The organism is Nonomuraea sp. C10, assembly GCF_008017515.1.
GTDB lineage: Bacteria > Actinomycetota > Actinomycetes > Streptosporangiales > Streptosporangiaceae > Nonomuraea > Nonomuraea ferruginea.
This window is the reverse complement of the sequence record NZ_VPFF01000003.1, coordinates 1,132,911-1,245,572: the sequence shown is the minus strand read 5'-3', so window position 1 is coordinate 1,245,572 and position 112,662 is coordinate 1,132,911. Positions and strand designations below refer to the sequence as shown.

Below are 112,662 nucleotides of genomic sequence, written 5' to 3'. Positions count from 1 at the left end.
CCGCGCACCCGCGGTCCCACCTGGACGTGTGGGAGGAGCAGGGCTACAACGCCGTCCACGGCCTGCGGTTCCGCAAGGCCGGCGACCCGCACGAGCTGATGACCGCGGAAGACCTGGCGGCGATCGGCGAACCGCTCGCGGCAGTCGTCTGGGAGCTGCCGCAGCGCGACCTCGGCGGCCTGGTGCCCGGCTGGGACGACCTGGGCGAGCAGGTCGCGCTCGTGCGCGCCACCGGCGCCGCCACGCACCTGGACGGCGCCCGGCTGTGGGAGGCCCAGACCTACTACCGGCGGCCGTTCGACGAGATCGCCGCGCTGTTCGACACCGTCTACGTCTCCCTCTACAAGAGCCTGCAGGGCGTGCGCGGCGCGGTGCTCGCCTCCGACGCGGCCACCGTGGAGGTGGCGAGGGTGTGGCGGCAACGACTCGGCGGCGGCATCGGCGACGCCTGGCCGCTCGCCCTGGCCGCGCTGGTCCACCTCGACACCCTGGCCGGCGAGATGCCCGCGTACCGCGAGCACGCCATCGCCATCGCGGCCGCGATCAACGCGGACGGCGCCGCCCGCGCCTGGCCCGACCCGCCGCAGACGCCGCTGTTCCACATCCACCTGCCCGCCGACCGGCGCGCCGTCGAGCGGGCCGGCGCGGAGATCCTGGCCGAGCGCGGCATCCAGCTCTGGGGACGGGTACGGTCCGCGTCCGAGCCCGGTCGCTGCGCCTTCGAGGTCAGCGTCGGCGAGAACGCCATGGAGTTCACCCCCGGCGAGGTGGTCGCCCTCATCCGCGACCTGCTCGCCCGCGCCGCCCTTTGAGCGACACGATCAGGAATCGAGAAGCGTCGCCGGGCGCGGCACGCCTAACGTGGCAGCCATGGACCTCACCATTCACGCGAGCTTCCTCCCGCACTCCGACCCCGACGCCTCGCTGGCCTTCTACCGCGACGCCCTCGGCTTCGAGGTGCGCAACGACGTCGGCTACGACGGGATGCGCTGGATCACGGTCGGCCCCGCCGGCCAGCCCGACACGTCCATCGTCCTGCAGCCCCCGACCGGCGACCCCGGCATCACCGACGACGAGCAGCGCACCATCGCCGAAATGATGGCCAAGGGCACCTTCGCCGGTATCGTCCTGTCAACCGACGACCTGGACGGCACCTTCGCCCGGCTCCGCGACAACAGCGCCGAAGTGATCCAGGAGCCGACCAAGCAGGATTACGGCGTGCGCGACTGCGCGGTCCGTGACCCCGCGGGCAACATGATCCGCATCCAGGAACGGCCCTGACCCTCCGGCGTTCACCGCGGTGGCCGCCCAGCTGACGAGCGACCACCACGTACCCATGGAGACACGATGACCACGAGAACGGACACGCGGTCGCCCGAGCCGCACGCCGCCGACACCCACGACCTGATCCGCGTGCACGGCGCGCGGGTGAACAACCTCAAGGACGTCAGCATCGAGATCCCGAAGCGCCGGCTGACGGTGTTCACCGGCGTCTCCGGCTCGGGGAAGAGCTCGCTGGTGTTCAGCACGATCGCCGCCGAGTCGCAACGGCTGATCAACGAGACCTACAGCGCCTTCGTCCAGGGCTTCATGCCGGTGCTGGCCCGTCCCGAGGTCGACGTGCTCGACGGGCTGACCACCGCGATCATCGTCGACCAGCAGCGGATGGGCGCCGACCCCCGCTCCACCGTCGGCACCGCCACCGACGCCAACGCGATGCTGCGCATCCTGTTCAGCCGGCTCGGTGAGCCGCACATCGGCTCGCCGCAGGCCTTCTCCTTCAACGTCGCGACGGTACGGGCGAGCGGCGCGATCACGGTCGAGCGGGGCGCGCGCAAGACCGAGAAGGCGACCTACACCCGCATCGGCGGCATGTGCACCCGCTGCGAGGGCCGCGGCACGGTCTCCGACATCGACCTCACCCAGCTCTACGACGACTCCAAGTCGCTCTCCGAGGGCGCGTTCACCATCCCCGGCTGGAAGTCCGACAGCTTCTGGACGGTGCGGGTCTACGCCGAGTCCGGCTTCGTCGACCCGGACAAGCCGATCCGCGACTACACCAAGAAGGAGCTCCAGGCCTTCCTCTACAAGGAGCCGGTCAAGGTCAAGGTCGACGGCGTCAACCTGACGTACGAGGGCCTGATCCCCAAGATCCAGAAGTCGTTCCTCTCCAAGGACCGGGAGGCGATGCAGCCGCACATCCGCGCGTTCGTGGACCGGGCGGTCACCTTCACCACCTGTCCCGAGTGCGACGGCACCCGGCTCAGCGAGCTGGCCCGCTCCTCGCGCATCCGCGGCGTCAGCATCGCCGACGCCTGCGCGATGCAGATCAGCGACCTCGCCGCGTGGGTCCGCGACCTCGACGAGCCGTCGGTCGCGCCGCTGCTCGCCAAGCTGCTGCACACCCTCGACTCGTTCGTGGAGATCGGGCTGGGCTACCTCTCGCTCGAACGGCCCGCCGGCACGCTGTCGGGCGGCGAGGCGCAGCGCACCAAGATGATCCGCCACCTCGGCTCCGCGCTCACGGACGTGACGTACGTGTTCGACGAGCCGACCATCGGCCTGCACCCGCACGACATCCAGCGGATGAACGACCTGCTGAAGCGGCTGCGCGACAAGGGCAACACCGTCCTGGTCGTCGAGCACAAGCCGGAGACGATCGCGATCGCCGACCACGTCGTGGACCTCGGCCCCGGCGCCGGCACGGCGGGCGGCGCCATCTGCTTCGAGGGCACCGTCGAGGGCCTGCGGGCCAGCGGCACCATCACCGGCCGCCACCTCGACGACCGGGCGTCCCTCAAGCCGGAGGTGCGCACCCCCACCGGAAAGCTGGAGATCCGCGGCGCCAGCCGTCACAACCTGCGCGACGTCGACGTGGACATCCCGCTCGGGGTGCTCTGCGTGGTCACCGGCGTCGCCGGCTCCGGCAAGAGCTCCCTGATCCACGGGTCGATCCCGGCCTCCGCGGGCGTGGTCGCGGTCGACCAGTCGGCGATCAAGGGCTCACGACGGAGCAACCCGGCGACGTACACGGGGCTGCTCGACCCGATCCGCAAGGCGTTCGCGAAGACCAACGGCGTGAAGCCGGCGCTGTTCAGCGCCAACTCCGAGGGCGCCTGCCCCGACTGCAACGGCGCCGGCGTCATCTACACCGACCTGGGGATGATGGCGGGCGTCGCCACCACCTGCGAGGAGTGCGGGGGGAAGCGCTACCAGGCGTCGGTGCTGGAGTACCACCTCGGCGGCCGGGACATCAGCGAGGTGCTCGCGATGTCGGTGACCGAGGCCGCCGAGTTCTTCGGCGCCGGAGAGGCGCGCACGCCGGCCGCGCACGCCATCCTCGGCAGGCTCGCCGACGTCGGGCTCGGCTACCTCAGCCTCGGCCAGCCGCTCACCACGCTGTCCGGCGGCGAGCGGCAGCGGCTCAAGCTGGCCACCCACCTGGCCGACAAGGGCGGCGTCTACGTGCTCGACGAGCCGACCACCGGCCTGCACCTGGCCGACGTGGAGCAGTTGCTCGGCCTGCTCGACCGGATCGTGGACTCCGGCAAGTCCGTGATCGTCATCGAGCACCACCAGGCGGTCATGGCGCACGCCGACTGGATCGTGGACCTCGGTCCCGGCGCGGGCCACGACGGCGGACGGGTCGTCTTCGAGGGCACCCCCGCCGACCTGGTCGCCGCCCGCTCCACCCTCACCGGCGAGCACCTGGCGGCCTACGTCGGCGCCTGATGCGCGTTCGTAGCATGATTGACATCCGCGCGCAGGACAATGCCTCATGGCCGAACGAGAGCAGCGCACCGGCGACCCCGAGCTCGACCGCGTCATGGCGGAGTTCCGGGCGAACTCCACGGAGCTCGCCGACGTCATGGGCGCGGTCGGCGAGGTGACCGGCCACGCGGCCACCCCGGACGACAAGATCAAGATACGGGTCTCGGCGTCCGGGCAGCTGGCCGCGCTGCACATCGACCCCCGGGCGATGAGGATGGGCTCACGCGAGCTGGCCGACACGATCGTGGACCTGTCGCGCCGGGCCGCCGAGGACGCGGCGCGACGGCTGGTGGAAGTGACGCGGCCCTACCTCGGCGAGGGTGACCGGAAAGTCACTTGAGTCGCGGGATCAGGCTCCGCGTGCCGTGGACGATGAACTTCTGGTACATCTCCTCCTCGGTCAGCCCGTGCTCGGTCCCGGGCAGGGGGTTGTCGCCGCGCTGCGCGTCCAGGGACATCGAGTACGCGGTCGAGCCGGCCAGTCTGGGGACGAAGTTGCCGGTGTTGAGTGTCGTCCCGTTCGGCAGGGTCAGGTTGGCGGTGACGGCCCGCAGCCCGGGCACCTTCGCCATCAGCGCCGCCGTGCCGTCGAGGACCCCGTTGAAGGTCATGTTGGCCACGAAGTGCTCGCGGAACGCGGTGAGGTTGTGGCCGAGTGACCTGACGTCGTTGCCGGACAGGTCGGTCTTGATGCCGCCCGCGTAGTTGAGCGCCAGGGGCAGCGCCACCTCGCCGGTCGCGTACGACACGCTGTCGGCCACCCAGTAGGAGAAGGTGGGCAGCAACAGGGTGACGAAGCGGTGCGCGCCCAGTCGGAGCAGGATCGCCTGTCTCTTCATGATCGCTTGCAGGAGCTTCCAGGTGAAGACCTGATAACCGATGGTGTACATCATGTCCACGGTCAGGATCCAGCACAGCACGTGCAGCGCGTGGTTGACCTTTTCCACGACGTCGGCGTAGGCCCGGCAGGCGTTGGCCGCGTTGCGGTGTTTGAGCGAGACCGCGAGAACCGCGGGGCCGTATTCCTCCTGCCAGAACTTCTTGAACGCGTCGACCGCCTCGTCGGAGCTTTTCTCCCATACCGTTTCCGCGGCCGTGTTCGCCTCCCGGAAACGCAGGTCGATCGCGTCGGCGAGGTCGTCGAGGACGTCGGCCGCCTGGCGGATCCGTTCGGGGTCGCCTTCGAGATAGGAGATGCCGAACAGCACCTCGGGTGCCAGCGCACCGGCCACGCCGGCGCCGGCCATACCACCCAGGGCGACCTTGGTCGCGAGGCCGACGGGCATGTCAGGCCCTCTCCACCGGGGTGGTGGGCACGCTGACCTCGTCGTTCTCGCGCTCGGCGAAGGCGACCAGGTCGCGTACGGACGCGTTCCGGTCGACCATGCTCGCCCAGTCGGCCGCCTTGACGTTCTTGCTCATGGCCACGACGGCGGACCCGATGTCCCGGTACGCCTTGCCGAGGTTGTCCAAGGCGGTGCTCAGGTCCTCGTAGGCGCTGTCGAAACCGGGGTGACCGTCGGCGCCCCTGCGGAAGATCCGCGCGGCCTCGTCGCTCGCCGGGTTTCCGAAGTAGGGAATGAGCGGCTCCAGTTCGGCGTGGAGCCGGCTGATCTTGCGGGCGAAATCACCATCCTCGCCGTGGATCGCCTTGCCGCTGCTCTCCATACTGGAATGGTCGATATCCAAGGTGGTCGCCTCCTCAGACGGCAATCAGCGGCCAGCCTTCACCTCATGTGTTACTCGTGGATGACTTCTCAGTTTCCGTTTGTGCGCTATCGCGCGGGCAGGACTTCGAGGGCGCCGGAATCGCTACGCAGGGTGATCTTGCGCGGGGCGGCGCCGTCGTGCGGGGCGTCGACGCGCCTGCGGCCCGAGTCGGTGGTGGCGGTGATGTCGTACGGGCCCTCCGGCACGCGTACGACGCTGGAGCCGGAGTCCGAGTTGGTCTCGACCTTGTCCGGCGCCGCGGCGAAGGACAGGGAGATGCCGCCCGAGTCGGTCCCGGCGACGACCTGCTTGCCGGTCAGGTCGGTGGCCTCGATCCGGCCGGAGTCGGAGTTCGTCTCGACCTCGCCGGACAGCCCGCGCAGCGTCACGGCGCCCGAGTCGGTGCCGGCCTTGACGCGCAGCCCGCGGGGGATCTCGACCTTGTAGCCGACGTCGCAGTGGAGCATGCCGCCCCAGCCGGTCGGGCAGGTGTACGCGAGCACCAGCGTGCCGCCCTCGACCTCGTGGGTGGGCTGGGGAGGCCGGTCGCCGGTCCAGGTGAGCGTCTCGGTGACGTGCACGCCCTGCCGGTCGGACTCGATCACCTCGATCGCGCCCCCGTCGGCCCCGACGTCGAGCGCGGTCACCGTGCCGGTGACGTCGTAGGAGGCGGTTTCCGTGTTCTCGGGACCGCCGATGCCGCAGCCCGCCGTCACCGCCGCCAGCCCGAGCAGGCCGGCGATCATCACTGTTCGCCTGACGTCCATGGGCTCAAGTGTCGTGGGTCAGGGTCCGGGGGACCTCAGGTGACTCCCTGAGACTTCCCCTGAATCCGGTTAGGCGGTCGTCAGGGCTCTGGACCGGTCGGTCGCCAGATGGACGGCCATGCCGCCGAGCACGGTGCCCATGAAGTAGCGCTGGACCCGTACCCAGACCGGGCGGCGGGCGAGGAAGGCTGCCAGGCCGCCGGCCGAGATGACGATGAGCCCGTTCACCAGCGTGCCGACGGCGATCTGGGCGGAGCCGAGCACGAGGCTCTGCAGCATGATGTGGCCCATCGAGGGGTCGATGAACTGCGGCAGCAGCGACATGTACAGAATGGCGATCTTGGGGTTGAGCAGGCAGGTGAACAGGCCCATGGCGAAGAGCCGGCGGGCCGGCTCGACCGGGAGCTCGCGGGGCTCGAAGGCGGAGGTGCCGCCGGGCTTGATGGCGCTCCAGGCGAGGTAGAGCAGGTAGGCGGCGCCCGCCAGCTTGAGCGCGGTGTAGGCGGCGGGGACGTACGCGAAGATCGCCGTCAGGCCGAGACAGGTGGCGGTCAGGTAGACGCTGAACCCGAGGAAGACGCCGACCAGGGAGATGAGGCCCGCCCGCCGGCCCTGGGTGATCGACCGGGAGACCAGGTAGATCATGTTCGGCCCCGGGGTGAGGACCATGCCCAGGGAGACCAGTGCAATCCCTACTATTCCGCCCGTCATAGGGGAAGACTAACGGAACAACATAGGGATGACCATCTGCCCAGGGGGAAGCAGTGATCCACCCCCACGGAAGGGACACCGGGCAATGGACTTCAGGGACGACGTCAATCTAGACCCCTCACAGGTGGAGGACCGCGGCGGCGGTGGCGGCGGCGGCCGGTTCCCCGGCGGCATGGTCGTCGGCGGCGGCGGGATCGTCAGCCTGATCGCGCTCGTCCTGGTCTTCGTGCTCAACAACGTCGGCGGCGTGGACACCGAGCCCGGCCAGGGGCAGCCGCCCGCCAACCTGGCCGAGGAGTGCCGCACCGGCAAGGACGCCGACCAGGCCGGGAAGTGCCAGGTCGTCGGCGTGGTCAACAGCATCCAGGACTACTGGAAGACCGAGCTCCCGGAGTACCGCCTGGCCAAGACCGTCCTGTACTCCGGTGGCGTGCGCACCGCCTGCGGCGCCGCCGACTCCTCCGTCGGCCCGTTCTACTGCCCCGGCGACCAGCGGGTGTATCTCGATCTGACCTTCTTCGACGACCTGGAGACCCGGTTCGGGGCCAAGGGCGGCCCGTTCGCGCAGGCGTACGTGATCGCCCACGAGTACGGTCACCACGTGCAGAACCTGCTCGGCGCCCTCGACTCCGGCAGCTCGGTGGCCGTCGAGCTGCAGGCCGACTGCTACGCCGGGGTGTGGGCGAAAAAAGCGTACGAGGGCGGCTTCTACGCCGCCGAGTTCACCGCGGCCGAGATCGCCGAGGCGCTCGACGCGGCGGCCGCGGTCGGCGACGACCGGATCCAGCAGCGCAGCGGCGGCCGGGTCGATCCCGAGTCGTTCACCCACGGCAGCTCGAAACAGCGGACGGCGGCGTTCCAGCGCGGTTACGACACCGGAAATCCGGGCCGCTGCGAGGGCGCCGAGCTGATGTGAGGAGTGCGGAGAACACGAGCGTGCGAAATCCAGCCTAAAATCGGGGGGGTGATCTTCAAGATGGTCGGCGACGGACGCCCTTATCCCGAACACGGATTGTCCAACCGCGATTGGGCCCAGATACCACCGCGGCAGGTCCGGCTCGATTCGCTGATCACCACCAAGGCCATGCTCGACCTGCACTCGCTGCTCGCCGCCGATTCCACGTTCTACGGTGATCTCTTTCCGCACGTCGTGCAGTGGCAGGGCGAGCTCTATCTGGAAGACGGCCTGCACCGGGCGTTGCGCGCGGCCCTGCACCAGCGGTCCATCCTGCACGCCAGGGTTCTCGAACTTCACAGCTAGGGGAAAGCGCGCTCTTTTCTTCCGGGCCGCGGCGGCCCGGTCATTTCGCGCGACCTGAAAGGCGAAGGGGCCCCCGCTCGACGCGGAGGCCCCTTCGGGTGGCGGTGGTGGTGGGATTTGAACCCACGGATGAGTTGCCCCATCACACGCTTTCGAGGCGTGCGCCCTCGGCCACTAGGCGACACCACCGCCGACGAGCTTACCGGATCCGGCGAGTGCCGAAGAACTTCTTGAGGACGGCGGCGGACTCCTCGGCCAGCACGCCCATGACAACCTCGGGCCGGTGGTTGAGCCTGCGGTCGCGGACGACGTCCCAGAGCGAGCCCACGGCCCCGCCCTTCTCGTCGACGGCTCCGTACACGATCCTGTCGACGCGCGCCAGCACGGCGGCTCCCGCGCACATCGTGCAGGGCTCCAGCGTGACGACGAGCGTGCAGCCGTCGAGCCGCCAGGCGCCCCTGCGGCGGGCGGCGGCGCGGAGCGCGAGGACCTCGGCGTGGCCGGTGGGGTCGGCGGCGGACTCGCGGTCGTTGCCCGCGGCGGCGAGGACCTCGCCCGAAGGGCCGAGCACCACCGCGCCGACGGGCACCTCGCCGCGCTCGCCGGCGGCGGCCGCCTCGGCGAGCGCCTGCCGCATCGCGGCGGTCCAGGTCACCGCAGGCGGTCGAGCTCGTCGGCGAACGACAGCCGCTCGGCCAGCACCGAGACGATGTCGGCCGGGAGCATGTTCTCTTCCATGCTGAGTTCGAGCAGCTCCTCGGAGCTGATGCCGAGGTCGCTCAGCAGCTCGAAGTCGCCGGCCGGGCGCACCCCCAGCTCGTTGCCCTCCTTGTCGGGCGCCACGCCGGCGAACTCGGCGAACAGCTCACCCAGGTGGTCGGACATGATCGCGTGAGCGTCGGAGAGGAACACCCGGGGCTCGTCGTCGCCGCGGTAGCGCACGATCGCGAACCATTCGTCCTCGACCTCGACGCAGAGCAGGGCCAGCTCGTCGCCGACCAGCCCGAGCGCCTCCGTCACGGCGTCGCCGAAGTCGTCGACGATCTCGGTGGCGGACAGGTCGACCTCGGCGCCGCTCCAGCCGTCGGAGGTCCTGACGAAGGCCGCAGAGAAGGTGTTCGCCGCCATGTGCGCTCCAGGGGTCAGTCGAAGACCGATTCGATGGCACGCTCGAACGGCTCGGAGAACCCGAGCCGCGCCGCGATGCTGGACAGGACCTCGTCCGGCAGCAGGTCGACGTCGCCGGAGAGGATGCCGAGCTCCATCTCGTCCAGCCCGAGGTCCGCGAAGATCGACAGGTCGCCGGCCGGGAGCGCGGTGTCCTCGTCCTGGAGGATCTCGTCGAGCTCCTGCTCGTCGGGCACCGGCACGTCGAGGTAGTCGAGCACCTGCCTGGCCAGCGGGAAGTCCCACGAGGCGGCGATGTCGGAAAGGAAGACATCGACCCGCTCACCCAGGACCCGCAGCGCCACGAAGAACTCATCCCCCACGGCCACGAGGCCAATCGTGCCGCTCTCGCTCGGCTGCTGGCGGAGCGCCTTGACGAGCCCCTGCAGATCGGACGTGAGCGCCACGGGGAGCAGCTCGGCGTCCCAGCGCTCGTCCTCTCGATAGACCACGATGGCGAAATCGAGTGCCTCTTCGTCTGTCATCGCGATCCCCCACCCGACCCTGACACCAGAGTCTTCACAGGTATCCAATCGTTCCAGACCAGGCTGCCCGTCGTGGGCCGCTCCGACCAAATTGTGATCAAAACCGAGACCGGGACGTGCCGGTACGTAACACACAAGATAGCGTTGTCCCTTATGGAAACCCTCGTCGTCGATCATCCGCTCGTGGCCCACAAGCTCACCGCGCTGCGCGATGTCCGCACCGACTCCCCCACCTTCCGCAGGCTGGCGGACGAGCTGGTGACGTTGCTGGCGTACGAGGCGACCCGCGACGTGCGCGTGACCGAGGTGACGGTGCAGACCCCCGTGTCCCCGGCGCGCGGCCTGCGGATGGCCAAGCCCCACCCGCTGGTGGTCCCGATCCTGCGGGCCGGGCTGGGCATGCTCGACGGCATGACCCGGCTGCTGCCCACCGCCGAGGTCGGCTTCCTCGGCATGATCCGCGACGAGGAGACGCTCCAGGCGGAGACGTACGCCACCCGGCTCCCTGACGACCTGTCGGGGCGGCAGTGCTACGTGGTCGACCCGATGCTCGCCACGGGCGGCACGCTCGCGGCGGCGATCAAGTTCCTGTTCGACCGGGGCGCGGTGGACGTGACGGCCATCTGCCTGCTGGCCGCCCCGGAGGGCCTGGCCCACATGGACAAGGTGTTCGCCAACTCCGGCAAGCCGATCCGGGTCGTCACCGCGGCGCTGGACGAGCGGCTCAACGAGTACGGCTACATCGTGCCGGGTCTCGGCGACGCCGGCGACAGGCTCTACGGCGTGGTCTGACCTGCGCCAATCCCCCACCCAGGGTGGCCACTTCGTTACATACTGTGATTGCATGGGTACGTAGAGCCATGAAAGACACTGGGGTGTGGGGGATCACCATGTGCGTTTGTCCGAGCTCCGGAGTGTGCTCGTGAACGGTCACACCGAGTCGGAGCCGAGCCCGTACGCGGAGGTCGAGGCGGCGCTGTGCGACGAGTTCGCCGGCGTCCACTCCGCGGCCACCGTGACGAGATGTGTCGAGGCGGCACATTACGGCGCGCTGGAGGTCACCGGGTTCGCCCACCCCAACCTTGTGGAGCGGATCGCTCGCAAGCATCTCCACGTGCTCGCCCTCGTGGCCAGCGACCGTGGCTAACAAGATCGGAACCAAACCGTCGAGTCACCTTTACCCCGGCATGGGGGTGGGTAATGTATGAGACGGGTGGAGTGGGTAAGTCGGTTCGGAGGCGACAGTGCAGGTCAAAAAGGTCCTCACATACGGCGGCATCGGTTTTGTCGCCTACTACCTGTTCGCACGGCCCGCTGACGCCGCTGACGCGGTCAGAGGGGCGTTCGACACCGTGTTCACCGCGGCCGATTCGCTGGCCCAATTCGTGAACAACCTCGCATGAGACTTGTGACCCACGGGGACTCTGCTCCGTCGTCGGTCAACCGCTACCTTCTCCCCCACGAGCAACAAGTCATCATGGTGCGGCGCCACCCCGCCGTGCTGCTCCGCCCCGTCGCCGAGGTCTTCGGGGGCCTGATCGTCGCCGGACTCCTCAGCCGGTTCTTCAGCGGCGAGGGCAGCGCCGGCACGGCCCTGGTGGTCGTCTGGTGGCTGTGGCTGCTGTTGTTGATCCGTTTTGTCTGGAAAGTGGCTGAGTGGTCGGTTGACTACTTCGTCGTGACTTCCAAACGGATGCTCTTGACCACCGGGCTGATCACGCGCAAGGTCGCGATGATGCCGCTGGGAAAGGTCACCGACATGAGCTTCCAGCGATCTCTGCTGGGGCGCATGCTCGGCTACGGTGAGTTCATCCTGGAGTCCGCCGGCCAGGACCAGGCACTCTCCACCGTGGAGTACATTCCGTATCCGGAGACCCTGTACCTGGAGGTCTGCTCGATGCTTTTCCCGGGCAAGGACGACGGAGACGATTAATCTCCAGGTAGAGAATTCTTCACGCGGGTATACCCCATTCGGCTACTTCATGCAATCATTGCGGGGTGTTGACCCTTCCCCGCCTTGAGAGATGAGATGCCGAGTCAGGGAACCATCGGTGACCGCGTCCGAGGATTGCGGCTTAACAGGCGGATGTCGCAGGCCCAGCTGGCCGGACCCGACCTGTCGGACAGTTACGTCTCGCTCATTGAGTCGGGCAAGCGCACGCCGACTCCCGTCGTCGCCCGGCTTCTGGCCGAGAGACTCGGCTGCACCACCGAGTTCCTCCTCCATGGCATAGAGCCCCGCCAGCGCATCGACACCGAGCTCGGCCTGCGTCACGCGGAGCTGGAGCTGCACCACGGTGATCCCGCCGTAGCGGCCGACCGATTCACGGAGATCGTCAAGGCCGCCGACGAGGAGAACGCCATGCTGACGGCGCAGGCCCGCTTCGGCAGGGCTCGCGCGCTGGAGGCCCAGGGCAGGCTCGGGCAGGCCGTCGAGGCCTTCGAGCGGCTGCGCAGGGAGGCCTCGGCCCACCCTGAGCGGCTGGCCGACCTGCCGATCACGGTCGCGCTCAGCCGCTGCTACCAGCGGGCCGGCGACCGGCTGCGGGCCCGCGACCTGGCGTCGAAGGCGCTGGAGCAGGCCGAGCGGATGTCGATCGTGCAGGGCGAGCTCGCCGTCGACCTGGCCTGCGCGCTGGTGGCGCACGCCGGCCGCGAAGGCGACTCCCCCGAGCTCGTCTACGTCAAGAAGGTGCTCGACGTCGCTGGCTTGTCTGATGTTATGGACCGTTCCGGAGAGGTTCGCGCTCTCTGGCGGGCGAGCGGCGAGGCGGCCGCGGGCGAGGACTCCGCGCTGGCGGTGCGCCTGGCCGACGACGCCATCAGCGCAGGTCGCGACGGCCGGATCGCGCTTCAGCTGGCTCGCCTGGGCATGCACTGGGCGCGGCTGGAGTGGGCTCCGGCGGACGAGGCGGAGCGGTTCGCCGCCGCGGCCGCCCGCACGTTCGCGTCGGCGGGCCTCGGTCACGAACGGGGCGAGGCCCTCGTCGTGCTGGCCCGGGTCATGCTGCGCGCGGCCGATCCGGACCGCGCGGCCGAGCTCGCCGCAGAGGCGCTGGGGCTGCTCGGCGGCGGCAGCGCCGTTGCCGAGGCACACCTGGTGAGCGCCACGGTGGCCGTCAGGCGCCAGGCCGACCCGGCCGACCACCTCACCGCCGCCCGCGTCGTCCTCGACGGAGCAGGCCGCCAGCCGTACGGCGCCGACCGGGTCTCCGCCCGGTGCTGGCGTGAGCTGGGCGACCTGTTCGGCCAGGTCGGCGACCGGGCCGAACAGACGGCCGCCTACCGTAAGGCCCTGGAAGCCGCCGGGGTGCGCTCGATGATGGCGGGGCTGACCGTCGACACGACGATCGCCCGCTGACCGCCGAGGGGGGTTCCAGACTCGGGCATTCCCGGGTCTGGAATACACTGGGGTTCCAGTCATTGACTCATAGGATGATTGGTTTCCCCAGAGGAGGCGGACTGTGAGTCTGCGTACGGCGCAGCGGGCTTCGCTCGTCGACCAGGTGATCGATCAGCTCAAGGAGCAGATCACCACAGGGTCGTGGCAGATGAACGGCAAGATCCCGACGGAGACCGTGCTCGCCGAGCAGCTCGGTGTCGGGCGCAACACCGTTCGGGAGGCCGTGCGCGCGCTCACCCATGCCGGCCTGCTGGAGTGCCGCCAGGGCGACGGCACCTACGTGCGCGCCACGAGCGAGCTCTCGGGGGCCATGCTCAGGCGCCTGCGTCAGGCCGAGCAGCTGGAGATCTTCGAGGTCCGCCGCGCGCTGGAGGTCGAGGCCGCCCGGCTGGCCGCCACCCGCCGCACCGACGAGGACATCGCGCTCATCGAGGCGGCGCTGGCCGAGCGCGACCACGCCTGGGAGCAGGACGACCCCGCCCGGTTCGTGGAGACCGACCTGGCCTTCCACATGGCCGTCGCCTACGCCACGCACAACCGGGTGCTCATCGACCTGTACGAAGACTTCTCCGCGGCGCTGCGGGCCAGCATCACCGCGGCCGGCACGTCGCTCAACAAGACCTACATCCCGCACGACGCGATCGCCCGCGCCATCGCCGCCGGCGACGCGTCCGCCGCCGAGCGCGCCGGACACGCGTGCATGGAACACATCCTCATCGCGCTCACCGAGGGCTGAGGCCGGCCCGAGGGCCGGGTCAGCCGCCGAGCCGGTCGGCGTGGTCGGCGGCGAACGCCTCGAACGCGCGGGCTTGGTGTCCCATCACCTCGGCGAAGTCACCGGTCGTGTAGTCCCCCCAGCCGCTCGCGTACGCGCGGGCGTACTCGACGTTGACCGCCGCGTCCCACTCCGGCAGCCCTGCCTGGATCATCGCCTGGCGCGCGTCCTCGGGGCCGACGGGCTGATAGCCGGCGCCGATCCTGGCGGCGGCCTCGCGCAGCGAGATGCTCTCCGGGCCGGTGATCGTGTAGGTCCTGCCGTGGTGTGGCCGCGCGTCGGCGAGCACGCGGGCGGCGAAGGCGGCGATGTCGCGCACGTCGATGAGGCCCATCCTGCCCTCACCCGTCGGGCCGTACAGCGTGCCGGCGTTGACCGACCCGAACAGGTTCTGCATGAAGAAGGCCGGCCGGATGACGGTCCAACTCAGCCCGGAGGCGGCCAGTTCGATGTCGGACAGCACGTGCAGGCGGCCGTTGCGGGTGGGTGCGTCGTGCCCGGCGCCGATGGCCGACATCCGCACCACGTGCCGCACCCCCGCCTCGCGGGCCGCCCACACGGCGTTGGAGCCGGCGTGCGGCGCGTCCGGCCCCATCGCGGTCAGCAGCCATACGGTTTCGACCCCCTTGAAGGCGTCTTCGAGCGTTTCCGGCCTGTGCAGGTCGCCCACCGCGACGTCCACCCCTCGCGGCGCCCGCGCCGGGTCACGGACGAGCACGCGCACGTCGTCGGTGCCGGGCAGGGCGCGCAGCAGCGCGCCGGAAACGGTGCCGGTGGCACCGGTTATCAGCAGAGTCATGTCAGCTCTCCTTCTTCGGTGGAGACCAGGTCGTCGATCAGATCGAAGAAGGCTCGGATGCCGGGCAGGTCGCCGCCCTTGGCGCGCGAGGCGGCCAGGTCGGCGGGGCTGCGCCACTCCACGATGTCCAGCCACTCTCCGCCGGGCAGCCGGACGAGGCGGGCGCCGAGGAAGCCGGTCCGGCCGGTCCGAAAGCCGGCCAGCATGCCGGGGCGGGCGGCCAGCAGTTCGCCGGTACGCTCCGGGGCCACACGGAATCTCGTCAGTTCCACTGTTGTGGTCATACCGGAAGCCTAATAGTAAGAATTAATGACCGTCAATATTGGTGACTAATTGGAGGATGGCATGCGCCGGAGCGAGCGCAAGAGAAACGAACCCGACCTCGGCATGCTGAGCGGCCGCACCCTCTTCAGCCTGCAGAAGGAGTTGTTCGCGGCGCTGGCCGAGCAGGGGCACCCGCGGCTGCGGCCGCGCCACGGCGCCGTGCTCGCGTACCTGGACGAGGAGGGCAGCCGGGCCACCGACCTCGCCGCCCGCTCGGGGCAGCACAAACAGGTCATCGGCACGCTCGTGGACGAGCTGGAGGAGCTCGGTTACGTGGAGCGGCGGCCCGACCCGGCCGACCGGCGGGCGAAGCTCATCGTGCCGACCGGCAGGGGCCTGGACCAGATGGCGCGTTCGGAGGAGATCCTGGCCGCCATCGAGGAGCGGCACGCCGAGGCGGCGGGCGCAGCCGACTACGCGACGTTCAAGCGGGTCTTCAGGCTGGTCGCCGAGCGCCAGTCAGGTCAGGCGGAGTGACATCACGAGATAGCGGAAGTCGGGGCCGGCGTCGCCGGGCACGTCCTGGATGAGGGCCGGCCGGGTCGTGGACTCCATGTTGATGCGGGCCAGCTCGGTCTCGATGCCGGTGAGCCCGTCGAGCAGGAACTGCGACTGGAACGCGATCTGGATGTCGTCGCCGCGCAGCTCGCAGTCAACCACCTCGGCGCCGCGGCCGATGTCGCCGCCGCCCGCCTGGATGAGCACCTGGCCCTGGCTGAACAACAGCCGGATCGCGGTGTTGCGCTCGGCCACCAGCGCCACCCGCTTGATGGCCGCCACGAACGGCGCCACCCGCACGTCGGCCCTGATCGACCACTGCGAGGTCAGCCTGCCCCGGTAGTCGATGAACTGCTCGTCGAGCAGCCGCACGGTGGTGCTGCGGCCCACGCTCTCGAACCCGGCCACCCCGTCGCCGAGCGCGACCTGCACCTCGCCGCCGCGCAGCGACCTGGCCACCTCCACCAGCACCCGGGCGGGCACCATGGCGGAGACGGCGGCGTCGGGGCTGACAGGCCGCCAGCCGAACTCGCGGGCGGCGATGCGGTAGCGGTCGGTGGCGGCCATCGTCACCGACTCGCCCTCCACGTCGACCCGGATGCCGGTGAGCATGGGCAGCGTGTCGTCGCGGCTCGCCGAGGGCGCCACCTGGCCGACGGCGGAGGCGAACACGCCACCGCCGATGGCGCCGATGGCGGGCGGCATCGTCGGCATGGTCGGGAAGTCTTCGACCGGCATGGTGATCAGGCCGAACTCGGCGCTGCCGCAGGTCAGCACCGCCTCCTGGCCCTCGGTGAGGATCTCCACGTCGTCTTCGGGCAGGCTCCGGCTGATCTCGGCGAGCAGCCGGCCGGGGATCAGCACGCGGCCGGACTCGGCCACGTCGGCGTCGACGGCGGCCCTGGCCGAGACGTCGTAGTCGAACGCGGACAGGCTCAGCTCCTCGCCCGCCTCCAGCAGCAGGCCGGACAGCACGGGGGTCACCGGGCGGCTGGGCAGAACCCTGGCGGCCCAGGCGACGGCGTCGGCCAGCACGTCACGGTTAACCCGGATCTTCACCTGATCGACCCTTTCTTCTCGGCATGCCCTTAGAAGGTATCCGAGGCCACCGACAAAGCCCGCCTAGCGGTTGTTGAGGTAGGCGAGGACCGCCAGCACCCGGCGGTTGTCGTCGTCGGACGGGGCCAGGCCGAGCTTGCCGAAGATGCCCGCCGTGTGCTTGGCCACGGCGCTCTCGCTCAGGTAGAGCCGCTGGGAGATGGCGGCGTTGGAGCGGCCCTCGGCCATCTGCTCCAGCACCTCGCGCTCGCGCGGGGTGAGCGCGGCCAGCGGCTCGTTCTTGGCGTTGCTGGCCAGCAGCTTGGAGATGACCTCGGGGTCCATCGCGGTGCCGCCCGCCGCGACCCGGCGCACCGCGTCGATGAACTGCTCGGCGTTGAACACCCGGTCCTTGAGCAGGTAGCCGATGCCGCCCGAGCCGTCGGCCAGCAGCTCGCGCGCGTAGAGCTGCTCGACGTGCTGCGACAGCACCAGGATCGGCAGCCCCGGCACCTTCTTGCGCGCCTCCAGCGACGCCTGGAGCCCCTCGTCGGTGAGCGTCGGCGGCAGCCGCACGTCCACCACGGACACGTCGGGACGGAGCTCCAGCAGGCCCTTCAGCAGCTCGGGGCCGCTCTCCACGGCGGCGACCACGTCGAACCCGTGGGCCTGCAGCAGGTGGACCAGCCCGTCTCTGAGCAGATAGAGGTCTTCGGCGACGAGCACCCTGTTCATCAGCAGAACCCTACGCCCTCAAGCGGGTTGCGGGGCGCCAAGGGGTGGTCCTTGTGGTGGGCCGGGATGGCGACCGCGGTCGCGTACATGGCCGTGCCGAGCAGGATCATGAAAGCGATGCAGGGCCACTGCCACGCATCGGGCAGGTGCAGCGCGAGGAACCAGGCCTTCTCGTCGAAGCCGACCAGTTTGAAGATGCCGGCCACGACGCCCTGTGGGAACAGCGGGCACCAGGCCGTCCCGTACAGGGCGATCACGGTGGCCAACTTCCAGCGAGGCAACTTGGCCACGTCTCCGGCCCAGTGCTGGGGCAGCACCTTCGGCAGCTCCAGGGTCACCGTCGTCGGCCCGCCCGCCGGGCTGTGGATCGCCATCACGCCGTCGAAGGCCGCCAGCCGGCGCTCGATCCCGGTCAGGCCGCTGCCCTTGGACGGGTCGGCGCCGCCCCATCCGTCGTCGGTGACCGTGATGCGCAGGTTGGCTCCGCTGGTGCTGATGTCGATCTCCACCGACTCGGCCCCGCCGTGCCGGGCGGCGTTGGACAGCAGCTCGCTGACCGCGAAGTACGCCGCCGCCTCGACCGGCGCCTCGGGCCGGTGCGTCAGCTCCACCTGGACCGACACCTTCAGGGCGCTGTCCATCGCCAGCGCCCGCACCGCGTCGCCGAGGCCGCGCTCGGCCAGCACCGGCGGGTGGATGCCGCGGATCACCCGGCGCAGCTCGGTGAGCGTCTCCGCCGACGCCTCCCGGGCCTTGGCCATCAGCGCCCTGGCCGCCTTCGGGTCGGACTCCATGAGCTGCTCGGCGGCCCCGATCGTCATGCCGAGCGCCACCAGTCTGGCCTGCGTGCCGTCGTGCAGGTCACGCTCGATCCTGCGCATCTCGGCGGCCTGCGTGTCGACGGCGAGGTTGCGTGCCCGGTTGAGACTGCTGAGCTGGCCGGCCATCCGGCTGGACGCGGTCGCAGCCAGCAGCAGCTCGCACCAGAGCCCGTACACGCGCAGCCCTCGGCCCGGCAGCAGGATCAGCAACGGCAGCAGCACCATCTTGACGCCCGGATCGAGCAGCAGCCAGAACCCGTCGCGCCAGGTCGCCGGGTCGGTGAGCATCCACTTCCAGCGGTCGTTCCAGGCCGGCATCCGGGGCGTCTTGTAGAGCGTGCGGTGCGACCGGTAGAGCCCGTCGGGCTGCCGCTGCGGAGGCGGCGGCTTCGGCAGGTACGGCGGCTCGATCACGATCCCGGACGAGGCGCGCACCAGGTAGCGCGCCATCCCGGTCACCCATCTGATCATCCGCACCTGCGGCGGGAACAGGAACACCATGCCCAGGCCGAAGCAGAGGACCAGACACAGGAACGTCGACACGAGCGTCAGGAGCTGCACGACGACGAGCGCGAGCAGCGCGAGGACGTGACCGATCTTCCGCACCATGACAACCAGTGTGCGCGATGGAGCGGGATGCGCACACTGCACCTAAGTACACCTATGCCCGGCAACCAGCTCGATTCCCCGGCAGAACCGGCGTCCCTAGCGTCGTAGACATGAACGTCATCGAGGTCAAGAACCTCCACAAGCGCTACAAGGACCACGTGGCGGTGGAAGACGTGTCGTTCGAGGTCCGGGCCGGTGAGATCTTCGGCATCCTCGGCCCGAACGGCGCGGGCAAGACCACCACCGTGGAGTGCGTGTCGGGCCTGCGCGTGCCCGACGGCGGCACCCTGCGCGTCGCCGGCATCGACCCTGTCCAGGACAGGGACGGGCTCCGGCGCGTGCTGGGCGTGCAGCTGCAGAGCTCCGCGCTGCCCGAGAAGATCAAGGTGTGGGAGGCGCTCGACCTGTACGCGTCCTTCTACCAGGACCCCGCCGACTGGCCGGAGCTGCTGGAGCGGGTCGGCCTGGGCGCCAAGCGCGACGCCATGTTCGGCAAGCTGTCCGGCGGCCAGCGCCAGCGGCTGTCCGTCGCCCTCGCGCTCGTCGGCAAGCCGCGCATCGCGGTGCTCGACGAGCTGACGACCGGGCTCGACCCGCAGGCCCGCCGCGACACCTGGGAGCTGGTCGAGCAGGTACGCGACTCCGGCGTGACGATCGTGCTCGTCACCCACTTCATGGAGGAGGCCGAGCGGCTCTGCGACCGGATCGCGCTCATCGACTCCGGCCGCGTCGCCGCTATCGACTCGCCCGCCGGGCTCGTCGCCCGGGTCGGCGGGGAGCAGAAGGTGCGGTTCAGGCCGTCCGCGCCCGTGGCCGACTCGGTGCTGACATCGCTGCCCGAGGTCAAGGAGATCAGCCGCACGGGCGACCAGGTGGTCGTCACCGGCATCGGCAACCTCGCCCCCGCCGTCACGCTCGCGCTCGCCGAGCAGCGGATCGTCCCCAACGACCTGCGGATCGAGCAGGCCACCCTGGACGACGCGTTCCTCGCACTCACCGGAAGGAAGCTGGCATGAAGAAGATCCTGCTCGTCGAGACCAAGCTGCTGGCGCGTGACTGGCTCGGCGTCGCGCTCTCGCTGGCGCTCCCGGTCGGCCTGCTGCTGGTCCTGGGGCAGATCCCCGACCTGCAGAAACCCGACCCGAACCTGGGCGGTCAGCGGTTCGTCGACGCCCAGCTGCCGGCCCAGATGATCCTGCTCGCCCTGCTGACGACCGCTTTCACCATCCTGCCCGGCGCCATGGCCACGTATCGGGAGCAGGGCGTGCTGCGCCGGATGTCCACCACGCCGACGCACCCGGCGCGGCTGCTCGGCGCGCAGCTCCTGCTCAACCTGATCATCGCGCTGTGCAGCGCCGTGGTGGTGATCGTCGCCGGGTGGCTGGTGTTCGGCTCGCAGATCCCCGGGCAGCTCTTCGGGTTCCTGCTGGCGTACCTGCTCGGCGCCGCCGCGATGCTGGCGCTCGGCCTGGTGATCGCCGCCATCGCGCCGAACAGCAAGACCGCGCCCGGCATCGGGTCGGTGGCGATGTTCCCGCTGCTGTTCGTGGCCGGCATGTGGATCCCGCGCGAGATCATGCCCGACACGCTGCGCACGATCAGCGACTTCTCCGTGGTCGGGCCGTTCGTCAACGCCATGCGCGACACCTGGGCGGGCGACTGGCCGCAACTGCCGCACCTGGCCGTCATGGTCGGCGGACTGGTGCTGTTCAGCGGGCTCGCCGTGCGCCTGTTCAAGTGGGAGTAGTTTGTTCCCATGGTGGCCTTCGCACAGATCAGCGACATCCACATCGGCGGCTCGCCGGCCAGCGAGGAGCGAGCCGCCGCCGTCCTGCGTCATGTCGACTCCCTCGGCCTCGACGCGATCCTGGTCACCGGCGACATCGCCGACCACGCCCTGCCGGAGGAGTACGACACCGCCGCCGCGCTGATGCGCGTCGGCACCCCGCTGATCGTCTGCCCGGGCAACCACGACTCGGTGCCCGAGTTCGACAAGCGGATCGGGCCGGCCAACCAGGTGCTCAGGCTCGACGCGGTGACGCTCGCGCTGGCCGACTCCAGCGTCCCGGGCGAGGCGTACGGGTTCCTCGCCGACGAGACGCTGGCCTGGCTCGACGAGGTGCTGTCCGAGCGGCCGGGGGTGCCGGCCTTCGTGGGCCTGCACCATCCGCCCGTCCCGCTCGGCATCCCGTACGTGGACAGGATCGCCCTGCGTGAGCCGGAGCGGCTCGCAGACGTGCTGGCCCGCCACCCGCACGTGACGGCGGTGCTGGCCGGGCACGCGCACACCGCCGTCCAGGCCCGGTTCGCCGGGCTGCCGCTCGTCGTCGCGCCCGGCGTCGTCTCGACCTGCCTGACGAGCGTGGAGACCGCCGACACGTTCCCTGTCTCGTACGAGCTGCCACCCGCGTTCGCGCTGCACCTGTTCGACGGCGGGAACCTGGTCACCCACTTCAGGCCGGTCGTCCTCAAGTAATGTCGAGGTCGTGACCAAGGTTGCCTGGAACTCCAAGGAGCTGACCGTGGGCCAGCTCGCCGAGCGCAGCGGCGTCGCCGTCTCGGCCCTGCACTTCTACGAGGCCAAGGGTCTCATCGCCAGCCGGCGCACGGCCGGCAACCAGCGCCGCTACACCCGCGACACCCTGCGCAGGGTCGCGTTCATCCGGCTCTCCCAGCGCCTCGGCATCCCGCTCAAGACCATCAAGGACGCCCTCACCGAGCTGCCCGAGGGCCGCACCCCCACCAGGGACGACTGGGCCCGGCTGTCGGCCGCCTGGCGCGGCGAGCTCGACGACCGCATCGAGCAGCTCCAGCGGCTCCGCGACGACCTCACCGACTGCATCGGCTGCGGCTGCCTCTCGCTCGACCGCTGTGTGCTCGCCAACCCCCATGACCGGCTCGGCACCGAAGGGCCGGGCGCCCGGCGCATCGACACCCGGATCTGTCCCCCCAGCACCTGCCGCTAGCCCGGCCGGGGACGATACGGCAGGGGACGGCAAAAAGGTCAAATACCTCCTGTCCGGATTATGGGGTGAGGCCGAGGAGAAAAACCGAGAGGTACCGGCATTCGCGCCCAAGGAGGAGTCATGGCTGATACCCAGACGCAGCCGTCCACAGCCCAGGACAAGAAGGTCACGCTGGACCTGCCCATGATGTCCATCCAGCTCCACAAGCCCGACATGAAGCTGCCGCACGTCCCGATGCCGCACATCAGCAAGCAGGAGATGGGCCACGCGGTCGACGTCGCCAAGTCGATCCTGCCGCCGCCGGAGCGCGTCGCCTACTACGGGGCGCTCGGCGCGCTCGCGGTGTTCGGCGTCGTCGAATGGCCCGTGGCGGCCGCCATCGGCGTGGGCACCGTCATCGCCCAGCGCGCCCGCGGGAACGGCAACGGCAAGCCCACCTCGGCCCGCAAGCCCGAGAAGCCCAAGCAGAACGAGATGGAGACGAGGCAGAAGACGGCGAGCAAGGCGGCCGAGGCCGCCACCGCGAAGAACAAGGCCGCGGCAGTCAAGAACGCCTTGACCCGGCAGAAGGAAGCGGTCGAGCGCACCCGTCCGAGCAAATAGGCCGAACCAGCCGAGAGAACAGGGGGCGGCATGCCGGCGTTCGGCCTGTTCTCCGCTGACACCTTGCTGGACCTCCTTCCTGAGCCGGTACGCGGCCTCGTCCCGCGCCCCCGCCGGGTGCGGGCGTGCCCCGGCGGGACCCGCGTGGAGCTGCGCCACCTGGGCGGGCCGGGAACGGAGGGGCGCGTCCGCGAGCTGGAAGGGCGGCTGCTGGCCCGCGGCGCGCGTCGCGCCGAGGTGAACGGGACGCTCGGCTGCGTGTTCGTCGACTGCCCGCCTGGCGGCGAACTGGACGAGCTCATCGAGCTCATCGAGGAGCACGACACCGAGGGCCCGCCCCCCGCCCGGGTGCTCGACGGTGCGGAGCAGCAGGCCAAGGCCGCCGTGAGCCTCGGGCTCAACCTCGTCGGCGCCGCCCTGGCGCTGACCGGCCAGGTCGCCCGCGTCCCCCGGCTGTCCGACGCGGTGCCCAGCTTCGCCGCGCTGGCCGACGAGATCCCCCGGGTGCGCCTGGAGCTGGAGCGGCGCCTCGGCGCGTCGGCCACCGACGCGATACTCGGCACGACCAGGATCGTCGCCAACGCGCTGGCCGCGCGACCCGTGACGCTGCTCGTCGACTCCGCCGCCGCCGCGGGCCGGTACGCCGCCGCGCACACCGGCCGCCGCGCCTGGGAACGGCGCGAAACGGCGCTCGCCGGCCACGACGGCTCCTACCGGCACATCAGGACCGAGGAGTCCGAACGGCCAGCCCCGCTGCCCCGCGGCCCGCTCGAACGCTACGCCGACCTCGCGGGCCCCGGCGCGCTGGCCGCGCACGGCGTGACCACGTTCCTCACCCGCGACCACCGGCGCGGGCTTCCCCTGCTCATCTCCGGCACGCCCAAGGCCGGCCGGCTCGCCAGGGACGGCTACGTCAGCGCGATCATGGCCGCTCTGGCCAGGCGCGACGCGATGGTGCTCGACCGCCGGGCGTTGTCCCGCATGGACCGCGTCGACACCGTCGTCTTCGACGCCGCCGTGCTCACCTCCGGCCGGTGGGCGATCGAGAGCGTGCTCCCCCTCGTACCCGACGTGGACCTGGACGAGCTGCACGCCTGCCTCTACACGCTGCTCGACCTCAGCGACCCGGACGCGCGGCGCGAGCAGGACGGCTGGACCGCCGCCCCCGCCGGCCTGGACGTCGCCCGCTCGGAGTGGGTCGACCAGGGCATCCGCCCCGTCACCGTCTCGAAGGACGGCGCGGAGGTCGCGCTGGTCGGGCTGGCCAGGGAGCCGCATCCGATGGCCGAGGCGCTGGTCTCCGCGGCCAGGAGCGCCGGCACCGTGATCATCGCCGGCGACGAGGACGGCCTCGCCCTCCGGCTCGGCGTCGATCCGTCCCCAGGGTCAGAGCCGGCTGAGCTGGTGCGCGAGCTGCAGGCTGACGGGCACGGCGTCGCCGTGGTCTCGCGGCGCGCGCGGCGCGCGCTCCGCGGGGCCGACCTGGGCATCGGCGTGCTGGAACCGTCCAGGCGCTTCCCCTGGGACGCCGACGTGGTGGGCGGGCTGGACGCGGCGCACCTGGTGCTGCGGTCCCTGCCGGTCGCCAGGAAGGTGAGCACCCGAGGCGTGTGGCTCGCCGCCTCCGGCGCGGTCGCGGGCTCGGGGCTGGCGTTCATCGGCCCGGAGGCGGCCGCCCCCCGGCGTGCCAGTTGGGTGCGGGACGCCGTGTCGGCGGTCGCGCTGGTCTTCGGCTACTGGTCGGGCCGCGCCACCGGGCGCGGCACTCCGCCCGTCCAGGCCGACCCCACGCCCTGGCACGCCATGGCCATACCCGACGTGCTCGCCCGGCTCGACACCTCACGCAAGGGACTGACCGAGGAGGAGGCCGCCCGCCGCAGGACCCCGCCCGCCGCGACGGAGGAGGCGCCGGAGTCCCTGGCCGGCGCGGCGGTCCGGGAGCTCGCCAACCCGCTGACACCGGTGCTCGCCGCCGGCGCGGGCGTGTCGGCCGCCGTCGGCTCGGTCCTGGACGCCGGGCTCATCGGCGGCGTGATGCTCATCGACGCCCTCCTGGGCGGCGCCCAGCGGACCGGCGCCGACCGGGCGCTCAACCGCCTCTCCGAGATCACCGCGGTCACCGTGCGCGTGCGCCGGCCCGGCGGCACGGTCGACTGCGACGCCGGCGTCCTCGTCCCGGGAGACGTGATCGAGCTGCGCGCGGGCGACGCCGTGCCGGCGGACGCCAGGTTGATCAAGGCGTCGGGGCTGGAGCTCGACGAGTCCACGCTCACCGGCGAGTCGCAGCTCGTCACCAAGACCATCAGCCCCACGGCGGCGCCCGCCGTCGCCGAACGCAGCTCGATGGTGTATCTGGGCACCACCGTCGCGGCGGGCAGCGGCCGCGCCGTGGTCGTCGCCACCGGCGAACGCACCGAGGCCGGCCGGACCGCCGCGCTCGCCGCCCTGGAGCCGCCACCGAGCGGCGTGGAGCTGCGGCTGCGCGAGCTGAGCCGCAGGATCCTGCCGGCCGCCGTCGGCTCCGGCGTGGTGCTGATGGGCATCGACCTGCTCCGCGGCTCGCCGCTGGCCACCGCGCTCGGGCCCGCCGTGAGCATGATGGTGGCCGCGGTGCCCGAAGGCCTGCCGTTCGTCGCCACCATCGCCGAACTCGCCTCCGCCAAGCGGCTCTCGCAGCGCAACACGCTGGTACGCAACCCGTCCACGATCGAGGCGCTGGGCAGGGTCGGCGTGCTCTGCTTCGACAAGACCGGCACCCTCACCGAAGGCCACATCAGCCTCGGCCGGGTGTCGGACGGATGGCACCAGAGGTCGCCTGAGGAGCTGACCGGCGAGATGCGGGCCCTCGTCGGCGCGGCGCTGCGCGCGGGGCCCAAGTTCGGCGACGACCGCAGGATCGCCCACCCCACCGACCGGGCCGTCATCGAAGGCGCGAACGCGCTCGGCATCACCCTCGACGAGGGCCTGAAGTCCTGGAAACGCGTCGACGAACTGCACTTCGAGCCCGCCCGCGGCTACCACGCCGTGCTCGGCACCTCCGGTCCCGGACACCTGCTCAGCGTCAAGGGCGCCCCCGAGGTCGTGCTCGGCCGCTGCTCCACCGTCCTGCGCGACGGCCACCACGTCCCGCTGGACGACCGGATCAGGCTGGAGCTGGGACAGGAGGTGGAGCGGCTGGCCCGGCAGGGCTACCGCGTGCTCGCCGTCGCTGAGCGGTCCGCCTCCAGCCGCGCCGACCTGGACGAGTCCCGCATCGAACGGCTGTGCTTCCTCGGCTACCTCGGCCTGGCCGACCCCATCAGGCCCACGGCCAAGGCGAGCGTCCGGCAGCTCATCGGCGCGGGCGTCCGGGTCATCATGATCACCGGCGATCACCCCAGCACCGCCGAGGCCATCGCCGCCGAGCTGGACGCGATCAACGGCCGGCGGATCATGACAGGGCCCGAGATCGACGCGCTCGACGACGAGCGGCTCGGCGAGGTGCTCTCCGACGTGGCCGTCTTCGCCAGGACCACCCCGGAGCACAAGGCACGCATCGTGACCGTCCTGCGCGACACCGGCAAGGTCGTCGCCGTGACCGGCGACGGCGCCAACGACGTGCCGGCCATCCGCCTCGCCGACGTGGGCGTCGCGCTCGGCTCCACGGCCACCCCGGCCGCCCGGTCGGCCGCCGACATCGTCGTCCTGGACAACCGCATCGAGACCATCATCGACGCGATCGTCGAGGGCCGCGCCATGTGGGGGTCCGTACGCGACGCGCTGGGGATCCTGCTCGGCGGCAACGTCGGCGAGATCGCCTTCACCCTCGGGTCGAGCCTGCTGACCCGGCGCAGCGCGCTGAACGCCCGCCAGCTGCTGCTGGTCAACCTCCTGACCGACATGCTGCCCGCACTGGCCGTGGCCGTGCGGCCGCCCAGCGCCGCCAGCCCGGAGAAACTGCTGGCCGAGGGGCCGGAGGCCTCGCTCGGCACCGCGCTCACCCGCGAGATCTACCTGCGCGCCGTCACGACCGCGGCGGCGGCCGCCGCCGCGTGGCTGCTGGCCAGGATGGGCGGCACCCGCGGGCGCGCCGACACCGTCGGGCTCATCGGCCTGGTCGCCGCCCAGCTCCTGCAGACCCTGGCGCTCGGCCGGCGGGACCGCCTGGTCGTGGCGGCGTCCGTGTCGTCGCTGGCCGCCCTCTTCGTGGTCGTGTCGGTGCCTGGCCTCAGCCAGGTCTTCGGCTGCCGCCCGGTCGGCCCCATCGGCTGGGGGATCGGGCTCACCAGCGCGGCCGCGGCCACGCTGGCCGCCGTCGCGGTCGAGAGCCTCGGTATCAGATAGACATCGATCGTTCACCTTCCGGTCACTCGGACTACAGCTCCCGGCGTGTTTTGTGGTTAATTATGCGAGGAAAGACACACTCGTCCCCGCGAGGTACCTAATGTCCGAATTCTTGGCGTCCCTGCTGGCCAAGGCGGCGGTCATGCTGCTCGAAGCCCTCATCATGCGCCTCGTCCAGTCGATCGTCACGTCGCTCGTGAGCCCTGCCGGAGTGCGCCTGGCCTAGTGTTGCGCCATGTCGACGAAGCGGCTGTAGTGGCCCTGGAAGGCCACGGTCACGGTCGCCGTCGGCCCGTTACGATGCTTCGCCACGATCAGGTCGGCCTCGCCCGCCCGTGGCGACTCCCTCTCGTAAGCGTCCTCACGGTGCAGCAGGATCACCATGTCGGCGTCCTGCTCGATGGAGTTGTGCAGGCTGATCCCGTTCGCGATGAAGTTGTGCGTGCCCAGCACCGTGGCGTCGAAGACCGGCTGCTCGCCCAACGACTCGACCGAGGCGATCTCATCCCAGAAGACGTCGTTGGTGGCCAGCAGTTCGAGGTCCGAGGCGTCCAGGACTGCGGCGACCCGTCCGAGGCGCTCCCGGCTCGGCGCGTGTTTCCAGAGCGTGGTCCCGCAATAGCTCGTCCCCATGCCGGCGGCGAACTCACGCTGTGACATACCTCGTTCCACCAGCGCTGTGCGGACGCGCATCCAAACCTCCTTCGGCACCGTGTCGATGTTGGTGTTACCGGTGATCAGCCGTAGGCGCCCGGCGCACTGACGCGCAGCCGTCTCGCGCCCGCCGTGGACACCGATCTCGTCGAGGAAACGCAGCTGGTTCTCCGCTCCGTAGACGAACAGCTGGTAAGAAGGGCGGTGATCGCCCTTGCGGGACTCCTTCACCCGAGTCATCACGTTGAACCGCAGCAGGAGCCGCGCCACGTCGTCCACCAGGCGCCTGCTGGTGGACGCGTAGTAGATGCGCGCCTGCCCGGCCTTCTCGTCCCACCACACGCACCCGTCGGTGGCCCACAGATGCCTGAGGAAGAGCGCGGCCTGCCGCTTCGGCAGCGCGAACAGGCCGTCCGGCATGAACTTCTCATGACTGCGCAGACCGAACAGGCCCAGCCCGCCGAGCCAGGCGGCGATGGGATTCCGCTTGCCATGGGTCAGCCGATACGGCGCGGGCAGCCGCAGGGAGGTGCACCGAGCCGCGGCGTGCTCGTCCCGCACGGCGGTGATGTGGAAACGCCGGGCGGCCGCCTCCGTGACGACGGCCAGGTTCGCCTCGTCGGTGCTGCTGTAGCGGATCGGCTGCCCGCGTACGAACGAGCCGTCGCCGATCAAATGGGCGAGCAGGACCAACTCGTCCTCGTCCCAAGACTCGACGTCCAAGGGAGCGGGGACGTGTCGCGGCACGGCCACCCGCGCCCCGGCGGCGAGATCCGCCAGGGGACGCCAGCCGTCGTAGGTGAGGAACGGGTGGCTGGCCGTCGCCTCCACCTCTCTGCCTGACCGGAGCCGGACCCGGTAGACCTCCCTGACCCCGCTCGGGAAGACGTGCGTCATCGTCCGGGGCACGAGCTTCAGCCGGTCGTCGAGGGACCAGACCGGGATGTCGCGCGCACCCGATTCGAGCAGATCTCCCAGCGAGACCTCGGCGCCCGTGTCGGCCCGCATGACGCGGGTGGCGGCGGTCAGGCAACCGGACTCACGCAGGTCGCTCACCTGGGGGCGCTTGTCCGTGCGTTGTTCGGGGCCTCGGTTGAGCTGGGAGATGGCGATGACGGGGACCTCCAGCTCCTTGGCCAGCAGCTTGATGGCACGGGAGATCTCCGACACTTCGTTCTGACGGCTCTCGGTCTTCTTCGGCGAGCTCATCAGCTGCAGATAGTCGATGACCACGAACCGCAGGTCGTTGCGCTGCTTGAGGCGGCGGCACTTGGCCCGGATCTCCATCATCGACATGTTGGGCGAGTCGTCGATGAACAGCGGCGCCTCCGCCACCTCGCTCATCCGCCGCGCCAGGCGCGTCCAGTCGTCGTCGGTCATCATGCCCGAGCGCATGGCGTGCAGCGCCACCCGCGCCTCGGCCGACAGCAGTCGCATGGTGATCTCGTTGCGCGACATCTCCAGCGAGAAGATGACGGTCGACATGCCGTGCTTGATCGCCGCCGACCGGGCGAAGTCCAGGCCGAGCGTGCTGTTGTGGGTCGGGATCCAGGACCGGCTCGCCAGGTAGAGGTGGTCGGCGTTGTCGACCTGCACGCAGCGTACGGGCCTGGACGGGACGGGGCGCACGTCCACGATGTGGCGGACCGAGGCCGTCAGGTCGGCGCCGCCGCCCTGCCCGACGGCCTTCCCGGGGAGCCGGAAGACCTGGTCAGGCGTGGTGAAGCCGATCACGTAGGTGGATGACGCCTTCATCCGCTCGGTGCGGACGGTCGGCTGGTAACCGAGGCTCAGGATCAGCTCGCGCGCGTCGCGGGCGAGACGCCGGTACGTCACGGCGAGCCGGATCCGGCCCGCGGCGTCGACGCGTCCGCCGGAGTCGAGCAGCCCTGCCAGCAGGGCGCGGCGCTGCCGCTCCGACGCGCGCAGGTAGCTCACGGGGATGTGCCTGTCGTCCAGGACGCCGAGGGAGCGCAGGACACCCTGGAGGCTGGGACTCACGCTCGCGCCGCGGCCGTCGCCCAGCCAGACCCCGAGGGCGTAGGGCGGCAGGGGAAGGTCCGCCTCCTCCCCCTGGAGAGCCGCGGCCACCTCGACGGCGTGGTGGGGCCGCTGATCGGCGGGACACCGCAGGGTGGCGGCGATCTCCTCCGTGGTCACGACCGAGCGGACGGCCGCGCGCGTGCCCCCCTCTCCGCCAGGTCGGGAGAGCGATCGGCGGGAGGCGCGGGTCGTGGTGCGCCACTGATGGCCGGCGTCGGCCACGATCACCGTGCCGTCGCTGAACTCCAGCTCGTAGCAGGGCCTGCCGTGCATCACCTCGGTGGCCGCGACGACGCGGGTCGGCCTGCCGTCGGCGCCGATCAGGTGGTCGCCGACCCGGACCTCGCCCATCGTGGTCCAGCCCGTCGGCGTGGGCAGGGGGGTGTCGAGGGCGAGAGCCTTCCCGATGGCCGGTCGGGCGGCGACGACGATCATCTGGCCCGGGTGGAGGCCGTTGGTGAGCTGGTCGAGGTCGGCGAAGCCGGTCGGGACGCCGACCATCTGACCGCCGCGGCTGCCGATGGCCTCCAGCTCGTCGAGGGCGCCGGGCATGATGTCGGCCAGGGCCGCGTAGTCTTCGGACGTGCGGCGCTCGGTGACCTTGTAGATCTCGGCCTGGGCGCGGTCGACGAGGTCGTCGACCTCTTCGTTCTGGCCGCCGTAGCCGTAGGAGACGATGCGGGTGCCGGCCTCGATGAGGCGGCGCAGCACCGCCTGCTCGCGGACGATCTTTGCGTAGAAGTCGGCGTTGGCGGCGGTCGGGACGACGGCCGTGAGGGTGTGGAGGTAGGCGGCGCCGCCCACGCGGGCCATCTCGCCGCGTTTCTGCAGCTCGGCGAAGACCGTGACCGCGTCGGCCGGCTCACCGCGCCCGTAGAGGTCGGTGATGATGTCGAAGACCATCTGGTGGGCGGGGCGGTAGAAGTCGTCGGAGCGGATGATCTCGATGACGTCGGCGATCGCGTCCTTCGACAGCAGCATGCCGCCCAGCACCGACTGCTCCGCCTCGATGTTGTTGGGCGGTGTGCGCTCGAACCCCGGGCCCGCACCGATCTCTTCGTCAATGCTCACCGCGCCCCCTCAACTGCTCGCAGCGGTCGAGCCACCCCCAGTTGTAGCCGACCGGTCTGACAGTTTCGCGGCTCTGCGGCCCATCAGCAACGCGGCCTGTGGACAAGGTTGTGGTCAAGCTGTGTACGCAGCCCGCTCAGGGTGTGAAAGGCCTGTGGACGAGCCTGGGGATAACTGTGGACATCATCATCCACATGCCCTCCGACCTGCGGATACGATGTCCACCGGCTGTGGAGGGAAGAAAGTTGGCAACCTGCGTCCCGTAAGGGGCATAATCGATGAATGCCCATTACGCCCCAGGATAGGGAGATATTGCGGCTGGCCGTGCCCGCATTCGGCGCGCTGGTGGCCGAGCCGCTCTTCCTGCTCTCCGACTACGCGATCGTGGGCCACGGGCTGGGCACCACCGCGGTGGGCGCGCTGGGCGTGGCAGGCACGGTCCTGACGACGCTGGTGAACCTCTGCGTGTTCCTCGCGTACGGCACGACCGCGTCGGTGGCGCGGCAGACCGGGGCGGGCCACCACGAGCGGGCGATGCGCCACGGCGTGGACGGCATCTGGCTGGCGCTCGGCATCGGCGCGGCGCTGATCGCGGTCATGTGGCCGCTCGCGCCGCCGGTGGTGGACCTGTTCGGCGCCGCCCCGGACCAGGCCGAGCAGGCCGTGACGTACCTGCGGATCAGCCTGCTGGGCACCCCGGGCATGCTGGTGGTGCTGGCCGGTACGGGAGTGCTGCGCGGCCTCCAGGACACCGTGACGCCGCTGGTGGTGGCGGTCGGCTCGTTCGCGCTCAACGCGGTGCTGAACGCCTGGTTCGTGCTGGGCCTGGACTGGGGCATCGCCGGGTCGGCGTGGGGCACCGTGCTGGCGCAGACGCTCGGCGCGGCCGTGTACGTGGCGGTCGTGGTCAAGGGCGCGCGGCGGCTGCGCGTCCCCCTGCGTCCGGACCCGGCGGGGGTGCGGCAGGCGGGCACGGCCGGGTTCGCGCTCCTGGTCAGGACCGTGTGCCTGCGGGTGGTGCTGGTGGTCGCCATGGTGATCGCCACCAGGATGGGGCAGGCCGAGCTGGCCGCGTACGCGATCGCCACGCAGGTGTGGACGATGCTGGCGTTCGCGCTGGACGCCATCGCCATCGCGGGGCAGGCGATCACCGGGCGGGCGCTCGGCGCCGGGGACGTCGAGGCCACCCGGCGGGCCACGCGGCGGATGGTGACGTGGGGCGTCTGGTCGGGTGCGGTGCTGGGGCTGCTGGTGCTGGCGGCGCGGCCGCTGCTGCCGGGCCTGTTCGACGCCGACCCGCAGGTGACCGAACAGCTGCTCGCCGTCCTCTGGCCGGTGGCGCTGTTCCAGCCGATCTGCGGGGTGGTGTTCGTGCTCGACGGCGTGCTGATCGGCGCGGGTGACCAGCGTTATCTGGCGTGGGCGGGAGTGTGGACGACGCTGGCGTACCTGCCCGCCGCCGCCCTCGCGTCCGGGATGGACATCGTGGCCCTGTGGTGCGCGCTCGGGGTGTGGATGGTGGCCAGGCTCGTCACCCTGGCCCGTCGCGCCGCCGGCTCCGCCTGGCTGGTGGTCGGGGCTTAGCACCGTGACGCTTCCGTGCTTGCTGTGGCCGGAAGTGGTGAGGCACTGTGGGCGGGTCTCATGAGCGGGGTGTGTCACTTTGTCCGCAATGATGCGACGGCTGCCACCAGCCGAGGCGACCGGCCTCCGCACCGGCGCGCGCCATGCGCTGGCCCAGGTGTACCGGACCTCCGACCTCGTGGTGCTCGGACTCGGCGTGATGATCGGCGCCGGGATCTTCAGCATCGCCGGGCAGATGGCGGCGACGAAGGCCGGTCCCGGCGTCATCCTGTCCTTCATGATCGCGGGCATCGCCTGCCTGCTGGCCTGCCTGTGCTACGCCGAGCTGTCGTCGACGATGCCGACCTCCGGCAGCGCCTACACCTTCACCTACGTCATCTTCGGCGAGATCTGGGCGTGGATCATCGGCTGGGCGCTGATCCTGGAGCTGCAGCTGGCCGCGGCCGTGGTGTCGCGGGCGTGGGCGCAGATCACCGTGGGCGCCATCGGCAACTTCGGCGTGCGGGTCCCCCGGCCCGAGGTGGTCGAGAACGTCCTCGTCCTGGTCATCCTGGTGCTGCTGACCGGGGTCGTGGCGGCCGGCGCGCGGATCGGCCTGCGCGCGCTCTGGGTGATGGTGACGGCCAAGCTGCTGGCCATCGGCGCGGTCATCGTGGTCGGCGCGACGTACGTGGACGTGGCGAACTTCGGCGACTTCCACGCCGAGCCGCAGCCGGTCACCACGCCGACGGCGACCGTGCTGGACCTGTTCGTCGGCCAGGGCCAGACGTTCGGCTGGTCAGGCGTGTTCGCCGCCGCCCCGGTGATCGCGTTCGCCTACATCGGGTTCGACATCGTCGCGACCGCGGCCGAGGAGACGGTGAACCCGCGCACGGTGGTGCCGAAGGGCATGATCCGCAGCCTGGTCGTGGCCACGGTGATCTACATCGCGGTGGCCGCCGTCATGGTGGGGATGGTCCCGTACACGAGCATCGCGGTGGAGGCGCCGCTGGCGAGCGCGTTCCAGGCGGTGGGCGCCGGGTGGATGACGCACGTCATCGACGTGGGCGCGGTGCTCGGGCTGACCACGGTGATCCTGGTGCTGCTCGTGGGGCAGACCCGGGTGCTGTTCTCGATGGCGCGCGACGGGCTCATCCCGCGCCGGTTGGCGGTGATCAGCCGGGCCTACCACACGCCGTCGCGGGTGACGCTGGTGATCGGCGCGGTCGCGATCGTGCTGGCCGAGTTCGTGCCCGTGCTCACGATGCAGGAACTCGTCGTCATGGGGACGCTGTTCGCGTTCATGTTCGTGGCGGCCGGGGTGATCGTGATGCGGCGCAGGATGCCGGAGCTGGAGCGCGGCTTCCGGGTGCCGCTGTCGCCGCTGCTGCCGATCCTGTCGCTGGTCGCCACGTTCTGGCTGATGGTGAACCTGCAGGTGCACACCTGGGCGTGGTTCGCCCTGTGGATGGCCTTCGGGGTGCTGGTCTACCTCGGGTACGGCAGACGCCGCAGCCTGCTGGCCGACCCCGGCCGGGCCGCCGCGGCGACACCCGGACGGGGCAGGCACCGGCGTTAGAAGCGGCCCGACTCCAGCACGCTGCCCAGGAAGGCGCGGGTGCGGTCGTGCTCCGGCTCGGTGAAGATCTTCTCCGGCGGACCCTTCTCCAGCAGCACGCCGCCGTCGAGGAAGCACACGGTGTCGGAGATGTCGCGGCAGAAGGACATCTCGTGCGTCGTCAGGATCATCGTCATGCCCGACTCCTTGAGCTCCCTGATGACGGCGAGCACCTCGACGACCAGCATGGGGTCGAGCGCGGAGGTGACCTCGTCCAGCAGCATCACCCGCGGCTTGGTGGCCAGGGCCCTGATGATGGCCACCCGCTGCTGCTGGCCGCCGGAGAGCCGGTCCGGGTAGGCCCCGGCCTTGTCCGCCAGCCCGAACCTCCGCAGCAGCTCGTGCGCCTCCTCCTCGGCCTGCGCGCGGCCGACCCGGTGGACCTGGCGCGGGGCCAGGGTGATGTTGTCCATCACGGTCATGTGCGGGAACAGGTTGAACGCCTGGAACACGGTGCCCAGGCGCTTGCGCACCGCGTCGACGTCGGCCCGCGGGTCGGTGATCTCCTCGCCGTCGAGATGGATGGTGCCGTCGTCGGCCGTCTCCAGCAGGTTGACGCAGCGCAGCAGCGTCGACTTGCCCGAGCCGGACGCGCCGATCAGGCTCACCACCTCGTGCTGCTCGACCTCCAGGTCGATGCCGCGCAGCACGACGTTGCCGCCGAAGCTTTTCCACAGGTTGTGGATGGTCAGCACGCTCATGAGCCCTGCCTCTTACGCGCCTTCGCCGACAGGTGGTCGGTGTACCGGGCCAGCGGAATCGTCAGCAGGATGAACAGCAGCGACGCCACCAGATAAGGGGTGTAGTTGAACGTCTGCGAGGCGATGATCTGGGCCTGCCGGAGCACCTCCACCAGGCCGATCGTGGACACGAGCGCGGTGTCCTTCTGCAGCGAGATGAAGTCGTTCAGCAGCGGCACCACCACCCGGCGCGCGGCCTGCGGCAGCACCACGAACCGCAGGGTCTTGCCGTGGCTCAGGCCCAGCGAGCGCGCCGCCGCCACCTGGCTGGGGTGGATCGACTCGATGCCCGACCTGAACACCTCCGCGACGTACGCACCGTACGAGAGCGTCAGGGCGATGACGCCGAGAGTGACCAGGTCGTTCGGGATGCCTTGCAGCTTCAGGGCGGGGAGCCCGAAGCCGACCATGAGGATGACCAACAGGGTGGGCACACCGCGGAAGGCGTCCACGTAGAACGTGGCCAGTGCCCTGAGCGGGAAGAGCGCGGGGTTCTTGGTGCCGCGGACCAGCGCCACGAGCAGGCCCACGACCAGGATCAACGGCTCGGCGATCAGGAAGATCTTGATGTTGATCAGGAAGCCCTCGGCCACCGCCGGCGCCGACCTGAGGAACATCTCCGGGTCGAAGAACGTCTCCTGCACCCGGGGCCACCCCGGCGAGTTGATGACCACCACGACGACCAGGGCGACGAACAGGATCGTGGAGATCGTCGCGACCGAGGCCGTGCGGCGGCCCTGTGACGCGAGAACCCGCTCGCGTTCGCGCTGGCGTTCGCTCTTGACCCAGACCGGGTCGGCGGTCACTTCAGCTCCGGCGCGCCCGCGGCCTCGCTCAGCCACTGCTGCTCGATCTTGTCCAGGTCACCGTTGGACTTGAGCTTGTCGACGGCCTTGTCGACGCAGGACTTCAGCCCGCTGCCCTTCTCCATGACCAGCCCGAACTCCTCCGGGGTCTCGCCGGTCGAGCCGAACTGGCCGACGATCTTGGAGCCCTCGACCTGCGCCGCCGTCACGTAGAAGGCCGTCGGCAGGTCGAGCACCAGAGCGTCGATCTGCCCGTTCTTCAGCGCGTTGATGGAGTCGATCTGCTCGTTGTAGACGTTCGGCTCCGCGGTGGGCTGGATCACGCTCTTGACCGCGTCCAGCGCGGTGGTGCCGACCTGCACGCCGATCTTGGCGTCCTTGAGCTCTGCCAGCGAGGCGGCGCCGGCGAACTCGCCGTCGCCCAGCGTCACCACGGACTGCTTGACCGTGTAGTAGCCGTTGCTGAAGTCGACGGCCTTGGCCCGGTCGGGCGTGATCGAGACCTGGTTGATGTCGAAGTCGAACCGCTTCTCGCCCGGGGCGAACGCGGTGTCGAACTTGACCGTCTCCCACTGCACCTCGTCGCGGTCGAAGCCCAGCTCCCCCGCGACCGCGTACGCGACGGCGCTCTCGAACCCCTGGCCGTTGGCCGGGTCGTCGTCCTTGAACCACGGCTCGAAGGCGGGCTTGTCGGTGCCGATGGTCAGCTTGCCCTGGTTGACGAGCGTGAGCTGGTCCTTGGTGCACGCCGTGGACGAGGTGGGAGAGGCCGCCGCCGTCGTCGCCGTTTCGTCGACGGGCGCGCAGGCGACGGTCGCGGCCGCCAGCGCACCGAGCGCGATCAGCATCGAAGGACGGGCCATGGGGAGCCTCCAGGGGGAACGCGAGAGGAAGAACGTGAGAATTCTACGCGGCCACGGCGGGGATCAGGTCCCCCACCTGCGCGTACGGGCCGCCAAGCGGCGACCCCGTGAGCACCGGCCCTGGCCGCGGCAAAAGGCAGGCCCCCTTCCCGCGGACGGGAAGGGGGCCGTGAGGCCGGGGCCTGGTGTCAGCCCGCGACGACCTCGACGTCGACGGACGCCGAGACCTCGGGGTGCAGCTTGACGGTGACCTTGTGGGCGCCGGTGCTCTTGATCGGGTTGACGATCTCGATGCGACGGCGGTCGAGGATCGGGCCGCCGGCGGCCTTCACGGCGTCGGCGATGTCGCCCGTGGTGACCGAGCCGAACAGCCGGCCGGACTCGCCGGCGCGGGTGGCCAGGCGCACGCGCAGGGCGCCGAGCTGGCCGGCGACCTCCTTGGCGGTGCCGAGGTCGCGGATCTCGCGGGCGTCGCGCGCCTTCCTGATGGACTCGATCTGGCGCTCGGCGCCACGGGTCCAGCGCATGGCGTAGCCGCGCGGGATGAGGTAGTTACGGCCGTAGCCGTCCTTGACCTCGACGATGTCACCGGGGGTGCCGAGGCCGGAGACCTCGTGGGTGAGGATGAGCTTCATGTCGACAGACCTCCTTAGCGCGCGGTGCTCGTGTAGGGCAGCAGAGCCACCTCACGGGCGTTCTTGATCGCGGTCGCCACGTCGCGCTGGTGCTGGGTGCAGTTGCCCGTCACCCGGCGCGCACGGATCTTGCCGCGGTCGGAGATGAACTTCCGCAGCAGCGCCGTGTCCTTGTAGTCGACGTAGGAGATCTTGTCGTGGCAGAACAGGCAAACCTTCTTCTTGGGCTTGCGCAGTGCCGGCTTGGCCATCGTGGTGCTCCTCTCAGAGCCCCGCTGTCAGAAGCGGGAATGGACTCGGACTGGATTTCTGGTGGGTTAGAAAGGCGGTTCGTCGCTGAAGTCGCCACCGCCGCCGAAGCCGCCGGAGGAGGACCCGCCGCCCTGCTGCTGGCCGCCGCCCTGGTAGCCGCCGCCACCGCCGAAGCCGCCGCCCTGGGGCGGGGCGGGCGTGGCGGACGCCCAGGGGTCGTCGGCCGGGCCGCCGCCGAAGCCGCCGCCGCCACCCTGCCGGGAGGTGCGGTTGACCTTGGCGGTGGCGTTGCGCAGGGACGGGCCGACCTCGTCGACCTCGACCTCGTAGACGGTGCGCTTCTCGCCTTCCTTGGTCTCGTAGGAGCGCTGCTTGAGCCGCCCCTGGACGATGACCCGCATCCCGCGCTGGAGGCTCTCGGCGGCGTTCTCCGCCGCCTGGCGCCACACGTTGCAGGTGAGGAAGAGGCTCTCGCCGTCCTTCCACTCGTTGGTCTGGCGGTCCATAAAGCGCGGAGTGGACGCGATGCGGAACCGGGCCACCGCTTGCCCCGTCGGGGTGAAGCGCAGCTCGGGGTCGTCGACGAGGTTGCCGACGAGGGTGATTACGGTGTCGCCTGCTGCCATGGCTTGCGCTCGCCTTCCTGCACGTCTTCGCTTGGGATTACGGCTCAGACTACGGTCGCGGCCCGACAAAAAGCCGGGCTACGAGCGGCTCCTTCAGTGGTTGTCCGGACGCAGGACCTTGGTGCGCAGAATGCCCTCGTTGAGGTTCATCTGCCGGTCGAGCTCCTTGACCGTGGCCGGCTCGGCGGACAGGTCGATGACGGCGTAGATGCCTTCGGACTTCTTGTCGATGTCGTAGGCGAGACGGCGACGGCCCCAGACGTCGACCTTCTCCACGGTGCCGCCGTCGTTGCGGACCACGGTGAGGAACTGGTCGAGGGACGGTGCCACGGTGCGCTCATCGAGCGAAGGGTCCAGAATGACCATTACTTCGTAACGACGCATGCGGGACTCCTACCTCCTCTGGACTGTTGCGGTCACGACGCTCTGCCGTGACAGGAGGACGCTGACGTCTGACCCGGACGCCCCCTTCGGCGCTCCGGGGTGACGGGTCTCCCATCACAACGCAGCCTGACCAGGTTACCAGCAGCCCGCTGATGGGAAAGCCTGTCAGAAAGCCAAGGAGGTGCTCCGCAGTGCCACACTTCCTCCAGCCCGCCCAGACCGAGCGGTTCCGGCTCACGCTCAACACCGACGGCCGCCGGCATCCGGTGGAGAACACCCTCGCCGTGGCCGCGGTGGTGTGCGGGCTCGTCGCGTTCGCATCCCTGTTCTTCCCTGGCGGGCACGTCGTCGCTTCCTGGGCGGGCACGCTCGGTCTCGGCATCGGCTTCTACTCGCAGTACGTCTCGGTGACCACGCCGCAGCGTTCGCTCAACATCGTCGGCATGGTGTCCGCGTTCGTCGGCGTCGCGCTCGGCATCGCGGGCGGCGGCTACCTTCCGTAAAGCGAACGGCCCGGGCCGGAGCCGGGGCCGTTCGGTGATATCGGTCATCCTCCGATGTGCAGGTCCACGCCGAGCAGGACCAGGAACCAGAGGAAGATGGCGAGCAGCGCCTCGGCGACGTCCCTCAGGACGGCCGGGGTGATGTAGTCGTACACCCACGCCACGTAGATGCCGATGATCACGTAGACGAGCAGGATCAACGACCGCCAGCGCCAGCGGGTCATATCGTCTCCTCGGGTAGGGGGTGCAAGGCGACTGCCCCGCCGCAGGTCAGTCAAACGGATAGGCTCCATGACATGGTGCGCATCGGAGCTCACGTCCACCAGGACGACATCACGGCCCACGCCGAGGCCGTCGGCGCCGAGGTCGTGCAGTTCTTCCTCGGCAACCCCCAGGGCTACAAGAAGCCCGTGCTGCCCGCCCAGCCGGTCGAGGGCGTCGACATCTACATCCACGCCCCCTATCTGGTCAACGTCGCCACGACCAACAACCGGATCAGGATCCCCAGCCGCAAGCTGCTCGCCCAGCACCTGGAGGCGGCGGCGAGCATCGGCGCCAAGGGCCTGATCGTGCACGGCGGCCACCTCGGCAAGGACGAGGACCCTCAGGTCGGCTTCGACAACTGGCGCAAGGTGTTCGAGCGCATGGAGTGCCCGATCCCGGTGCTGATCGAGAACACCGCGGGCGGCGACAACGCGATGGCCCGCAGGCTGGAGAGCATCGCCCGGCTGTGGGACGCGCTCGACGGCTTCGACGTCGGGTTCTGCCTCGACACGTGCCACGCGCACGCGGGCGGCGAGGAGCTGCTCGGGCTGGTCGACCGGGTCAAGGCGATCACCGGCCGGATCGACCTGGTCCATTGCAACGACTCCCGCGACGACTTCGGCTCGGGCGCCGACCGTCACGCCAACATCGGCAACGGGCGGATCGACCCGGAGGTGATCCTGGAGGTGTGCCGGATGGCCGGGGCCCCGGTCGTGGTGGAGACTCCGGCGGAGGGCCAGGCGGACGACATCGCGTTCCTGAGGAAGAATCTGTAGACGATGTACACAACCTGTGGATAACTTCCCTGGATTACCGATGCCGTCTAACGGGTATAGAGATCAGCCCGCCCAGGCGCCTTCCAGGAACCGGGCCGTGTTCAGCACCATCAGCGGCCCCGAGACCAGCGCGTACGCCACGATCACCCACCGTCTCCTGGTGGCGAGCAGGGCCAGGGCCACCCAGAGCGGAAACCACAGCAGCAGCGAGCGCGGCACCGACAGGTAGTACGCCGACGTCATGAGCGCGGCCGCCTGCAGCCCCGTGTAGACGGCCTCGCTCCACCTGCGCAGCGCCAGCAGCCAGATCAGCCCGATCACCGCCACCACGGCGCCGGCGATCTCCATCCGGAAGGCCGGCGCCATGTCGCCGCCGCCCATCGCGTTGTTCCAGGTGACCGCCCAGGCGTCCCAGGGCCACACCATCTCGCGCCCCCAACCGGCCTCCTGCGCGTGCTTCCACGCCAGCCAGTCGCCGGTACGGGTGTAGTGGTAGAAGGAGTAGCCGGCCAGCGGCAGGAACGGCACGGCCAGCCAGGGCGCGCGGCGCAGCGGGGCCCTGCTCAGGGCGAACTCCGCGATCAGCGCCGCGGCCAGGAACAGCCCGGTGATGCGTACGCACGAGGCGCCGGCGGCGAGGGCCGCGGCCGCCGGCCAGCGGCCCTGCCGGGCGGCCAGCCAGGCGGGGATCGCGAAGGCCAGGAACAACGACTCGCTGTAGCCGGCGCTCAGGAACACGGCTGCGGGGAAGAGCACCAGCCCCAGCACCGCCATCCAGCCCTGCGCGCCCTCGTGCTCGGCCAGCCTGGCCAGCGCCACCATGGCCACCGCCCCGGCGACGAGCGAGACGATCAGCCCGGCCGCCGACCAGTCCGGCACCACCAGGTGCACCAGGCGCAGCGCCGCCGGCAGGCCGGGGAAGAAGGCGGGCAGCCCGCCGTCGGCCGGCCGGGCCGGGTCGCCGTCGTAGCCGAAGCGCGCGATGGTGACGAACAGGTGCGCGTCCCACCGCTCCCACCGGCCGAGATACTCGTGCAGCGACACGCCCAGCAGCGTCGTCACGAGCAGGCCGATCCGCGAGCCGAACCAGATCAGCAGCGCGTCCCGGCCGGCCGAGCGGGTGATCATCGGAAGGCGAGGCTCCGCAGCGTGAACCGGTCAGGCGCCTCGTCGAACACCCCGCCGATCTGGTCGTCCACACCTCCCTGGCGCACCAGGTCCTTGTCCGGGCGCAGGATGTCGCGTACCACGAACGCCATCATGATCCCGATGGTGATGACCCGTCCCCAGACGGCGGTGAAGTACGTGTCGTCCCCGATGCCCAGGTCGGTCCGGGAGAGCGGCGCCTGGTTGAGCAGGTAGAGCCAGATCGCGAAGAAGTACCAGACCTCGGCCACCTGCCACAGCGCCAGCGGCTTCCAGTTCGGCCTGGCGAGCACCGCGAGCGGCACCAGCCACAGCACGAACTGCGGCGACCACACCTTGTTCGTCATCATGAACGCGGCCAGCGCCAGGAAGCAGATCTGCGCCAGCCGGGGCCGGCGCGGCGAGGTCAGCGTGAGCACCGCGATGCCCAGGCAGAGCAGCGCCAGCGACACCATGCCGAGCGTGCTGACGTCGGTCTCGCCAAGGATCGGCCAGCCCTTGTTGTGGAAGAACAGCCACGGCGATCCCCAGTCGACGCCACGCTCCTGGGAGAAGACGTAGAACCGGCGCCAGCCGTCCCAGGCGAAGACCATGAAGGGCAGGTTGACCGCGAGCCACACGCCGGCGGCGTAGCCCATGGTGACCAGGAACGGCCGCCATCGCCCCGTACGCCAGGTGAGCAGGAACAACGCCCCCACGAACATCAGCGGGTAGAACTTCGTGGCGATGGCCAGCCCCAGCAGCACGCCGGCCAGCACCTGCCGCTTGCGCGCCCAGGCCAGGAGCATGCCCATGGACAGCGCGCCGGCGACGAGGTCCCAGTTGATGTAGGCGGCCAGCACGACCGCGGGCGCGAGCGCGTACCAGACGGCGTCCCAGCGGCGGGTCGGCCCGGCGGCGGCGGCCATCAGCAGCACGCCGGCCACCAGGCAGAGGCCCATCAGCACGACCGTGATGTCGTAGAAGCGCACCGCCTGCGCCACGACGTCCTGCTCCAGCCACCGCACGATCCAGGCGATGACCTGCATCACCTCGCCGAGCACCACGGGGTACTCGACGTGCTTGTCGAACGGGACGTCGGCGAAGTAGGGGTTCTGGGTCGCGAGCTGCCGGTCGAAGTAGAGCGGGTAGATGTCGGTGTAGCAGAAGTTGGTGTACGTGGCGGTCTGGTCGTTCCAGCCGCCGTTGCGGCACGGCAGCCGCATCACGTACGCGAGCGTCGCCCCCAGGACCGCGAACAGCCCCAGGGGGAGATACGGCACGACCCGCGCCATGGACGGGCCGCGCCTCAGTATCGCCGTCACCGTTCTTCGCGCCTGCCCGGCGGGGAGTCCGGTGCGTTCCTGCTCCCGCCCATGAAGCCGTCGTCCACCGGGATCTCGTCGTCCTGGTTGGGGTCGACCGACACGTTGCCGTCGTCGTCGGAGCACGGCCCGATGACGCAGTCCTGCTCGGTGCCCTGCTGGTCGTTGTCGAACGGGTCGCCGGTGTCGAGCTCCAGCGAGTCCTCCGTGGGCGTCGGGGTCGGGGTCGGCTTGGGCACGAGGTCCTCGGTGACACCGGTGTCGGCCCGCTCGGGGAACGGCACGACCTTCTGGCCCTTGGTGGCCTCGGTCATGAACGTCTTCCAGATCGACGCGGGGTAGGTGGCGCCCTGGAACCCGGAGCCCAGCGGGATCTCGTACGGCCTGGAGTACGGGTTCTCCATGGTGTACTTCTTGCTCTTGCCGCGGGCCCAGGGGCAGTTGTCGTTCACCGGCTTGACGACCTTGCCGCTGTCGGTACGGCACTGCTGCCTGAACATGCCGACCGCGGTCGACACCTGCGGCGTGAACCCGACGAACCAGGCTTCCTTGTTCTCGTTGTTGGTGCCGGTCTTGCCGGCCACCGGGCGGTCGTAGAGCGCGGCGTTGCGGCCGGTGCCCTGCTTGACCACGGCCTCCAGCGCGATGACGGCGTCGGCGGCGGCCTCCGGAGAGATGACCTGGGCGTAGCTCTTCTTCTCGGTGAGCACGGTGTCGCCGTGCTTGTCCTTCACCTCGATGACGACGTGGTTGTCGTAGTGCCTGCCCTGGTTGGCGAAGATCGAGTAGCCGCCCGCCTGCTCCACCGCCGACACCGTGCCGCTGCCGATGGTGATCAGGTAGTGGTGCTGCTCCATGGCGGCCTCGAGCCGCTTCTTGCTGAGGCCCGACTTGCTCGCGATGTCGATGACCTTGTCGAGGCCGACCTTCTCCCCCATCTTGGCGTAGGCGGTGTTGACGGAGCTGGCCGTGGCGCTCACCACGTCGACGCCCGGGGCCTTGAACGCGTGGTCGTTGTCGATCGGGGTGGTGCCGGGCAGCTTGACCGGGCCCTTGGTGGGCACGTAGCTGCGCAGGCTGTAGCCGGCGTCCAGCCAGGCGGCCAGCACGTACGGCTTGAACGCCGACGCGGCCTGCTTCTGCGACTGGAAGGCGTCGATCCACTGGTCCTTGGCGTAGTCGGCGCCGCCGTAGAAGGCGAGGACCTGCCCGTTGCGCGGGTCGACGGCCGCCAGGGTGGTGTTGATCTCCGGGTCGAGGCTGCCGGTGTGCTTGTCCACCGCGGCCTTGGCGGCGCGCATGAGCTTGAGGTCGAGCGACGACTTGATCCGGTAGCCGCCCTTCTCGACGTCCTCCCTGGGGATGTCCAGCGACTCCAGCTCGTCCAGGACCACCTGGACCATGTAGCCCTTGATGCCGTTGAACGGGTTCTTCGGCTTGTACTTGGTCCGCTTGGGAGCCGTGGGCGACTTGGCCGGGAGTGCGCCGTACGCCTGCGGGTCGAGCTTGGCCATCTGCCCGAGCGCGTAGTCGTAGCGCTCCTCGGTCGGGGCGAGGTTGCCCGCCTTCTCCTCGCGGTCGAAGCGGTCCGGGTTCTGGATGCGGCCGGCGAGGTAGGCGCCCTGCTCGGGTGTGAGCTTCTCCACCTTCTTGCCGAAGAACGCCTCGGCTGCCGCGCCGATGCCGTGGGCGCCGCGGCCGAAGTAGATGGTGTTGAGGTACTGCTCCAGGATCTGCTCCTTGGAGATCTTGTCGCTCAGCTTGACCGCGACGAAGATCTCCTTGACCTTCCGCTGGATGGTGCGCTCCTGGGAGAGGCCGTCGTAGTAGGCGCGGGCCATCTGCTGGGTGATGGTGGACGCGCCCTGCACCTGCTGGCCGCTGACCGTGCTGTAGAGGGAGCGGACCATACCGCTGAAGGAGATGCCGGAGTCATCCCGGAAGGTGTCGTTCTCGGCGGCGATGACCGCGTCCTGCACCGCGCGCGGCACCTGGTCGTACGTGACCGGGATGCGCTTGGTGCCGAGCCTGGCCAGCTCCGTGCCGTGCCGGTCGACGATGATGCTCTCCTGGTCCTCCACACCGTCCTGGACCTGGTCCTGGGTGGGGACGGGAGTGTTGGCGTACGCGACCGCGATCATGCCGAAGACGCCCGCGGACAGCACCACGAAGCTGGCCACGACGAGCTTCCAGCTCGGCAGGAACTTGCGCCACTTGGGGCGGTCGCCGCCGCCCTTCGGCGGGCCGTCCGGCGGCTCCGACGGGCCGCCGGGCCCGCCGCCGCTCCTGCGCGCGCGCCGGGGCGCGTCGCTGACCATCGTCTCCTGGTTGCTGCGGGCCCGGGTCTCCTGCTCGGGAGCCCGGCGGCGGGAACCGGCCGCGCGCCTGCGACCGGGCTGGCCGGGAGCGCCCGGCTGCTGACCGGGCTGACCGGGCTGACCCGGCTGAGGGCCGGGCTGAGGGCTCGGCTGGCGGCTGGGCTGCTGACCGGGGGCGCCGGGCACGCCCGGCTGGGCGGGCGGCGCCGAGCGCGGGTTGGCGCGGGTGGGCGGGTCGTTGTACGGCTGCGCGGCCATCGCGCCGGTCTGCTCGTAAGCGGCCTCGGGACGACGGGCGGGCGGCCCGCCCCAGCTGGACTCGCCGGTTTGCGGCGGCGGCTCCTGGGGCACGGAACGAGTTGAGCCGGAGCGGCGGCGCCTCCCCGGGCGGGCCGTCCCTTCGTTGCTGCTGTAACTCACGCGTCCTCGCATCGTCGTCGGATAGCACGGCGGATTGGGGCGTGACTCCTCGCCGTCCTCGGTTCTGTCGTGCGGCCGTTTGCCCTAGCTCCGGCCGACGAGGCCCGGCGGCCCGTTCCCGAGGACGAACGAGACCGTCAGGTGATTCCAGGAACAACCTTGGCAGACCTCGACCACGTACACCCGGAACTCGTCGTAATCATGAGCCATCTCGGTCAGGTCTGAGGTCACCTTTGCCTGACCGGCATGGCGTCCGAGCGAGTCCCCGTACACATAGGTCACGTTGGTGACGTTCTCCCGCTCGCACATCGGGCAGAGGCGATCGGTCGGCTCGCCGAAGTGGCGGGCCGCCCGGAGGAGGTACGGCTGTGCGTCGCAGACGTCGCCGGGCGGAGTCCGCCCCGCGCGCACGGCGTGGACGACCGCCCGCTTGGCGAGCCCGTAGTCCACCACCCTTCGCTGTGACCACATGGGCGCCAGACTACGGCTTTTTTCCGATTGATCCCAACGACTTGGGGAAGTCGTCAATTGCTCGATATAGCGGCGCGACGTATCCTCTGGATGTATCGGCTCGATACATCGACGCGAGAGGAGGGCGGTTCCCATGGCCGGCGGACAACGCAGGGTGCTGGAACTGGCCGTGCTCGGGTCGCTGCACGAGACGCCGCTTCACGGCTACGAGCTGCGCAAACGGCTCAACACGCTACTCGGCATGTTCCGCGCGTTCTCCTACGGGTCGCTGTATCCCTGCCTGCGCTCTCTGCTGGAGCAGGGGCTCATCGCGGAGGAGCAACCGGCCCAGGCCACGATCGTGGGCGGCCGATCGAAGATCGTCTACAAGCTCACGGCGGAGGGCAAGGAGCGACTGCAGGAGCTGCTCACCCAGGCCGGCCCGTCGGCCTGGGAGGACGAGAGCTTCGGCGTCCACTTCGCGTTCTTCCGCCACACCGAGGCCGAAGTCCGCCTGCGCATCCTCGAAGGCCGGCGCAGCCGGCTGGAGGAGCGCCTCGACAGCGTGCGCACCGCCCTGGCCCGCACCAGGGAGCGGCTCGACAGCTACACCCTCGAACTCCAGCGTCACGGGCTCGAGTCCGTCGAGCGCGAGGTGCGCTGGCTCAACGAGCTGATCGCCACGGAAAGACGGGCCTCAGAGCGGGGCCCGGCAACAGACACCACATCAAGTGATGAGTAAGGGAGCGAGTGCGATGGGTTCGGTTCGCGTGGCCATTGTCGGTGTCGGCAACTGCGCGGCGTCACTGGTCCAGGGCGTTCACTACTACAGGGACGCCGACCCGGCCGCGCGCGTGCCGGGCTTGATGCACGTGAAGTTCGGCGACTACCACGTGGGCGACGTCGAGTTCGTCGCGGCCTTCGACGTGGACGCCAAGAAGGTCGGTCGCGACCTGTCGGAGGCGATCGTCGCCAGCGAGAACAACACGATCAAGATCACTGATGTGCCTCCGACGGGGGTGATCGTCCAGCGCGGCCACACCTACGACGGCCTGGGCGAGTTCTACAGCGAGATCATCGAGGAGTCCGACGAGACTCCCGCCGACGTGGTCCAGGTGCTCCGCGACAACCGGGTCGACGTGCTCGTCTCCTATCTGCCCGTGGGCTCCGAGGACGCCGCCCGGTTCTACGCGCAGTGCGCCATCGAGGCGGGGGTGGGCTTCGTCAACGCGCTGCCCGTGTTCATCGCCTCCGACCCCGAGTGGGCGGAGAAGTTCACCGAGGCGGGCGTGCCGATCGTCGGTGACGACATCAAGTCGCAGGTCGGCGCCACCATCACGCACCGCGTCATGGCCAAGCTGTTCGAGGACCGCGGGGTCGAGCTGCTGCGCACCTACCAGCTCAACTTCGGCGGCAACATGGACTTCATGAACATGCTGGAGCGCAAGCGCCTCCAGTCGAAGAAGATCTCCAAGACGCAGTCGGTGACCTCGCAGATCCCGCACGAGATGGCCAAGGCCGACGTGCACATCGGGCCGTCCGACCACGTGCCGTGGCTCGACGACCGCAAGTGGGCCTACGTGCGACTCGAAGGCCGCTCGTTCGGCGACACGCCGCTCAACCTGGAGTACAAGCTCGAGGTCTGGGACTCTCCCAACTCGGCCGGCATCATCATCGACGCCGTGCGCGCGGCCAAGATCGCCCTCGACCGCGGCATCGGGGGCCCGATCCTGAGCGCTTCTTCGTACTTCATGAAGTCGCCGCCCGTGCAGTACTCCGACGACGAGGCCCGCGAGCAGGTGGAGAAGTTCATCCGCGGCGAGGTCGAGCGCTGACCCCGGTCTTCGCGGCGCCGCACGGCACGTGCGGCGCCGCGGCGCGTTTCTAGGGGGCGTACGGCTGGCGCGCGGCGGGCGGCAGCTCGTCCTCCGAGGCCGTCGGCCACTGGAGCGGGTCGGGGCCGAGCGCCGACAGCAGCGGCATCTGCTCGCGGCACCACGGCGAGATGGAGATCAGCTCGCTGAGCACGCCCTCGGCGAACTCGGGCCACGGCATCCACCTCGTCTCCCCCACCTCGTCGGGGTTGGGGCTGGCGGAGCCGTCGACCAGCACGCGGTAGACGGGGCACAGCTCGTGCTCGACGATGCCGTTGCCCATGACCGCGCGGTAGGAGAAGCCGGGCAGCACCAGGTCGGCCCGCTCGACGGACAGGCCCAGCTCGAAGGAGAGCCGGCGCAGGACCGCCTGGTCGAGCCGCTCGCCCGGCAGCGGGTGGCCGCAGCAGCTGTTGGTCCACACCCCCGGCCAGGTGAGCTTGTGGCCGGCGCGCCTGGTCAGCAGCACGCGGCCGTCGCGGTCGAAGGCGTAGCTGGAGAAGGCCAGGTGCAGCGGAGTCTCCCGGCCGTGCACGGACAGCTTGGGCGCGGTGCCGAGCGCGTGGCCGGAGCCGTCAACGAGTACCACGTGTTCCACAGTCGTCACGCTATGAAGCGTATGTGATCACGTGCTTCCCCTGAACCCGTTCGCCCACCTGATGCGCCAACCTCTTGTGTCCCCGCGCATCACAGGCTCAGGGCTAGGCTGACGGGGTGTCATTCGTCGCCGATCTGCGCGTGGTCCTCCGAGGCCGGGATTTCCGGCGGCTTTTCGGCACGAGACTGGTCTCCCAGTTCTCCGACGGGATCTTCCAGTTCGGCGTACTCGGGTTCGCCTTCTTCAACCCGGAGAGCCAGACCACCGCCCTGGGCGTCGCGGCCGGTCTGGCGGTGCTGCTGTTGCCTTACAGCGTGCTCGGGCCGTTCGTCGGGGTGTTCATCGACCGGTGGTCGCGGCGGCAGATCCTGATGATCGCGCCGATCGTGCGCGGCGCGCTGCTGCTCGGGGCGGCCGCCCTGGTGGCGGCCGACGTGCCCGACCCCGTCTTCTACATGGCGGCGCTGGCCGTGCTGGGCGTCAACCGGTTCTTCCTGGCGGCGCTGGGCGCCTCGCTGCCGCACGTGGTGCCGAGAGACCGGCTGATGGCCGCCAACGCGGTCACCCCGACCTCCGGGACCGTCGTCACCTTCGTCGGCGTGGGCGCCGGGTTCCTGCTGCGCGAGCTGTTCGGCATGGGCGACACGGGGGTGGCGTGGCTGCTGGCGACCTCCGGCGTGGTGTTCGGGCTCAGCGCGCTGATCGCGCGCACGATGGAGCGCTCGCTGCTCGGCCCCTCCCACGACCCGGACCGGCCGCAGACGCGCGAGGCGCTGCGCAACGTGGTGGCCGGGCTCGCCGACGGCGCCCGCCACCTGGTCGGACACCGGGTCGCCGCCGCCACGATGGGCGCGATGGCCGCGCACCGGTTCTTCTACGGCATGGCGACCGCGCTGGGTATCATCCTCTACCGCTACTACTTCACCGACGGCGATCCGGAGGCGGCGCTGAACGGGGTCAGCCTCGTGGTGGCCACCTCCGGCGTCGGCTACTTCCTCGCCGTGATCATCACCCCGTACGCGACCGAGTGGTTCACCATCACCCGGTGGGTGCCGATCGCGCTGACGTCCGCGGGGGTGCTCGCGGGCGTGCTCGTGGTGCCCTTCCAGGAGTGGGGGCTCCCGGTGGCCGGGTTCGTGCTCGGCCTGGCCGGGCAGAGCGTCAAGATCTGCGCCGACACGACCGTGCAGCGCGACCTCGACGACGTCTATCTCGGCCGCGCGTTCTCCGTCTACGACATGCTCTTCAACGGCATGTACGTGCTCGCGGCGGCCCTGTCGGCGGCCATCCTGCCGCCCGACGGCAAGTCGTACGCCGCCGTGGTGATCATCACGGCCGGCTACCTGGCGAGCGCGCTGGCCTACCGGATGATCACCCGGACGCGCGAGACGGTCAGCCCGTGACGACGTCGTTGGCCTCGGCCCAGTCGCGCAGCGCGGCCGTGGCCTCCTCCTTGCCCAGCACGCCTTTGTCGAGCCGCAGGTCGAGCAGGAACTTGTAGGCCTGACCCACCACCGGCCCCGGGCCGACGCCGAGCACCCGCTGGATCTCGTTGCCGTCGAGCTCGGGGCGGATCTTGGCCAGCTCCTCCTCCTCGGCCAGCCGGGAGATGCGCTCCTCCAGCTGGTCGTACGTGCGCGACAGGGCGGCCGCCTTGCGCTTGTTGCGCGTGGTGCAGTCGGCCCTGGTCAGCTTGTGGAGGCGGGTCAGCAGGTGGCCGGCGTCGCGCACGTAGCGGCGCACCGCGCTGTCGGTCCACTCGCCGGTGCCGTAGCCGTGGAAGCGCAGGTGGAGCTCCACCAGCCGCGACACGTCGGCGACGACGTCCTTGGGGAAGCGCAGCTCGGTCATCCGCTTCTTCGTCATCTGGGCGCCCACGACCTCGTGGTGGTGGAACGACACCCGTCCGCCGGGCTCGTGACGCCTGGTCTTGGGCTTGCCGATGTCGTGCAGGAGCGCGGCCCAGCGCAGGATGCGGTCGGGCTGGCCGTCGTCCTCCTGGGCGATCGCCTGGTCGAGCACGGTCAGGCTGTGCTCGTAGACGTCCTTGTGGCGGTGGTGCTCGTCGATCTCCAGGCGCAGCTTGGGCAGCTCGGGCAGCACGTGGGCGGCCAGGCCGGTGTCGACGAGCAGCCGCAGGCCGTCGCGCGGGCGGGCGCCGCAGACCAGCTTGTCGAGCTCGTCGCGGATCCGCTCGGCCGAGACGATCTCGATGCGCCCGGCCATCTCCGTCATCGCGGTCACCGCCGCCTGGTCGACGGTGAAGCCGAGCTGCGAGGCGAACCTGGCGGCGCGGAGCATGCGCAGCGGGTCGTCGCCGAAGGAGCGCTCCGGCGGGCCGGGGGTGCGCAGCCGCTTGGCGGCCAGGTCGGGCAGGCCGCCGTAGGGGTCGACGAACTCGTTGGAGGGCAGCCGTATCGCCATCGCGTTGACGGCGAAGTCGCGGCGCTCCAGGTCGGCGTCCAGGGTGTCGCCGTACATGACCTCGGGTTTGCGCGACTTGGGGTCGTAGCTCTCGCTGCGGTAGGTCGTGATCTCGATCAGCCAGCCGCCTTTGCGCAACCCGACCGTGCCGAAGTCGATGCCGATCGTCCAGACGGAGTCGGCCCAGTCGCGCACGATGTCGAGCACCCGTTCGGGCCGCGCGTCGGTGGTCAGGTCGAGGTCCTTGCCGACACGGCCGAGCAAGAGGTCGCGCACGGGGCCGCCGACCAGGGCCAGCTCGTGGCCGTGGTCGGCGAACACACGGCCGAGCTCGTCGGCCACGGGGGCGATCTTGCGGAACAGGTCACGCATGGCCCGCTGCTGCGTTTCGGTCAGATTTGAGTCGGACAAGCTGGGTAGGTCCTTCGATTCCGGAACATATCCCCCGAGCCACACCGGGTCCGGGTTACCTTCGGTCAGGGGACCGACGGCGCGATGGAACGAGGCAAGGAGGTCTCATGAAGGACGCCCTCGCGATCCACCGCTGGCTCCTCGCACACCAGGTCCACCATGAGATCGTACGCCTTCCGCGCCCCATCACTTGCGCGGACGAGCTTCCCGGGACGATCTCCGCCGCGCCCGAGAGGTGCGTGACGGTCACGGTGTTCGAGGTCGCTCCGAGGATAGGGCGCGAGTTCGTCGTCGCCGTCGTCCACCCTCTCGCCACTCCCCCGGGACCGGCCGCCGTCGGCGGCCTGCTCGGTGTCCGTACGGTACGCCTCGCGCGCGCGCACGTCGTCAACAGGGCCACGGACTACGCGGCCGGGCTGGTCGGCCCGCTGCTGCTGCCCGAAGAGCTGCCGCTGTTCATCGACGACCGCCTGAGCGCCGACACCGAGCCGGTCTTCTCCGCCACCGGCGAACGCCACGCGGTCCTCAGTATGCGCGCCCTCGACCTGCTCACACTCGTGTCGGGGAAGACCGTCGACCTCCGCGTGCCGCAGCCCCGGGGAAGCCTGGAGGCGGTCGCGCCGGGGCACTGAGCCCGTACCATTGCGGGCGTGTGTCGTAATCCAGCCAGGGCGCAGGCGTGATCCGGAAGGCCACGCTGCTCGCCGTGCTCTCGGCCGCGCTGCTCGTCCCCTCCACGGTGGCGGCGGCGCCGGGCGCGGCTGCCGCGAGCGCCGCCGCGCGGCAGGGCATCGACCTGACCCTCACCTCCGTCACGCCCGATTACGCCACCGAGCGTGCGACCGAGATAAAGATCACCGGCACGGTGCGCAACAGCGGCTCCGTCGCCACGCCGGGCCTGCGGGTCAGGGTGCGCTACTCCTCCCAGCGCTTCGCCGACCGGGCCGCGATGGCCGCCTACGCCGACGACACCACGACGGCCACCCAGCCGCCCAACGTCTCGACCCAGTCGAGCATGGTCATCTCCGAGCTGGCCGCCAGCGCCTCCCAGGACTTCGAGCTGACCATGACGCCCGCGCAGTTCGGGCTGACCTCGTTCGGCGCCTACCCGCTCGCCGTCGAGGTGGTGCAGTGGGACGCCGTGCAGCTCGCCTCCCAGCGCACCTTCCTCACGTACGCGCCCGCGACCGGCCAGCAGCAGCCGGTGCGCAACCGGCTGGCGCTCGTGCTGCCCGTGATCGACCAGCCGCGCCGGTCGGACGACGGCACGTTCGTCGACGACGAGCTGGGCGCCGAGCTCACCGGCAAGGGCCGGCTGGCCGACCTGGCGCGCATCGCCGAGATCGCGCCCTCCAGCGTGACCTGGGTCGTCGACCCGGCGCTCTTCGACGACGTCCAGGCCATGACCAAGCCGTTCCGGGTCAAGACCGGCGACGGCAAGCCCGAGGAGCGGCCCGCCGACGCCGCGGCCTCCCAGTGGCTCGTCGGGATGCGCGCGGCGCTGGCCGACAATCCCGTCATCGCCACCCCGTACGCCGACCCGGACGTGACCGCGCTGGCCCACCGGGGCCTCGACCGGCAGCCGGGGCGCGCGCTGGAGCTGGCCGCGAAGAAAGCCTCGCTCATCAAGAGCGACGTGTCGACCTCGACCTACTGGCCGGTCGGCGGCATGCTCGACGCCGACGCGCTCGACCTGCTCGCCGTCGGCGCGCCCGGCGCCACCCGGGTCGGCAAGGTCCTGCTCGACCCGGCCAGCCTGCCGACCCAGCAGGCCGCCTCCGCGGCGACCGTGCTCCCCGCCGTCACCCCCGACGCCGCCACCACGCTCGACACCGTCATGGGCCCCGTCACCGCCCTGGTGGCCGACGCCGAGCTGAGCCACGTGCTCGAACCCACCCCCGGCACCCGCGGCGCGATCCTGCTGAGCAGGCAGCGGTTCATCGCCGAGACCGCGATGATTTCCGTCGAGCCGGGCCAGACCCGCGCGCGTTCCCTCGTCATGGCCCCGTCCCGGCGCTGGAACCCCAGCCCGACGCTCGTCTCGACGCTGCTGAAGACCGCGGGCAAGCTCCCGTGGCTGTCGCTCACCCCGCTCGACTCGATCAAGGTGCCCCGCGACCGGGTCCCGCGCGCCGGGCTGACCTACTCCGACCGCGACCGCAAGCAGGAGCTCAGCGGCAAGTACCTGGAGCCGGTCCGCGAGGTCGCCGCGCAGGCCCAGCTGGCCGCGGAGGTCACCGGCCAGCAGCAGTCGTCCTTCGACGCCGCGGTGCTCAGGCTCGCCTCCTCCGCCTGGCGCGGCGACACCAAGGCCGGCCGCGCCGTCACCGAGCAGGTGAGCGAGGCGGTCAAGGACCGCATCGGGAAGGTGTCGATCACCGGCGCCGGCCCCGACCAGCCGCGCACCCTCGCGGGCAGCGACGGCGAGGTCCCGATCAGCGTGAAGAACGAGCTGACCACCCCCGTCTCGCTGTACGTCGACGTCAAGTCCGACGACCCGGGCCTGCTCGAAACCCATCTCCCGCAACTGGAGCCGCTGCAGATCGACGGCGAGCAGAGCGGCACCGTCCAGATCCCCATGACCGTGACCTCCTCCGGCGGCGGCGACGCCTCGGTGACCGTCCAGCTGCGCACCGCCGACGGCCGGGCCTACGGCGAGCCGGTCAAGCTGATCGTGCGCACCACCGGCTACACCGGCATCGCCCTGGTCATCGTGGGCGGCGCGCTGACCGTCATGCTGGCGGCGGTGGTCACCCGGATACTCCGGCGCAGGTCGCAGCGGCGGGTCGCACGGGCGGCCCGGACACGTGAGAGTGAGGCCATATGAGCCGCCTGCTGCGTGCCAGCGCCATCATGGCCGCCGGCACGATGGTTTCGCGCGTCACCGGGTTCGTCCGCACCATGGTGCTGGCCTACGCCATCGGCACGGCCGCGCTGGGCGACGCCTACAACGTCGCCTACGCCATCCCCTACAGCATCCTCGACCTGCTGCTGCTCGGCGTGCTCAGCAGCGTCGTGGTGCCGATGATCGTCAAGGCCCAGCAGCGCGACGCCGACGGCGGCCGCGCCTACGAGCAGCGGTTGCTGACGCTCGCCACCATCGCGCTCATCGTCGTGGCCGCGCTGGCGGTGCTGGCCGCCCCGCTGATCATCGACCTCTACACCGACTGGGACCGCGGGGAGCGCCAGTTCGAGGTGGCGGTGCGGCTGGCCCAGTTCATCCTGCCGCAGCTCGCCTTCTTCGGCATCGGCGCGGTGGCCGGGGCGATTCTCAACACCCGTGACCGGTTCGCCGCCCCGATGTGGGCGCCGGTGGTCAACAACCTGGTCGTCATCTGCGTCATGGTCGCCTACGCGATCATCGTCACCGACGGTTCCGACGTCGACGCCGTCACCAACGGCGAGCTGGCCCTGCTCGGCCTCGGCACCACGGCCGGCATCGTGGCCCAGGCGACGGTGCTGGTGATCGCGCTGAAGCGGGCCGGGTTCCGCTTCGTCGCCCGCTTCGACCTGCGCAACGCCCGCCTCGGCGAGATGGCCAAGATGGGCGTCTGGACCATCGGCTACGTGGTCGTCACGCAGCTCGGGTTCCTGCTCACCACCAACCTCGCCAGCGCGGCCGGCGACGTGGTCAGCGGTCACGGCGTCTCCCCGTACACCCTGGCCTTCCAGCTCTTCCAGCTTCCGTACGGGGTCGTCGGCGTCTCGGTGATCACCGCGATGCTGCCCAGGATGAGCCGGGCCGTGGCCGAGGGGCGCTTCGACGAGGTGCGGTCCGAGTTCGGCTCCAGCGTGCGGCTCATCGGGGCGGTGATGGTGCCGGTGTCGCTGCTGCTCATGGTGCTCGGGCCGGCGATCGCCGTGCCGCTCTACGGCCACGGCGCCAACACCGTCGCCAACGCCGTCTACATCGGCAACGTGCTGCAGGTCTACGGCCTCGCGCTGGTGCCGTTCGCGGTCTTCCAGCTGCTGTTGCGGGTCTTCTACAGCTTCGGCGACACCCGCACGCCCGTCTTCGTCGGCGCCGGCACCACCGCCGTCAACGCCGCGCTGATGGTGCTGCTCTACAACCTGCTGCCGGCCCGCTACGCGGTCATGGGGCTGGCCCTGGCCTACGCGATCGCCTACGCGCTCGGCGCGCTGCTGGCCTGGGTGCTGGCCTCCCGCCGGGTCGGCGGGCTGGGCGGCTGGCAGGTCTGCATGTCGATGACCAGGATGTATCTCGCCGCCCTGCCCACGGCGGTGCTGGCCCTGGCCACCGTGTGGAGCATGCAGGAGATCTTCGGGATGCCCGGCTTCCTCGACTCGGTGATCACTTTGGCCGTGGGCGGCGGGCTCGGGATGATCCTTTACCTGTGGGTCGCCCACCGCGCGCGCATTCCCGAGGTCAGCTCGGTCGTTGGGATGGTCGCCGGGCGGGTACGCCGCTAAAGAGCGCGGGGAGCAACCGGCTCGGGCACTAGCATGGTGCCGACACGCGCGAATGGAAGCAGGAGGGGCGTGGGCGGATCCATCCGGCATAGCGTGCCTGCGCAGGACACCGCCAGGCAGGCACGTCGAGCCGTGACCAGGGATGATCGGGCGAGCGGGGTGAGCCAGTGAGCACATCGGCGATCGAGCCCGGCACCCGCCTCTCCGACCGGTTCCGGCTGGAGGACCGGGTCAGCGAATCCGACGGCGCCACCTACTGGAAGGCCATCGACGAGATCCTCGCCCGCCCCGTCGCGGTGCTGACCTTCGCGCCCGACTTCCCGCGCGTGCAGGAGGTCGTCACCGCCGCCCGGGCCGCGAGCAGGCTCACCGACCCCCACCTCACCCAGGTGTTCGACGCCGCCCAGGACGCCGACCACGCTTACGTCGTCAGCGAGTGGGTGACCGGCGACACCCTCGCCGACCTGCTCTCTTCCGGTCCCTTGGATCCCGAGCGGGCCGCCGGGCTGGTGGCCGAGGCCGCCGAGGCGCTCGCGCACGCCCACGAGGCCGGCCTCTACCACCTGTGCCTGCGCCCCGGCAACCTGGTGTGGACCACCGGAAACACGGTCAAGGTGCTGGGCGTGGCCGTCGACTCGGCGCTCTACGGACTGACCACCGATCAGCCCGGGCTCGACGACGCAGAGGGCCTCGGCCGCCTGCTGTACGCGGGGCTGACCGGCCACTGGCCCGGCGACGAGGAGGAGGGCACGCTCCCGGCCGCGCCGATGACCGACGGCCACTTCTGCACCCCCCGCCAGGTGACCGCCGGCGTGCCCGGTTATCTCGATACGGTCACGATCCGGGCCTGCCTTCCCGAGTCGCGCCGGGGGCAGGGCGCGCTGTCCAGCCCCGCCGAGATCGCCGAGGCGCTCGCCGACGTGGCCAGGCCGATGCCGATCTCGATCCCGTACGGATCCGCGCCGTCGGTGACGACGTCGGCCTCCCCCAGTGAGGGCCTCGACACCGACCGGCGCAGGCTCACGGCGCCGCAGCACCTCCAGCCGGCCGTCCAGACCGGGCCGCAGGGCGGCGGCAACGTGCTCAACCGGGCGCTGATGACCGCGGTCGTGCTGCTGGTGATCGTCGCGGTGGGCGTCGGCGCCTGGACGATCGGCCGGAGCCTCGGCAGCCCCGACGGCCAGGAGGCGCAGCCCACGCCGACCACCGCCACCACGTCGCCGCCCGCCCAGGCGCAGGCGGTCAAGGCCGAGAAGGCGACCGGGTTCGACCCGCTCGGCGACCAGGAGGAGAAGGCCGAGCTGGCGGCCCTCACCATCGACGGCAAGCCCAGCACGTTCTGGAAGACCGACAACTACAACAGCGCCGCGCTGGGCAATCTCAAGGACGGGGTGGGCCTGCTCCTCGACATGGGCAAGTCCATGCAGATCAGCGACGTGGTGGCTACGCTGGGCGAGGCCCCCGGCGCGACCGTCGAGCTCAAGGTCGGCGACCAGGCCGACCTGTCGTCGCTCAAGACCGTCGCCCGGGTGAAGGGCGCCTCCGGCAAGACGACCTTCAAGCCGGAGCAGACTGCCAGCGGGCAGTACGTTTTGATCTGGTTTACCCGTCTTCCGGCGGACGCGGGCAAGTTTCATGGCACCATCTATGAAGTAGTCGTGCACTCTCCAGGATCGGCATAACCAGGAATCCCTCTTGTGAACTCCCCACCCGAGACCCCCTCACCAGCGGATCGGCCTGCGGTCAGCGACGCCGATCTACTGGCCGCGCACATCACCGGGGATCCTCACGCCTTCAGCGAGATCGTCAAGAGGCACCGCGACCGGATGTGGGCCGTCGCGCTGCGCACGCTCGGCGACCCCGACGAGGCCGCCGACGCCGTCCAGGACGCCTTCGTCTCCGCCTACCGCAAGGCCGGCTCGTTCCGCGGCGAGGCCGCCGTCACCACCTGGCTCCACCGCATCGTCGTCAACGCCTGCCTCGACAGGATGCGCCGCAAGTCCGTGCGCCCGGTGGCCGACGACGAGCTGATCGAGGCCGCCGAGCGCGACGCCCAGTTGCCCGACCAGACGGTCGAGCGTGAGGTGTCGATGGAGGTCTCGGCCGCGCTCAAACTGCTCCCCGCCGACCAGCGGGCCGCGCTCGTGCTGGTCGACATGATGGGCTACTCCGTCGAAGACGCAGCTCAGGTGCTGCAGGTGCCCAGCGGGACGGTGAAGAGCCGATGCGCCAGGGGCCGCGCGAAACTTGCCCCGATTCTTTCGCATCTGCGGAACCGATCTGACTTGAGTCGCGTCTCATCCGCGAAGGGAGACAGAACTTCGTGACGGGTGAAACGCACTACGATCTGGACGCCCTCGCCGATTTCGCCGAGGGCCTCCTAGACGCCGACACGGCCGGCCTGGTCCGCGACCACCTCGCGGTCTGCCCCCCATGCGGGGAGCTGCTGGCCGATCTAGCGGCGGTTCGAGAGGTGCTCGCGGCGACTCCCACGCCGGCCATGCCGATGGGTGTCGCACTGCGCATCGACAAGGCGCTGGCCGCCGAGGCGGAGTCCCAGCGCGGCGGAGTCGGCCTGGCGGATGCGCCGGACTGGGACAAGCTCATGCGTGACGCTCCATGGGAGCGGCAGGAGCCGGAGCCCGTGCGACTCGGGGTGGTCTCCGACGACGGCACGGTCGTCCCGGCCCGCACGCGCACCGCCCGGCGGCGCCGGTGGGCGATGCCCGCGGTGGCGGCGGCCGCCGCGGCCGCGGTGGTGGGCACCGCCGCGGTGTCGGCGAGCCTGCTCGCCTCCGGAGGAAGCGAGCCGACGGTCCAGCCACCACCGGTCGTGGCCCAGAGCCAGCCGTCCAGGGAAGAGGCCAAGGCGCGCGCCTACGCGCTCACCGACAGCGGCCACAACTACAGCGACCAGGAGCTGGCCCAGGCGCTCGGTGACTTCCTCGCGCCCGCCCCGATCGTCGGCGGCGAGTCCGGCGGCAACCAGGTCGACCACTGCGTCGGCACGGTGTCCAGCCGGGCCAAGCTCGAGGTCTTCGCCGTCGACCAGGGCCAGTACAACGGCCAGGAGGCCATCATCATGGCGTCCTGGAAGAACAAGGAGACCAAGCGGCTGCGCATCGACGTCGTCGACCCGTTCAACTGCAAGAACCTGCGCAAGCCCGCTCTGGGCCGCTGGTAGTCCCTGACCTGTGAAGAGCCCGCCTCGGCGGGCTCTTTCGCGTGTGCGCCCGAGGGCCGGGAATGGCGACGGCTTAGGATCTGTTGAGGCCAAAGGCAACATCAGACTAGAGAGGCGTGGGAGCGTTGGACGACGTTCGTAACGTGATCATCATCGGATCCGGTCCCGCCGGATACACCGCGGCCGTCTACTCCGCGCGCGCCGAACTCCAGCCTCTGGTCTTCGAAGGCTCCGTCACCGCCGGCGGCGCGCTCATGAACACCACCGACGTGGAGAACTTCCCCGGGTTCCCCGACGGCATCATGGGCCCCGACCTGATGGGCAACCTGCGCAAGCAGGCCGAGCGGTTCGGCGCCGAGCTGATCGCCGACGACGTGGTGGAGGTCGACCTCAAGGCCGATCCCAAGGTCGTCAAGACCTACGACCAGACCTACTACGCCAAGTCGGTCATCCTCGCGATGGGCTCCGGCTACCGCGAGCTCGGTCTGGAGAACGAGAAGCGGCTGTCCGGCCGCGGCGTCTCCTGGTGCGCGACCTGCGACGGTTTCTTCTTCCGCAACAAGGACATCGTGGTCGTGGGCGGCGGCGACACCGCCATGGAAGAGGCGACGTTCCTGACCCGCTTCGGCCGCATGGTGACCGTGGTGCACCGCCGCGACCAGCTGCGCGCCAGCAAGATCATGCAGGATCGGGCGTTCGCCAACGACAAGATCCGCTTCATCTGGGACACCGAGGTCGTCGACGTCCTCGGCGACACCAGGGTGGAGTCCGTCAAGCTGCGCAACGTCAAGACGGGCGAGGAGTGCGACCTGGCCACCGACGCGCTGTTCCTGGCGATCGGCCACGACCCGCGCACCGAGCTCGTCAAGGGCCAGGTGGACCTCGACGACGACGGCTACATCAAGGTCGCCCACCCGACCACCGCCACCAACATCGACGGCGTGTTCGCCGCGGGGGACGTCGTCGACCACATCTACCGCCAGGCGATCACCGCGGCGGGCACCGGCTGCTCGGCGTCCCTCGACTCCGAGCGCTGGCTCGCCAACAACGAGAAGTAAGGGAGCGCATCCGTGAAGGCAGTTACCGACGCCACGTTCGAGGCCGAGGTCCTCAAGAGCGAGAAGCCCGTTCTGGTCGACTTCTGGGCCGAGTGGTGCGGCCCGTGCCGTCAGGTCGCGCCCATCCTCCAGGAGATCGCCAACGAGCACGGCGACAAGCTCGAGATCGTCAAGCTCAACATCGACGAGAACCCCGAGGTTCCCCGGCAGGCGGGTGTCCTCCAGATCCCGACGATGAACGTCTACAAGGGCGGCGAGCTCGTCAAGCAGATCATCGGCGCCAAGCCGAAGGCCATGCTGCTCCGCGAGCTCGACGGCATCATCTAGGTCCGTCCACCCGAGAGCCCTCCGCCGCGTGGCGGAGGGCTCTCGCGTTCACAGCTCGCCTCGATACCAGGCCTCGGCCTCGGCTCTCAGCGCGTGCTCGTCCGGTTCCGGCGGCCGCGCTCCGGCGGCCTTCCCCAGCAGTGCCCGTACGAACCGGTCCGGATCGTACGGAGGAGTGAAGGACGCGACGAGGGGGTCGCCCGCGTCGCAGCGGGCGCACAGGAGCACCTCGCTGATGCCCCGGACCTCGTTCCCCGAGGCGTTCGTCCAGATGTGGGGCAGGCGCAGGACGGCGAGGACGTCGCCGGTGCGGCACCTCGGGCACGCCGGGGTCATGCGAACGCGCCGGCGCCGAGCAGCGCCTTGACGTCGCCGTAGAACGCCGGCTCGGCAGCGACCCGGAAGGGGCGGAGGTCCAGCAGCACGGCCCCGACCCGCACGTGCACGGGCGCCCTGCCGGGATGGGTGGTCAGGATGTGCTTGAACTCCCGGACGAGTCGCGGGTTCAGCTGGTTCTCCCTGATCGAGATCACCACGGGCGGCTCGGCGTCCGCCCGGGTGACGTCCAGGACGGCGATCTCCTCGGCGTAGACGCTCGTCGTCTCGTCGCGCACGTTGACCCGTCCGCGTACGGAGATCACCCGGTCCTGGGCCAGCGCCTCCCGGTACAGGATGTAGGTCTTGGGGAAGACGAGGCACTCCACGGAGGCGTCGTGGTCCTCCAGGGTGACGATCGCCCACGGGCTGCCCTGCTTGGTGACCTTGCGCTGCAGGCCGGAGACGATGCCGCTGACCCGGACCGCGGCGTCCTGCCGTCCGGAGGCCAGCAGGTCGGCGATCGTGGTGTCGCGGTTGGCGTCGAGGATGTGTTCGGCGCCGTCGAGCGGGTGGCTGGAGACGTACAGCCCGAGCATCTCGCGCTCGAAGGCCAGCAGCGTGGCCTGGTCCCACTCGCCTTCGGGGATCACGACGGAGAACCCCTCGCCCTGTTCACCCTGCTCGCCGAAGAGCGAGTCCTGACCGCGCGCCTCGTTCCGCTTGACGTCGGCGACCAGGTCGACGGCCTGCTCGTGCACCGCGACCAGGGCCTTGCGGTGATGGCCCAGGCTGTCGAAGGCCCCCGCCTTGGCCAGTGACTCGATGACCCGCTTGTTACAGACCACAGAGGGGACCTTGGCGAGGAAGTCGTTGAAGCAGGCGTAGCGGCCCGCGGTCTCCCTGGTGGTGACGATGGCGTCCACGGCGCCGGCGCCGACGTTGCGGACGGCGCCCAAGCCGAAGCGGATGTCGGAGCCGACGGCGGCGAAGTCCAGCCGGCTGGCGTTGACGTCGGGAGGCAGCACCCTGATGCCCAGGCGGCGGCAGTCGGCCAGATAGACGGCCATCTTGTCCTTGTCGTCGCCGACCGAGGTGAGCAGCGCCGCCAGATACTCCTGCGGGTGGTTGGCCTTGAGGTAGGCGGTCCAGTAGGAGACCAGGCCGTATCCGGCGGTGTGCGACTTGTTGAAGCCGTAGCCGCTGAACGGGACCAGCACGTCCCAGACCGCGCCGATCGCCTCGGCGGAGAAGCCGCGCTCGCGCATCCCGGCGGAGAAGCGGTCCCACTCGGCGTCCAGGACCTCCTTCTTCTTCTTGCCCATGGCCCGGCGCAGCATGTCGGCGGCGCCGAGGGAGTAGCCGGCCAGCTGCTGGGCGATGGCCATCACCTGTTCCTGGAAGACGACCAGGTGGTAGGTGTCGCCCAGGATGGGCTCCAGCGCCTGTTCCAGTTCCGGGTGGATGGGCTCGACGGGCTGCCTGCCGGTCTTGCGCAGCGCGTAGTTGGTGTGGGCGTTCATCTCCATCGGGCCGGGCCGGTAGAGCGCGTTCACCGCGGCGATGTCGGTGAACGTGGTGGGCCGCATCAGTCTCAGCAGGACCCGCATGCCGCCGCTGTCGAGCTGGAAGACGCCGAGCGTGTCGCCGCGCGCCAGCAGTTCGTACGTGGTCGGGTCGTCGAGCGGGATGTCCAGGATGTCGAGGTCGACGCCCTTGTTGGCGCGGACGCCCGCGATGGCGTCGCCGATGACGGTGAGGTTGCGCAGGCCGAGGAAGTCCATCTTCAGCAGGCCCATGTCCTCGGCCTGGGTGAACGGGAAGCCGGTGATGACCGGGCCGCCGGCCTTGGGTTTGACCAGCGGGAGCACGTCGATCAGCGGCTCGCTGGAGAGGATCACGCCCGCGGCGTGCACGCCGGTGCCCCGGGTGAGGCCCTCGATGCCGGCCGCGGTGTCGATCACCCGCTTGACGTCGGGATCCCGCTCGTACATCTGGCGCAGCTCGCTCGCCTCGCCGTGCCTGGGGTGGGCGGCGTCGTGGATGGCGGCCAGCGGGATCTCCTTGCCGCCGTCCGCCGCGGGGAACGCCTTGGTGATGCGGTCGCCCAGCGCGTAGGGCAGGCCGAGCACCCGGCAGGAGTCCTTGATGGCGGCCTTGGCCTTGATGGTGCTGAAGGTGACGATCTGGCAGACCCGGTCGTCGCCGTACCTGCGCGTGACGTAGTCGATCATCTCGTCCCGCCGGCGGTCGTCGAAGTCCAGGTCGACGTCGGGCATGGTGACGCGTTCGGGGTTGAGGAAGCGTTCGAAGATGAGCCGGTGCTCGATCGGGTCGAGCTGGGTGATGCCCGTGCAGTAGGCCACCATCGAGCCCGTGGCGGAGCCGCGGCCGGGGCCCAGGCCGATGCCGTTCTCGCGCGCGTACCGGCAGATGTCGGCCACGACCAGGAAGTAGCCGGGGAACCCCATCGCGTCGATGACGGACAGCTCGTAGTCGATGCGGTCGAGCACCTCCCGCGGCGGATCGCCGCCGTAGCGGCGGCGGGCCCCGTCTAGCGTCTCCGCGCGCAGCCAGCTCGACTCGGTCTCGCCCTCGGGTACGGGGAAGCGCGGCGTCAGATCGCGGTGCGCGAACACCTCGTCGTAGTCGCCGACCCGCTCGGCGATCAGCAGGGTGTTGTCGCAGGCGCCGGGCACCTCGGCGTCCCAGAGCGCGCGCATCCGGGCGGGAGACTTGATGAAGTAGCCGCTGCCGGAGAACCGGAAGCGGTCGGCGTCGGCCAGGCGCTTGCCCGTGCCCACGCACAGGAGCGCGTCATGGGCCCCGGCCTGGTCCTCCGTGACGTAGTGGGAGTCGTTGGTGGCCAGGGGCGGCAGTCCGAGCCGCTTGCCGAGGCGCAGCAGATCGTCCCTCACCCGGCGCTCGATGGCCAGGCCGTGGTCCATCAGCTCCAGGAAGTAGTTGTCAGGACCGAAGAGGTCGCGGTAGCGCGCGGCGGCCTCGACGGCCTGGTCGTACTGGCCGAGGCGGAGCCTGGTCTGCACCTGGCCGGAGGGGCAGCCGGTGGTGGCGATGATGCCGGGGGCGTGTTCGGCCAGCAGTTCATCATCCATACGCGGATATTTCTGGACATGGCCCTCCAGCCAGGCCCGTGACTGGAGGCGGAACAGGTTACGCAGCCCCTGCGCGCCGGTCGCCCACATGGTCATGTGCGTGTAGAGCCCGCGCCCGGAGACGTCGCCGCCCTCGCCGGTCTCGTCGTCGGACCGGCGCAGGGCGAGGTTGTCGCTGTAGTACACCGGCTTCCGGTGGAGCCGCGACTCCGGGGCGACGTAGGCCTCGATGCCGATGACGGGTTTGACTCCGGCCTTGCGCGCCGTCCGGAAGAACTCGTACGCACCGTGCACGTTGCCGTGATCGCTCATCGCCACGGCGGGCATCTCCTGGCGGGCGACCTCGTCCATCAGCAGGCCGACCTTGGCGGCGCCGTCGAGCATGCTGTACTCCGTATGCACATGCAGATGGACGAAGGACACCACGTCTCCCGGTTGTAGGCTCGCTCGCGAACCCGAGCATTCGACCCGAGAGGCGGCCCGGTTGTCCAACAATCGACACGCCGATCCCCCACATCCACCGGTTGTGGACCTGGACCTCGGTACGGTCCGGGCCTTCGTCGCCGTCACCGAGGACCACTCCTTCAGCGAGGCCGCCACCCGGCTGGAGATCAGCCAGCAGGCCGTCTCCAAACGGATCGCCAAATTGGAGTCCGACCTCGGCGTGCGGTTGTTCTACCGCTCACGCAACGGTGCCGCCCTCACCGAGGACGGCCGGGCGTTCCTGCACTACGCGCGCAGCCTCGTCGGCCTCGCGGACCAGGCGCTCGGCGTGCTGCGCGGCCGTTCCCGCCCGCTCCGGGTCGACGTCCTGGACACCAGGCTGGCCTCGGTCGAGCTGGTCAGGGCGTTCCACAGTACGGCCGAGGACCTGCACATCGACGTCACCACCTCGAACGGCCTCAGGTCGGCCCGCGGCACGCTCGCCAGGGGATCCGTCGACGCCGCCTTCGTCCGCGTCAGCGGGACGCTGGAGGAGGACCTCCGGTACGTGCCGGCCTACTTCGATCCGGTGCACCTGCTGATCAGCCGCGACCACCCGCTGGCCGACCGGCGCGCGGTGGAGGTTTCACGACTCGCGGGATCGACCGTGTGGATGCCCGGCAACGCCCCCGGCAGCGAGTGGGCCGAGTTCTACGGCCTCCTCGGCGCCGCGTTCGACCTCCGGATCGACGCGACGGGGCCGGACTTCGGCTGGGAGCACTTCGTGGCCGACATCGCCTCGGGCGAACGCCTCGGGTTCGTCGGCGAGGGCTGCCGCCTGCCCTGGCACGCCGGTGTCGTGCAGATCCCGGTGGTCGACCCCGTCCCCGTCTACCCGTGCTCGCTGCTCTACCACCGGCAGAACCACCACCCGGTGCTGGCCTCGCTCGTCGACTTCGTGTCCGAGAGGTTCCGGCCGCTCGACCCGCGGCGTCAGTGGGTGCCGGACGCCGATCGCGCCGCCCTGGCCGTAGGAGGGCGCTGACGGGCCCGTACGAGGGCGGGCGGGGGCAGACTGGGGTCAGACCGGGCGAAGGGCGCGTTCGGGGCTCATGGAGCCCAGGAGACGTTCCAGGGCGACCTCGACGTCCTCGCGCCAGGACACGGCGGTTTTCAGCTCCAGCCGCAGCCGCGGAAATCGCAAATGCGGACGAACAGTTTTAAAACCTACGGAAAGCAAATATTCAGCAGGAACCACGCAACTCGGCTCCTCCCATTTGAGGTCCCCGAATGCCTCGATCGCCTTGACCCCCCGGCGTGTGAGGTCCTTCGCCACGCCCTGGATGAGCATCCGCCCCAGCCCGCCGCCGGAGAACTCCTGCACGATATGGGCCGTCATCAACAGCACGGCGTCGGCGCTGACCGGGGACGTGGGAAAGGCCACCGAACGCGGGCTGTAGAGCGGAGGGCTGTAGAGCACGAACCCCGCGGGCACCCCGTCGACATAGACGATCTTCCCGCAGCTCCCCCATTCGAGGAGCGTGCCGGAGATCCAGGCCTCCTTCTCCAGCCCCGGGTCACCCGACTTCACCGCCCGCTCTCCGCTGACAGGGTCGAGCTCCCAGAAAACACACTGGCGGCAGCGCCTTGGAAGATCTTCCAGATTGTCCAGGGTGATATTGACCAGCCGACGCGACAACTACGGCCCCAATCGTAGACCCGGAAAAGCGCGGAAAACCGCGTCCCCACCTGGCATCGTAGCCCAGTGACGGTCTCGCCAGCGGGCACCACGGCCGTACCGCCCCGTCATGGGCGACATGTCCGGCTGGCGTAACCTGGAGTCTCGGATCGATATACACCTAGGAGGTGGGCCGTGACAGAAGAGCAGGATCACGGTCAGACGCCCGCGACCCAAGGGTCGCGCATCGACGCCTACGTCGACCGGTACGCCGCGCGAGCTACCGGGATGGTCGCCTCCGAGATCCGAGCTCTCTTCGCCGTCGCGTCGAGGCCCGAGGTGGTCTCGCTCGCGGGCGGCATGCCGTACGTCACGGCGCTTCCCCTCGACATGGTCGGCGAGCTGGTCTCGGATCTCGTGACCAGACGCGGGCCCGTAGCGCTCCAGTACGGCTCCGGCCAGGGCGACCCGCATCTGCGCGAGCAGATCTGCGAGGTCATGGCGCTGGAAGGGATTCAGGCCGGCGGCAACGACGTGGTCGTCACCGTCGGCTCACAGCAGGCACTCGACCTGATCACCCGGATCTTCATCGATCCGGGTGATGTGGTCCTGGCGGAGGGCCCCTCGTACGTGGGCGCCCTCGGCACCTTCGCCGCATATCAGGCCAAAGTGGTGCATATCGCCATGGACGATCAGGGCATCCTGCCCGAATCCCTCGCCCAGACCATCTACGCCCTGGAGACGGCGGGAGCTCCGATCAAGTTCCTGTACACGATCCCGACCTTCCACAACCCCGGCGGCGTCACGCTCAACACCGCGCGGCGCCAGCAGGTGCTCGACATCTGCCAGCGCGCCGGGGTGCTCATCGTCGAGGACAACCCGTACGGGCTGCTCGGTTTCGACGGCGAGCCGATGCGCGCGCTGCGCGCGGACAACCCCGACGGGGTGGTCTACCTGGGGTCGTTCTCCAAGACGCTCGCCCCGGGCTTCCGCGTCGGCTGGGCGCTCGCCCCGCACGCCGTCCGCGACAAGCTCGTGCTCGCCATGGAGTCGGCCGTACTGTCGCACTCGTCGTTCACCCAGCTGGCCGTCGGCCAGTACCTCGCCACGCAGCCGTGGCGCGAGCAGATCAAGACGTTCAAGGAGCTCTACCGCGAGCGCCGCGACGCCATGCTCGACGCCCTGGAGTCGCTGATGCCTCCGGAGGTCACCTGGACACGGCCCGCGGGCGGGTTCTTCGTCTGGGCGACGCTTCCCGAAGGGCTCGACTCGAAGGCGATCCTGCCCCGTGCGGTGGCCGAGCGGGTGGCGTTCGTCCCGGGCACCGGGTTCTTCTCCGACGGCAGCGGCGCCCGCCACATGCGGCTGTCGTTCTGCTATCCGGAGCCGCACCGCATCCGCGAGGGCGTCCGCCGCCTGGCGGGCGTCATCGAGCAGGAGATGCAGCTGCGCGACACGTTCGGCACCGGCTCCACCCGGGACCACCCCGGCGTGGACACGCCCGGCCCCGACCTGGCCTGACCACCTCACGAACGACCGGCGTCCGCGCGGACGCCGGTCGTTCGCCGTTCCACCCGGCCGGCGTGAACCACGCCCGTCGTACGCCACCGCCCCTTCTCCGCCGGTACGGTTGGACCTCGGGCGATCAGCGAGGAGAAGAGATGAGCGACCTGGGCCACGTGCTCGTGCTGGCCGGCGGCCTTTCCTACGAGCGTGAGGTCTCCCTGCGCTCCGGCCGCCGGGTGAGCGAGGTGCTCAGGGCGGCGGGCATCGACGTGGAGGCCCGCGACACGGACGCGTCGCTGGTGCCGTCGATCCTGGCCGACCCGCCCGACGCCGTGTTCGTGACGCTCCACGGCGGAGCCGGCGAAGACGGCGCGATCCGCTCGGTGCTGGAGCTCCTCAACGTGCCGTACGTGGGAGCCGACCCCGACGCGTGCCGGGTCGCCTTCGACAAGCCCACGGCCAAGGCCGTCGTCCGCTCGGTCGGCCTGCGCACGCCCGCCTCGATCACGCTGCCCAAGGAGACGTTCCACGACCTCGGCGCGACGGCCGTGCTCGGCCGCATCGTCGACCAGCTCGGCCTCCCCCTGTTCGTCAAGCCCGCCCGCGGCGGCTCCGCCCTGGGCGCCTCCATCGTCCGCACCGCCGAGGAGCTCCCGGCCGCGATGGTCGGCTGCTTCGCCTACGGCGACACCGCGCTGATCGAGCGGTACGTCGAGGGCATCGAGGTCGCGGTCTCGGTCGTCGACCTGGGCGAGGGCCCCGTCGCGCTCCCGGCCGTGGAGATCGTCCCCGACGAGGGCGTGTACGACTACGCCGCCCGCTACACAGCCGGCCACACGGAGTTCTTCGCCCCCGCCCGCCTGTCCCCCGCCGCGGCGGCGGCCTGCGCCGAAACCGCCGTGACGGCCCACACGGCGCTCGGCCTGCGCGACATCTCCCGCACCGACCTCATCGTCGACGCCACCGACACCCCCCACTTCCTGGAGGTGAACGTCGCACCCGGCATGACGGAGACCTCCCTCCTGCCTATGGCGGCGGAAGCGGCCGGCCAGGACCTCGGCGACCTCTGCCGCGCCCTCCTCCAGAACGCCGCCTCCCGCCCCCGCCCCAACCTCTCCACCCTCTGACCTCCTTCACCCCGAGGACGCGCCTTTCCTCTGAGGTCGGGAGGACTGTCTCCACCGGCCACGCGCGGTTCTCAGCCGAGCTCGGACTCGTCCTGAGGGGTGCAGGAGCGCATCCCGCCGAGGTCGAGAGCAGCGCCTCCTGTCAGCCCAGCCACGTCGGAATCCATGGAGCCCTCCCGCCAAGGACTGGCCATCCGCCGAAGCTGGGAGCCGCCCCGAGAAGCGTCGGAGCGTCCCATCGCACACGCCCGCTGAGGTCGAGAGCAGCGCCCTCCGCCGAGGTCCGTGGAAGGGCCTCCCGTCGTACGGGCTACCCGCCGAGGTCGCCACGCCGACGTCCCTGGGACCCTCCCCTCCAATGCGCCACACGCCAAGGTCGACAGCGGCGCCTCCCGCTGTTCTCCCACGCAGCCTCAGCAAGCATCTCCCTCTCGGGAGTCGCCACTCACCGAAGCCGGTCCTTGCCTCCCGTCGAGAGGCGTAGGAGCGCCTCCTGCGAGGCTCGCGCTCGCCGAGGTCGAGAACAACTCCTGCCCTGCCCTGGCCACGCCGGGTCTCATGGACTCGTCACCCGCCGAAGCGGAGGCTTGCCCCGAGGAGCGTCGGAGCGCTTCCCATCGCACGCGTCAAGGTCGAGGGAAGCGCCTCCCATGGAAACTCGCCGCCCTCTCCGAGAGCCGGGGGCAGCGCCCTCCGCCGAGGTCCGTAGGAATGCCTCCCACCGGACGCACCACCCGCCAAGGCCGGGAGCAGCTCCTAGCGTCGACCCGGCCAGACGGGGTTCATGACGCCTTTCCCGCCCGATGCGCCGCGCCGAGCTGGGACGCCCCCGCTGAAGGGCGTGGCAGCGCCTCGTCATACGCGCCATCCACCGAGGTTGAGGCGCAACGTCTCCTACGGGACTCGTCCCTCTCCGAGAGCAGGAGCAGCGCCCTCCGCCGAGGTCTGTGGAAGTACCTCCCGTCGTACGCGCCACCGCCTTTTACTGGACTTGCTCTCGCCGAGATCCAGGTACAGCGCCTGCCATCGACCCGACCACGCTGGGGTCCATGGTGGCCCTCCTGCCTAAGACTCGCCGCCGCCGAAGTCAGAACTTGCCTCATGCCGAGGGGCGTGGGAGTGCGTACCTTCAGATTCGCTACCGGCCAAGGTACAGGGTCCCTCGCCGGTCGCCGTGGTCCGGGATAGCGCCTTGGGCGGTCTTCTGGATGTCGCTCAGGTCGCCGGTCGTCGGCGTGCTCGTTCCTGGATGCGGGTGCGGCCATCCTCCGATCGGATGCGACGGATCTCGTACGAAAGGGCGTCTCTTTCGTAAGTAGCCTTGGCGTGTGATCGAGCCGACCTACCCGAAGAGCTTCGCCAGCGACAACCACGCCGGCGTCCATCCAGCCATCCTCGAAGCCATGGCCGCCGCCAATCAGGGCGACGCACCCGCGTACGGCGGCGACACCTGGACGGGGGCGTTCGAGCAGCGCGTCGAGGACGTGTTCGGCTCTCATGCCGAGGGTTTCGCCGTGCTGAACGGCGCGGGCGCGAACATGGTCGGCCTGGCCCTCATGCTCGGCCGCTATGACGCGATCATCTGCCCCGACACCGCCCACATCGCCACCCATGAGACCGGCGCCACGGAACGCATCCTCGGCGTGAAGCTCATGACCGTCCCGACTCCGGACGGCAAGCTCCGCCCCGGTGACATCACCTCCCGCCTGTCCGTGCTGGGAGACCACCACCAGCCCCAGCCGCGCGTCGTCTCCATCTCCCAGGTCACCGAACTCGGCACCTGCTACTCCCCCGACGAGATCGCCGCCCTGGCCGAGACCGCCCACGCCGCCGGCATGCGCCTGCACGTCGACGGCGCCCGACTGGCCAACGCGGCGGCCCATCACGGGTGCGGCCTGGACGCGATCACCACGGCGGTGGGCGTGGACGTCTTCAGCTTCGGCGGCACCAAGAACGGCGCGCTGGCCGCCGAAGCGGTCGTCGTCCTGGATCCGTCCCTCGCCGGCTCGGTCCCGTTCCTGCGCCGCCAGTCGCTCCAGCTCGCTTCGAAGATGCGCTTCATCTCGGCTCAGCTCAGCGCGCTTCTCACCGACGACCTGTGGCGGCAGAACGCGGCCCACGCCAACGCCATGGCCCTCCGCCTGGCGAACGGCCTCGCCGACGTCCCCGGCGTCGCCCTGGAGTATCCCGTCGAGTCCAACGCCGTCTTCGCGCGGCTCCCCATCCACGTCGCCACCGCCCTCCAGCGCCGCTACCTCTTCCACTTCTGGGACGAGACGGCAGGCGTCGTCCGCTGGATGACCGCCTTCGACACGACGCCGGAACACGTCGACGACTTCCTCGACGACATCCGCAAGGCAGCCACGGCGTAACGCCCCACCCGTGTTTCACGTGAAACACGTCCCGAGCGCTCTCACAACGTGGGGTGAGTTCACGAGCCATGGGGAAGGACGGCCACGAGACAGGCGGTCTCACACGGCGCCAGGAACACGAAGACGCGTGTTTCACGTGAAACACGTCCCGAGCGCCCTCCCCAGATGGAGAGACACGGGCCATAGGCAGGGGCCACCACCACGGCACGAGGCCGACAACAAGAAGCCCCGCGTTTCACGTGAAACACGGGGCGTGGGCAGTCGGCGGACGTTTCACGTGAAACCGAGACTTGAACCGGAACTACTCCCCGGCCTCCCGCATGGCACGGGCCGCCTCAGGCGCCATGGCGCCGATGATGCGCTCAAGGTCGTCGATCGTGGCGAACTCCACCACGATGCGCCCCTTCCGGCGCCCGAGGTCGACCTTCACCTTGGTCTCGAAGTGATCGGAGAGCCGGTCCGCGAGATGAGAGAGGCCAGGAGCGGTGGGCTTGCCGGCCTGACGTTCACGGACAGGCTTGGCCGGAGCGGCCTGGGCGCTGCCGAGAGCGACGATCTCCTCCACCGCGCGCACCGGGAGCAACTCGGCGCTGATGCGCTTGGCGAGCAGGATCATCTCCTCCGGCGTGGACAGGCCGAGCAGAGCGCGCCCGTGACCGGCCATGATGGTGCCGGCCGCGACCTTGAGCTGAACTTCCGGCGGGAGTTTGAGCAGGCGGAGGGTGTTGGTGATGTGTGAGCGGGAGCGGCCGACCTTCTGGGCGAGCTGGTCGTGGGTCGCATCGAAGTCGTCGAGGAGCTGCTGGTAGGCGGCCGCCTCTTCCAGCGGGTTGAGCTGCTCACGCTGGAGGTTCTCGATCAGGGCGTCGCGGAGGAGGTCGGTGTCACGGGTGTTGCGGACGATCGCCGGAATCTCCTGCAGGCCCGCCATCTTGCAGGCCCGCAGCCGCCGCTCCCCCATGATGAGCTCGTACTGTCCGCCACCCACGGGGCGCACCACCACGGGCTGCAGGAGGCCGACCTCGCGGATCGACGCCTCCAGCTCCAGAAGGCGTTCGTCGTTGAACACCTCACGCGGCTGGCGCGGGTTCGGCACGATCGCGGAGACGGCGACTTCCTTGAAGTACGCCCCGGCGACGGGTTTCGGTCCGGCCTCCGGCGCCGCCGAACCGCTGGCAGGGGGCACCGTCCCCGCGCCGTCAACAATGGGACCGGTCGGGATGAGCGCCCCCAGCCCCTTGCCCAATCCCCGCCGCTGCTGGCTCACTGCGTCTCCTCATCCACCCGAACCGATTCCGGTCACTCCAGGAGAGGTTACCGTTGCCTGCCCCGGCCAGGGCCGCCTCTACACACCGTCCCACCGGATTTACACCACCATGCCCTGAACACACCCGATGCCAGAAGCCGCCATCAACCCGAGACGGGGCATCCTGCCCCCGAGCCTCACAGCGTGCATGCACGAGTCGATCAGCCCAGACGGTTGACCCTCAGCAGATGCCGCGCTTTCGAAGGGGCACCGCCCCGAGGGAGATCACAATCTCACACCAGGGCGCGGTGGGCGATCTCCCTGGCGGCGTCCATGTAGGCCATCGCACCACTGGAGCCCGGATCGTACGTCATCACCGACTGCCCGTAGCTGGGCGCCTCCGAGAGGCGGACGCTGCGCGGGATCAGCGTGTTGAGCACCGTGTCCCCGAAGTGCGCCCGGACCTCCTCCGCCACCTGTGAAGCCAGCCGGGTGCGGCCGTCGTACATGGTGAGGACGATCGTGGACAGGCGGAGCGTCGGGTTGAGGTGGACCTTGATGAGGTCGACGTTCCTGAGGAGCTGCCCGAGACCTTCCAGCGCGTAGTACTCGCACTGGATCGGGATCATCACCTCGTCCGCCGCGACCAGGGCGTTGACCGTGAGCAGGCCGAGCGACGGCGGGCAGTCGATGATGATGTAGTCGAAGTCCATGGAGTCGTACGCGGCCAGCGCCCGGCGCAGCCGCGCCTCCCGAGCCACCAGGGAGACGAGCTCGATCTCCGCGCCGGCCAGGTCGATGGTGGCGGGGGCGCAGTAGAGGTTGGGCATGTCGGGGACCTGCTTGACGATGTCCGCCATCGGCAGGTCGTCGACCAGCACCTGATAGACATCCGGCACGTCACCGCGGTGCTCGGTGGCCAGCGCGGTGGACGCGTTGCCCTGCGGGTCCAGGTCGACCACCAGCACGCGCTCGCCCTTCATCGACAGCGCGGCCGCGATGTTCACCGAGGTCGTGGTCTTGCCGACGCCACCCTTCTGGTTCGCCACCGCGATCACCCGGGTCTTCGCCGGCTTGGGCCAGGCGTCACTGTCGCCCATGGGGAGATCACCCGCCTGGGCGGACAACTGTGCGGCCGGTGTTTCACGTGAAACCACTGAGTTGAGCGCCTCTCGTACCAACGGCGAATCACCTGGGTTCAGGGGGGTCTGGGTCACGATGGCCATCCTTTCAACCCGTGGCGTATCGGTGACGGGGATTCGCTGTCGGGACACGCCCGTTTCGGGCCAGCCAACCCCGGTGGGATTCTCGGACAGAGGCCTGTCCGGCCAGCCCAGACCGCATTGCGCGACTGGCATGCCGTCACCTCCTTCGTCGCCGCCTTTTCTGCTCCGGCGCGCGACCCGCTACGACTCGCACCAGTGTTGCAGGCGGCTCGACCTTACCGTGCCCCACGGTCACAAGCTCGGCCGTGAGGGCGCCGACGGCCTTGAGTCGTGGCTCTGCCTCGGCGAGCTCCTCGGCGGCCCGCTCCCCCTTCATGGCGATGAGCTCGCCGCCCTCACGGAGCAGCGGCATCGCCCAGGTGAGCAGCCGGTCGAGCGGCGCGACGGCGCGGGCGCTCGCGACGTCGAACTCCCGCTTGCCCTTCAGCTCCTCGGCGCGGCCGCGCAGCACCTCGACGTTGTCGAGCTTGAGCGCCTCGACGCACTCCTCCAGGAACACGGTACGGCGGAGCAGCGGCTCCAGCAGGGTGACCGTGAGATCCGGCCGGACGATGGCCAGCACCAGCCCGGGCAGGCCCGCACCGGAGCCGATGTCGACCAGGCGGGCGTCATGAGGCACGGCCTCCGCGACGACGGCGCAGTTGAGCAGGTGGCGGTCCCAGATCCGCGGCACCTCGCGCGGGCCGAGCAGCCCTCGCACCACCCCGGGGCCGGCGAGCAGTCCGGCGAACTCCTGGGCGCGGTCCCAGGCGTCGCCGGTGAACACGTCCCGCGCGATGTCCGGCGGAGGCGGCAGCTCGTCGCTCACTGCTTGGTGGCCCTTTCTCATGGGTGACGGTTTCTAGGCTGGGCAGGCGATCTCACCGAAGACTATCGGCCCTGCCTGAACGGAACCCCAGAGCGCGCCGCGCCGACTTTTCCACAATGCGGAAGCGCAGCTGGAGAGGGGGTCTGTGGATAAGGCTGTGGATAGAACGGATGCTCGCTCGTACCCCTGAAAGCTCCTGGGAGAGGCCCGGAAACGCGAGCGGCCGCCGGCGCCCGAAGGCGGGCCGGCGGCCGGGATGCCAGAGGAGTGGTCAGGCGGGCATGACCACGACGTAGCGGTTGGGCTCCTCGCCCTCGGACTCGCTGCGGAGGCCGGCGGCCGCCACCGCGTCGTGGACGATCTTGCGTTCGAAGGGGGTCATCGGCTCCAGAGCCCTGGGCTCACCGTGATCCTTGACCTGGTCGGCGACCTCGGTGCCGAGCTTGGTGAGCTCCGCGCGGCGGCGCTCGCGGTAGCCGGCGACGTCGAGCATGAGGCGCGACCGCTCCCCCGTCTGCCTGTGGACGGCCAGCCGGGTGAGCTCCTGCAGCGCCTCCAGCACCTCGCCGTCGGGGCCGACCAGCTCGTTGCTCTTGATGCCGACGACGGAGACCATCGCGCGGTCTCCCTCGACGTCCATGTCGATGTCGCCGTCGATGTCGGCGATGTCGAGAAGGCCTTCGACGTAGTCGGCCGCGATCTCGCCTTCCTGCTCCAGCGCGTTGAGATCAGGAGCTTTCTCCTGCTCGGCCTCGGTCATGACCGGCCTCTCCTTCGTAATCACGACTTCTTGCTGCCGGTGCGCTTGCTGCGGCTCTGGCGGCTGGGCTGGTTCCTGACGATCTTAGGCTCAGGAGGCGGGGCGGGGGCCTCTTCTTCCGGAGTCGTCCCGCGCAGCCGCTGGGCCAGGCTCGGCTTGGGCCTGACCGGGATCACGTTGCCCTTGGCGTCGAACTGCGGCATCGGGTTGCGGCTGTAGAACCAGTGCTGCTGGCCGAGCGTCCACACGTTGGTGGTGACCCAGTAGAGGATCAGGCCGAGCGGGAAGTTCAGGCTGAAGAACGCGAACAGCGGCGAGATCCACATGAGGATCTTCTGCTGCTGGGCCATCGGGTTGTCGGGCATCTGCGCCATGGATCGCGTGACGCTCTGCCGGACGGTGAGGAACGTGGTCAGCGAGCTCAGCGCGACGAAGATCGCCATCACGACCCGCGTCTGCACGGGGCTCGCGTCCAGGGCGATCATGTCCGCTTCTGGCATGAAGAAGTAGGCCGGCAGCGGGGCGCCGAAGATGTGCGCCTTGCCGGCGCTGTCGACCAGCTCCTGGGTCATGCCGAACTTCGGCTCGCCGCTGGCCATCGCCTGCAGCACGGTGAACATGCCGATGAAGATCGGGAACTGCGCCAGAACGGGAAGGCACCCGCCCAGCGGGTTCGCGCCCGCGCCCTGGTACAGCGCCATGACCTCTTGGTTCATGCGCTGTTTGTCGTTCTTGTAGCGCTTGCGGATGTCCGCCACCTTGGGGGCGAGCTCCTGCATCTTCTTCGACGAGCGCATCTGCTTGAGGAAGAGCGGGAAGATGCAGATCCGCATCAGCACGGTCAACGTGATGATGGTCAACGCCCACGTCAGGCCACTGTCCGGGTTGAGGAAGGTGGCGTATCCCGTATGGATCCAGGTGATGACGAAGGCTACGGCTTCATAGAGCCAGCTCAGCCAGGACAGCTCCACTGAGCTATCTCCCTTGCAATTCGTGAGACCGAACCGGGCGTGGGGGCACCGGGTCTATACCTCCGGGGTGGAATGGGTGGCACCGCCCGATGCGCCGGACAGTCAACCATGTGCCGCGCAGGGCTCCGTGTACGGACATCGCCTCAAGCCCGTACGCGCTGCACGATGGGTAGAAGCGGCAGCGTGGACCGAGCAGCGGGCTGATGAACGCCCGATAGAACCGGATGGGGACGATCAGCACGCGAGCGGCGAGGCTCGGCGTCCCTTGCGGCTGCTCCGTCATCTCTGCTGCCCATCCATCGCGGACTCGTGCCGCCTGAGCAATCGGTCCAGGGTGGAGTCGAGCTCGGCGGCGAGGTGCTCGTATCGCGCTGACGCGGCCGGGGGGTTGGCGCGTACCACAAGCAGGCTACCTCTCGGAAGCCGGTCGAGACGCTCGCGCATCAGGTGTCGGAGCCGCCGCTTGACCTTGTTGCGCACCACCGCGCCTCCGACGGCCCGGCTCACCACGAAACCCACCAGAGGCGTCTCTTCCCCAGAAACGGCGAGATGTATCACCAAAGTAGGGCGACCGGCGCGATTTCCGCGCTTGATCGCCTTCTGGAAGTCGTCGCCCCGCCGCATGCGGGATGGCCGGGAAAGCATGGGAATACGCCTATCGCCCGCCGGCACAAGTCACCGGCGGGCGGAAAGTCGGGCGCGGGTCGATCAGGCCGACAGCTTCTCGCGGCCCTTGCGGCGGCGAGAGGCGAGGATGGCACGACCGGCCCGGGTGCGCATCCGCAGCCGGAAGCCGTGGGTCTTCGCGCGGCGACGGTTGTTCGGCTGGAAAGTACGCTTGCTCACGAGTGGGCTCCAGGCTTGAGGGTGCGCACGAGGCGCTGAACACACATGGCTGGCCTGTCATTAAGGCGAGGGCACGCGAAATAGCCGACGCGTGACAAGCCGACCGTCGTACGTTACGGGTCAGGAGCGCCCCAGGTCAAACCGGAACCGTCATCCACGGATCCACAGGCGACTTTTCCACCGGCCCGCCGACGTCCACATGTTGTGCACTCAGGTACCACTAGGCTGTGGACAACGCCTTGAACACAGCTGTGCACATAGATACTGTCGGCCCTTCCAGACCCACTAGCAGGGCTGTGCACAACTTGTGGATCTCCTGTGGAGACCCTGGGGGTTCCCACCCGGGCTCGACGCTGTGGACGGCAGGGCTGATCGCGAGGCGGTGGCCCTCTGGGTGTGGATAACACTCGCGGGGGGCCGCGATAGGAAGGAGGGGGAAACGCCCGATGACCAACGTCGACCTCGGCGCGGTATGGGCCAGGGCTCTGGGCAACTTTCTCAACGAGAACGTGCCCATACAGCAGCGCACCTGGCTCGGGATGGTGCGCCCCATCGCTCTCGCGGACGACACGATCGTGCTCGGCGTCCCCAACGACTTCCTGAAGGACCTCATCGAGGGCAAGCTGCGCCCGCTCGTGGCTCACGCGCTGTCCCAGGAGCTGGGCCGCGCCATGCGGCTGGCCGTGATGATCGACACCACCGCCCCCGAGCCGCCCAAGCAGGATCTTCATCCCCAGCCTGGGGGTAATGGTTATCCCCAGGGGCAGGACCCCCAGCCGCGTTTTCCACAGGGTGCGCCACCCCAGCATTTCCAGGTTTCCGAGCCCCCGCAGTTCTATTCTCCACAGCCGGAATCCGGCCAGCCGTCCACCGAATATCCACAGCCTTCGTTCTCTTTCGACCCGGGCACGTTCGACCAGGCTCCGTCGTACACACCGCCTGTGGAGAAGGCGCCGGAACCGGCGCCGAACCGGTGGGAAGCCAAGAGCAGCAAGCCCAGCGAGCCGGCCCGGCTCAACCAGAAATACACCTTCGAGACCTTCGTCATCGGCGCCAGCAACCGCTTCGCGCACGCCGCGGCCGTGGCCGTCGCCGAATCCCCGGCCAAGGCGTACAACCCGCTGTTCATCTACGGCGACTCGGGGCTGGGGAAAACTCACCTGCTCCACGCGATCGGGCATTACGCGCAGAGCCTGTACGACGGCGCCCGGGTGCGTTACGTGAGCTCCGAGGAGTTCACCAACGACTTCATCAACAGCATCCGCGACCACAAGGCCGACGGTTTCCGGGGCCGCTACCGCGCGATCGACATCCTGCTCGTGGACGACATCCAGTTCCTGGAGGGCAAGGAGCAGACGCAGGAGGAGTTCTTCCACACCTTCAACACGCTCCACAACGCCAACAAGCAGATCGTGATCTCCAGCGACCGGGCGCCGAAGCAGCTGATCACGCTGGAAGACCGGCTGCGCAACCGGTTCGAGTGGGGCCTGATCACCGACGTGCAGCCGCCCGAGCTGGAGACGCGGATCGCGATCCTCAGGAAGAAGGCCATACAGGAGGGCCTGGCGGCGCCGCCGGAGGTTCTGGAGTACATCGCCAGCCGCATCTCCACCAACATCCGCGAGCTGGAGGGGGCGCTGATCAGGGTCACCGCGTTCGCCAGCCTCAACCGGCAGGGTGTGGATCTCCAACTGGCCGAGGTGGTGCTGAAGGACCTGATCACCTCGGAGTCGGGGCCGGAGATCACCATCGCCACGATCATGGCGAAGACGTCCGAATACTTCGGCATCAGCATCGACGACCTGTGTGGCAGCTCGCGCAGCAGGGCTCTGGTGAACGCGCGGCAGATCGCGATGTATCTGGCGAGGGAGCTGACGGAGCTGTCGCTGCCGAAGATCGGGCAGCAGTTCGGCGGCCGCGACCACACGACCGTGATGCACGCCGAACGCAAGATCCGCTCGCTCATCGCGGAGCGCCGCTCGATGTACAACCAGGTCAACGAGCTGACAATGCGCATCAAACAGACGTCGCGCGGGTCCTAGCCGTCATGCACACCCTGTGGAAAACGCTGTGGATCAGGGGAAACGCGCCAAGCCGCCGTTCGTACGCCCCGCTATGCCCAGAAATTTCCTGCACAGAGGCTGGGGATAACAGTGGGGACATCCTGAGGAGAACCTGGGGACTACCGGTGGATGACTTGGGGACGGCCTGTGAACAGCCTCCGAGGGCGGAACGGAAGACCCGTTTACCCCGTGGACAACCGGTGGAAACCCGGTGGATGACCGGTGGACGAAGGCACCAAGATCTGGGGACGGCCTGTGGGCAACGCGGCTTCATCCCCAGCCGCCGAAGTTACCCCCAGGCGTCACCCACACCCGCAGTGGATGAAAATCGGGCCGTCGAGCTGCGGAGACGCAGGTTTTCCACAGTATCCACCGCCCCTAGTGTGATGACTCCACTTATCTCTTAAGAAGAAACTCAAGACCCATAGAGGGGTTCTCGCTGTTCGCGTCTGCCGGAGGCGAGACACTTGGAATCAACGACGAAGCAGGAGGCTGATCACCGTGATGTTCCGAATCGAGCGAGACGTCCTCGCTGAGGCGGTGGCATGGACGGCACGCAGTCTCCCGGCACGGCCGTCCGTGCCCGTCCTCGCGGGCATGCGCCTGGAGGTCACCGAGGAGCAGCAGTTGAAGCTGTCCGGCTTCGACTACGAGGTCTCGGCGGAGGTGACGCTCGAACTGCACACCGGCGAGCCCGGCATGGTCCTGGTCTCCGGCAAGCTGCTGGCCGAGATCACCCGCTCGCTTCCCGCACAGCCTGTGGACTTCGTGGTGGAGGGCGCCAAGGCGGTCGTCACGTGCGGCAGCGCCCGGTTCACCCTCCTCACCATGCCTGTGGAGGACTACCCGACGCTCCCCGCCATGCCGCCCGCGGCCGGCCGGGTGGGCAGCGACGTCTTCGCCTCCGCAGTCAGCCAGGTGGCCGTCGCCGCCGGACGTGACGACACGCTGCCGATGCTGACCGGCGTGCGCATGGAGATCGAGGGCGACACCGTCACCCTCGCCGCGACCGACCGCTACCGCCTGGCCGTGCGCGAGCTGAAGTGGCAGCCTGGCCAGCCCGACTTCTCCGCCATCGCGATGATCCCCGGCAAGACCCTGGCCGACACGGCCAAGGCCCTGGGCGCCACCGGCGCCGAGGTGGAGATCGCGCTCAGCTCCGCCGGCGGCACCGGCGAGGGCATGATCGGCTTCTCCAGCGCGGGCCGGCGCACCACCACGCGCCTGCTCGACCCGGAGTTCCCCAAGTACCGCTCGCTGCTGCCCACTGAGTTCTCCGCGCGCGCCGACCTGTCCACAGGCCCGTTCGTCGAAGCGGTCAAGCGCGTCGCCCTGGTCGCCGAGCGCAACACCCCGGTGCGGCTGGCGTTCAGGAGCGGCGAGGTCGTGCTGGAGGCGGGCAGCGGCGACGAGGCCCAGGCCGTCGAGGCCCTGCCCGTCGAGTACGAGGGCGAGGAGATGAACATCGCCTTCAACCACCAGTTCCTGCTCGAAGGGCTGGGCGCGATCGACTCCGACGTGGCCCGCCTGCAGATGACCACCTCGACCAAGCCCGCCATCCTCACCGGTGGAAAGCCTGTGGACGAGGGCGGCACTCCCGATTACCGCTACCTGATCATGCCGATTCGCCTGTCTAGCTGAATAATCGGTCGGAGATGGTGGAATCCGGACGAGGGGGTAGTGGGGCAACATGCAGATCGGCATGGTTGGACTCGGCAAGATGGGCGGCAACATGGCCGAGCGGTTGCGCCGCGGCGGTCACGACGTGGTCGGTTTCGACCGCGACCCCTCCCTCAGCGACGTGGCGAGCCTGAAGGAGCTGGTCAGTCGGCTGCAGACCCCCCGCACGGTCTGGGTGATGGTGCCGGCGGGCGCGCCCACCCAGCAGACGATCGACGACCTCGGCGAGCTGCTGTCAGCGGGCGACGTGGTCGTCGACGGCGGCAACTCCCACTATGTGGACGACCAGAAGCACGCCGCCGAGCTGGCCGGCAAGGGCGTCGGCTTCGTCGACTGCGGCGTGAGCGGCGGCGTCTGGGGTCTCGACAACGGCTACGCCCTCATGTGCGGCGGCGACCGGCCGCACGTCGAGCGCCTCATGCCGATCTTCGAGACGCTCAAGCCCGAGGGCGAGGACGGTTTCGTGCACGCCGGCGACGTGGGCGCCGGCCACTTCGCGAAGATGGTCCACAACGGCATCGAGTACGGCATGATGCAGTCCTTCGCCGAGGGCTGGGAGCTGCTCGAGGCCTCCGACGTGGTCAAGGACGTGCGGGGCTGCTTCAGCAGCTGGCGCACCGGCACCGTGATCCGCTCCTGGCTGCTCGACCTCATGGTGCGGGCGCTCGACGACGACGAGCACCTGGAGGGCCTGCGCGGCTACGCGCAGGACTCCGGGGAGGGCCGGTGGACCGTGCAGGCCGCAGTCGACCACGAGGTGCCGCTGCCCGTGATCACCGCCGCGCTGTTCGCCAGGTTCGGCTCGCGGCAGGACGACCCTCCGGCGATGAAGGTGGTGGCCGCGCTGCGCAACCAGTTCGGCGGCCACGCGACCACCTCGGCCGAGGGCTCGACGGCCAAGGGCGCCGACGCGCCGGGCGCGGACGTGCCCCCGCTGCCCCGCGACGGCGAGCGGGAGTGAGTTTTCCACAGGCTGTGAGCCGGTGACCGCAGAGGTCGGCGCGGCCGACTAACCTTCGTGGGGTGCATGTCGCCCACCTGTCGCTGACCGATTTCCGGTCCTACACGTCCGTGGAGCTCGGCCTGGAGCCGGGCGTCACGGCCTTCGTGGGGCCCAACGGCCAGGGCAAGACTAACCTCGTCGAGGCGCTGGGCTACGTGGCGACCCATTCCAGCCACCGGGTGGCGAGCGACGCGCCGCTGGTGCGCCACGGCGCCTCGCGGGCAGTCGTCCGCTGCGCCGTCCACAGGGACGACCGGCGCGCCCTCGTGGAGCTGGAGATCAACCCCGGCAGGGCCAACCGCGCCCGGCTCAACCGCTCCCCCGTGTCCCGCGCGCGCGACGTCGTCGGGCTGCTGCGCACGGTCCTGTTCGCCCCCGAGGACCTCGCCATGGTCAAGGGCGACCCGTCCGAGCGCCGCCGCTTCCTCGACGACCTGCTGGTCTCCAGGACTCCGCGGTTCGCCGGCGTACGCGCCGACTACGACCGGGTGCTGAAGCAGCGCGGCGCGCTCCTGCGTACGGCCGCGCAGGCCCGCAGAGGCGCCAGGAGCGGACGGAAGGCCGAGAGTGAGGCCGGGTTCGCGGCGGCGGGCGCCGGCGACGTCCTGGGCACGCTGGAGGTGTGGGACGCCCATCTCGCGCGCCACGGCGCCGAGCTGTTGCGCGCCCGCCTCGAGCTGATCGAGTCGCTGCGCCCGCTGGTCGCCGGGGCCTACGCCGCGCTGGCCCCCACCAGCGCCCCCGCGACGCTGGCCTATCGCAGCACGTTGTCCACAGGCGACGACGCCTCTGAGGACGAAATCCCCGGTGAGAGGGGATCTTCCGATGCGCCGACGTTATCCACAGACCTGGGGAAAACTCTTGAGGAGCGGCTCAAGGAGCGGCTGCTGGAGGTCCGTCCCGCCGAGCTCGAACGCGGCGTGACGCTCGTCGGCCCCCACCGCGACGACCTGGTTCTCGGCCTCGGCGAGCTGCCCGCCAGGGGTTACGCCAGCCATGGCGAGTCCTGGTCGTTCGCGCTGGCCCTGCGGCTGGCCGCCTACGACCTGCTGCGGGCCGACGGCGGCGACCCGGTGCTGATCCTCGACGACGTGTTCGCGGAGCTCGACGCGCAGCGCAGGCGCCGTCTCGCCGAGATCGTCGCCCCTGCCGAGCAGGTCCTTATCACGGCGGCTGTGGACGACGACGTGCCGCCCGAGCTGTCCGGAGCCAGATTCGAGGTCGCTGAAGGGAGCGTGCGACGTGTCCGCTGACCACGACGCCACGGCCAGGGGCGCCGCCCTGGCCAGGGAGAAGCTCGCCCAGGCCAAGGCCGACGCGGCCAAGCGGGGCCAGCTGCCGCGCAGCGAGCCCCGGCGCAGGGCGGCCGGCCCGCGCCGGGACGCCGGCGACCCGCTGCTGTTCGGCCGGGCCATCGCTGACCTCCTGGCGGCCCGGGGCTGGGAGCAGTCCGCGGCCGTGGGCGGCGTGTTCGGCCGGTGGGCCGACATCGTCGGTCCCGACCTGGCGGCCCACACCAAGCCCGAGTCGTTCGAAGACGGCGAGGTGCTGGTGGCGGCCGACTCGACGGCGTGGGCGACGCAGGTCAGGCTGCTGGCGCGCACCCTCGTCCGCCGCCTCAACGAGGAGCTCGGCGACAACACCGTGACGAAGGTGAAGGTCAGAGGCCCGATGAACGCCCCACGCCCCACGGGCGGATTGCGGGTGACCGGAAGCCGGGGTCCGGGCGACACCTACGGATAGCCGGTCCGCCGGCCGTCCACAGCAGGGCTTTCGTGCCGCCGCGGCCGGCCGCGTTCCAGCAGCGGGCGCTCGCGTGGCTCTGGGCAGGCTGTTGGGCGATCAGAGGGCTCCCAGACGCGCTGACCCCCCGATCGGGAGGGGGGATGCTGATCCGGGGGGAAAACGAGCCAGAGAGCATCACAGGCGCGTTCAATGCCACCTTCGGGCTCCGGACCCGGTAGAATGAAAGCGGATTCCGGACACGTCCGCTTGCGTGTCACCCCGGCAGGCAAGCCGACTCCCCTGGGTGACCGCGCATCGGGGCACTCACGACGGTGACGGGCACGGCAGGGGCAGCTTTTTCGCATTCGAGCGTCCCCGCCGCGTGTCCGCGGCAGGAGGATTACGCAGTTGTCCTACGACGCTAGCTCAATCACCGTACTCGAGGGGCTTGAGGCCGTACGCAAGCGCCCGGGTATGTATATCGGCTCGACCGGCGAGCGCGGCCTGCACCACCTCGTGCAGGAGATCGTCGACAACGCGGTCGACGAGGCGCTCGCGGGCTACGCCGACCGGATCGAGGTCACGCTGCTCGCCGACAACGGCGTGCGCGTGGTCGACAACGGCCGGGGCATCCCCACCGGCATACACCCCGTCGAGAAGCGCTCCGCGGTCGAGGTCGTGCTGACGACCCTGCACGCCGGCGGCAAGTTCGACAGCCAGGCCTACGCCGTCTCCGGCGGCCTCCACGGCGTCGGCTCGGCCGTCGTCAACGCGCTGTCCACGGCCATGGACGTCGAGATCAAGCAGAACGGCCACTACTGGCGCATCTCCTTCGACCACTCCAAGCCGACCGCTCCCCTGGCCAAGGGCGAGGAGACCGACGAGACCGGCACCAGCGTGACGTTCTGGCCCGACGCCAACGTCTTCGAGACCACGACATGGAACTTCGAGACGCTCTCGCGCCGGTTCCAGGAGATGGCCTTCCTCAACAAGGGCCTCGCCATCGTCTTCACCGACGAGCGTCCCGACCACGTCAACGGCGAGCCGCACCGGGTCGAATACCTGTACGAGGGCGGCCTGGCCGACTTCGTCAAGCACCTCAACGACAAGAAGGAGCCGGCCCACGCGTCGATCATCTCCTTCGAGACCGAGGGCGACGGCATAGCGGTCGAGATCGCGATGCAGTGGAACAACTCCTACGCGGAGTCCGTCTACACCTTCGCCAACACGATCAACACCGCCGAGGGCGGCACCCACGAGGAGGGCTTCCGCGCCGCGCTGACGACCATCGTCAACCGCTACGCGCGCGAGCAGAAGTTCCTCAAGGAGGGCAAGGACGACAACCTGTCCGGCGAGGACGTCCGCGAGGGCCTCACCGCGATCATCTCGGTCAAGCTCTCCGACCCGCAGTTCGAGGGCCAGACCAAGACCAAGCTGGGCAACACCGAGGCCAAGTCGTTCGTCCAGAAGGCCTGCAACGACCACCTGCGCGACTGGTTCGAGCGCAACCCTGGCGAGGCCAAGGACATCATCAACAAGTGCCTGCAGGCCTCACGCGCCCGCATGGCCGCCCGCCAGGCCCGCGACCTGACGCGCCGCAAGTCCCTGCTGGAGTCCGGCAGCGGGCTGCCCGGCAAGCTGGCCGACTGCCAGTGGAACGACCCCGAGAAGTGCGAGCTGTTCATCGTCGAGGGCGACTCGGCCGGCGGCTCGGCCAAGGGCGGCCGCGACTCGCGCTTCCAGGCGATCCTCCCCATCCGCGGCAAGATCCTCAACGTGGAGAAGGCGCGGATCGACAAGGTCCTGAAGAACAACGAGGTCCAGGCGCTCATCACTGCACTCGGCACCGGCGTCCACGACGACTTCGACATCGCCAAGCTGCGCTACCACAAGGTCATCCTGATGGCCGACGCCGACGTCGACGGCCAGCACATCAACACCCTGCTGCTGACGCTGCTGTTCAGGTTCATGCGGCCGCTCATCGAGGCCGGCCACGTCTACCTGTCCTGCCCGCCGCTCTACAAGATCAAGTGGGACCGCAAGGGCGAGGACGCCTCCTACGCCTACTCCGACTCCGAGCGCGACGCCGTCATCCAGGCGGGCATCGAGGCCGGCAAGCCCGACCCCCGCCCGCGCGACAACGTCCAGCGGTTCAAGGGTCTGGGCGAGATGAACGCCGCCCAGCTCTGGGAGACCACGATGAACCCCGAGACCCGGCTGCTGCGCCTGGTCACCCTTGACGACGCCGCCCAGGCCGACGACCTGTTCAGCGTGCTCATGGGCGAGGACGTGGAGGCGCGCCGCGACTTCATCATCCGCAACGCGCGCGATGTCCGCTTCCTCGACGTCTGAGCGGCCTAGCCGCATCTCGATAAAGGACCACAACCTGTGACGGAAGTGAACACCACTCCCCCAGCTGACCGCATCGAACCGGTGGACATCCAGTCCGAGATGCAGCGCAGCTACATGGACTACGCGATGTCCGTCATCGTGTCCAGGGCGCTGCCGGACGTGCGCGACGGACTCAAGCCGGTGCACCGCCGGGTGCTGTACGCGATGTACGACGGCGGCTACCGCCCCGACCGCGGCTACTTCAAGTGCGCCCGCGTCGTCGGTGACGTGATGGGCACCTACCACCCCCACGGCGACACCTCGATCTACGACGCGCTCGTCCGCCTCGCGCAGCACTGGTCGCTGCGCTACCCGCTGGTCGACGGACAGGGCAACTTCGGCTCGCCGGGCAACGACCCGGCGGCGGCGATGCGCTACACCGAGTGCAAGCTCGCGCCCATCGCCATGGAGATGCTGCGCGACATCGACAAGGAGACCGTCGACTTCCGGCCCAACTACGACGGCAAGTCGCAGGAGCCCGACGTCCTCCCCGCGCGGTTCCCGCAGCTGCTCGTCAACGGCTCGGGCGGCATCGCGGTCGGCATGGCCACCAACATCCCGCCGCACAATCTGCGCGAGGTCGCCGCCGCGGTCAAATGGTGCCTGGAAAACCCCGAGGCCGACGACGAGGAGCTGCTCGAAGCAGCGATCAAGCTGGTCAAGGGGCCCGACTTCCCCACCCGCGCGCTGATCGTCGGCCGCCGCGGCATCGAGGACGCCTACCGCACCGGCCGCGGCTCGATCACCATGCGGGCCGTGGTCGAGGTCGAGGAAGACGGCAAGGGCCGCCAGGCGCTCGTCGTCACCGAGCTGCCCTACCAGGTCAACCCCGACAACCTCGCCCTCAAGATCGCCGAGCTGGTCCGCGAGGGCAGGCTGACCGGCATCGCCGACGTCCGCGACGAGAGCTCCTCCCGCGTCGGGCAGCGGCTGGTGATCGTGCTCAAGCGCGACGCGGTCGCCAAGGTCGTGCTCAACAACCTCTACAAGCACACCCAGCTGCAGGACACCTTCGGCGCCAACATGCTGGCGCTGGTCGACGGCGTGCCGCGCACGCTCCGCCTCGACCAGTTCGTCCGCCACTACGTGGCACACCAGATCGAGGTCATCGTCCGCCGTACGCGCTACCTGCTGCGCAAGGCGGAGGAGCGCGCCCACATCCTGCGCGCGCTGCTCAAGGCGCTCGACCGGCTCGACGAGGTCATCGCGCTCATCCGGGCGTCGGAGTCCGCCTCCCACGCCCAGCAGGGCCTGATGTCGCTGCTGGAGATCGACGAGATCCAGGCGCAGGCCATTCTCGACATGCAGCTGCGCAAGCTCGCCGCCCTGGAGCGCCAGGCGATCCAGGACGAGTACGACCACCTCATGACACAGATCGCCGAGTACAACGCGATCCTGGCCAGCGAGGCCCGTCAGCGGGAGATCATCGGCGAGGAGCTGGGCGAGGTCGTCTCGCGTTACGGCGACGAACGCCGCACCGAGATCATCGCGCACGACGGCGACATGTCCATCGAGGACCTCATCGCCGAAGAGGACGTCGTCGTCACCATCACCCGCGGCGGCTACGCCAAGCGGACCAGGACCGACCTCTACCGCGCGCAGAAGCGCGGGGGCAAGGGCGTGCGCGGCGCGCAGCTGCGCCAGGACGACATCGTCGACCATTTCTTCGTCACGACGACCCACCACTGGCTGCTGTTCTTCACCAACAAGGGCCGCGTCTACCGGGTCAAGGCGTACGAACTGCCCGACGCGGGGCGCGACGCCCGCGGCATGCACCTGGCCAACCTCCTGGCCATGCAGCCCGACGAGACGGTCATGGAGGTCCTCTACCTGCGCGACTACGAGGTGGCCCCCTACCTCGTGCTCGCCACCCGCAGCGGCCTGGTGAAGAAGACCCGCCTGTCCGAGTACGACTCCCCCAGGTCCGGCGGCCTGATCGCGATCAACCTGCGCGACGACGACGAGGTCATCGGCGCCCGCCTGATCTCCGAGGAGGACGATCTGCTGCTCGTCTCCAGGGGCGCGCAGTCGATTCGGTTCACCGCCTCCGACGAGGCGCTGCGCCCGATGGGCCGCGCCACCAGCGGCGTCATCGGCATGCGTTTCCTCGAAGGTGACGAACTTCTGGCCATGAACCGGATCTCCGACGGGCAGGATGTGCTTATCGCCACAAAGGCTGGGTACGCGAAGCGGACACCCGTTGAGCAGTACCCGGTGCAAGGACGTGGCGGAAAGGGCGTGCTGACTGCAAAAATCGTGAGCTCTCGTGGCAAGCTGGTCGGAGCCGTCATGGTCAACCCGGAGGACGAGGTCTTCGCGATCACGTCCGCAGGCGGGGTGATCCGGACGAGTGCCGGTGAGATCAAGCAGTCCGGCCGGCAGACCATGGGAGTCCGATTGATGAACCTCGCCGAAGGCGACAGCGTGGTGGCCCTCGCCCGGAACGCCGAGTCGATGGAGACTTCGGTGGAGAGTGAAGCAGACGGGGGAGGAGAGTAATAGATGAGCGCCCAGGGTGGCGCCGCCAGGACCCAGGCGGCTCGGGACAACGGCCAGCAGCAGCCTGGCAAGGCCCCTGACAAGGAGCCTCGCCAGGCACAGGAGGAGGAAGGCAACCCGACGAAGCCGGCACTCAAGCCGGACGGACAGCAGCCCCGACCCCAGTCGGGCCCCGCCCCGTCAGCTCCCCCGCGGGCCCCGGCCCCGTCGGAGCGCGACGGCAACGACACCGCGCGCTCGCGCCCGTCACTCGCGACCGAGGCTCCCCCGCCGGCCGTCGAGCTCCCCGGCAAGAAGAAGAAGTCGTCCGGCGGCGGAGGCTCGCGCCTCCCCCGCAAGGCTCACCTGGTGCTGCGCCGCATCGAGCCGTGGTCGGCCATGAAGTTCAGCTTCGTGGTGTCCCTGGTCTGCTTCGTGGTGCTCTTCGTCGCGGTCGCCGTCCTGTACGGGGTGCTGTCGGCCCTGGGCGTGTTCGACTCGATCGTCGACCTGGTCAACCAGCTCAGCCAGGGCGAGCAGGGTGAGGGGTCGCTCCAGATCGACATCGCCTCCTGGTTCGAGCCGGTGCGCATCCTGGGCTACACGGCTCTCATCGGCGCCGTGAACGTCGTTCTCATCACCGCGCTCGCCACCCTCGGCGCGGTCATCTACAACGTCTCCAGCGACCTCGTGGGCGGCGTCGAGGTGACCTTCAGCGAGGCCGAGTAATCCCGTCCCACGCACGCTCGCGCCGTCCTCGCGGCGGCGCGAGCAGCGTGCGGGAGGCGGTAAGCTTTTCCTCAGCCGAACCGGTTCGCCTCCGCGCGGCGGATGCGATACGGTTCCATGTGTTGCGGGGCTATAGCTCAGACGGTTAGAGCGCTTCCCTGATAAGGAAGAGGTCCCAGGTTCAAGTCCTGGTAGCCCCACCCAGCTCAAAGGCCGTTTCCGGAGATCGGAAGCGGCCTTTTTGATCTACTGCGTGTCTAACTGCGGGACTACGGCTCCCGAGTCAGGCCTGATCGCTAGGATGAGCTACGGCTGCTGGGTTGAGCCTGGCAGGCATGGCCTGTCGGTCACGTTCATAGCCCTACTGGTGTCCGCCATCGTTTGCCAACGCGCTTCCTCCGGGATCGTCGCCCTACTGGATGATCGGAATCCTAATGGAGGCAGGATGATGTCGAAGCTCAGAGAGCGACTGACGGCCTGGTTCCGTCCTGCCATGGTCGTAGGCGCAAACCTGCTTGCCGGGTTGGCTGGCAACGTGGCAGTGGCGGGCTGAGCCCAGCAGCCAAGTAGGCGGAAGATGACCATCCGCCGACAGCATGGTCGCATTCGCGGAACTGAGTTTGGGATCTCCTGACGAGGTGACCGGAGTTGGCGCACGATATGAGGCATCTGCTGCGATCACAAGGAGCCGCATGCCCGGTGCAACTTCTGACCTAGGTCAGATTCAACCGACCCGTCTGTTTGCCCTGCGGTTGCAGGACGTGCGAGATGCTGGGAACCCCCTTCCGCGGAAGGAGTTGGCTGCAGCCCTAGAGATGGCACCTGCTGCGGTCGATGACCTCTTCGAGGGTGCGCAACTGCCGAACGACGTTGTGCTCACTGTGCTTCTGCATACGATCTATCCAGCCATAACGGTTGCCGAAATCGCTGCCTGGTTGACTGCTCTGGACTTTGCTAGATCGTTGTCGTTCCCGACAGTCTCTGCAGTCTCCCCAGTACGAGGGTTCAATCGCATCCTGCGTCTGCTGGAAAAAGAGATTCCTTCGCCACCGCCCCCCTTTCATCACCGGCACAGGTTGCAGGTGGGGGAGGATATGCCGTCGCGTGATGAGCTGGAGGCCCTCCTCCGCGCTGCCTACCGTGCCGATTGGAGAAGAGCGCCGTGGCATATGGCTTACGACTTCGCTCATGATCTTCTACAGGCACAGCAGGATGACTCTGACGGCTCGCCCAAAACAGAGATGACGCAATCGTTCCACATCATAGGTCTCGCTGAGGGAGCGAGCCTTTTGGTGGGATCTTCACAGACGGACAAGACCTCGGTAACGCCTCTGATCGTAAGGGCAATGGCCTACGAGCAGCGCCTGAACTCGGCTCAGCTTCGTCGCGATATCGCTGGGCATTCGTTGCCGATGGCGATGCCAGTCACGATTTACCTCAGTGACGAAGCTAATCATGAAGCCGTTGAGTCTGCCATCTATGAGTGGCTTGAGGCCCAAGGGCTAGAAGTCATCTACAGTGGGGAAGCGGTCATTGGCTCATTCTGGCGCCCGCTTCTCGCCCGAATTAAGAGGGAAGGCGAGGAACATCTCGAAGATGGGGCCAGCATCGTCGGGCGCGCAGCGGGTTTATATGGGCTGGACACTCGACAGGCGGATGTAAATCAGAAGGAGGCCGAAGCTTTCGCCAAAGTGATGGAGGCCTTGGAGGGGATCGAATCTGCGGTGATCCATCACGGCACGCTGCTTGTGGTCAAGCATGCTGGCACGGTCGTGCGCCGCGAGCTGAGCCAGCTCGAAGTGGAAGCACTGCGACGTCGTCCTGTCCTCACAGCAAGGCCGGACACCATCTTGAGCGAGCTGCAACGCCTCACCGAAGAGAATGAAGTAAAACCATCTTTTCCGCATGCGGCGTTGGACGGCTAGTATCTCATGCTATAACCGCTGTTTGGCGTGCTCTGTCTGCTTTGTCGAATGCACGTAGACTGTGCGGAGGTCACCAAGTGCTAAGGGTGAGGTGCTGGCCTAGATTCCCGCCACTAGCACTCGGCCTAGTTCTAGAGCAACTTTCAGCTGGCTCTGATATGTGCCCATGGGCCGATACTGGCTTGACTAGATGATGAAATCTGGTCCACTACACAGGTTGAATTCGTAGAGTCGGTCATGGCTTTGCCGGGGTATCGAGGGTGAGCCCGGTCTGGGTCAGACAGCCGGTGAGCAGGTGAGGCCGGTATTGGATCTTCTTCAGCTTGCGTTTGACGATCCGGACCAGACCGGGCAGGTTGGTGACGGCGAAGTTGGCCAAGGCCCGGCGGAGCAGCGACCACACACCCTCGGCGGGGTTGAGCTCGGGAGCATAGGCGGGAAGCTGGACGATGCGTAACCAGTCGGCATTCTCGGCAGCGAAGTCGGCCAGCTGGCCGGCCAGGTGCACACTCAAGTTGTCCCAGCACCACACCAGCGGCGCGCCAAGATAGTGGTGGGTGGCCCACGATGAGGTCCCGATAGTCCATCCAGGAGAAGGTCTTGGATTCGCCCTTGCGGCCGTGGTGGACGTGCAGGCGGTAGAACAGGTGCGGCCGTTCACCGTCCCGGAAGGCCAGGACGCCGGCCATGTTGACCCGGCCCGAGCCTCTGCCTCGGACCGTCACCACCGGCCGGGCGCCGACCGGCGCCCAGGTGCGTCCTTTCGGCGGCCTCAGCCCTTGCCCGGCTTCGTCTTCGAAGCAGAGGTAGGCACCCAGGTCCGCCGCGGTTCTTATACCGCGGGCCACACCTCGGCCTTCCACAACGCGATGGCCTCCTCGTCCCGCTCGATCGCGCGCCGGGCCGGGACCTGCACCGACCAGCCGTGGCGGTGCAGCAGCTTGCCCACGCCCTCGATGGTGTAGCCGATGTGAAACAGCCGCCCGATCAGCGTCTTGACCCGGCCCAGCGTCCAGCACTGATCCTCGGCATATCCCCAGGCCAGCGGGCCCCGCCGTAACTCGGCATCCAGCCGCGCCCACTGCCGGTCCGACAGCTTCTCCCTCGACACCGGCCCCTTGGACAGCAGCGCCGGCCTGCCGCCCTCCCGCCATGCCTTCCGCCAGCGGGTCACCGACCGCTCGTGCACCCGTAACCGCGCCGCGACCGTCCTGGTCGAAGGTTCAAGTCCTGGTAGCCCCACCCAGCTAGAAGGCCCGTCGGGATGATCCGGACGGGCCTTTGACAGTAATAGGCACGGCAACGGCCCACACCTCACTCCCCGAAGAGCTGCCCTGAGAGCAGACGGGAAGATCGGGCCGACCTTGCGCATGCGTGGTTACCTCGGGTTCTGTGAAGAAGACGATGCCCTGCCGCCTCCGGCAGTCCGCCGGAGGCGGCGGGGTCGCATCACGCTACGGCGGTTCCTTCAAGTTCGACCATCAGGGTGGGGATCGCCAGACGTGTCACCCCGAGCATCGTGGTGGACGGCGCCACCCCGGCGGCGCCCAACCGTGATGCCAGCACGCCGTAGTGCTCGAAGAGGCGGTCGACGTCGGTGGTGTAGACGTTGAGCCTCACAAGGTTCGCCAGGGACATGCCGGCCTCGCCGAGCACGGCCTCCAGGTTGTCGAGGCTCAGCGCCAGCTGCGCCGCCATGTCATCGGCGTGCTGCGGCTTGCCCTCGCCGCTCATCGCGGTCTGTCCTGAGCAGTACAGGGTCCGGGTGTGTCCGGAGACGACTTCGCCCTGGTTGTAGCCCAGCTCCGTCGACCACGCCCACGGGTTGACCGCCGTTCGTTCCATTGCCACATCAGCTCCGTTCGAATGGGTTGCCACCGTCTTTCCGGTCGCGTCGATGAGCCTCGCAAACAAACCACGACATCCACTGTCATGTATTCCGGTAGCGTTCTTCGTATGCGTGCCGACCGGTTGGTCTCGCTGGTGCTGCTGCTGCGGCAGCACGGCAGGCTGTCCGCGACCGCGCTGGCGCGCGAGCTGGAGGTGTCCACGCGGACCGTGCTGCGCGACATCGAGGCGCTGTCCGCGGCCGGCGTCCCGGTCTACGCCGAACGCGGCCGGCACGGCGGGTTCGCTTTGTTGCCCGGTTTCCGGACCGAGCTCACCGGGCTGAACCCCGACGAGGCCCTCGCCCTGCTGGTCGCCGGGTCGCGGCGCGGCGCGCAGGCGTTCGGGCTCGGGTCGGCGCTCGCCTCGGCGATGCTCAAGGTGGTCGACGCGCTGCCCGAGAGCTATCGGGACACCGCGGCCGGCGCGGCCGAGCGGCTGCTCATCGACCCGGAGACCGACCTCCTCTCCCGCCGGCTGGTCGCCGAGGAGGTGCCCGACGCCGTGGCGGCCGAGGTCCTGCGCGCGGTGTTCGCCGGGCACAAGCTGCGCATCCACTACGAGGCCGCGGACCAGGCGCCGGAGTGGCGCACGGTGGACCCGATCGGCCTGGTCACCGTACGAGATCGGGGCTACCTGCTGGCCACGAGGTCCGGCGCGGACCGCACCTACCGCCTGTCCCGGATCCTGGCCGCCCAGGAACTCGCCGAACCCGCACAGCGACCGGACCGGGTCGATCTGGACCTGGCCTGGCAGGAACGCAGCACGCGGTTCCGGGCCGGCGGCGACCAGGTCACCGTAGTGGTACGGCTGGACCCGGCGCGTCGTGAAGACCTGGTGGGCACCGCGCTGGCCGTCCTCGCCGAGGAAACCGACCCGGACGGCCGGCTGCGGCTGGAGGTGACCTTCCAGGACCGGAGACACGCCGAATGGGCGCTGTGGCAGCTCAGCACGAACGCTGAAGCCCTGGCCCCGCAGTGGTTGCGCGACTCCCTGCGCGCCCGCGCCACCGCGGTCGCCACCCGCTACGGCATGTCATCCTGAGCCTTCCGCGGGCCGCCGACGAAAGTCCCACCCAGGCGTGCCTTCGACAGAGGGGCCGCGGCGGAGGACCAGGGCATGATCCCCGGGGACCCTCGGCGCACAAATACCAGTAATCCCTATTGCTTATACCGGAATAATAGGTAATCGTGGGAGGGCACCGAGGACCGAGAGCATGGGAGAGGCGTATGACGACCGGCCAGGCCACGTTCCCCGCCAGGGCGGTGGCCGCGGCGGGAGTCGGGTTGCGCGGGGTCGGCCACACCTACGGCAACGGCCACACCGTGCTGCGCGACCTGGAGCTCGACATCCTCCCCGGCGAGATCGTGGCCATCCTGGGGCCTTCGGGCTGCGGCAAGTCCACCCTGCTCCGCCTCGTGGCCGGGCTGGAGGCGCCCGCGGACGGCGAGATCACGGTCGACGGACGTCCGGTCCGCGGGGTCGACGCCCGATGCGCGGTGGTCTTCCAGGAGCCCCGGCTGCTGCCCTGGCGCGACCTGGCCGGCAACGTCGCCCTCGGCCTGCCCAAAGGCGTCGGCAGGGAGAGCGGCGCGCGCATCGTACGGCACTGGCTCGACGTCGTCGGCCTCGACGGCTTCCACCAGCACCGGCCCCGCCAGGTGTCCGGCGGCATGGCCCAGCGCGCGGCCCTCGCCAGGGCGCTGGCCAGGGAGCCCGGCGTGCTGCTGCTCGACGAGCCGTTCGCCGCGCTGGACGCCCTCACCCGGCTGCGCATGCAGGACCTCCTGGCCGACGTGCAGCGCGGCGCCGGAACCACCGTCCTGCTCGTCACCCACGACGTGGACGAGGCGTTGCACCTGGCCGACCGGGTCGTCCTGCTCGGCGCCGAACCGGAGCGCCCGGGCGCCACGATCGCGACCGTGCTCGACGTCCCCCACCGCCGGCCCCGCGACCGCGCCCACCCCGAACTCGCAGCCTTCCGCGCCGACCTGCTGGAGCGGCTCGGCGTGCCCCGCCCCACCCCCGCCGAGGAGCCCACTCCGTGATCCACCGCCGTTCCCTGCTCACCGCCGCCCTGCTCGTTCCTTTGGTCACCGCCTGCGTGCCAGGTGAGAGCGGCACCCCCACGCCCGCCTCGGGCCGGCTCCGGCTCGACTACGCCTACTACAACCCGCTCAGTCTGGTCATCCGGCAGCAGCGCTGGCTGGAGGACGTGCTCCCGGGCACCGAGGTGACCTGGGTGCTGTCGGCCGGCAGCAACAAGGCCAACGAGAACCTGCGCGGCGAGACCATCGACCTCGGCTCCACCGCGGGCGCCGCCGCACTCCAGGCCCGCGCCAACGGCACCCCGATCAAGACCGTCGGGATCTACACCCGTCCCGAGTGGGCGGCGCTCGTCGTGGCCAAGGACTCCCCGATCACCGAGGTGAGCGGGCTCAAGGGCAAGAAGGTCGCCGCCACCAAGGGCACCGACCCGTACTTCTTCCTGCTCCAGGCCCTGGAGGAGGCAGGGTTGGACGGCGCCGACGTCGAGGTCGTCAACCTCCAGCACGCCGACGGCAAGACCGCGCTGGAGCGCGGCGACGTGGACGCGTGGTCGGGCCTGGACCCGCTGATGGCGCAGAGCCAGGTGGACTCGGGCACGAAGCTGATCTACCGGAACGCGTCCTTCAACTCCTACGGCTTCCTCAACGCCCGCGAGGAGTTCCTCACCGAGCATCCGGACCTCGTCCAGAAAGTGCTCGACGCGTACGAGAGAGCCCGCGCGTGGATCGTCGAGCACCCGACGACGCGGTCCAGCTGCTGGCCACGGAGGCCAAGCTCGCCCCCGAGGTTGCCCGCGTGGTGCTCAAGGAGCGGACCGAGGTCGAGATCAGCCCGGTCCCGGGTCCCGACCAGCGCGCGGTGCTGGAACGCATCCTGCCGACGCTGGTACGGGAGAGCCAGGTGCGCTCCGAGCAGGAGGCGAAGACGGCGCTCGACTCCCTGTTCGCTCCCGAGTTCGCCGAGAAGGCCGGGGCCTCGTGACGACACCCGGCCGCTGGGTGCGTCCGTGGAGCTTCGCCGCGGGCCTGGTGGTGCCGCTGGCGGCGCTCGCCGCCTGGCAGGTCGCCACCGGCGCCGGCTGGTTCACCGCGAGCCAGTTGCCCCCGCCCGCGGCGGTCCTCGCGGCGGTGGGCGAGCTGATCCGGCGCGGCGAGCTGTGGCAGCACGTCGCGATCAGCGGTCAGCGCGTGCTGCTGGGCTTCGCCGGGGGAGCGTCGGCGGGGCTGGTGCTCGGCGCGCTCGTCGGACTGTACGCGCCGGTCCGCACCCTGCTCGCCCCCAGCATCGCCGCCCTGCGCGCGGTGCCGTCGCTGGCGTGGGTGCCGCTGCTGGTGCTCTGGCTCGGCATAGCGGAGGGCCCGAAGATCGTCCTGGTGGCGATCGGCGCCTTCTTCCCCGTCTACACCACCGTGTCCGCGGCACTCGCGCACGTGGATCCGCACCTGGTCGAGGCCGGGCGGGCGTACGGGCTGCGCGGCGTTGGCCTGCTCACCCGCGTCCAACTCCCCCACGCCGCCCCGGCCGTCTTCGCGGGGTTGCGGCTCGGACTGGCCCAAGGCTGGTTGTTCCTGGTCGCGGCCGAGCTGATCGCCTCGTCCATGGGCCTGGGATTCCTGCTGATCGACAGCCAGAACACCGGCCGCACGGACATCCTGCTGCTGTCGATCCTGCTCCTGGCGCTCCTCGGCAAGGCCGCCGACATGCTGCTCGGGCTGGCCGTGAGAGCCGCGCCCTTCGACCCGCGCTGAGACCCTTCGTCACAGGACCCGGAACCAGAGGTTGGTCGCCTGGGGGACCTGCGTCACGCCGAGACGTTCGAGCTTGACGTTCGTGCCGCCCGGGTGGTCGAAGAGGCGGACGCCGTCGCCGAGCATGACCGGAGCGACGCAGACCAGGACCTCGTCGAGCGCGCCCGCCGCCAGGCACTGGCGGGCCACGTCGGCGCCGATGACGTTGACGTACTTGCCGCCCGCCGCGGCCTTCGACGCGGTGATCGCGGTGTCGAGGTCGGTGACGAAGGTGACGCCCGGCACCGGATCGGCCGGGGGGTTGTGGGTGAGCACGAACTGGGGCCCGCTCCACCCTCCGCCGAACGCCTCGCCTTCGTGCTCGGTGTCCTTGTACGGGTCGTCGCCGCCGAAGGAGCGGTTGCCCACGAGGAGGGAGCCGACCTGGGGGAGCAGGTCGTCCACGGTCGGGTTGGGTCCGAGGTGCTCGGCCAGCCAGGACATGTCGCCGCCCGGCCCGGCGATGAAGCCGTCGAGCGACATGGTGACCGAGTAGAGCATTTTCGCCATGGGGTTCCTCCCGCGATCGGACCTTACCCCGGTGGAGACCGCGCACGCCGGCGGAAGTCGTCGGTGTCTACTTCACCTGACAGGACACCGCGCCGAGCACCTTGACCAGGGCGTCGGCGGAGATCTCCCCGTGTACGGGTTTGCCGACAGGATCAGGGCGCGGGCCACAGTGATTCCGGCCGGGTCCGGCCGGAATCACTGTCGGCGCGACCCCGGTCAGCAGCGGTTGATGCGGGAGTTCACCAGGTTGATGTTGCGGATGACGATGTTGGTGCCGCACGGGTTCTCGTTGATCGCCGAGTTCGTCAGCGTCAGGTTCTGCAGCGTGATGTCGGAGGTCACGGGGAACTCGGTGCGGGCCGCGATGCGGATGTCGGAGCCGTTCACGGTGCCGCTCTGGGCGGCGATCGTGACGTTGTAGCAGTTCTCGATGAGGATCGAGTTGCTGCCGGTCTGGGCGATGTCCACCCGGTCGATCACCGCGCCGCCGCTCTCCGACACGCAGAAGACGCCGCGGCCGCCGCCCCGGGCCTTGACGGTGCCGACGCGGATGTTGGTCGGGTACGAGCTGCCGATGCGGCCGTTGCGGTTGGCCATCCGGAAGGCCGCGTAGCCGGTGCCGGTGCCCGCGCCCTCGGCGTCGACGGTGCCGATGCTGGCGTTGATCGTGTCGTTGAGCAGCAGGCCGGACTCGCCGGTGTTCCGCGCGGTGACGGTGCCGATCGTGATGCCGTCGACGCCGTACGTCTCGACGCCGTGACTGCCGCCGCCGGAGGTGTACACGCTGTCGATGCGGACGTTCCTGGTGCGGACGTTCCTGTTGGCGTGGTTGTCGATGCGCACGCCCAGCCCGGCCGAGCCGAGCCGCAGGTCGAGCTGGCCGAGGGTGATGTTGGTGCCGTTGCGGACGAACACCGCGAAGTACGGGTTGCCGGTCACGGCGAGCCGGGTGACCTCGACGTCGGTGACGTTCTGGGCGCGCACGGCGGCGTTGTTGGCGCTGATCGTGCCGGTCACGTTGATCGTGCCGCACACTTCGAGGACGGTGTAGCTGGGCAGGTCGAGCGACTGGTTGGCGTTCATGCTGCCGGAGCCGCGGACGACCACCTTCTGCTTGGACGTGCGGCCGGAGGTGAGGCTGCCGACGGCGCGGCGCATGGCCTCGATCATGCTGCTGCCGGTGTAGAGGGTGCTGCCGCCGTTCCTGGCCGTCCAGGTGCTGCCGCTGAGCACGGCCTCGGCGTTGAACGAGCCGCCGCCGCAGTCGGCGGAACCGCTGCCCATCTTGACGAGCTGCCACTGCTGGTTGGCGCCGTTGAGGTCGTCCCACTGGGAGATGCGGGCGCCGTCGGCGGTGGACCACTCCCAGGCTTCGAGGGCCTTGCCGCTGTGGCGGTTGATCAGTCGGACGTGGCCGCCGTCGGAGTCGGCGAGCCGGAACTGCTGGTTCCAGCCGTTGGTGTCGGCCCATTGGACGATCTGGGCGCCGCCGTCGGCGTTCCATTCGTAGACGTCCAGGACCTTGCCGCTGTGGCGGGACTTGAGCCGGTAGTAGCCGTCGCCGGAGCTGACGAACTGCCACTGCTGCTGGTTGCCGTCGTTGCGGGCCCACTGGACGATCGGGGCGCCGTCGTTCGTGGCGAACTCGTACAGGTCGAGCGCCTTGCCGCTGTGCCGGTTCACGAGGACGTACCAGGCGTTAGTGTCGACCGTCGCCGCGCTCGCGGGCTGCGGTTGCGCGACGAGGGCGCCTGCCAGCGCCATGACCAGGGCGGCCAGGACGGTGAGCAGGCACCGCCAGGCTTGGGCAACGGATCTCACTGTCTGCTCCCATCGGAGAAGGAAAGCGCTTTCCCCCAGGACTAGATCAGCGAGGACGCACCGCTTCGTCAAGTGCGGCGAACCCGGCAGAACGCCTGCCTGCCGAAACCCGTTGAAACTTTCATCGGATGTCTTAGGCTGGTCCTCCCCGACATTCCGGCAGAAGGGCGCGCATGCACCTCGTCAGGTCCGCTCAATCGCCCCGCTGGGTGGTCCGCGCCGAGGACGGCGACCGGGCGCTGCCCACCGGTTTCTCCCTCGGCGACGCGCTGTCCGCCGACCTCGCCCACTTCCGCGACCAGCTCGCCCGCGCCACCGAGCCGGTCGACCCGGTGACCCCCGCCGCCCCGGTCGACGCCGGCACCGAGGTGTGGGCGGCCGGCGTCACCTACCGCCGCTCCCGCGAGGCCCGGGTGGAGGAGAGCACCGAACCCGACATCTACCAGCGGGTCTACGACGCCGAACGGCCCGAGCTGTTCTTCAAGTCGGTCGGCTGGCGGGTGCGCGGCCACGGCGAGACGATCGGCGTGCGCGAGGACTCCACCTGGGACGTGCCCGAGCCCGAGCTGGCCGTGGTGATCGCCGCGAGCGGCGAGATCGCCGGCTACACCGTCTGTGACGACGTCAGCAGCCGCTCCATCGAGGGCGACAACCCGCTCTACCTGCCCCAGGCCAAGATGTACGCGGGAGCGACGGCGCTCGGCCCCGGCATCCGCCCCGCCTGGGAGGTGCCCGACCCCTACGACCTGGCGATGGCGGTGACCATCACCCGCGAGGGCCGCGTCGTCTGGTCGGACGAGGCGAGCACGGCCCAGCTCCACCGCCGCGTCGACGAGCTGGCCGGCTACCTGTTCAAGGCCGAGCGCTTCCCCCGGGGCGTGGTGCTGTCGACCGGCACCTGCATGGTCCCCGGTCCGGACTTCACGCTGCTGCCCGGGGACCGGGTGGAGATCGTCATCGACGGCGTCGGCACGCTCGCCAACGACGTGCGCCCCGCCCTGGAGGTCGTCTCACCGGCCTGAGCCGGTCACGGGCCGGTGGTGCTCGGCGAGCAGCCGGCCGTTGTGGCGGACCCGGGCTCGCTCGTACGGGCAGAGCCGGCGGGTCACGAAGGACCGCGCGAGGGCGTCGGCGTCCTGGCGGCCGATGCCCCAGCCGATGGTGTGCCACCGGGTGTCGTCGCCCGTGGTGTCCAGGACGGTGATCTCGAAGAGCTGCGCGGGCGTGCACCTCGTGTGGTCATGTCCGGATGGCGCCTGGTTCATGGCCAGAACGTGCTCCGTCGCGGAGAGGAGTAAACCGGCTCATCCGGGGACCGCCTCCACGACGTCGAAGACGCCGCCGCCGGTGACGCCGGCCAACCGCAGACCGGCCCGCTCGAACAGCTCCGCGTACTCGCCCGCCGTGCGCTGCCTGGCGCCCTTGGCGATGACCAGCATCTCCAGGTCGATCACGGTGGCGGCGGTCGGCTCGCGCGGCGGGTCCGGGATGACGGCCTCGCAGAGCAGCACGCGGCCGCCGTCGTTCATCGCCCGCCGGCAGCTCGCCAGGATCCGGACGGCGTCGTCGTCGCCCCAGTCGTGGACGACGTTGGACAGCAGGTAGGCGTCGCCGCCGGGCGGCACCGACGTGAAGAAGTCGCCGCCCACCAGCTCGCACCGGTCGGCCACGCCCGCCTCCACGAGCGGCCCGCCCGCTCCCTCGATGACGTGCGGCAGGTCGAACAGCACGCCGCGCCCCTGCGGATGCGCCGACAGGATGGCCGCGAGCATCGCGCCGTGGCCTCCGCCCACGTCGACGACGGTCCCGTACCGGGTGAAGTCGTGGCCGCGCACCGCCGGCCACACGAACGCGGCGGACACCGACGTCATCGCGTCGTTCAGCACCTCGCCGTGCTCGGGATGGTCGCGGAAGTGGTCGAAGGCCGGGCCGAAGACGCGCTCGAACGCCGACTCGCCGGTCCGCACGCTGTCGGCGAAACCCGACCAGGCCCGCCGGTGCCACGACGAGCCGAGCATCACGGCGAACCCGCGCTGCGACTCCGGGTGGTCCCGCCGCAGCCGTTCGCCCGTCTCGGTCAGCTCGAACACGCGGCCGTCGAGCTCGCGCAGCACGCCCAGGTCGGCGAGCGCCCGCAGCAGCCGGTAGAGCGCGCCGGGGTGGGCGCCCACGGCCCGCGCCAGCTGGTCGGCGTCGCGCGCGCCACCGGCCAGCGCGTCGGCCACCCCGAGCTCGGCCGCGGCGCAGACCGCCGACGCCACCCAGGCGCCGTCGATGTAACCCAGCAGCCGCTGGGCCGGGTCGGGTGGCATGGAACCCTCCTGCTGGATCGGTTGCCGCGCCGTCATTGTCCATCGGCTCGCCGGGGTTCGCCGTACGCGCGAGGACGCGTGTCGTGACGTACGGCCGGGGCGAGTGAGCAGAAACCGGGCAGAAAGTGGTCTGGTGAACGGCGGGCCGTGACCGCCATCGTGTCCGGTACCCGCACCCTCACGCGGGACGGCCGTCCGGGGGTGGGCGGCCGGGTGCGGCGGGGTCCGCCGGGCGCGGGGACTCGCTCGACGGACCCGCCGCGCCGGTCACGGCACGGCGCGGGGGAGCGTGGCCGTCATCACCAGGCCGCCGCCCTCCCGGGGATGGGCCGTCACGTCGCCGCCGTGGGCGCGGGCCACCGACCGGACGATCGACAGGCCCAGGCCCGCGCTCTTGCCCGTGACGGTGCGCTCGCCGTTGAGCCGGCGGAACGGCTTGAACAGCTCCGGCACGTCGTACGGCGGCACGACGGGGCCCGTGTTGGTGACCGTCACCGTGACCCGCCCGCCGGTGGCCGTCCGGCTGGCGATCCGGACCCAGCCGGTGCCGTCGCGCAGGTTGTGCCGGACGCCGTTCTCCACCAGGTTCGTCACCAGCCGTTCGAGCAGCAGCGCGTCACCGGTCGTGGGCGCGGGGAACGCTTCCTCGTACACCGTGACCTTCTCCTGCGCCGCCTCGGGGGCGGTCTGGGCGACCACGTGCGCCACGACGTCGGCGAGGTCGACCGGCGACCGGTCGGTCACCTCGTGCTCGGCCCGCGCGAGCAGCAGCAGCCCGGAGATGAGCCGCTCGTGCCTGACGTTGATCTCCAGCAGGCTCTCCCCGAGCCGCTTGACGTCGGCGGAGGCGGAGCGGCGGTGCATGGCCAGCTCGACCAGGGCGCGGTTGAGCGTCAGCGGGGTGCGCAGCTCGTGCGAGGCGTTGGCGACGAACCTGCGCTGCCCGTCGAAGGACCGGTCGAGCCGCGCCACCATGGCGTCGAAGGTGTCGGCCAGCTCCTTGACCTCGTCGATCGGCCCGTCCAGGTCGATCCGCTCGCGCAGGCCGCGGTCGGCGTCGGGGGCGGCGGCGATGCGGCGCGCGGTCGCGGTCACCTTGTGCAGCGGGGCCAGCACCCGCCCGGCCACCACCCAGCCCAGCGCCGTCGCCAGGCAGGCGACCACGACCACCGCGATCACCCCCTGGGCCAGCAGGGACGTGGTCGCGGCGGCGCGCAGGTCGGCCTCCTGCTCGGCCAGCAGCCGCTGCGACGCCTCGGGGCTGAGCATCACCCCGTCCTTGATGACGGAGATGAACCTGTGCCGGTTCCCGCCGGGGTCGCCGTACTTCTCCTCGAAGATCCGTACCAGCTCCTGGTTGAACAGCAGGTACGTGACGCCGACGAGCACCACGCCGGCCAGCATGAACAGCGCGCCGTACACGACCGTGAGCCGCAGGCGCAGCGACAGCCTCATGGGATGCGGTAGCCCGCGCCGGTCACGGTCAGCACCACCGGCGGGTCGCCCAGCTTGCGCCGCAGCTTGAGCACGGTCAGCCGGACCACGCCGGTGAACGGGTCCGCGTTCTCGTCCCACGCCTTCTCCAGGAGCTGCTCGGAGGAGATCACGGCGCCGCCGGCCCGCAGCAGCTCGGCGAGCACGGCGAACTCCTTGTTCGACAGCGGCACGTACCGCCCGTTCCGGTACACCTCGCGCCGGGCCGGGTCGAGCGTGATCCCCGCGCGGCGCAGCACCGGCGGCAGGGCCGGCCGGGCGCGCCGGCCGAGCGCCTGCACCCGGGCCGACAGCTCGGCGAAGGCGAACGGCTTGGCCAGGTAGTCGTCGGCGCCCAGCGACAGCCCCGTCACCCGGTCGTCGATCTCCCCCGCCGCGGTGAGCATCAGCACCCGCGCCGTCGAATCCGACTCCACGAGGTGCCTGCACACGTCGTCGCCATGCACGAGTGGCAGGTCCCGGTCCAGGATGACCACGTCGTAGTCGTTGACCGCGATCCGCTCCAGCGCCGACTCGCCGTCGCCGGCGGTGTCCACGGCGTGCGTCTCGTCGCGCAGCCACTCGGCTATCGCGTCGGCCAGGATGCGCTCGTCCTCCACTACCAGCACTCGCATGCCGGGAATCGTGGCGGATCGGCTGTTTACTCCCCGTTAGCGCTCATGGAAACCGCCGGGAAACCGGCTCGTCGGTTCCATCTCCTCTCAGGCGGCCGGAACGGTTCCGGCCCGACGAGGAGAACGTGATGCGAGTACGGATGCTCGGCGTGACCGCGGCGCTCGCGCTGGCGCTGACCGGATGCGGCGCGGAGGCCCCCGGCGTGGCCTCCGCGGGCGGCGATCCCACCGCGAGCGCCGCGCCGAGTCTGGACGGCGAGGAGCGGGGCCTGAAGTGGGCGCAGTGCATGCGCGAGAACGGCGTCGACGTCCCCGACCCCAAGCCGGGCGAGGGCATACGGATGACGATGGGCCCCGGCACCCAGGAGAAGATGGAGCAGGCCCGTGAGGCGTGCAAGGAGTGGCAGCCGCCCGGCGGCGGGCGTGCCGACGGCGAGAGCAACGACGAACTGCTCAAGATCGCTGCCTGCATGCGTGAGAACGGCGTGGAGAACTTCCCCGATCCCGAGGGCGGCAGGGTCCGCATCACCAAGGACGTCGGCGACGACCCCGACTTCGAGGCCGCGGAGAAGAAGTGCCAGATGGACCGGCCCGGTCCGGGAAGCAAGTGATGGGCGCCGTCACGATCGAGGAGACGGCCCCGCGACGCCGCCGCGGCCGTCGGGCGGCCTGGCTGGCCACCGCGACCGTGCTGGCCGGCGCGGTGGCCGCCGCCGGTCTCGGCGTGCTGGACAGGGCCCCGGCCGGGCGGCCCGCCGCCGCGCTGCCGCCGGCCACCGCGACGATCGCCGAGGAGACCCTGCGGGACACGCGGGAGGCCGACGGCGAGCTGGGCTTCGGCCCGGCCGCCTCGGTGACCAACCGCATGCGCGGCACCGTCACCTGGCTGCCCGGCGGCGACGACGTGATCACCCGCGGCGAGCCGCTCTACAAGGTGGACGACGATCCGGTGGTGCTCATGTACGGGAGCACGCCCGCGTACCGGGACCTGGCGGTCGGCGCCGAGGGCCGTGACGTGGCGAACCTCGAACGCAACCTGAGCAAGCTCGGCTACGACGGCTTCACCGTCGACGACACGTACACCTGGGCCACGGCGCGGGCGGTCATGGCCTGGCAGGAGGACCGCGGCCTGCCGGAGACCGGCGTGGTCGAGCTGGGCCGGGTGGTGTTCGCCGACGGCAGGGTCCGGGTGGACACCGTGGACGCCGAGACCGGCCGGCCCGCCGCGCCCGGCCAGAAGGTGCTCGGCTACACCGGCACCGCCAAGGTCGTCACCGTCCAGCTCGACTCCGAGGACCGGCGGCTGGCGAAGGAGGGCGCCAAGGTGACGGTCACGCTGCCCGGCGGCCAGGAGGTCAGGGGCAAGATCACCGAGGTCGCCACCGTGATCGTCCCGGGGCAGGGGAACGAGGAGCCGCAGACCAAGGTCGAGGCACTTGTCTCGCTCACCGGCGAGAAGGTGGCTGACCTCGACCTGGCGGCGGTGGACGTGAGGTTCACCGCCGAGGAGCGCGAGAACGTGCTCACCGTCCCGGTCGCCGCCCTGGTGGCGCTGCGCGAGGGCGGGTTCGGCGTGGAGGTCGTCGAAGGCGGCGCCACCCGTTACGTCCCGGTCGAGACCGGCCTGTTCTCCGGCGGCCGGGTGGAGATCACCGGCGACGGGCTCACCGAGGGCATGACGGTGGGGATGGCGAAATGATCGAGCTTTCCCGCGTGAGCAAGGTCTACCCCGGCGGCGTCACCGCGCTGGACGACGTGTCGCTGGAGATCCGGCGCGGCGAGATGGTCGCCATCGCGGGCCCGTCCGGGTCCGGCAAGTCGACCATGCTCAACACCATCGGCACGCTCGACCGGCCCACGTCGGGCACGGTACGCGTCGACGGATACGACGTCGCGACGCTGTCGGACAACCGGCTGTCGGCGCTGCGGGGGACCGGGATCGGGTTCGTGTTCCAGCAGTTCCACCTGGCCGCGAACGTGCCGGCGCTGGAGAACGTGGCCGACGGCCTGCTCTACAGCGGCCTGCCGAGGGCCGAGCGGCGCCGCCGCGCGCGGGCCGCGCTGGAGCGGGTGGGGCTCGCCCACCGCATGGACCACGAGCCGCACGAGCTGTCCGGCGGCGAGCGGCAGCGGGTGGCCATCGCCAGGGCGGTGGCCGGCGACCCGCCGCTGCTGCTGGCCGACGAGCCGACCGGCGCGCTCGACTCGGCGTCCGGGGCGGGGGTGATGGAGCTGCTGCGCGAGCTGCACGCGTCCGGTACGACGGTGCTGATCATCACGCACGACCCGGAGATCGCCGGCAGGCTGCCCCGCCAGGTCCGGATGCGCGACGGCCGGATCGTCGCCGACCAAGCCGGGGCGGCCTGATGGCCGGCCGTGATCTCACCCCGCCCCGGTTGCGGCCGCGCGACGTGCTCAGGGTCGGCGCGGTCGGGCTGCGCACCCGCCCGCTGCGGGCGTTCCTGTCGGCGCTGGGCATCGCCATCGGCATCGCGGCGATGATCGGCGTGGTCGGCATCTCCTCCTCGTCCGGCGCCGAGCTGGACCGCCAGCTGTCCGCGCTGGGCACGAACCTGCTCACGGTCTCGTCCGGGCAGACCCTCAGCGGCGAGGAGGCCAAGATGCCGGTGGAGGCCGAGGCGATGATCGAGCGCATCGGCCCGGTGCTGTCAGTGTCGTCGGTCGGGCAAATCCAGGACGCCAAGGTGTACCGGTCGGAGGAGATCCCCGAGGCGCGGACCGGCGGCATCTCCGCCTACGCGGCCCGGCTCGACCTGCTCGACTCCGTGGGGGCGACGCTGCGCGCCGGCACCTGGCTCAACGCGGCCACGCACGCCTACCCGGCCGTGGTGCTCGGCTCGGCCACGGCCGAACGGCTCGGCGTCGGCGCGGTCGGGCCCGACACGCAGGTGCTGGTCGGCGGCCGGCGGTTCACCGTCGTCGGCGTCCTGGAGCCGGTGGCGCTCGCCGTGGAGCTGGACACCGCGGCGCTGGTCGGCTGGCCGGTCGCGGAGGAGCGGCTGGGCTTCGACGGCCACCCCACCGTGCTCTACACGCGGGTGGACGAGCGGCACATGGACGCGGTACGGGACGTGCTGGCCGGAACCGGCAACCCGGAGGCGCCCAACGAGGTCGACGTCTCCCGCCCGTCGGACGCGCTGGCCGCCAAGCAGGCCACCGACCAGGCGTTCACCGGCCTGCTGCTGGGCGTCGGCGCGGTGGCGCTGATCGTCGGCGGGGTGGGGGTCGCCAACACCATGGTCATCTCGGTGCTGGAGCGGCGGGCCGAGATCGGCCTGCGCCGCTCGCTGGGCGCCACCCGCGGCCAGATCCGCACCCAGTTCCTGGCCGAGTCGCTGCTGCTGTCGGCGATCGGCGGGGTGGGCGGCGTGTGCGTCGGCGCCGCCGTCACCGTCGGCTACGCCGCCTACGAGGAGTGGCCGTCCGTGATCCCCGCCGAGGCGACGGCGGGCGGCCTGGCCGCGACGCTGGTCATCGGCGCGGTCGCCGGGCTCTACCCGGCGATCCGCGCCGCCCGCCTCTCCCCGACGGAAGCCCTGGCCAGCCCCTGACCGACCGGGCCCGGGCGGTTCCTGACCGACCGGGCCCGGCGTCTACGGACGCGCCGTCAAGGCCCGTCCGCGAGCAGCGTCTCGCCGATCCAGCCGTCCGGGGCGCACCCGGGCGGGATCGCGAACACCGCCGAGCCGATCGCGGTGATCCACTCGTTGAGCAGGTCGCCTTCGGCCAGCCGCCGCTGCACCGGGACGAACTGCTTGTCCACGTCCGCCTGGTAGGCGGCGAACAGCAGCCCGGAGTCAGGGATGCCGTCCTCGGCCAGCCCGTCGTCGTAGTTGTACGGCCGCCGCAGCATGCGGGCGCCGGGATCGTCCACCCGGGCCCGCCTGATGTGCGCGTACTCGGAGATGACGGGGAAGCCGAGCCGGTTCAGCCTGCCGAAGTCGGGCTCGTCGTGCTCGGCCCGGCCGGTGAGCGGCGCGCCGTCGGCGAGGCGGCGGCCGATCGTGAACTCCCTGCCGGTCCTGTCCAGCTCGTCCCAGGTCTCCAGGTCCATGCGGATCCGGCGCAGCACCAGCGTGGTGCCGCCGCGCAGCGGGCCCTGGCCGAGCCAGACCGCCCGGTCCAGGTCGGCCGGGTTGACGGTGCCGTCGAGCTGGCCCATCAGGTTGCGCTGGGTGGCGCCGGCGGGCTGGACGTGCGCGCCGCGCCGGAAGCCGCGCTGCGTCCAGCGCACCCGCGCGAACGCCCGCGCGTCCTTGACCACCATCCGCAGCGCGTGCGCGACGGTCAGCGGGTCGTCGGCGCAGATCTGCACCAGCAGGTCACCGCCGGACCAGCGGTCCTCCAGCTTGTCCGTCTCGAACTCCGGCAGCTGCCGGACCGGCGATTCCACCCCGGCCGCCTCGAACAGGCCGGGGCCGAACCCGAACGTGACCGTCAGCCTGGCGGGGGAGGCGGCCAGTTCGGGCTCGGTGTCGGCGAGCGCGCCCCGGCCCAGGGTGAGCCGGCGCGCGTCGTCGGTCAGCAACCGCATGAGCCGGGCGATCGGCTCCCGTCCGGTGCCGCGCTTGAGGTCGAACGCGACGAACACGGCGTGCGCCTGCGGGGACGTGGCGATCCCGGCCTGGTGGACGCCGTGGAACGGTTCCGTGGCCGTACCGGACGGGACCTCCGTGGCAGCGCCGCTCGGCGAGGCGCCGGCGGCAGTGCCGGCCATCGTGCCGGCCATCGTGCCGGCCACCGTGCCCGCCGCCGTGCCCACGGCCGTCGCCGCCCCGGCGGCGAACAGCCCGCGCCGGGTGATCCTCTGCTCGGCCATCAGTGGTCCGTGCCCGGCTGGTAGTCCTCCTTCGCGCCCGCGAAGTCCTTGCCGACGGCGGTGAACTCCAGCGGGGGACCTTCCTGCAGCGTCAGCGTGAACGGGATCTCCGCGCCGGGCTTCACCTCCTCCTTGACGCCCATCAGCATGATGTGGTCGCCGCCGGGCTTGAGCTCGTGGCTGCCACGCGCCGGGACGACGAACCCGCCGTCCTTCGGCCGCATGATCATCTTTTTGTCGGACTCGACCACCTCGTGCAGCTCGATCTCCGGCGAGAGCGGCGAGGCGCCCGCGACGACGGTGATGGGGCTGTCGGTGTGGTTGACGAGGGTGCCGAACGCGGCGGTCATCCCCTCCTTCACCGCCTTCACCCAGGGGTCGGTGATGGTGAGCGCCTGGGCCGGGGCGGCGGCCTCGACGCCGGTGGTGGGCGCGGGCCCGGCGGCCGGGGTGGCGGCGCCGCAGCCGGCGAGGAGCACGGCCGTGGCGGTGACGAGCAGGGCGGAACGGGTGTTCATGGACATGCCTTCCTGCGCCCGCGGCGGAAGTCGCCGGGGCGTCGGTCATCGGAAAAAGGTCAGCGGATTCCGATGACCGCGGGCGGCCCGCGCCCGCTGACGGCATGCCGGAGGATCGCCGAGCGCAGCACCGGCGGCTCGGCGTGGGGCAGCTCGACGAACGGCGTCGCCGGCACCGGCAGCAGCACGGTGACGAGCCGCGTGGCCAGGCGGCGCAGCAGCCCCCACAGCGCGGCCTCCCCGCGCGCCAGCCAGAGCGCGGTCAGCCCGACCGCCCACCCGTGGGCGACGAACATCCCGAGGTCGGGGGCCAGCCCGGCCGAGGCGTGCGCGGCGTGCGCGGCCCCGGCGGCGGGGGAGACGGCGTGGGAGAGCGAGAACATCACGTGCAGGACGAGCTGCAGACCGCCCAGCAGCGCCAGGATCGCCCGCGGGCCCCGCTCCCGCCCGGCCAGCGGGTACGCGCCCCCGGCGGCCACGAAGAACCCGGCCACCATGGCCGGCCCCGGCACGCTCCCGCCCGCCAGGGAGTGGGCCACCATGCCGAGGCTGAGACACACCACGGCGAACACCGCGGTGCGGGCGAGGCGGAACGGAAGGCTGGACGGCACGATGCCGACATGATTTCACGCCACCCCCTCGGTCCTTCTCCCGACACAGCCCAAGATTTCCGGCGAGACCGGCATAATGGCGCGGGATGCTGACGCCCACGGACCCGCACGCGTACGCGGCGGCGATCGCCCCGGTCATCGACGCGGTCCACGTCAACCTGCACGCCGCCACACGCAGACCCGGCGCCCTCGGACTGCTGAACGACCTGCGGTTCACGCTCCCGCTGCGCACCCTCACCAGACGCGACCTGGCCGCCGTCCACCGGTACGGGGACGACCGGGAGGAGAGCATCCGGGAGCACGTCCGGCGCGGCGAACTGGCCGACGACGACGGCACGCTGCGACTGACGGAGCGGGGCCTGGACCTCGTGCACAGGCTGTACGAGACGCACGCGGCCGTGGCGGGCCGGATCTGGCGGGACCACGACGTCGAGACCCTCGCCGCGCTGGCGGGACGGGTGCTCGGCAAGGCCATGGCGGAGCCGGGTGACGCGCTCGCGGTGATGGCTCCCCCGTACGAACCCGAGGGGGCACCGGCGGGGCTGCTGCTGTTCAACCGGCTGGCGGCGCTACGCTACGCCCGCGCCGACGCGCACGCGGCGGCCTGGCAGGCGGCGGGAATGACCGCGGCCGAGGTCGTCGCACTGGAGCCCGGCCCGCTGCGCGAACGCATCGAGGCGGGCACCAACCGCCGCGCGGCGGTGCCGTACGAAGCCTTTTCCGAGCCGGAACGCGAAACCCTCTATACCGGCTTGCTCGCACTGGTGTGAGAGGTCCGAAACTCACACCTCCCGGTAACTAGCCGAAAGGCGCACTATGGTACGTACCTCGGTAAGGGAGGGGCGTGGTGGATCAGGACCTGCCCGGCGGCGTGCGGCTCATCGTGGGCGTCGACGAGACTCCGGCCGCGCGCTGGGCGCTCGCCTGGGCGATCGGGACCGCGCGGCTGCGCCGCATGGCTCTCGTCGCCGTACATGTCAGCCGGGCTCCGGTGCACCCGTTCCCGGAGGCGCTGCCCGTGCAGCACGCCATCAGATCGGGTGAGGAGGCACGCTGCGGCGAGGTGATCGCCGGCGTGTTCGAGGACGTGGCGGGAGGCCTGCCGGAGGACCTCCACACGGTCATGGTGTCCAGGGTCGGCGACCCCGGCTACCACCTCGTCGACCTGGCCCGCGAGGGCGACCTGCTGGTGCTCGGGCGCAGCCGCCGCGGCCTGCTCAGCCGCATGTTCCTGCCCTCGACCAGCATGTACTGCGCGCGTCACGCCAAGACGACGGTGGTGATCGTGCAGCAGCCCACCCCGCCCGACGAACCCGAGATGTCAGAAGACCGCTCCCGCCGGTTCTGGAGCCGCAGGCACGATTGACGCGCGAAGCCCGTCGCGGGCCCGGCACTGCCGGGCCCGCGACGGACGGTCTCACTTGAAAGCGCGCAGCCGCAGGCTGTTGCTCACCACGAACACGCTGGAGAACGCCATCGCGGCTCCCGCGATCATCGGGTTGAGCAGCCCCATCGCGGCCAGGGGCAGCGCGGCCACGTTGTAGGCGAACGCCCAGAACAGGTTGCCCTTGATGGTGGCGAGCGTCCTGCGCGACAGGCGCAGCGCGTCGGCCGTCACCCGCAGGTCGCCGCGGACCAGCGTCAGGTCGGACGCCTCGATGGCCGCGTCGGTGCCGGTGCCCATGGCCAGCCCCAGGTCGGCCTGGGCGAGCGCGGCCGCGTCGTTGACGCCGTCGCCCACCATCGCCACGACCTTGCCCTCGCCCTGCAGGCGCTTGACCACCTCGACCTTGTCCGCGGGCAGCACCTCGGCGATCACCTCGTCGATGCCCACCTCGGCCGCCACCGCGCGGGCGACCTTCTCGTTGTCGCCGGTCAGCAGCACCGGGGTGAGGCCGAGCCGCTTCAGCTCCGCGACCGCCTCCGCGCTGGTGGGCTTCACCACGTCGGACACCACCAGCACGGCACGGGCCCGGCCGTCCCAGCCGACCGCGACCGCGGTGCGGCCCGCGGCCTGCGCCTGCTCCAGAGCCTCCACGAGCTCGGGGGTGAGGTGCTGCGACCACTCCTCCAGCAGCCTGGGCCGGCCGACCAGCACCGCGTGCCCGTCGACGACGCCCTGCACGCCGAGGCCCTCGACGTTCGCGAAGTCCTCGACCGTGGCGTCCGACCGGGCGGCCCTGGCCACGGCCTGGGCGATCGGGTGCTCGGAGGCGTGCTCCAGCGCGCCGGCCAGGCGCAGCACCTCGGCCTCGTCCTCGCCCTCGGCGACGTGGACCCCGGTGAGCGTCATCCGGCCCGCGGTGACCGTGCCGGTCTTGTCGAGCACGATCGTGTCCGCCTTGCGGGTGGACTCCAGCACCTCCGGGCCTTTGATCAGGATGCCGAGCTGGGCGCCCCTTCCGGTGCCGACCAGCAGCGCCGTCGGCGTCGCCAGCCCCAGCGCGCACGGGCAGGCGATGATCAGCACCGCCACCGCCGCGGTGAACGCCGCGCCCGCGCCGTTGCCCGTACCGAGCCAGAACCCGAGCGTGCCCACGGCGAGCGCGATCACGATCGGTACGAACACGCCCGAGATGCGGTCGGCGAGCCGCTGCACCTCGGCCTTGCCCGTCTGGGCCTCCTCCACCAGCCTGGCCATCTGCGCCAGCTGGGTGTCGGCGCCGACCCGGGTGGCGCGGACGACGAGCCGGCCGCCCGCGTTCACCGTCGCGCCCGTCACCGCGTCGCCCGGCCGCACCTCGACCGGCACGGACTCGCCGGTCAGCATCGAGGCGTCGACGGCGGACGTGCCTTCCTCGATCACGCCGTCGGTCGCGATCTTCTCGCCCGGCCTGACCACGAACAGGTCACCCGCCTTGAGCTGGTCGGCCGGGACGCGGCGGCCGTCGGCCAGCTCCACGTCCTTGGCGCCCAGCTCCATCAGCGCCCGGAGCGCGGCCCCGGCCTTCCGCTTGGACCGCGACTCGAAGTAGCGCCCGGCCAGGATGAACGCCGTCACCCCGGCCGCCGCCTCCAGGTAGATGTTGCCGGCGCCGTCGGTGCGCTGGATCGTCAGCTCGAACGGGTGGACCATGCCGGGCATCCCGGCCGTGCCGAAGAACAGCGCCCACAGCGACCAGCCGAAGGCCGCGAGCGTGCCCATCGAGACCAGCGTGTCCATGGTGGCGGTGCCGTGACGCAGGTTCGTCCAGGCCGCCTTGTGGAACGGCCAGCCCGCGTACACCACGACCGGCCCGGCCAGTGCCAGCGACAGCCACTGCCAGTAGCGGAACTGCAGCGCCGGAATCATGGCCATGGCCACCACCGGGACGCTCAGCACCACCGCGACGATCAGCCGGTCGCGCAGGCTGTTGTCCGGCTTCTCCGCTTCTTCCTTGGGCCCCTCGTGGGGCAGCTCGGCCGTGTAACCGGCCTTCTCCACCTCCTGGACCAGCGCCAGCGGGTCCAGGTCCGCAGGGAAGGTGACCTTGGCCTTCTCGGTCGCGTAGTTGACCGTCGCCGTGACGCCGTCGAGCTTGTTGAGCTTGCGCTCGATCCGGTTCGCGCAGGAAGCACACGTCATGCCGCCGATCGAGAGCTCGACCGCGCCTCCGCGGCCGTCGGTGAGTGATGTCATCACCCTTCTCCTCTCAGGCGTCAGTGGCCGTGCGGTCCGGTCTCGGCCGTGAAGGCCGCGGTGCGCACCTTGCCGTCGTGCTTGAAGTCCAGGAACAGGCGGTAGGAGCCGGTGCTGGGCACCTCGGCGAAGAACGTGATCTCCGGGCCCGCCTTGCCGGTCTCCTCAGGATGGACGTGCAGATAGGCGAGATCGCCGGCCCTGAGGGCCACCAGGTGTCCGTAGGCGCCGAGGTAGGGCTCCAGGTCGGTCACCGGCTTGCCGTCCTTGCTCACCTTGAGCGTCAGCTTGCTCGACCGGCCGGGCTCCAGGCTCCCGGCGAGGCTCACAGTGTAGTCACCGGTCCGCGCCTCGGTGCTCGCGTGCGGGAGCTCGCGCGGGCGGTAGTCGCCCGGCACCTGCAGGTCGAGGCCGAGCGTCAGCTTGTCGGCGCCGGTGGGCTTGAAGTCGGCGAAGGCACGGTACGGGCCGGGCTCGTCCAGGGGGAGCTTCACGCGCCAGGTGCCGTCGGCGGCCATCTCCGGGTGGAGGTGCCGGAAGATGGTCAGGTCGCGGGAGGCGACGATGAGGTGCAGCTTCTTGTCGTGCTCGACGTCGAACTCCGTCACCGGCTTGCCGCCGGGGCCGTCGACGGTGAAGCGGAAGTCGTCGGGGTCGTCGGTGGCGAGGCGCGTGAAGGTGTAGCCGTCCTGGGAGACCTGGA

The 112,662-nt window shown here is 70.2% G+C and carries 111 protein-coding genes, 2 tRNA genes and 1 pseudogene (2 of these 114 running past the window's edge); 61 read left to right on the top strand and 53 right to left on the bottom strand.

What is annotated here, in order from left to right; genetic code table 11:
- The 4 genes from FR742_RS37455 to FR742_RS37440 all read left to right on the top strand — a co-directional run.
- Positions 1-812 carry the 3' portion of a low specificity L-threonine aldolase gene (locus FR742_RS37455; protein WP_148035994.1) on the top strand. 265 nt of this gene lie to the left of the window's left edge, so only the last 812 of its 1,077 coding nucleotides appear in the window; its start codon lies off the left edge, out of view; it ends in the stop codon at positions 810-812.
- 58 nt (positions 813-870) lie between these two features.
- Positions 871-1,281 carry a VOC family protein gene (locus tag FR742_RS37450; RefSeq protein WP_148035993.1) on the top strand — a complete coding sequence of 137 codons (411 nt, stop codon included), beginning with the start codon at positions 871-873 and terminating at the stop codon, positions 1,279-1,281.
- Between the two features lie 66 nt (positions 1,282-1,347).
- Positions 1,348-3,732, top strand: coding sequence for an excinuclease ABC subunit UvrA (locus tag FR742_RS37445; RefSeq protein WP_148035992.1), 2,385 nt, complete (start codon positions 1,348-1,350; stop codon positions 3,730-3,732).
- A gap of 46 nt (positions 3,733-3,778) precedes the next feature.
- On the top strand, positions 3,779-4,111 hold the full coding sequence (locus FR742_RS37440; protein ID WP_148035991.1) for a YbaB/EbfC family nucleoid-associated protein: 333 nt from the start codon (positions 3,779-3,781) through the stop codon (positions 4,109-4,111).
- On the opposite strand, the gene FR742_RS37435 is transcribed toward FR742_RS37440, so the two are convergent.
- The 4 genes from FR742_RS37435 to FR742_RS37420 form a co-directional block, all read right to left on the bottom strand.
- A complete protein-coding gene (locus tag FR742_RS37435) occupies positions 4,104-5,057 on the bottom strand; it encodes a hypothetical protein (RefSeq protein WP_148035990.1) in 954 nt (317 codons plus the stop codon). The two genes, FR742_RS37440 and FR742_RS37435, sit on opposite strands and share 8 nt — an antisense overlap.
- A 1-nt stretch (position 5,058) precedes the next feature.
- Entirely contained in the window at positions 5,059-5,439 is a 381-nt protein-coding gene (locus FR742_RS37430; protein ID WP_187281559.1) for a hypothetical protein, read from the bottom strand.
- A 107-nt stretch (positions 5,440-5,546) separates the two neighbouring features.
- On the bottom strand, positions 5,547-6,248 hold the full coding sequence (locus tag FR742_RS37425; RefSeq protein ID WP_148035988.1) for a DUF4097 family beta strand repeat-containing protein: 702 nt from the start codon (positions 6,246-6,248) through the stop codon (positions 5,547-5,549).
- 69 nt (positions 6,249-6,317) lie between these two features.
- The gene (locus FR742_RS37420) at positions 6,318-6,917 is read right to left on the bottom strand and encodes a LysE family translocator (protein WP_246640995.1); all 600 of its coding nucleotides are present in this window, start codon (positions 6,915-6,917) and stop codon (positions 6,318-6,320) included.
- A gap of 127 nt (positions 6,918-7,044) precedes the next feature.
- On the opposite strand from FR742_RS37420, the gene FR742_RS37415 reads away from it, so the two are divergent.
- Entirely contained in the window at positions 7,045-7,875 is an 831-nt protein-coding gene (locus tag FR742_RS37415; RefSeq protein ID WP_148035986.1) for a neutral zinc metallopeptidase, read from the top strand.
- Positions 7,876-7,923: 48 nt separating this feature from the next.
- Positions 7,924-8,220 (top strand): type II toxin-antitoxin system VapB family antitoxin, encoded by a 297-nt coding sequence (locus tag FR742_RS37410; RefSeq protein ID WP_148035985.1) that lies wholly within the window; start codon positions 7,924-7,926, stop codon positions 8,218-8,220.
- Positions 8,221-8,319: 99 nt separating this feature from the next.
- On the opposite strand, the gene FR742_RS37405 is transcribed toward FR742_RS37410, so the two are convergent.
- The 4 genes from FR742_RS37405 to FR742_RS37390 all read right to left on the bottom strand — a co-directional run bounded on the left by FR742_RS37405 (position 8,320) and on the right by FR742_RS37390 (position 9,872).
- Positions 8,320-8,409: transfer RNA gene (locus FR742_RS37405), tRNA-Ser, on the bottom strand.
- A 10-nt stretch (positions 8,410-8,419) separates the two neighbouring features.
- Entirely contained in the window at positions 8,420-8,857 is a 438-nt protein-coding gene (locus FR742_RS37400; RefSeq protein ID WP_148037197.1) for a nucleoside deaminase, read from the bottom strand.
- Positions 8,858-8,871: 14 nt separating this feature from the next.
- The gene (locus tag FR742_RS37395) at positions 8,872-9,348 is read right to left on the bottom strand and encodes a tRNA adenosine deaminase-associated protein (protein ID WP_148035984.1); all 477 of its coding nucleotides are present in this window, start codon (positions 9,346-9,348) and stop codon (positions 8,872-8,874) included.
- A 14-nt stretch (positions 9,349-9,362) separates the two neighbouring features.
- Positions 9,363-9,872: a tRNA adenosine deaminase-associated protein gene (locus tag FR742_RS37390; RefSeq protein WP_148035983.1), complete on the bottom strand. Its 510-nt coding sequence runs from the start codon at positions 9,870-9,872 to the stop codon at positions 9,363-9,365.
- Between the two features lie 153 nt (positions 9,873-10,025).
- On the opposite strand from FR742_RS37390, the gene upp reads away from it, so the two are divergent.
- From upp to FR742_RS37365, 6 genes are all read left to right on the top strand, one after another.
- Positions 10,026-10,664, top strand: coding sequence for a uracil phosphoribosyltransferase (gene upp, locus FR742_RS37385; RefSeq protein WP_148035982.1), 639 nt, complete (start codon positions 10,026-10,028; stop codon positions 10,662-10,664).
- Between the two features lie 130 nt (positions 10,665-10,794).
- A complete protein-coding gene (locus tag FR742_RS37380) occupies positions 10,795-11,019 on the top strand; it encodes a three-helix bundle dimerization domain-containing protein (protein WP_148035981.1) in 225 nt (74 codons plus the stop codon).
- A 97-nt stretch (positions 11,020-11,116) separates the two neighbouring features.
- A complete protein-coding gene (locus FR742_RS44880) occupies positions 11,117-11,275 on the top strand; it encodes a hypothetical protein (RefSeq protein ID WP_187281558.1) in 159 nt (52 codons plus the stop codon).
- Entirely contained in the window at positions 11,272-11,805 is a 534-nt protein-coding gene (locus FR742_RS37375; protein WP_148035980.1) for a PH domain-containing protein, read from the top strand. The genes FR742_RS44880 and FR742_RS37375 overlap by 4 nt, the downstream gene beginning before the upstream one ends.
- Positions 11,806-11,901: 96 nt before the next feature.
- A complete protein-coding gene (locus tag FR742_RS37370; protein ID WP_148035979.1) occupies positions 11,902-13,233 on the top strand; it encodes a helix-turn-helix transcriptional regulator in 1,332 nt (443 codons plus the stop codon).
- A 103-nt stretch (positions 13,234-13,336) separates the two neighbouring features.
- Complete coding sequence (locus FR742_RS37365) at positions 13,337-14,011, top strand: FadR/GntR family transcriptional regulator (RefSeq protein ID WP_148035978.1); 675 nt, start codon at positions 13,337-13,339, stop codon at positions 14,009-14,011.
- Between the two features lie 19 nt (positions 14,012-14,030).
- Here FR742_RS37365 and FR742_RS37360 read toward each other — a convergent pair whose 3' ends face one another.
- Both FR742_RS37360 and FR742_RS37355 read right to left on the bottom strand, forming a co-directional pair.
- The gene (locus tag FR742_RS37360) at positions 14,031-14,849 is read right to left on the bottom strand and encodes an NAD(P)H-binding protein (protein WP_148035977.1); all 819 of its coding nucleotides are present in this window, start codon (positions 14,847-14,849) and stop codon (positions 14,031-14,033) included.
- Positions 14,846-15,133, bottom strand: coding sequence for an antibiotic biosynthesis monooxygenase (locus tag FR742_RS37355; RefSeq protein ID WP_148035976.1), 288 nt, complete (start codon positions 15,131-15,133; stop codon positions 14,846-14,848). Before FR742_RS37355 ends, FR742_RS37360 begins: the two co-directional genes overlap by 4 nt.
- Before the next feature lie 61 nt (positions 15,134-15,194).
- Here FR742_RS37355 and FR742_RS37350 point away from each other — a divergent pair, with 61 nt between their 5' ends.
- A complete protein-coding gene (locus FR742_RS37350) occupies positions 15,195-15,650 on the top strand; it encodes a MarR family winged helix-turn-helix transcriptional regulator (protein ID WP_148035975.1) in 456 nt (151 codons plus the stop codon).
- Here FR742_RS37350 and dnaN (FR742_RS37345) read toward each other — a convergent pair.
- The 3 genes from dnaN (FR742_RS37345) to FR742_RS37335 all read right to left on the bottom strand — a co-directional run bounded on the left by dnaN (FR742_RS37345) (position 15,633) and on the right by FR742_RS37335 (position 18,874).
- Positions 15,633-16,730, bottom strand: a complete 1,098-nt coding sequence (dnaN, locus tag FR742_RS37345) for a DNA polymerase III subunit beta (protein ID WP_148035974.1) — start codon at positions 16,728-16,730, stop codon at positions 15,633-15,635. The genes FR742_RS37350 and dnaN (FR742_RS37345) overlap by 18 nt on opposite strands.
- Positions 16,731-16,793: 63 nt before the next feature.
- Positions 16,794-17,444 carry a response regulator transcription factor gene (locus FR742_RS37340; RefSeq protein ID WP_148035973.1) on the bottom strand — a complete coding sequence of 217 codons (651 nt, stop codon included), beginning with the start codon at positions 17,442-17,444 and terminating at the stop codon, positions 16,794-16,796.
- Positions 17,444-18,874, bottom strand: coding sequence for a sensor histidine kinase (locus tag FR742_RS37335; RefSeq protein ID WP_148035972.1), 1,431 nt, complete (start codon positions 18,872-18,874; stop codon positions 17,444-17,446). Before FR742_RS37335 ends, FR742_RS37340 begins: the two co-directional genes overlap by 1 nt.
- A 110-nt stretch (positions 18,875-18,984) precedes the next feature.
- Here FR742_RS37335 and FR742_RS37330 point away from each other — a divergent pair, with 110 nt between their 5' ends.
- The 7 genes from FR742_RS37330 to FR742_RS46170 all read left to right on the top strand — a co-directional run bounded on the left by FR742_RS37330 (position 18,985) and on the right by FR742_RS46170 (position 26,992).
- Complete coding sequence (locus FR742_RS37330) at positions 18,985-19,890, top strand: ABC transporter ATP-binding protein (RefSeq protein WP_148035971.1); 906 nt, start codon at positions 18,985-18,987, stop codon at positions 19,888-19,890.
- Positions 19,887-20,621, top strand: coding sequence for an ABC transporter permease (locus FR742_RS37325; protein WP_148035970.1), 735 nt, complete (start codon positions 19,887-19,889; stop codon positions 20,619-20,621). Before FR742_RS37330 ends, FR742_RS37325 begins: the two co-directional genes overlap by 4 nt.
- 9 nt (positions 20,622-20,630) lie before the next feature.
- The gene (locus FR742_RS37320) at positions 20,631-21,350 is read left to right on the top strand and encodes a metallophosphoesterase (protein WP_148035969.1); all 720 of its coding nucleotides are present in this window, start codon (positions 20,631-20,633) and stop codon (positions 21,348-21,350) included.
- Between the two features lie 10 nt (positions 21,351-21,360).
- The gene (soxR, locus tag FR742_RS37315; protein WP_148035968.1) at positions 21,361-21,840 is read left to right on the top strand and encodes a redox-sensitive transcriptional activator SoxR; all 480 of its coding nucleotides are present in this window, start codon (positions 21,361-21,363) and stop codon (positions 21,838-21,840) included.
- Positions 21,841-21,960: 120 nt separating this feature from the next.
- Complete coding sequence (locus tag FR742_RS37310) at positions 21,961-22,443, top strand: hypothetical protein (protein WP_148035967.1); 483 nt, start codon at positions 21,961-21,963, stop codon at positions 22,441-22,443.
- A gap of 30 nt (positions 22,444-22,473) precedes the next feature.
- Positions 22,474-26,766 carry a cation-transporting P-type ATPase gene (locus FR742_RS37305; protein ID WP_148035966.1) on the top strand — a complete coding sequence of 1,431 codons (4,293 nt, stop codon included), beginning with the start codon at positions 22,474-22,476 and terminating at the stop codon, positions 26,764-26,766.
- A gap of 100 nt (positions 26,767-26,866) precedes the next feature.
- The gene (locus FR742_RS46170; RefSeq protein WP_261808989.1) at positions 26,867-26,992 is read left to right on the top strand and encodes a hypothetical protein; all 126 of its coding nucleotides are present in this window, start codon (positions 26,867-26,869) and stop codon (positions 26,990-26,992) included.
- Here FR742_RS46170 and FR742_RS37300 read toward each other — a convergent pair.
- Complete coding sequence (locus FR742_RS37300) at positions 26,989-30,534, bottom strand: replicative DNA helicase (RefSeq protein ID WP_222709253.1); 3,546 nt, start codon at positions 30,532-30,534, stop codon at positions 26,989-26,991. The genes FR742_RS46170 and FR742_RS37300 overlap by 4 nt on opposite strands.
- A gap of 282 nt (positions 30,535-30,816) precedes the next feature.
- On the opposite strand from FR742_RS37300, the gene FR742_RS37295 reads away from it, so the two are divergent.
- Positions 30,817-32,118: an MATE family efflux transporter gene (locus FR742_RS37295; RefSeq protein WP_148035965.1), complete on the top strand. Its 1,302-nt coding sequence runs from the start codon at positions 30,817-30,819 to the stop codon at positions 32,116-32,118.
- 88 nt (positions 32,119-32,206) lie between these two features.
- Positions 32,207-33,676 carry an APC family permease gene (locus FR742_RS37290; RefSeq protein WP_261808988.1) on the top strand — a complete coding sequence of 490 codons (1,470 nt, stop codon included), beginning with the start codon at positions 32,207-32,209 and terminating at the stop codon, positions 33,674-33,676.
- Here the strand turns inward: FR742_RS37290 and FR742_RS37285 are convergent.
- The 7 genes from FR742_RS37285 to rpsF all read right to left on the bottom strand — a co-directional run bounded on the left by FR742_RS37285 (position 33,673) and on the right by rpsF (position 38,021).
- Complete coding sequence (locus tag FR742_RS37285) at positions 33,673-34,416, bottom strand: amino acid ABC transporter ATP-binding protein (RefSeq protein WP_187281557.1); 744 nt, start codon at positions 34,414-34,416, stop codon at positions 33,673-33,675. The two genes, FR742_RS37290 and FR742_RS37285, sit on opposite strands and share 4 nt — an antisense overlap.
- Positions 34,413-35,261, bottom strand: a complete 849-nt coding sequence (locus FR742_RS37280; protein WP_148035964.1) for an amino acid ABC transporter permease — start codon at positions 35,259-35,261, stop codon at positions 34,413-34,415. The genes FR742_RS37285 and FR742_RS37280 overlap by 4 nt, the downstream gene beginning before the upstream one ends.
- A complete protein-coding gene (locus FR742_RS37275; protein ID WP_148035963.1) occupies positions 35,258-36,124 on the bottom strand; it encodes an ABC transporter substrate-binding protein in 867 nt (288 codons plus the stop codon). The genes FR742_RS37280 and FR742_RS37275 overlap by 4 nt, the downstream gene beginning before the upstream one ends.
- A 188-nt stretch (positions 36,125-36,312) precedes the next feature.
- Positions 36,313-36,759 carry a 50S ribosomal protein L9 gene (gene rplI / locus FR742_RS37270; protein WP_148035962.1) on the bottom strand — a complete coding sequence of 149 codons (447 nt, stop codon included), beginning with the start codon at positions 36,757-36,759 and terminating at the stop codon, positions 36,313-36,315.
- 14 nt (positions 36,760-36,773) lie between these two features.
- Positions 36,774-37,010, bottom strand: a complete 237-nt coding sequence (rpsR, locus tag FR742_RS37265) for a 30S ribosomal protein S18 (RefSeq protein ID WP_020543048.1) — start codon at positions 37,008-37,010, stop codon at positions 36,774-36,776.
- Positions 37,011-37,076: 66 nt separating this feature from the next.
- The gene (locus FR742_RS37260; RefSeq protein ID WP_148035961.1) at positions 37,077-37,637 is read right to left on the bottom strand and encodes a single-stranded DNA-binding protein; all 561 of its coding nucleotides are present in this window, start codon (positions 37,635-37,637) and stop codon (positions 37,077-37,079) included.
- A 93-nt stretch (positions 37,638-37,730) separates the two neighbouring features.
- Positions 37,731-38,021 carry a 30S ribosomal protein S6 gene (gene rpsF / locus FR742_RS37255; RefSeq protein ID WP_148035960.1) on the bottom strand — a complete coding sequence of 97 codons (291 nt, stop codon included), beginning with the start codon at positions 38,019-38,021 and terminating at the stop codon, positions 37,731-37,733.
- A gap of 191 nt (positions 38,022-38,212) precedes the next feature.
- On the opposite strand from rpsF, the gene FR742_RS37250 reads away from it, so the two are divergent.
- Positions 38,213-38,524, top strand: a complete 312-nt coding sequence (locus FR742_RS37250) for a hypothetical protein (protein ID WP_148035959.1) — start codon at positions 38,213-38,215, stop codon at positions 38,522-38,524.
- Between the two features lie 44 nt (positions 38,525-38,568).
- Here FR742_RS37250 and FR742_RS37245 read toward each other — a convergent pair whose 3' ends face one another.
- On the bottom strand, positions 38,569-38,748 hold the full coding sequence (locus FR742_RS37245) for a hypothetical protein (protein WP_148035958.1): 180 nt from the start codon (positions 38,746-38,748) through the stop codon (positions 38,569-38,571).
- Between the two features lie 72 nt (positions 38,749-38,820).
- On the opposite strand from FR742_RS37245, the gene FR742_RS37240 reads away from it, so the two are divergent.
- Complete coding sequence (locus tag FR742_RS37240; protein WP_187281556.1) at positions 38,821-39,564, top strand: deoxyribonuclease IV; 744 nt, start codon at positions 38,821-38,823, stop codon at positions 39,562-39,564.
- A 63-nt stretch (positions 39,565-39,627) separates the two neighbouring features.
- On the opposite strand, the gene FR742_RS37235 is transcribed toward FR742_RS37240, so the two are convergent.
- From FR742_RS37235 to FR742_RS37220, 4 genes are all read right to left on the bottom strand, one after another.
- Positions 39,628-40,692, bottom strand: coding sequence for a mannosyltransferase family protein (locus FR742_RS37235; RefSeq protein WP_148035957.1), 1,065 nt, complete (start codon positions 40,690-40,692; stop codon positions 39,628-39,630).
- Entirely contained in the window at positions 40,689-42,014 is a 1,326-nt protein-coding gene (locus FR742_RS37230; RefSeq protein ID WP_148035956.1) for a glycosyltransferase family 87 protein, read from the bottom strand. Before FR742_RS37230 ends, FR742_RS37235 begins: the two co-directional genes overlap by 4 nt.
- A complete protein-coding gene (locus tag FR742_RS37225; RefSeq protein WP_148035955.1) occupies positions 42,011-44,683 on the bottom strand; it encodes a transglycosylase domain-containing protein in 2,673 nt (890 codons plus the stop codon). The genes FR742_RS37230 and FR742_RS37225 overlap by 4 nt, the downstream gene beginning before the upstream one ends.
- A 153-nt stretch (positions 44,684-44,836) precedes the next feature.
- On the bottom strand, positions 44,837-45,223 hold the full coding sequence (locus tag FR742_RS37220; protein ID WP_148035954.1) for a DUF5318 family protein: 387 nt from the start codon (positions 45,221-45,223) through the stop codon (positions 44,837-44,839).
- 133 nt (positions 45,224-45,356) lie between these two features.
- Here FR742_RS37220 and FR742_RS37215 point away from each other — a divergent pair, with 133 nt between their 5' ends.
- Positions 45,357-45,944 carry a PadR family transcriptional regulator gene (locus tag FR742_RS37215; RefSeq protein ID WP_148035953.1) on the top strand — a complete coding sequence of 196 codons (588 nt, stop codon included), beginning with the start codon at positions 45,357-45,359 and terminating at the stop codon, positions 45,942-45,944.
- A gap of 13 nt (positions 45,945-45,957) precedes the next feature.
- On the top strand, positions 45,958-47,037 hold the full coding sequence (locus FR742_RS37210) for an inositol-3-phosphate synthase (RefSeq protein WP_148035952.1): 1,080 nt from the start codon (positions 45,958-45,960) through the stop codon (positions 47,035-47,037).
- A gap of 49 nt (positions 47,038-47,086) precedes the next feature.
- Here the strand turns inward: FR742_RS37210 and idi are convergent, their stop codons facing one another.
- Positions 47,087-47,683 (bottom strand): isopentenyl-diphosphate Delta-isomerase, encoded by a 597-nt coding sequence (idi, locus tag FR742_RS37205; protein WP_148035951.1) that lies wholly within the window; start codon positions 47,681-47,683, stop codon positions 47,087-47,089.
- 107 nt (positions 47,684-47,790) lie between these two features.
- Between idi and FR742_RS37200 the strand changes: the two genes are divergently transcribed.
- Positions 47,791-49,077 carry an MFS transporter gene (locus FR742_RS37200; RefSeq protein WP_148035950.1) on the top strand — a complete coding sequence of 429 codons (1,287 nt, stop codon included), beginning with the start codon at positions 47,791-47,793 and terminating at the stop codon, positions 49,075-49,077.
- On the opposite strand, the gene FR742_RS37195 is transcribed toward FR742_RS37200, so the two are convergent.
- On the bottom strand, positions 49,067-50,470 hold the full coding sequence (locus FR742_RS37195; protein WP_148035949.1) for a CCA tRNA nucleotidyltransferase: 1,404 nt from the start codon (positions 50,468-50,470) through the stop codon (positions 49,067-49,069). The two genes, FR742_RS37200 and FR742_RS37195, sit on opposite strands and share 11 nt — an antisense overlap.
- A gap of 146 nt (positions 50,471-50,616) precedes the next feature.
- On the opposite strand from FR742_RS37195, the gene FR742_RS37190 reads away from it, so the two are divergent.
- The 8 genes from FR742_RS37190 (at position 50,617) to trxA (ending at position 59,509) form a co-directional block, all read left to right on the top strand.
- A complete protein-coding gene (locus FR742_RS37190) occupies positions 50,617-51,141 on the top strand; it encodes an aminoacyl-tRNA deacylase (RefSeq protein WP_148035948.1) in 525 nt (174 codons plus the stop codon).
- 47 nt (positions 51,142-51,188) lie between these two features.
- Positions 51,189-53,336, top strand: coding sequence for a DUF6049 family protein (locus tag FR742_RS37185; protein WP_148035947.1), 2,148 nt, complete (start codon positions 51,189-51,191; stop codon positions 53,334-53,336).
- The gene (gene murJ / locus FR742_RS37180; RefSeq protein ID WP_187281555.1) at positions 53,333-54,940 is read left to right on the top strand and encodes a murein biosynthesis integral membrane protein MurJ; all 1,608 of its coding nucleotides are present in this window, start codon (positions 53,333-53,335) and stop codon (positions 54,938-54,940) included. Before FR742_RS37185 ends, murJ begins: the two co-directional genes overlap by 4 nt.
- Positions 54,941-55,107: 167 nt before the next feature.
- Positions 55,108-56,622, top strand: a complete 1,515-nt coding sequence (locus FR742_RS37175; RefSeq protein WP_148035946.1) for a protein kinase family protein — start codon at positions 55,108-55,110, stop codon at positions 56,620-56,622.
- Positions 56,623-56,637: 15 nt separating this feature from the next.
- Entirely contained in the window at positions 56,638-57,267 is a 630-nt protein-coding gene (sigM, locus tag FR742_RS37170; RefSeq protein ID WP_148035945.1) for an RNA polymerase sigma factor SigM, read from the top strand.
- Entirely contained in the window at positions 57,264-58,124 is an 861-nt protein-coding gene (locus FR742_RS37165; RefSeq protein WP_148035944.1) for an anti-sigma factor, read from the top strand. The genes sigM and FR742_RS37165 overlap by 4 nt, the downstream gene beginning before the upstream one ends.
- Positions 58,125-58,249: 125 nt before the next feature.
- Positions 58,250-59,182, top strand: coding sequence for a thioredoxin-disulfide reductase (gene trxB / locus FR742_RS37160; RefSeq protein ID WP_148035943.1), 933 nt, complete (start codon positions 58,250-58,252; stop codon positions 59,180-59,182).
- Positions 59,183-59,194: 12 nt separating this feature from the next.
- Positions 59,195-59,509, top strand: a complete 315-nt coding sequence (gene trxA / locus FR742_RS37155; RefSeq protein WP_148035942.1) for a thioredoxin — start codon at positions 59,195-59,197, stop codon at positions 59,507-59,509.
- Positions 59,510-59,557: 48 nt separating this feature from the next.
- Here the strand turns inward: trxA and FR742_RS37150 are convergent, their stop codons facing one another.
- Both FR742_RS37150 and dnaE read right to left on the bottom strand, forming a co-directional pair.
- Positions 59,558-59,845, bottom strand: coding sequence for a DUF6300 family protein (locus FR742_RS37150; protein WP_148035941.1), 288 nt, complete (start codon positions 59,843-59,845; stop codon positions 59,558-59,560).
- The gene (dnaE, locus tag FR742_RS37145) at positions 59,842-63,366 is read right to left on the bottom strand and encodes a DNA polymerase III subunit alpha (RefSeq protein ID WP_148035940.1); all 3,525 of its coding nucleotides are present in this window, start codon (positions 63,364-63,366) and stop codon (positions 59,842-59,844) included. The genes FR742_RS37150 and dnaE overlap by 4 nt, the downstream gene beginning before the upstream one ends.
- Before the next feature lie 100 nt (positions 63,367-63,466).
- Between dnaE and FR742_RS37140 the strand changes: the two genes are divergently transcribed.
- A complete protein-coding gene (locus FR742_RS37140; RefSeq protein WP_187281554.1) occupies positions 63,467-64,408 on the top strand; it encodes a LysR family transcriptional regulator in 942 nt (313 codons plus the stop codon).
- A 36-nt stretch (positions 64,409-64,444) separates the two neighbouring features.
- On the opposite strand, the gene FR742_RS37135 is transcribed toward FR742_RS37140, so the two are convergent.
- A complete protein-coding gene (locus FR742_RS37135; RefSeq protein WP_148035938.1) occupies positions 64,445-65,062 on the bottom strand; it encodes a GNAT family N-acetyltransferase in 618 nt (205 codons plus the stop codon).
- A 267-nt stretch (positions 65,063-65,329) separates the two neighbouring features.
- On the opposite strand from FR742_RS37135, the gene FR742_RS37130 reads away from it, so the two are divergent.
- The 3 genes from FR742_RS37130 (at position 65,330) to FR742_RS37120 (ending at position 70,046) form a co-directional block, all read left to right on the top strand.
- Positions 65,330-66,562: a PLP-dependent aminotransferase family protein gene (locus tag FR742_RS37130; RefSeq protein WP_246640482.1), complete on the top strand. Its 1,233-nt coding sequence runs from the start codon at positions 65,330-65,332 to the stop codon at positions 66,560-66,562.
- A gap of 140 nt (positions 66,563-66,702) precedes the next feature.
- On the top strand, positions 66,703-67,674 hold the full coding sequence (locus tag FR742_RS37125) for a D-alanine--D-alanine ligase (RefSeq protein ID WP_148035936.1): 972 nt from the start codon (positions 66,703-66,705) through the stop codon (positions 67,672-67,674).
- Between the two features lie 1,328 nt (positions 67,675-69,002).
- Positions 69,003-70,046 (top strand): low specificity L-threonine aldolase, encoded by a 1,044-nt coding sequence (locus FR742_RS37120; protein ID WP_148035935.1) that lies wholly within the window; start codon positions 69,003-69,005, stop codon positions 70,044-70,046.
- 301 nt (positions 70,047-70,347) lie between these two features.
- On the opposite strand, the gene FR742_RS37115 is transcribed toward FR742_RS37120, so the two are convergent.
- From FR742_RS37115 to rpmH, 8 genes are all read right to left on the bottom strand, one after another.
- Positions 70,348-71,313: a ParB/RepB/Spo0J family partition protein gene (locus FR742_RS37115; RefSeq protein WP_148035934.1), complete on the bottom strand. Its 966-nt coding sequence runs from the start codon at positions 71,311-71,313 to the stop codon at positions 70,348-70,350.
- Between the two features lie 272 nt (positions 71,314-71,585).
- Positions 71,586-72,392, bottom strand: coding sequence for a ParA family protein (locus FR742_RS37110; protein WP_187281553.1), 807 nt, complete (start codon positions 72,390-72,392; stop codon positions 71,586-71,588).
- 262 nt (positions 72,393-72,654) lie between these two features.
- The gene (gene rsmG / locus FR742_RS37105; RefSeq protein WP_148035933.1) at positions 72,655-73,347 is read right to left on the bottom strand and encodes a 16S rRNA (guanine(527)-N(7))-methyltransferase RsmG; all 693 of its coding nucleotides are present in this window, start codon (positions 73,345-73,347) and stop codon (positions 72,655-72,657) included.
- A 250-nt stretch (positions 73,348-73,597) separates the two neighbouring features.
- Positions 73,598-74,086 (bottom strand): R3H domain-containing nucleic acid-binding protein, encoded by a 489-nt coding sequence (locus FR742_RS37100; protein WP_148035932.1) that lies wholly within the window; start codon positions 74,084-74,086, stop codon positions 73,598-73,600.
- 20 nt (positions 74,087-74,106) lie between these two features.
- Positions 74,107-75,057: a membrane protein insertase YidC gene (gene yidC / locus FR742_RS37095; RefSeq protein ID WP_148035931.1), complete on the bottom strand. Its 951-nt coding sequence runs from the start codon at positions 75,055-75,057 to the stop codon at positions 74,107-74,109.
- A gap of 4 nt (positions 75,058-75,061) precedes the next feature.
- The gene (yidD, locus tag FR742_RS37090) at positions 75,062-75,340 is read right to left on the bottom strand and encodes a membrane protein insertion efficiency factor YidD (protein WP_148035930.1); all 279 of its coding nucleotides are present in this window, start codon (positions 75,338-75,340) and stop codon (positions 75,062-75,064) included.
- Positions 75,337-75,702 carry a ribonuclease P protein component gene (rnpA, locus tag FR742_RS37085; RefSeq protein WP_148035929.1) on the bottom strand — a complete coding sequence of 122 codons (366 nt, stop codon included), beginning with the start codon at positions 75,700-75,702 and terminating at the stop codon, positions 75,337-75,339. Before rnpA ends, yidD begins: the two co-directional genes overlap by 4 nt.
- A gap of 63 nt (positions 75,703-75,765) precedes the next feature.
- Positions 75,766-75,903 (bottom strand): 50S ribosomal protein L34, encoded by a 138-nt coding sequence (gene rpmH, locus FR742_RS37080; RefSeq protein WP_020547366.1) that lies wholly within the window; start codon positions 75,901-75,903, stop codon positions 75,766-75,768.
- A gap of 446 nt (positions 75,904-76,349) precedes the next feature.
- Here rpmH and dnaA point away from each other — a divergent pair, with 446 nt between their 5' ends.
- The 10 genes from dnaA (at position 76,350) to FR742_RS37030 (ending at position 89,897) form a co-directional block, all read left to right on the top strand.
- Positions 76,350-77,945 carry a chromosomal replication initiator protein DnaA gene (gene dnaA / locus FR742_RS37075; protein ID WP_148035928.1) on the top strand — a complete coding sequence of 532 codons (1,596 nt, stop codon included), beginning with the start codon at positions 76,350-76,352 and terminating at the stop codon, positions 77,943-77,945.
- Positions 77,946-78,467: 522 nt separating this feature from the next.
- Positions 78,468-79,607 (top strand): DNA polymerase III subunit beta, encoded by a 1,140-nt coding sequence (dnaN, locus tag FR742_RS37070; protein WP_148035927.1) that lies wholly within the window; start codon positions 78,468-78,470, stop codon positions 79,605-79,607.
- A 49-nt stretch (positions 79,608-79,656) separates the two neighbouring features.
- Positions 79,657-80,607, top strand: coding sequence for a phosphogluconate dehydrogenase (NAD(+)-dependent, decarboxylating) (gene gnd, locus FR742_RS37065; RefSeq protein ID WP_148035926.1), 951 nt, complete (start codon positions 79,657-79,659; stop codon positions 80,605-80,607).
- A 62-nt stretch (positions 80,608-80,669) separates the two neighbouring features.
- Positions 80,670-81,902 carry a DNA replication/repair protein RecF gene (gene recF, locus FR742_RS37060; RefSeq protein ID WP_148035925.1) on the top strand — a complete coding sequence of 411 codons (1,233 nt, stop codon included), beginning with the start codon at positions 80,670-80,672 and terminating at the stop codon, positions 81,900-81,902.
- Complete coding sequence (locus tag FR742_RS37055) at positions 81,892-82,392, top strand: DUF721 domain-containing protein (RefSeq protein ID WP_261808987.1); 501 nt, start codon at positions 81,892-81,894, stop codon at positions 82,390-82,392. The genes recF and FR742_RS37055 overlap by 11 nt, the downstream gene beginning before the upstream one ends.
- Before the next feature lie 411 nt (positions 82,393-82,803).
- Entirely contained in the window at positions 82,804-84,726 is a 1,923-nt protein-coding gene (gene gyrB / locus FR742_RS37050) for a DNA topoisomerase (ATP-hydrolyzing) subunit B (RefSeq protein WP_396991010.1), read from the top strand.
- A 36-nt stretch (positions 84,727-84,762) separates the two neighbouring features.
- Positions 84,763-87,264, top strand: a complete 2,502-nt coding sequence (gene gyrA, locus FR742_RS37045) for a DNA gyrase subunit A (RefSeq protein ID WP_148035923.1) — start codon at positions 84,763-84,765, stop codon at positions 87,262-87,264.
- A gap of 3 nt (positions 87,265-87,267) precedes the next feature.
- Positions 87,268-87,972: a DUF3566 domain-containing protein gene (locus tag FR742_RS37040; protein WP_148035922.1), complete on the top strand. Its 705-nt coding sequence runs from the start codon at positions 87,268-87,270 to the stop codon at positions 87,970-87,972.
- A 126-nt stretch (positions 87,973-88,098) separates the two neighbouring features.
- Positions 88,099-88,172 (top strand) — tRNA-Ile (locus tag FR742_RS37035).
- Positions 88,173-88,664: 492 nt separating this feature from the next.
- Entirely contained in the window at positions 88,665-89,897 is a 1,233-nt protein-coding gene (locus tag FR742_RS37030; RefSeq protein ID WP_148035921.1) for a hypothetical protein, read from the top strand.
- 235 nt (positions 89,898-90,132) lie between these two features.
- Here FR742_RS37030 and FR742_RS45460 read toward each other — a convergent pair whose 3' ends face one another.
- The 3 genes from FR742_RS45460 to FR742_RS37015 form a co-directional block, all read right to left on the bottom strand.
- The gene (locus tag FR742_RS45460; protein WP_261809106.1) at positions 90,133-90,405 is read right to left on the bottom strand and encodes a transposase; all 273 of its coding nucleotides are present in this window, start codon (positions 90,403-90,405) and stop codon (positions 90,133-90,135) included.
- 324 nt (positions 90,406-90,729) lie between these two features.
- A complete protein-coding gene (locus tag FR742_RS37020; RefSeq protein ID WP_261808986.1) occupies positions 90,730-91,269 on the bottom strand; it encodes a winged helix-turn-helix domain-containing protein in 540 nt (179 codons plus the stop codon).
- Positions 91,270-91,346: 77 nt separating this feature from the next.
- Entirely contained in the window at positions 91,347-91,742 is a 396-nt protein-coding gene (locus tag FR742_RS37015) for a RidA family protein (RefSeq protein ID WP_148037189.1), read from the bottom strand.
- A gap of 111 nt (positions 91,743-91,853) precedes the next feature.
- On the opposite strand from FR742_RS37015, the gene FR742_RS37010 reads away from it, so the two are divergent.
- The 5 genes and pseudogenes from FR742_RS37010 to FR742_RS36995 all read left to right on the top strand — a co-directional run bounded on the left by FR742_RS37010 (position 91,854) and on the right by FR742_RS36995 (position 95,581).
- Positions 91,854-92,828, top strand: coding sequence for a YafY family protein (locus tag FR742_RS37010; RefSeq protein WP_148035919.1), 975 nt, complete (start codon positions 91,854-91,856; stop codon positions 92,826-92,828).
- A gap of 185 nt (positions 92,829-93,013) precedes the next feature.
- Entirely contained in the window at positions 93,014-93,832 is an 819-nt protein-coding gene (locus FR742_RS37005) for an ABC transporter ATP-binding protein (protein ID WP_148035918.1), read from the top strand.
- Positions 93,829-94,521: pseudogene (locus FR742_RS46675) on the top strand (aliphatic sulfonate ABC transporter substrate-binding protein); the annotation flags it as partial. The gene FR742_RS37005 and the pseudogene FR742_RS46675, both read left to right, overlap by 4 nt.
- Before the next feature lie 32 nt (positions 94,522-94,553).
- Entirely contained in the window at positions 94,554-94,814 is a 261-nt protein-coding gene (locus FR742_RS45455; RefSeq protein ID WP_222709249.1) for a hypothetical protein, read from the top strand.
- Entirely contained in the window at positions 94,811-95,581 is a 771-nt protein-coding gene (locus FR742_RS36995; protein WP_148035917.1) for an ABC transporter permease, read from the top strand. Before FR742_RS45455 ends, FR742_RS36995 begins: the two co-directional genes overlap by 4 nt.
- Positions 95,582-95,590: 9 nt before the next feature.
- Here the strand turns inward: FR742_RS36995 and FR742_RS36990 are convergent, their stop codons facing one another.
- Both FR742_RS36990 and FR742_RS36985 read right to left on the bottom strand, forming a co-directional pair.
- Entirely contained in the window at positions 95,591-96,130 is a 540-nt protein-coding gene (locus tag FR742_RS36990; RefSeq protein WP_148035916.1) for a dihydrofolate reductase family protein, read from the bottom strand.
- Positions 96,131-96,346: 216 nt separating this feature from the next.
- A complete protein-coding gene (locus tag FR742_RS36985; RefSeq protein ID WP_396990584.1) occupies positions 96,347-97,951 on the bottom strand; it encodes an RICIN domain-containing protein in 1,605 nt (534 codons plus the stop codon).
- 173 nt (positions 97,952-98,124) lie between these two features.
- Between FR742_RS36985 and FR742_RS36980 the strand changes: the two genes are divergently transcribed.
- Complete coding sequence (locus FR742_RS36980) at positions 98,125-98,973, top strand: fumarylacetoacetate hydrolase family protein (protein ID WP_148035915.1); 849 nt, start codon at positions 98,125-98,127, stop codon at positions 98,971-98,973.
- Here the strand turns inward: FR742_RS36980 and FR742_RS36975 are convergent.
- From FR742_RS36975 to FR742_RS36960, 4 genes are all read right to left on the bottom strand, one after another.
- Positions 98,962-99,216: a hypothetical protein gene (locus FR742_RS36975; RefSeq protein ID WP_148035914.1), complete on the bottom strand. Its 255-nt coding sequence runs from the start codon at positions 99,214-99,216 to the stop codon at positions 98,962-98,964. The genes FR742_RS36980 and FR742_RS36975 overlap by 12 nt on opposite strands.
- Positions 99,217-99,255: 39 nt before the next feature.
- The gene (locus FR742_RS36970; protein ID WP_148035913.1) at positions 99,256-100,263 is read right to left on the bottom strand and encodes a methyltransferase; all 1,008 of its coding nucleotides are present in this window, start codon (positions 100,261-100,263) and stop codon (positions 99,256-99,258) included.
- Positions 100,264-100,530: 267 nt separating this feature from the next.
- Positions 100,531-101,718 carry a HAMP domain-containing sensor histidine kinase gene (locus FR742_RS36965; RefSeq protein ID WP_148035912.1) on the bottom strand — a complete coding sequence of 396 codons (1,188 nt, stop codon included), beginning with the start codon at positions 101,716-101,718 and terminating at the stop codon, positions 100,531-100,533.
- Positions 101,715-102,371 (bottom strand): response regulator transcription factor, encoded by a 657-nt coding sequence (locus FR742_RS36960; RefSeq protein WP_148035911.1) that lies wholly within the window; start codon positions 102,369-102,371, stop codon positions 101,715-101,717. The genes FR742_RS36965 and FR742_RS36960 overlap by 4 nt, the downstream gene beginning before the upstream one ends.
- Positions 102,372-102,499: 128 nt before the next feature.
- Between FR742_RS36960 and FR742_RS36955 the strand changes: the two genes are divergently transcribed.
- The 4 genes from FR742_RS36955 to FR742_RS36940 are packed head-to-tail and all read left to right on the top strand — an operon-like array spanning position 102,500 to position 105,943.
- Positions 102,500-102,982: a hypothetical protein gene (locus tag FR742_RS36955; RefSeq protein ID WP_148035910.1), complete on the top strand. Its 483-nt coding sequence runs from the start codon at positions 102,500-102,502 to the stop codon at positions 102,980-102,982.
- Positions 102,982-104,070 carry a peptidoglycan-binding protein gene (locus FR742_RS36950; protein ID WP_148035909.1) on the top strand — a complete coding sequence of 363 codons (1,089 nt, stop codon included), beginning with the start codon at positions 102,982-102,984 and terminating at the stop codon, positions 104,068-104,070. The genes FR742_RS36955 and FR742_RS36950 overlap by 1 nt, the downstream gene beginning before the upstream one ends.
- On the top strand, positions 104,067-104,738 hold the full coding sequence (locus FR742_RS36945) for an ABC transporter ATP-binding protein (protein WP_148035908.1): 672 nt from the start codon (positions 104,067-104,069) through the stop codon (positions 104,736-104,738). Before FR742_RS36950 ends, FR742_RS36945 begins: the two co-directional genes overlap by 4 nt.
- A complete protein-coding gene (locus FR742_RS36940; protein WP_148035907.1) occupies positions 104,738-105,943 on the top strand; it encodes an ABC transporter permease in 1,206 nt (401 codons plus the stop codon). Before FR742_RS36945 ends, FR742_RS36940 begins: the two co-directional genes overlap by 1 nt.
- 56 nt (positions 105,944-105,999) lie before the next feature.
- On the opposite strand, the gene FR742_RS36935 is transcribed toward FR742_RS36940, so the two are convergent.
- Genes FR742_RS36935 through FR742_RS36925 form a run of 3 tightly spaced genes read right to left on the bottom strand, consistent with a single transcriptional unit; the run spans position 106,000 to position 108,340 of the window.
- A complete protein-coding gene (locus FR742_RS36935; protein WP_148035906.1) occupies positions 106,000-107,211 on the bottom strand; it encodes a Dyp-type peroxidase in 1,212 nt (403 codons plus the stop codon).
- A complete protein-coding gene (locus FR742_RS36930; protein ID WP_148035905.1) occupies positions 107,211-107,729 on the bottom strand; it encodes a copper chaperone PCu(A)C in 519 nt (172 codons plus the stop codon). Before FR742_RS36930 ends, FR742_RS36935 begins: the two co-directional genes overlap by 1 nt.
- Positions 107,730-107,788: 59 nt before the next feature.
- Complete coding sequence (locus FR742_RS36925; protein WP_148035904.1) at positions 107,789-108,340, bottom strand: MFS transporter; 552 nt, start codon at positions 108,338-108,340, stop codon at positions 107,789-107,791.
- A gap of 86 nt (positions 108,341-108,426) precedes the next feature.
- On the opposite strand from FR742_RS36925, the gene FR742_RS36920 reads away from it, so the two are divergent.
- Positions 108,427-109,110, top strand: a complete 684-nt coding sequence (locus tag FR742_RS36920; protein WP_148035903.1) for a hypothetical protein — start codon at positions 108,427-108,429, stop codon at positions 109,108-109,110.
- Between the two features lie 74 nt (positions 109,111-109,184).
- Complete coding sequence (locus FR742_RS36915; protein WP_148035902.1) at positions 109,185-109,706, top strand: universal stress protein; 522 nt, start codon at positions 109,185-109,187, stop codon at positions 109,704-109,706.
- A gap of 51 nt (positions 109,707-109,757) precedes the next feature.
- Here FR742_RS36915 and FR742_RS36910 read toward each other — a convergent pair whose 3' ends face one another.
- A complete protein-coding gene (locus tag FR742_RS36910; RefSeq protein ID WP_148035901.1) occupies positions 109,758-111,959 on the bottom strand; it encodes a cation-translocating P-type ATPase in 2,202 nt (733 codons plus the stop codon).
- 20 nt (positions 111,960-111,979) lie between these two features.
- Positions 111,980-112,662, bottom strand: the 3' portion of a protein-coding gene (locus tag FR742_RS36905; protein WP_148035900.1) for a hypothetical protein. It continues 256 nt past the right edge of the window; the window shows 683 of its 939 coding nt (coding positions 257-939); its start codon lies beyond the right edge, outside the window — the gene reads right to left on this strand; it ends in the stop codon at positions 111,980-111,982.

Bases quoted from the DNA above. Each gene is read 5' to 3' on its own strand.
- FR742_RS36980 (WP_148035915.1), top strand. From the start codon at position 98,125: ATGCACCTCGTCAGGTCCGCTCAATCGCCCCGCTGGGTGGTCCGCGCC.
- FR742_RS37260 (WP_148035961.1), bottom strand. From the start codon at position 37,637: ATGGCAGCAGGCGACACCGTAATCACCCTCGTCGGCAACCTCGTCGAC.
- FR742_RS37245 (WP_148035958.1), bottom strand. From the start codon at position 38,748: ATGACCCGCTGGCGCTGGCGGTCGTTGATCCTGCTCGTCTACGTGATC.
- FR742_RS37110 (WP_187281553.1), bottom strand. From the start codon at position 72,392: ATGGGCGACAGTGACGCCTGGCCCAAGCCGGCGAAGACCCGGGTGATC.
- FR742_RS36935 (WP_148035906.1), bottom strand. From the start codon at position 107,211: ATGGCCGAGCAGAGGATCACCCGGCGCGGGCTGTTCGCCGCCGGGGCG.
- FR742_RS37310 (WP_148035967.1), top strand. From the start codon at position 21,961: ATGGCTGATACCCAGACGCAGCCGTCCACAGCCCAGGACAAGAAGGTC.
- FR742_RS37325 (WP_148035970.1), top strand. From the start codon at position 19,887: ATGAAGAAGATCCTGCTCGTCGAGACCAAGCTGCTGGCGCGTGACTGG.
- FR742_RS37435 (WP_148035990.1), bottom strand. From the start codon at position 5,057: ATGCCCGTCGGCCTCGCGACCAAGGTCGCCCTGGGTGGTATGGCCGGC.
- FR742_RS37420 (WP_246640995.1), bottom strand. From the start codon at position 6,917: ATGGTCCTCACCCCGGGGCCGAACATGATCTACCTGGTCTCCCGGTCG.
- FR742_RS37445 (WP_148035992.1), top strand. From the start codon at position 1,348: ATGACCACGAGAACGGACACGCGGTCGCCCGAGCCGCACGCCGCCGAC.
- FR742_RS36930 (WP_148035905.1), bottom strand. From the start codon at position 107,729: ATGAACACCCGTTCCGCCCTGCTCGTCACCGCCACGGCCGTGCTCCTC.
- FR742_RS36950 (WP_148035909.1), top strand. From the start codon at position 102,982: ATGGGCGCCGTCACGATCGAGGAGACGGCCCCGCGACGCCGCCGCGGC.
- FR742_RS36970 (WP_148035913.1), bottom strand. From the start codon at position 100,263: ATGCCACCCGACCCGGCCCAGCGGCTGCTGGGTTACATCGACGGCGCC.
- FR742_RS37440 (WP_148035991.1), top strand. From the start codon at position 3,779: ATGGCCGAACGAGAGCAGCGCACCGGCGACCCCGAGCTCGACCGCGTC.
- FR742_RS37040 (WP_148035922.1), top strand. From the start codon at position 87,268: ATGAGCGCCCAGGGTGGCGCCGCCAGGACCCAGGCGGCTCGGGACAAC.
- FR742_RS37305 (WP_148035966.1), top strand. From the start codon at position 22,474: ATGCCGGCGTTCGGCCTGTTCTCCGCTGACACCTTGCTGGACCTCCTT.
- FR742_RS37215 (WP_148035953.1), top strand. From the start codon at position 45,357: ATGGCCGGCGGACAACGCAGGGTGCTGGAACTGGCCGTGCTCGGGTCG.
- FR742_RS37190 (WP_148035948.1), top strand. From the start codon at position 50,617: ATGAAGGACGCCCTCGCGATCCACCGCTGGCTCCTCGCACACCAGGTC.
- FR742_RS36955 (WP_148035910.1), top strand. From the start codon at position 102,500: ATGCGAGTACGGATGCTCGGCGTGACCGCGGCGCTCGCGCTGGCGCTG.
- FR742_RS37425 (WP_148035988.1), bottom strand. From the start codon at position 6,248: ATGGACGTCAGGCGAACAGTGATGATCGCCGGCCTGCTCGGGCTGGCG.
- FR742_RS37290 (WP_261808988.1), top strand. From the start codon at position 32,207: ATGATGCGACGGCTGCCACCAGCCGAGGCGACCGGCCTCCGCACCGGC.
- FR742_RS36975 (WP_148035914.1), bottom strand. From the start codon at position 99,216: ATGAACCAGGCGCCATCCGGACATGACCACACGAGGTGCACGCCCGCG.
- FR742_RS37100 (WP_148035932.1), bottom strand. From the start codon at position 74,086: ATGACCGAGGCCGAGCAGGAGAAAGCTCCTGATCTCAACGCGCTGGAG.
- FR742_RS37195 (WP_148035949.1), bottom strand. From the start codon at position 50,470: ATGCGTGACCTGTTCCGCAAGATCGCCCCCGTGGCCGACGAGCTCGGC.
- FR742_RS37220 (WP_148035954.1), bottom strand. From the start codon at position 45,223: ATGTGGTCACAGCGAAGGGTGGTGGACTACGGGCTCGCCAAGCGGGCG.
- FR742_RS37005 (WP_148035918.1), top strand. From the start codon at position 93,014: ATGACGACCGGCCAGGCCACGTTCCCCGCCAGGGCGGTGGCCGCGGCG.
- FR742_RS37430 (WP_187281559.1), bottom strand. From the start codon at position 5,439: ATGGAGAGCAGCGGCAAGGCGATCCACGGCGAGGATGGTGATTTCGCC.
- FR742_RS37415 (WP_148035986.1), top strand. From the start codon at position 7,045: ATGGACTTCAGGGACGACGTCAATCTAGACCCCTCACAGGTGGAGGAC.
- FR742_RS37400 (WP_148037197.1), bottom strand. From the start codon at position 8,857: ATGCGGCAGGCGCTCGCCGAGGCGGCCGCCGCCGGCGAGCGCGGCGAG.
- FR742_RS36965 (WP_148035912.1), bottom strand. From the start codon at position 101,718: ATGAGGCTGTCGCTGCGCCTGCGGCTCACGGTCGTGTACGGCGCGCTG.
- FR742_RS36920 (WP_148035903.1), top strand. From the start codon at position 108,427: ATGCTGACGCCCACGGACCCGCACGCGTACGCGGCGGCGATCGCCCCG.
- FR742_RS36940 (WP_148035907.1), top strand. From the start codon at position 104,738: ATGGCCGGCCGTGATCTCACCCCGCCCCGGTTGCGGCCGCGCGACGTG.
- FR742_RS37295 (WP_148035965.1), top strand. From the start codon at position 30,817: ATGCCCATTACGCCCCAGGATAGGGAGATATTGCGGCTGGCCGTGCCC.
- FR742_RS37360 (WP_148035977.1), bottom strand. From the start codon at position 14,849: ATGACTCTGCTGATAACCGGTGCCACCGGCACCGTTTCCGGCGCGCTG.
- rnpA (WP_148035929.1), bottom strand. From the start codon at position 75,702: ATGCTTTCCCGGCCATCCCGCATGCGGCGGGGCGACGACTTCCAGAAG.
- upp (WP_148035982.1), top strand. From the start codon at position 10,026: ATGGAAACCCTCGTCGTCGATCATCCGCTCGTGGCCCACAAGCTCACC.
- FR742_RS37395 (WP_148035984.1), bottom strand. From the start codon at position 9,348: ATGGCGGCGAACACCTTCTCTGCGGCCTTCGTCAGGACCTCCGACGGC.
- FR742_RS36945 (WP_148035908.1), top strand. From the start codon at position 104,067: ATGATCGAGCTTTCCCGCGTGAGCAAGGTCTACCCCGGCGGCGTCACC.
- FR742_RS36960 (WP_148035911.1), bottom strand. From the start codon at position 102,371: ATGCGAGTGCTGGTAGTGGAGGACGAGCGCATCCTGGCCGACGCGATA.
- FR742_RS37010 (WP_148035919.1), top strand. From the start codon at position 91,854: ATGCGTGCCGACCGGTTGGTCTCGCTGGTGCTGCTGCTGCGGCAGCAC.
- rsmG (WP_148035933.1), bottom strand. From the start codon at position 73,347: ATGAGAAAGGGCCACCAAGCAGTGAGCGACGAGCTGCCGCCTCCGCCG.
- FR742_RS37235 (WP_148035957.1), bottom strand. From the start codon at position 40,692: ATGATCACCCGCTCGGCCGGCCGGGACGCGCTGCTGATCTGGTTCGGC.
- FR742_RS37030 (WP_148035921.1), top strand. From the start codon at position 88,665: ATGCCCGGTGCAACTTCTGACCTAGGTCAGATTCAACCGACCCGTCTG.
- FR742_RS46170 (WP_261808989.1), top strand. From the start codon at position 26,867: ATGTCCGAATTCTTGGCGTCCCTGCTGGCCAAGGCGGCGGTCATGCTG.
- yidD (WP_148035930.1), bottom strand. From the start codon at position 75,340: ATGACGGAGCAGCCGCAAGGGACGCCGAGCCTCGCCGCTCGCGTGCTG.
- FR742_RS37150 (WP_148035941.1), bottom strand. From the start codon at position 59,845: ATGACCCCGGCGTGCCCGAGGTGCCGCACCGGCGACGTCCTCGCCGTC.
- FR742_RS37015 (WP_148037189.1), bottom strand. From the start codon at position 91,742: ATGGAACGAACGGCGGTCAACCCGTGGGCGTGGTCGACGGAGCTGGGC.
- FR742_RS37350 (WP_148035975.1), top strand. From the start codon at position 15,195: ATGCGCCGGAGCGAGCGCAAGAGAAACGAACCCGACCTCGGCATGCTG.
- FR742_RS37450 (WP_148035993.1), top strand. From the start codon at position 871: ATGGACCTCACCATTCACGCGAGCTTCCTCCCGCACTCCGACCCCGAC.
- FR742_RS37285 (WP_187281557.1), bottom strand. From the start codon at position 34,416: ATGAGCGTGCTGACCATCCACAACCTGTGGAAAAGCTTCGGCGGCAAC.
- rpsR (WP_020543048.1), bottom strand. From the start codon at position 37,010: ATGGCCAAGCCGGCACTGCGCAAGCCCAAGAAGAAGGTTTGCCTGTTC.
- FR742_RS36990 (WP_148035916.1), bottom strand. From the start codon at position 96,130: ATGGCGAAAATGCTCTACTCGGTCACCATGTCGCTCGACGGCTTCATC.
- FR742_RS37335 (WP_148035972.1), bottom strand. From the start codon at position 18,874: ATGGTGCGGAAGATCGGTCACGTCCTCGCGCTGCTCGCGCTCGTCGTC.
- FR742_RS37020 (WP_261808986.1), bottom strand. From the start codon at position 91,269: ATGCGCAAGGTCGGCCCGATCTTCCCGTCTGCTCTCAGGGCAGCTCTT.
- FR742_RS37210 (WP_148035952.1), top strand. From the start codon at position 45,958: ATGGGTTCGGTTCGCGTGGCCATTGTCGGTGTCGGCAACTGCGCGGCG.
- FR742_RS37330 (WP_148035971.1), top strand. From the start codon at position 18,985: ATGAACGTCATCGAGGTCAAGAACCTCCACAAGCGCTACAAGGACCAC.
- dnaA (WP_148035928.1), top strand. From the start codon at position 76,350: ATGACCAACGTCGACCTCGGCGCGGTATGGGCCAGGGCTCTGGGCAAC.
- FR742_RS37375 (WP_148035980.1), top strand. From the start codon at position 11,272: ATGAGACTTGTGACCCACGGGGACTCTGCTCCGTCGTCGGTCAACCGC.
- rpsF (WP_148035960.1), bottom strand. From the start codon at position 38,021: ATGCGTCGTTACGAAGTAATGGTCATTCTGGACCCTTCGCTCGATGAG.
- gnd (WP_148035926.1), top strand. From the start codon at position 79,657: ATGCAGATCGGCATGGTTGGACTCGGCAAGATGGGCGGCAACATGGCC.
- FR742_RS37130 (WP_246640482.1), top strand. From the start codon at position 65,330: ATGGTCGCCTCCGAGATCCGAGCTCTCTTCGCCGTCGCGTCGAGGCCC.
- FR742_RS37275 (WP_148035963.1), bottom strand. From the start codon at position 36,124: ATGGCCCGTCCTTCGATGCTGATCGCGCTCGGTGCGCTGGCGGCCGCG.
- rplI (WP_148035962.1), bottom strand. From the start codon at position 36,759: ATGAAGCTCATCCTCACCCACGAGGTCTCCGGCCTCGGCACCCCCGGT.
- FR742_RS36910 (WP_148035901.1), bottom strand. From the start codon at position 111,959: ATGACATCACTCACCGACGGCCGCGGAGGCGCGGTCGAGCTCTCGATC.
- FR742_RS37355 (WP_148035976.1), bottom strand. From the start codon at position 15,133: ATGACCACAACAGTGGAACTGACGAGATTCCGTGTGGCCCCGGAGCGT.
- FR742_RS37240 (WP_187281556.1), top strand. From the start codon at position 38,821: ATGGTGCGCATCGGAGCTCACGTCCACCAGGACGACATCACGGCCCAC.
- FR742_RS37125 (WP_148035936.1), top strand. From the start codon at position 66,703: ATGAGCGACCTGGGCCACGTGCTCGTGCTGGCCGGCGGCCTTTCCTAC.
- murJ (WP_187281555.1), top strand. From the start codon at position 53,333: ATGAGCCGCCTGCTGCGTGCCAGCGCCATCATGGCCGCCGGCACGATG.
- FR742_RS37340 (WP_148035973.1), bottom strand. From the start codon at position 17,444: ATGAACAGGGTGCTCGTCGCCGAAGACCTCTATCTGCTCAGAGACGGG.
- FR742_RS37370 (WP_148035979.1), top strand. From the start codon at position 11,902: ATGCCGAGTCAGGGAACCATCGGTGACCGCGTCCGAGGATTGCGGCTT.
- FR742_RS37320 (WP_148035969.1), top strand. From the start codon at position 20,631: ATGGTGGCCTTCGCACAGATCAGCGACATCCACATCGGCGGCTCGCCG.
- FR742_RS37390 (WP_148035983.1), bottom strand. From the start codon at position 9,872: ATGACAGACGAAGAGGCACTCGATTTCGCCATCGTGGTCTATCGAGAG.